Source organism: Streptomyces hundungensis (assembly GCF_003627815.1).
In the GTDB taxonomy this organism is placed as follows: Bacteria; Actinomycetota; Actinomycetes; order Streptomycetales; family Streptomycetaceae; genus Streptomyces; species Streptomyces hundungensis_A.
Genome location: NZ_CP032698.1, coordinates 7,590,206 through 7,705,548, shown reverse-complemented (window position 1 = coordinate 7,705,548; position 115,343 = coordinate 7,590,206). Strand labels below are relative to the sequence as shown.

The following is a 115,343-nucleotide window of genomic DNA, read 5'->3' as shown; positions in this document are numbered from 1 at the left end:
CGCGGCGGGAGTGAGCCCGATGACGGTTTCGCGAGCGGTGTCGGGCGAACCCGGCGTCTCGCCGGACACCGCCGCCCGAGTCGAGCAGGCCATACGGCAGTTGGGCTACCAGCGCAACGACAACGCCCGCAGTCTGCGGCAGAAGGACCTGCGCACGTCCACCATCGGGCTCGTCGTCGACGATCTGGCCAACCCGTTCTACGCCCTGATGGCCCGCTCCGTGGAGGACGAGGCCCATCGGCGCGGCTATCTGGTCCTGGTCGGCAGCACCAACGACGAGCCCCGCCGCGAACGGGAGGTCATAGCCGCGTTCACCGCCCGGCAGGTGGACGGTCTCATCCTCGTCCCGACCAACGGAGGCCACGGCTTCCTCAAGCAGCCGATGGAGGGCGGCACCTGTGTCGTCTGCGTCGACCGGCCCGCCAAGGGGCTGGCCGTCGACACCGTCACCGTCGACAACCGGGCGGGCGCCGAGCGGGCCGTCGGCCATCTGCTCGGCCACGGGCACACACGGATCGCCTACCTCGGCGACCGGTTCGACATCTGGACCCAGCGCGAGCGCCACGCGGGCTATCTCGACGCCCTCGCCGCCCACGGCATACCCGAGGATCCGGCCCTCGTACGCCATGAACTGCGCTCCCAGTCCGACGCGGCGGCCGCCCTCGCCGAGCTGCGGGCGCTTCCCGATCCCCCCACCGCCCTGTTCACCACCAATGACCTCATCACCATCGGCGTGATGGACGGACTCGGGCACCCCGATCCGGTCGCCCTCGTCGGCTTCGACGACTTCCCGCTGGCCGACCGGCTCAGCCCGCCGCTCAGCGTCGTCAGCCAGGACCCGGTCGCACTCGGCGCCACGGCCGCCAACCTCCTGTTCTCCCGGATCGACGGCGACACGTCACCACCCCGCTCGGTCGTCCTCCTGACCCGGCTCGTCGTGCGCGGCTCGGGGGCCGGTGGCGGCTTTCGCGGTTGACCCCCGGCCACGGAGCTCGTCGACGGTGGTGCGCCGTCGAGCACGCAGGCGATGTTCAGGGAGCTCAGCCCTGCGACCGGGAGGCTCGTCGGCGCTAGGGGAGCAGACCTTCCGGCAGGTAGGGCGATCTGACGGCGACGGGCCAACCCAGTCGGCGGGCATGGCACACAAGCCCCAGCACATCCAGGTTGAGCGCCGCCTCCATGTCCTTGCCGCGAGCGCCCACGGTGTAGTGCTCGCGGTGTTCTTCGAGGGCATCGGCGAGCGCGAGGACGAAGCCCTGCCGGTCGCCCTGGACGAGCTGGGACAGCAGGACCACGGGCGGAGCGAGGAAACCGCCGGTGTCCGCCCGGCCCCCGATCAGGAGCGCGTGGTCCATCGCCGGCTCGGGGTCGACGCCGCGCAGATAGTCGTGGAGGGCCGCGCAGTAGGCGCCGCCGGGCGAGGGGTGATCGCCCTCGGCGAAGAACCCGGGCTCGATGAGTACGCAGTCGGCGAGCACCTCCCGCTCACCGAGCACCAGGGCCAGCGCCACGGCCTGCTGCCACTGGTGCGGGTTGGGACGGAACGTGCCGCGCCATGCCGGCAGCCGTCTGGTCGTACCGCCGACGGTGACGTCCACCTCCGTGCCCGGCTCCGCCCGCGCCAGCCTCAGGGCGCCCGCTCCCGCCTCGGCACCCAGCACCAGGGCCTCGTCCCGGCACGGATCCGCCCCCTGGGGGTCCAGCGCGGCCCGTACCAGGAAGCGCTGCCGCTGGTCCGACATGAGCGACATCAACTCCCTCGCGAGCGCCTTCGGGTCCTCGCGAGGATCGTGGAAGCGCGTCATCTCCTGGGCGGCGCAGTCGTCGTACGGCGACGGGTCCAGGCACTGGACGGCGAACGGATGCGTCGGCCGTTCGACCACCAGCGGATCCTCGGTTAGCGCGGCCACCGCATCGGCACGCTTGTCGCCTCCATAGGCCCGCACCCGGGGCGCGTCCGGCTCGAACCCGGTCACCAGAGCACGCGGCAGATATCCGGACTCGACTTTCGTGTCCCACCCTCGCCATCGATGGGCCATCGCCATGAGTGCCAGCGCGTCGAGCGGCAACAGGCTGCGCGGTGCGGCGTGGCCCGCCTCTGCACGACTTCGGTACTGCTTCAACTGCCTTGCCAGCCGCCGGTGGAAGCCGTCTTCGTCCCCTGCGGCCAGGGCGCGCAAGGTGCTGAGGGCGGCACGGTGGCCGGGCCAGTCGTCGCCCTCGCCGAGCGTCGCGACGACCATGTCGATCAGCGCGCACTTCTCGACGTCCTGCACCGGGCCGGCCCCGAAGATGTCGTCGGGCCTCCCCACGAGGAGGTTGTCCGGCCGCACGAGGCCGTAGTCGTCCGGCCTCCCCGGCAAGAAACCGTCCGGCCCCTCCTCATGGCCGAAGACATACGCCATCAGGGCGTGGACGAGCGCCACGTCGGCTCGCCCCTCGTTTCCGCGCCAGGGCGGGGCGGCCTCGATGAAGACCTCGGTCGCCCGGTCCGCGACGCTAGCGAGGAAGGCCAGATGGAGCGCGTCCAGCCAGCCGGAGGTGTCGTCGTTCCGCCGCCTGTGCTGCCCCACGGGCTGCCCGCCGCACCGCCCCTCGAACCGGCCATGGTTTCGCCCTTCGGACCAGCCATCGTTTTGCCCTACGGGCCGACCGCTGTTCTGACGGCCGCCGCCTGCCTCACCGTCCTGCGCCTCGGGCTCCTCCTCGCGATCGAACTCGCCGCCGTACGACACCCCGGCCCCGACGTAGTCGATGAACACGCCGAACTGCCGTCGGGGAACCAGGGTCAGTTCGAGGGCGCCCACCGCTGCGGCCGCCGCCGAGCCGAGCGCTGCTTCGGCATCCTTTCCATGGAGCTCGGGCAGGCGCACGGACCGCGCCCCCAGATAGTCCAGAAAGCTGTCGGCCACCGCCCGCCAGCCTTCGGCCGGGCGGGGGTCCTCCTGCATCCGGTGCACGTCCCCGGTGATCCGCTCCGCGAAGTCGGCCTCGGCCGCGACCAACGCCGCCTCATCGATTCGATGGCGCTCGATCCGCACGTCTGCCTCCCGACGAGTCCCCGTTCGATCTTGCCCTGCCAGGATAGGAAGGGGGTCTGACAATGGCCCTGAGTCGACGGGCAGCCCGGCTCATGACAGTTCTCAGAGCGTCTTTGTCATCATTTGGTCACATGGGCATGCGATCGTGGTGCTGTTTGCTCGGCTCGCCGACGCCACGAATCCGGACCCGCCTCGGAAAAGAGCATGTCCGACTGGAACGCCCCCGGGTGTTCCTGGCATCTAGGCGGCCGACAGCGCAGAGCACAGGGCGAGATCAGCAAGGCGGGCTGCACCACGTATGAACGAGAAGAACAGCACGAAGGCGGCGGACGTCTCAGGCGCGTCGGCCACACCGGGCGAGGACGACGACGCGGTGAGCCGGGCGGAGGTGACGGAGCCGACGCGGGGCGAGGCGAGCCCCGCACCCCGAACGGACCCCCGAGCGAAGGACGCCGCCCTCCAGGAGGCCCAGGAGGTCGCCAACTCCGGCCTGGGCGAGACGACTTCGAGCGAAGGGACGGACGCCTCGACGCGAACGGGGAAGGTTCCCAACTCCGACCCCGCCGAGCCGTCACAGGACGAGGGAACCGAGGCCGCGACCCGACCGGCCTCACCGTCGGATGACCCCGACTCTCCCAACTCCGGCCGCCCCGCGCCGACTTCGGGCCGCACCGATGCAGTCGGCGACGCCGCCCGTACGGAGCGTACGGACCGGGCCGACCGGGCCGACAAGACGTTGGTCGGCGCGTCCGCCACGCCCCCGAAGGACTCCGCGCACCCGGGCGAGGACACGGATGCCCCACACGACGACGTCCGCGAGGGCGACGCAGTCGACACCGACACCGACACCGACCCGGACATCGGTGCCGACGCCAGCACCGGCACCGGCACCAAAACGGGTGCCAAGACGGACGCCAAAACGGATGCCGTCAAGGCAGAGGCCCCCGAGGCATCGGCAAAGTCCGAAGACCCGGCCCCGCGCGCATCCAAGCCGGCTTCTCCACCCGTGCCCCCGACCGCCCCCGCGTCCCCCGACGCGCCGGTCCGCGACTCGGCGGCGGAGTCCCCCAGCCGACCCACCACCCCTTCATGGGCCGCCCGTTCCGCCCGTACGGAGTCGGACTCCGAGCAGACCAGCGAGTTCGTCGCGCTCAAGCCTGACCTGCCGCACCCCACGCCGCCCCGCCGCTCCGTACCGGCCCCTCCGCTGCCGTCGTCCGCCCAGCCCTCCGGCCGGAGCCTCGGGGAGCCGGAAACCACCCGGGAGTTGGCCGCACCTCCGGCCGACGACCGCACCATGGCGCTGACCCGGCCCGCCGGTCCCGCGGCCGCGGGGGCCGACCGGGCGCCCGAGACCGCGTCCGGCACCGGAGACGCGGGCGGGCCGCCGCCCCCGCTCGATCTGCTCGCGCAGCTGACGAACACCCCGCCGAAGCCCGAGACGGTGGCCCGTACCGTCGGACGCAGGATCAAGATCTGGGGCACCCTCGTCGCGCTGCTCGTCGTCGCCCTGGTGGCGGTCCAGGCGCTGCGACCGCTCCCCGCCCCGCAGCTGGTGCTCACCGCGAAGGCGAGTCACACGGCCGCGGGCGGAGCCCCCTCGCTGCCGTGGCCGAGCGAGGGTCAGGCCGTGGTGGACATCGACGGCCTCGGTCGGATGGGCTCGTACGGGGAGATGCGTCCGCTGCCGATCGGCAGCGTGGCCAAGGTGATGACCGCCTACCTCATCCTGCGCAACCACCCGCTCAAGGCCGGCGAGAAGGGGCCCATGATCCCGGTCGACCAGAAGGCACAGGACGACTACACCAACGGCGTCAAGGAGAAGGAGTCGGTCGTCGAGGTGAAGGCCGGACAGCAGCTCTCCGAACTGGAGGCCCTTCAGGCCGTCATGCTTCCCTCGGCGAACAACGTGGCCCGCCTGCTGGCCCGTTGGGACGCGTCGACGGAAGCGGCGTTCATCCAGAAGATGAACGACACCGCCAAGCAGTTCGGCATGGCCAACACGACGTACACGGACGCGAGCGGACTCGTGGACTCCACGGTCAGCACCGCCGAGGACCAGGTGAAGCTGGCCAAGCGCGCCATGGCCGACCCGGTCTTCCGGGGGATCGCCAAGCTGCCGGCCTACGCGTCGACGACGACGTCCGGCGGCGGCACGGTCGAAACGTCCAGGACGCAGCGCAACTTCAACAAGCTCGTGCCGCTGTACGGCGTCGTGGGCATCAAGACGGGTTCCACGACGAAGGCGGGCGGCAATCTGCTCTTCGCGGCCGAGAAGACCGTCGGCGGCAGCAAGCAGCTGATCGTGGGCGCGGTGTTCGGGCAGCACCGGCCGAACATCATCGAGACGGCGACCGTGGCCAGCAAGAACCTGATTCTCGCGGCGGGCGGGGCGCTCCGGAGCGAGATGGTGGTGAAGAAGGGTGAGGTGGTCGGTCGGGTCGAGGACGGCCTCGGCGGTACGGTCCCGGTCGTGGCGACCAAGGATCTGAGCGTGCCCGTGTGGACCGGCGCGTCGGTGGGGCTCAGCCTGACGGACGGCGGCAAGAAGCTGCCGCACACGGCCAAGGCGGGCACGGAGGTCGGCACGCTGACCGTCGGCGGGGGCATCGGCGAGGTGAAGGTTCCGGTCGCGCTCAAGGACGATCTCGCCGAACCGTCGTTCGCTTCGAAGCTCACCCGGCTCGGCTGAACCCGAAGGCGTCGGAGCCGAGCCGAAGCCGGGGGGCCGCCGCGTCGGGTGACGTCGCTGCGCGGCTCCTCGGCTCGCGGCCCAATTGTCAGTGGTGCGCGGCACGATGGTGGGCAGAGGGAACGGCACGCGCCGAGTTCCTCTGCTCGGCGATGGATCGGCTCGACACGTCCGACAAGGAGTCCGCGATGACCTCCAGGTTCAGGTTCGGGGCACGAACGGCGGGTGGCGCAGGGCCCGTGGGCGGCGGCGCGCGGTTCGGGACGCTGCCGCTCGCCGCGGGCCTGCTCACCGCGACGGTCGCGCTGTACATGGCGCTCGTCGCCTTCGGCAACATCACCGACTTCGACACCAACCGGCAGTTCGTCCGGCACGTCCTGGCCATGGACACCACGTTCAAGGACCCCGATCTCATGTGGCGGGCCATCACCTCGGGCCCGCTTCAGGACATCGCGTACGTCTTGATCATCATCTGGGAGACCCTGGCGGCCCTGGTGCTCGTCGTGGCGGCCGTCGCCTGGCTGCGCGGGCTTCGGGGCGGCTCCGGGCTCGGCAGGGCCCGGCGGCTGAGCACGGTCGGGCTGCTCATGGTGCTGTTGCTGTTCGGCGCCGGGTTCATAGCGGTCGGCGGCGAATGGTTCGCGATGTGGCAGTCCAAGTCGTGGAACGGCCTCGACGCGGCAGCACGCAATTTCATGCTGGCGGGCATCGTCCTGGTCGTGGTCCATCTGCCCGGCACGGGGTCGACGCAGCAGGAATAGGCGGGCCCGTCCGCCGGCAGGAGTGGTTCCCGGCCAAGTCCTATGTGGCGCGATCCCGGGTCGGCCTGGCGGGTCGGTCGTATGCGGCTGGAAAAGAAAGGGAGTCGGTCGATTCCTCGTCCGGGGTGGTCACCGAACCCGACAGACAAGGTGCATAATGCATGTGTAGCCCTTCGCGCGTCCCCCGTCGCGAAGGGCTACACCTGCTTGGTCGTGGCCGTGCACCCTGAACACGTAGAGCGCGCAGGGCACAGCGGCCACTCGAGCAAGGAACTCCCCTCGTGGCTCCTTGTTCGTGTTTTTTCGAGTTAACAGTGACGTAGAGTGTTTCCGCAAGTCCGGTTCCGATCACGGATCAAGTTGCTCCGGTTTTGTCACCGTCGATCGTGGCCGACGGGCCCCCCGTCCACCGGGCCCCTGTATCAAGGTCGGTTAAAGTACAAATCCGTTGACCGAATCGAACATCGCGCATCGACGGACAGCGCACGAGCGGCGGACGTGGACGTGGGGACCCTGATGGACAACGGCGAAGAGCGCACTCCCGAGCTGACCACGCTGCGGCAGAAGGTCGAGTACATGGTCGAGAAGACCTTCCCGGGAGAGAAGATCTCCGGCCGGGTCTTCGCGGATCTCGTCAAGGAGCGGGGCGGCTCGCTCTCGCACAGCTATTTCTCCAACATCCTCGCCGGCAAGGTCACCAACCCGTCCGAGGAGATCCTCAAGGCGCTCGGTCTCGGCTTCGGCGTGGACTGGCGCTTCTTCAAGGACGAGTCCGAAGTCGTCGACGACGTCGTCGCGGGGCTCCAGTTCCTCGCGAAGCGGCGTACCGGAGAGATCAGTGGTCTGGCAGGCCGGGGCATCGACGAGGACGGCCTCGACCCGGAACTGCTCCAGTTCGTGCTCTCCCTGCTGGAGGACGGCAAGGACGGGCGGGACCACGGACACGAAGCCACCCCCGGCGGCCAGCCCCGGTAGTGGGGGCCGCGTGTTCATGACCATTGGTTAGGATCGCAGGGCGCTTGTCACACACGCGTGACTACGATCAAGAGGTCTCAATGTCCATGCGCGAGCTGCGGAAAGAGTGCGAAGCCGGACTGGCGGATCTGCCCATCCCGGCCCCGTTCAGCATTCCGGGTCTCGTGGCGAACATGGAAGAGGCCCGCGGCCGCACCATCGTGCTGCACGAACTGCCCGACCGCCTGGCCCGCGTGAACGCCGCGTGCGGACTCCGCCTCAAGTCGGGCGGCACCAGCTTCGTGCTCTACCGGCGGCGCCCCACCGCATACCAGACCCAGCACGTCATCCTGCACGAGCTGTGCCACGAGTGGTTCGACCACGGCACGACCTTGAACGCCGACCAGCTGCGTCAGCTGCTTCCGGTCTTCAACGCCTCGCTGATCAAACGCGTCCTCGCCTCGGAGGAACCGGCCGGGCGCGCCGAGCCGGCTCCGGCGCCCGGGCCCGGGCCCGCCGAGGACGATCCGGACGGCCTGCCGCCCGCCGTCACCGAGGCGTTCCGCTCCGGCGGCCCCATCCAGGCGCGGGCCCAGTACGACACCCACGACGAGCGGATCGCCGAGTTCGGTGCCTCGCTCATTCCCCGCATGGCCCGCGATGTGACGAGCGACGACATGGTCGGACGGCTCGCCAACTCCCTCTCGCGGCCCGTCGCCCACCGGCGGCGCGGGTTCTTCCGTCGCTCGTGACCCCGCACGGCCCGCCGCCCCCGCTTCTTCGCACCCCCCTCCCGTTCCCCGCCCGTGACCCCGAGGAATACCCGTGACCGCGCTTGACCTTGCCGGCTACCTCATAGCCGTCCTGATGACTGCCGTCGCGCTGTGGCGCATGCCCGCGGCGCTCTGGGGCGACGAGGAGGACAAACGCAGGCGCGCCCTGTGGGGCTGCTACGCGGGCTTCGCCCTCGCGCTGTGGACCAAGACGAAGGTCGTACGCATCGGGCTGAACAACAGCCCCGTCGTCGACCTGGCCGTACTGATCAAGCACTACACGGCGACGATCGCGATCCTGGCGATCCTCAGCTACATCGTGGCCATCTACGGGCACTTCCCGGAGGACGGGGTCATCCCGCGGCACGTCCGGTTCGCGCGGCTGATCCAGCAGGTCGCGGCCAAGGCGTCCGTCGCCACCCTGATCCTGCTGACCGTGCTGTTCTTCACCGTGGTCGACCGTTCGTACGTCTCGGACCGCTTCGTCTCCGACCATGCCGGTCAGTGGGGCGCCACGCTCTACATGAGCGTGTTCTACCTGTACTTGGGGGCCGCGTCCGCCGTCTGCGCCTACCAGTGGGCGCTCGCCACGGCCGGGGCCGGGGCCCGGCATCTGCGCATCGGGCTCGGCATGATGACCTTCGCGATGTTCATCGGCGTCGGCTACACCGTGAGCCGCACGCTGTTCCTGTGGATCAGCGTCGCCGACCAGCCGAGCCCGGACTTCGCCCTGAAGTTCGACAAGGCCACCGAGGCCGCGCAGATCGTCCTGTTCGCGTTCTTCGCCCTCGGCGCCTCCATCCCCGCGTTCAGCAAGGGCTGGCGCAGGGTGCGACTGTGGCGGGCACAGGCCCGACTGCACCCGTTGTGGCGGGAGTTGATGGCGGCCTTCCCCGACCAGCCGTTCGAGCCCCCGGCCTCGCTCACCCGCGAACTGACGCGCTTCGGAACCCCGGCGGACCTCAGGATCGACCGGTGGGCCGCCGACATCGCGGACGCCGTCGAGAAACTGCGCCACTACGTGCCGGACGGTCTGCTGCCCGCCGCCAAGCGGGCCGCCTCGGACGACCACCCCCGGCCCGAGAGCGCCGGGCCGCTGGCCGAGGCGTACTGGATCAAAGCGGCCCTCGCCGCCAAGGCCGACGGCGCCGCCGCGGGTGATGCCGCGGCCGTCGAGACCAAGCACGCCACCGACCAGGACGGCGAAGTCGCCTGGCTGGTACGGGTGGCCGACGCCTATCGGACCGTCAGCGGCGAACGGGCCCGCGGCGTCCTGAATTCCCTGGAGACGAGCGCGTGAGCAACACCCTGACCGCGACCGAAAGCCGCAGGACGGCCACGGCCCGCACCATCACCGATGTCCTTCAGCCCCGCAACGTCCTGCTCGCGGGAATGCTCGGGATCGGCCTCGCGGCGGCCGGCGAGTGGACCGGGCTGCTGTGGGGGCTGCTGGGCGCGCTCTGCGCGGGGCTCGTCCCGGCCGGCTACATCGAGTGGGAGCGCAAGCGCGGCACCTGGGGCGACCGGCACGTCGTCGACCGCACCAAACGGGCGCCGATCTTCTTCGTCATCCTCGGCTCCATCGGGGCCGGCTCGCTCGTCATGGTCCTGGGCCACGCCCCGGTCGGCATCCTGACCGCGATGCTCGCGCTGTGGGTGATGACGATCTTCCTGCTCGTCGTGAACACGGTCTGGAAGATCTCGGTGGACTCCGCCGTCGCCTCGGCGGTCGTGGCCCTGCTGGCAGTCGTGCACTCCCCCTGGTGGCTCCTCGCCTACGCGGTCACCGTCGCGGTGTGCTGGTCGCGGGTCGCGTTGACCTACCACACGGTCATGCAGACCGTCGCGGGGGCAGCGCTGGGCGCGGCCACGGCAGCGGCGTTCCTGTTCGTCTGAGGGCGCTACCGGACGCCCGGACGCCGGCAGGACGCGGCGGCGCGCGGGCGCCCCTGACGGCCATGTCGACGAACCCCGCATACGCCCCGGGCCCGGCACCGCCGGCCCGGGCCGTGTGCGGGCCCCGGCGCGACGTGAGGCATCCCTCTCCCGACACGCCGGTACGCACGGAATGCCCGCGCCACCGGCACGGTTGCCCCCGCGTACGGCCGGGACGGTATCGACCCGGGGGACGCACACGGAGAACGGAACACACAGCCATGGGTGAGTTGATCCTCGTACGTCACGGGGAGACCGAATGGTCGCTGTCGGGACAGCACACGAGCTACACCGACCTCCCGCTCACGGCGCACGGCGAGGACCAGGCCCGCGCGGTCGCGCCCCTGCTGGCCGACCGGTCCGTAGGGCTCGTCCTGGTCAGTCCGCTCCAACGCGCGACGCGCACCGCGGAGTTGGCCGGCCTCAAGAACGCCCGTATCGTCCCGGACCTTCACGAGTGGGATTACGGGGGTTACGAGGGCGTCACCACTCTCGAGATCCATCGCGACCGGCCCGACTGGAACCTGTGGACCGATGGGGTCGCGCCGGGGCCCGCGGAGCACCCCGGCGAGACCCCGGCCGAGGTCGGCGCCCGGGCCGACCGGGTCCTGGCCGAGGCCGGGGCCGCGCTGAGCGCGGGCGACGAGGACGTCGTCCTCATCGCCCACTCCCATTTCCTGCGCGTCCTGACGGCCCGCTACCTGGGGCTGCCCGCTTCGGGCGGCGCCCTGTTCGTCCTCGACACCGGCGCCCTCTCCCGCCTGGGCCGCGAGCACGACCGCCCGGTGATCACCGCGTGGAACACCGTGGCCCAGCCCATCGGTCACTGAGCGCCCGACCCCGTGGCCCAGCCCAACGGTCACTGAGCGCCCGGCCCCGTGGGACCGTCCCCGGTCGGCCGACGGATCCAGGCGTCGCGAAGGCGGTGTCGGACGTCGCGAAGGCGGCGTCAGGCATCCGCCGTAGGTCGTGTCAGGCGTCCCGAAGGCGATGTCGGGCGTTCATCGAGCGGTCTCAGGCGCCCAGGAGGCCGTGTCAGGGATTCGCCAAGCGGTGGGGACGGGGCCGATCGCGACGGATCGCCCGCTATCGGCCCGGCCCTCAGGCCGCCGCGACCGCCTCGCGGGCCCTGCGCAGCGCCAGGGCGGCGAGGGCCTCCGGGGCGCCCTCTTGACCCCGGATTCCGGGGAAGGCATTGATGTCCACGATCAGCGGGCCGCCCCGCGCCGTCTCCAGGACATCGACCCCGTAGACGTCGAGGTGGAAGACCTCGCCCACCTCGACCGCCAACTCGGCCCAGCCGGGCGGCAGTTGACCGAGCCGAAGAGAGCGGGTGGGACCGCGGCCGGCCGGGGAGAGCTCGGAGCGGCGCAGCGCCGCGAAGACCGTGCCGGCGATCACCCAGAGTTTGTGGTCGACCCCGTTGTTCTCGGCGAACTCCTGCGTCACGACGGGCTCGTCCGCCCACTCTTCGGCCAGCTCGGCCAATTGCCGCCGGCTGTCGACACGGGCCACGAGGTCATGGCGTCTGCTGTGGCGGCTCTTCACCACCAGCGGCCCCACCGGTCCCGGCTCGGCCGCGAGCTCGGCAAGCGAGGCATGGGTGCGGGTCACCGAGAACGGCAGGCCCGCCGCCAGCGCCCGCTCCGCCATCGCCGTGCGGTCCTGGCAGAGGGCGGTCGCCTCCGCCGAGTTGACCACCGGCGCCCCACGGGACTCCAGCTCCCGAGCCAGCGCGAGGGCTGCGGGCGTGCGCGACTTCAGCAGGTACACATCCGCCGGCGCTCCCAGGATGTCCAGTCGGGCCGTCTCCGGGTGGATCGTCTCCACCCGGTGTTCCCGCCGGAGCAGTTCCGCGGTGGCGGCGAGCAGCGGATGGTCCGGCTCCGGAGTGATCAGGCCTATCGTCGTCGGGTCCCCGCTCACCGGCCGTCGCCCGCCGCCGCCGAGGTCCGCACCGGCTGGGCGTCGACGGTCGGCGCGCCGCCGCCGAAGGCCTGCTGCGGGATCCGCCCCGCACCGGAGACGAAGGCCGCCGCGGCCACCGCACTGCCCGTGCGGGCCAGTTCGAGCACCGCGCGGGCCACCTTCGCCGCGGCGTCGGGGACCTGGCGGAAGCTCGGGAAGTCGTTCACATCGACGACCACCGGACCGTCCGGGCCGAGCAGCACGTCCACGCCGTACAGGTCGAGTCCGTAGACGGCGCCGACCTGGTCGACGATGGCGGCCACTTCGGCGGGCAGCGGAACATGCCGTTCCCGGACGCCCCGGTCGGGATGCAGGGGTGAGCGGCGCTCGGTGGCGTACAGCTCGCCTCCGACGCAGTACACCTTGAGGTCGATCCCCGAGTTCGGCACGTAGGGCTGGGCGATGAGCATCCCCTCTCCCGCCAGAACGGGCAGCATCGCGGCCAGCCGGTCCGGCGACGGCACCAGGTGCACAGCTCGCCCCGAGCTTCCGTCGGCGGGCTTCACCACCAGCGGGAACTCCGACTCGGGTATCTCCACGAGCAGTTCGGGCCGGGCCGCCGCATACGTCACCGGCACCGGAAGGCCCCGGCTGCGCCCGATGGCCGCGGCGAGCGCCTTGTCCCGCACCCCGCGGATGGACCGGACGTCGTTGACCGTGGTCAGCCCGACGGCGGCGGCGGCCTCCAGGAGCGGAAGCCCCGGGCCGCCGGAGACCGTCTTGAGCACCCACGCGTCGTGACTGCCCGCGCGGACCGCGTCGGAAATCCGCAGCAAGGAGCCGCCGGGGCGCACCACGTCGACCTGGTGTCCCCAGGCATCGAGTTGGCGGATCACCTCGACGGGCATGCCGTCATGGCGGTAGTGCTCTTCCACCAGGAAGCAGAGCCTCATCGACCTTCCCCGTAATGCCCGGACGTCCGCCGATCCCGTCCGGCGAGCTGTGACGTCACAGGATGTCATGAACCACGCCAAGGTAGCCCCCCACCCCGGTGCACCTACTTCCCCCGTCGTAGCCGCCTCAGCAGACCCGGCCGCGCCGACGCCGCTCCCCGCCTCGCGGACGCCCCTTGTTCGGCGTGCTGCTGGGGGGCCGGCGCGCAGGGGGCCGCCCGTTCCAGGACCCCTGCGGAGGACCGGGACCTGCCGAGGGGCCTCGGCCCGGAGGATGCCAGGCGCCCGGCGGTCGCGCGCTCGCCGGCCGGGTCCGCGATCGGGCGCGGGGCCGGACACTGGTCCCGTGCGTCCGCGAGGGCCTCGACGAGCCGTAGCCGATACCAGTCGATCTCGTCCGGTTCGTCCGCCAGGACCAGCCGGTCGACCACGCCCTGCGCGATCGCGGAGTCCGGGTGGACCCGGAACGTCTCCGGCCGCAACCGCCGGAAGCAGGCCCGCTCGTAGGGATCGGGGACCAACTCGGCGATGAGCCCGCCGTCGAGCGCGGAGGCCACCGCGGCGGCCTGCTCCCACTGGTCGTCGGTCTGGCGGGCCAGTATGGCGATCCTGCGGGCGCGCCAGTTGCGCGCCCGCCAGTCCTGACCCCTGTCGGGGTCCGGGTGGCGACCGCTGAGCAACTCGGGCTCGCGGAGAGCGAGTTCGACCAGTTCGTCGGCCAGGTAGAGCCAGACGACAGCCCGGTAGCGGTTGAGGTAGCAGCGCACCGGTGTGACCCGGCCCGTGCGGGCGAGCTTGGTGAAGCGGCCCGGTGCGATGCCGAGCAGTTCCGCGCCTTCCGCGGTGCCGACGGTCCGCACCCGCTCGCGCAGGCCTTCGGGAAAGTCCTCGGCGGCCCGCAACCGGGCCACCTCGCGCGCGGTGACCCGACGGTGTCCGCCGCCGGGGTCCGGCACGGTGCGGATGTGGCCGAGCTGAACGGCGAGGTCGAACTCGCCGCGCCTGAGCTCCAGTTCGCGGGCGGCGACACCGGGCGCGAGCCGTGGGCCGGCCGGCGCCGCCACGCTCGCGGCGTCGGCGGGCACAACGGCGCCCTGGGTGGTGACGGTGGTGACGACGGTCATCGGATCCTCCCCCGTGAGGAACGAGTACGCGAGAGACGAATACTCTCGGTGACGACCGTAACCCCCAGTGCCGGCATCGCGCGCGGCCTGTGGATAACCCACCCTGTGGACAACTCGGATCGTGGACGTCGAGGACGCCGACGCCAGGCCGGAAGGCGGCCACTGGCCCGGAACGCCGACGCCGGGTCAGGACGTCGAGGCCGGGCCAGAACCCCACCGCCGGACCAAAACGCGGCCGCCGGCCGCCGGGTCAGTACCGCTCAGAGGCCTGCCGCGCCGAAGTGTCCCGGCTGGCGCGCCGCGACCGAAAGGTGCTCGCCCACCCGGTTGACCAACAGGGTCATCTCATAGGCGATCTGGCCGATGTCGGCCTCCGCGGAGCTGAGCACGCACAGACAGCTTCCCTCGCCGGCGGCGGTGACGAACAGGACGCCCTCGTCGAATTCGACCATGGTCTGGCGGACCTTACCGGCCCGGAAGTGCAGACCCGAGCCCTTGGCGAGACTGTGCAGCCCAGAAGAGACCGCCGCCAGGTGCTCCGCGTCCTCGCGTGCCAGATCGGCGCTGGCCGCGGTGACCAGACCGTCGTTGGACAGCACGATCGCGTGCCGTACGTGCTCGACCCGACGGGTCAGGTCGTCGAGCAGCCAGTCGAGTTCCTTCTTCAGTGCCATATCAGGCCTCCCCGTTCACGCAGTTCCCCGTTTCCCCGTTCTTCTGCCACCCTTCACCACCGGCGCGTCACGGGCAAGCGGTGCCGGACACCGGGGAGTCGCGCGGCGGGGCGGCCCGGGGCATCGGGCCGCCAGGACGAGAAGCCGTGCGGTGGGCGCGCGCCCCGCGTGCTCGACGCGTGCTCGACGAACCGCCGCCGTGCCCCTCCCCGCGGGCGCCGTCACCGATGTCGTGCGACGAGCACACCCGGGCCCCCGGGTGAGGGATCATGGCGTCATGGCCGCAGACCACACACACGTTCAGGAATTCTTCGGGGCGCGCGCCGCCGACTGGGACCGCAAGTTCCCCGACGACGGCCCGGCGTATGCCGCGGCCGTCGCGGAGCTCGGCCTTGCGGCGGGCGACGCCGTCCTCGACGCGGGATGCGGAACCGGCCGCGCCCTGGCGCCGCTGCGTGACGCCGTCGGCGCGCGAGGCGTGGTCATCGGTGTGGACGTCACCTCGGAGATGCTCGCCGAGGCCGTCCGGGCCGGACGTGACCGGCATGCCGTACTACTGCGCGCGGACGTGGCCCGACTGCCATTGCGTCCCGGCTCCCTCGACGTGGTGTTCGGCGCCGGACTGATCTCGCATCTGCCCGAACCGGCCGCTAACCTGCGGGAGTTGGCGCGCGTCACGCGTCTCGGTGGCCGTCTCGCCCTGTTCCACCCCATCGGCCGCGCCGCGCTCGCCGCCCGCCAGGGCCGCACGATCACCGACGACGACCTGCGTGCGGAGCCCCGGTTGCGGCCCCTGCTCGCCTCGGCGGGCTGGCGACTGCTGTCGTACGCCGACGAGGACGCGCGCTATCTCGCGGTGGCCGTCCGCGAGGGCTGAGCGGCGGAACCCGAGCCCGGCCCGGCCACTTCTCGTACGAAAGCGGCCGGATTGTCGAACATGACGTTGTGCCCGGCGTCCGGAATCGTCACGACGCGGACGCCGGAGTCGATGAGGGCGGCGCGCCCCGGCAGGTCGTCGTCCAGGCCGCCCACCAGGTAGGTCCGGTCAACCCCCTGGGCTGTCATGAACAGTTCGCGCATCGTCGGACGCGTACCGCGCACGAGGGCGACGGCCGTGCGGTGCAGGCCGAGCGGGTCGGCGAGGCGCATGGTCGCCGCCCACAGGGGACCCACGCGCGCGAGCACCTCGACAAAGCCACCTCCACGCACGAACTCCGCCTCCGTGTACGTGGCGATCCCACTGCTGCCCGCCGTCGGCACCGGCTGTGGGTCGAGGTTGGCCTCGGTCAGCAGAAGCCGGGCGACCAGGTCGGGGCGGCGGTCGGCGAGCACGATGGCGACGGCGCCGCCCATGCTGTGCGCCACCAGTTCCGCACCCGCGACGCCGGCCGTGTCCAGAGCGACCGCGAGGGCGTCCGCGTGGTCCTCCAGGGTGTAGCCGAAGTCGGCGGGCCGGTCGCTGATGCCATGGCCGGGCAGATCGACGAAGAGCTGTCGCCGGCCCGCGAGGGCGGGATGTCCCGCGATGTGCGCGTGATAGACGGCCGACATGGACCCCAGGCCGTGCACATACACGAGCGCGGGCCCCTCCCCCTCGCTCTGCGTCCACCGGATCCGGCTGCCGCGCGTATCGAACTCCGCCTGCCGCATGGAGACTCCCCCTTCACTGATCGCCGGCGTTCGTCGCCACTGCCGTCGCAGATCACCGGCACCGCCGCTCGGTTGCTGCGTTCCGCGCGTCGCCGCACCATACATCGCTGACGTAGTACTACGCCATCGATGTACCTCGTAGGCAACCGTGGATGCGGCAGAATGTGGGCATGCTCGAACTCGCCATCCTGGGATTCCTCTACGAAGCGCCACTGCACGGCTATGAGCTGCGCAAGCGGATCACCGCGCTCACCGGTCACGTCCGTCCGGTCGGCGAGAGCACGCTCTATCCGGCGATCAAGCGACTGGAAAAGGCGGGGTTGCTGGCGCGCGAGACCCAGCCGGGTACGGCGGCCGCTCCCCGGCACATGCTGACGCTCACCCCGGCGGGCCGACGGGACCTCCTGCGGCGGCTCGCCGAACCGGACCGTCTGGACGTCACCGACGAGAACCGCTGGTTCACCCTGCTCGCGTTTCTGCGCCATCTGCCGGGCCGGGACGAGCAGGCCGCCGTCCTGCGGCGCAGGCTGACCTTCCTCGAAGAACCCGCGAGCTTCTTCTACGAAGGTGAACGTCCCGTCAGCGCCGAGGAGTTGGACGATCCGTTCCGTCGCGGCATCCTCACGATCGCCCGTGCCACCAGCGCGGCGGAACTCAAGTGGCTCCGTGCGATGCTGCGTTCACTGGAGTGAGCCGGGGGCTAATCGGGCGCGTTCCGCGCGGGGCGCGGGCCACCCGGGGAGGGTTACCCGGGGGCGGCTTCCTCGTAGGGGACGAAGCGAGTCGTCGCCGCCCCCTATCTGCGTAAGGAGCTCCAACTCTACGGTGTTCAAGACCGTTTGAAGGTGTGTCACCGGTTCACCACGGCCGGGGCGTGACGGAAGGGTGGTCCTGATGTTCGGGAGATTCCACAAGCCGGCCAGGCCGCGCCCGGCCGAGGAGCGCCAGCACAACATCTTCGAGGCGGCGGCCGCGTATGTGGCGGCGTGCGCGGAGGACGACCAGGACGCACTCGACGAGGCGGCGGGGTGGGTGTCTCCGGAGGCCCTGTCGTTCGGGGTCCGCGAACTCGCCTGCCGGGCCGTCATCGCACTGGCCCGCGACCGCGACGAGTCACCGACGACGGTCGTCCAGGAGCTTATGGGCCTGCCGACGGCCTGACGGACGCGTCACCGGCCGGTTCTCCCGGGACCCTCGACGTCCGCGTTACCGAGTAGTTAAGGTGCGCCGACGAGCGAACCGAAGGGGAGGGTTCCGTGACCGGGACGGACGAGGTCGAAGCGGCCGCAACCGCCGCAGACGAGGCGCTCTATGTGCTCACGGCGGCGCTGCTGACGCCCGCGCAGTTCCCGAGCGTGCTCGGCGACGACTACCCCGAGGCATGCGCGGCGCTCGGCCTCGGGCCGTACGCGCAGGGCTACGGTCTCGTCCTCGGACAGGACGGCGCGGGCGCCCGCTGGACCGTGGTCATCGACGACGTGTCGCTGGTGGCGGTCGCGATCGCGTCCTGGGACTGCGGGATGGAGTACGACCTGTCGCCGGACGATCGTACGGTGGTGGCGGCGCTGCCCGGGTGGCCGCTGGAACTGGTTGTCGCGGCCCCGAACCTCCCGGCCCCGCACGATCCCGAGCCGCACCCCGAGGGTCCGCCCACGCTCACGCCCCCCGACACCAGCGAGTGGGGGGCGGCCCAGCGTCGGCTCGGCGCGGACGCGGTGGCGTTGCAGTGGTCGATGTGGCGCGAGCAGTTGGACCCCGACACCTTCGGGCCGCCCCCGCCGCCGTCCGCGGGCGGTTCGGTGCGGGACGAGGACGGTGGGGCCGTCGCGGGCGCCGCGCACGATGAACCGCATGACGTCAGCGCGGCCCCGCCGAGCTCCTCCGGCCCGGGCTCGCACGGGACCACCGCCGACACCGAGGAACGCGGCGAGGAACGTGGTCAGGAGCGCGGCGAGCCCGACGGTGAGAAGCCGGGCGTCCAGCGGGTGCTCGCCGAGTTGCGTGGCTATCTCGACTCCGCTCCCCCGCTCGGCCGCGTACGCTCCGCCTTCGCGCCCGGCGGGGCCCGCACCCTGCGGGCCGACGGTCCCGGCTGGTCCGTGACGGCCAGGACCGATGACGTGGCCTTCGTCCTCCTCGACGAGTGCCCGGGCGACGTCCACCCCGTGGCGCGTGACCAGGAACTGCTCGCGCTGCTTCGCGCCCTTGACGCGATGGCGGTGCGGCCGTCGTAAGGCTTTCGGGCTCCGTCGCGCCTGGCATTGGCTGTACGTCCGCCCCCGGCACCGCCCTTCGGGAACGCCTCTCTACGATCGTGTCCCGGCGCTTCGATCGAGCGTCCTATGAGGCCGGACGGGGAGGCAACTGACATGTCGGACAGCGGTGTTGGTGTAGGGACGGGTGACGGTGACGGCATCGCGGCCGTGCGGGAGTCGGACGTGGTGTGTCGGCCCGTGGGGCGGGTGATCGGCGGGCGGGCCGAGGTCGTCGACGACCACTGGGACCGCGAGACGGCGGTGATCCGGCTGGACGCGGAACAGTTCGGTCCGGAGGCCCTGTTCGGGCTCGCGGACTTCTCCCACCTCGAAGTGGTCTTCCACTTCGACCGGGTTGCCCCCGAGAAGATCGAGTCCGGGGCTCGGCGCCCGCGCGGCAACCCGGATTGGCCCCTGGTGGGGATCTTCGCCCAGCGCGGCAAGAACCGCCCCAACCGGCTGGGCGTCTCGCGCTGTCGGATCCTCTCGGTCGAAGGGCTCGACGTGCGGGTGGCGGGTCTCGACGCGGTGGACGGGACGCCGGTGCTGGACATCAAGCCGTATTTGGCGGAGTTCGGCCCGCGTGGCGAGACGGTCCAGCCGGGGTGGTCGGTTGAGCTGATGCGGGCGTATTACGAGTGAGGCGGGCGGAGGCGTGAGGCGGGGCGCGCGTCTCGTTTAGCCCCGCGGCGGCGCGGCTGAGCCGCCCCACACCGCCCGGCCGGGCCGGCGCGCCCAGCCACGCCCCCTCTTCTCGCCGCAGAGGCCGCCCTCAACCGCGGGCCGTGCGTGCCTGGTCGCGCAGTTCCCCGCGCCCCTCAAACCCCCTGTCACCTGCGGACCGTGCTCGCTTCTCGCGCAGTTCCCCGCGCCCCTTAAACCGTCGCCACCCTGCGGACCGTGCTCGCTTCTCGCGCAGTTCCTCGCGCCCCCAAAAGCCGCCCCCGACCGCGGGCCGTGCGCGCCTGGTCGCGCAGTTCCTCGCGCCCCCAAACCCCCTGCCACCTGCGGACCGTGCTCGCTTCTCGCGCAGTTCCTCGCGCCCCCAAGAGCCGCCCCCGGGGCCGCAGGCCATGCGTGGCTGGTCGTACAGTTCCCCCGCGCAGCCGCGCCGGACGGACCGCGGCCTCAACTTCGCTGCTGCATACGGCAGTTGAGCTCGCTCATACCCGGTCCAGCGGTCGGTGGGGGCCCTCGGGGAGTTCCGCGGTGATCGTGTCGCCGGGGCGGATCACTCCGCCCGTGCGGACCACGCTCATGATCCCGGCCTTGCGCACGATCGTGCCGTCGGCGGCGCGGCCGACGACCTGCTTCAGGAGGCCGCCCTGGAAGCCGTCGATCTGGAGGCACGGGTTGCGCAGACCGGTGACCTCGACGACCGCCTCCGCACCGATGCGCAGCAGCGTCCCGGTGGGCAGGCCGAGGAGGTCGATGCCTTGCGTCGTCACGTTCTCGCCGAGCTGGCCGGCGGCGACCTCGAAGCCCTGCTCGGCGACCTCGTCGAACAGCTCCTGGTGGATCAGATGGACCTGGCGCAGGTTCGGCTGCGTCGGGTCCTGCGCGACGCGGGAGCGGTGCTTGACCGTCACGCCCGCGTGGACGTCGCCCGCCACGCCCAGCCCGGGCAGCAGCGTGATGCTGTCCCGATTGGGCTTGGTGAACGAGTACTCCCCGTTGCTGCTGACCGCCCTGACGGTCCCCTCGATGCCACTCGTCACGGAACTCAACCCCCTTGTTCGAACCAATGATCGGGTCCGAGCCTATCGCGGGAGGTCAGGACGCCCGGGGGGCCTTCTAGCGGCCGAGCTCCTTGCGGGACACGTGCCGCAGCCTGCGTCGCTGGCTGGGGTCGAGCGCCAGATAGGCCACCAGGGGGACGCCTATCAGGACGAGCAGGGCGAGCCAGAACCCGATCAGGGGGATGAGAACGAGCCCCGCCACGACTCCTCCGGCGGCGATCATCGCGCGCTTCGACATGTCGGTCGCCTTCCTCTGCGCGGCCCGTGGCCGCTCTTCCTGTCCAGTGAACGCACGGCGCCGCCCACTGGTTCCAGCTGCTACCACTATGCGTCACTTCCGCAGCGGTGCGCCGACCTCGTGCATGTGCTCCAGCGCCTGGCGATAGGAGTCGCTCAGCGAGGTTTCCGCGTACGGGATGCCGAGCGAGGCGCAGTGGGCGCGGACCGCCGACTGGGCGAGCTTGAGGTGCGGGCGCGGCATGTTCGGGAAGAGGTGGTGCTCTATCTGGTAGTTGAGGCCGCCCAGGAACCAGTCGGTGAGCGGCCCGCCGCGTACGTTGCGCGAGGTCAGGACCTGGCGCCGCAGATGCCCCCACGCCGAGGCCTCCGGGTCGTCCGGGTCGGGCATCTCCATGCCCTTGTGGTTGGGGGCGAAGGTCATGCCGAGGTGCAGGCCGAACAGGGCGTGGTGCACCAGGGCGAAGGTCAGCGCCTTGCCGGGCGACATGACGGTCAGGAGCAGCGTCGCGTACCCGGCGGTGTGGGCGAGCAGGAGCGGCGCCTCCACGGCCCGCTCCCGGCGCGTCTGCCGCTTGAGGTCCTGGAATCCGTACACCTTCAGGGCGATGCCCTCCAAGAGCAGCATGGGGAAGAAGAGCCGGGCCTGGTTGCGGGTGAGCCAGCGGGCGAGGCCCTCACGGTGTTCGGCCTGGCGCTGGGTCCACACGAGGGCGCCGACGCCGACGTCGGGGTCCTTGTCGACGTGGTTGGGGTTGGCGTGGTGGCGGTTGTGCTTGTCGTTCCACCAGGCGTAGCTCATGCCGAGGAGGAGGTCGCTGTGGAGCAGGCCGATGAGGCGGCCCGCGCGCTTGCCCCCGGTGATCTGCCCGTGCCCGGCGTCATGGCCGAGGAACGCGCTGCGGGCCCAGAACACGGAGAGCGGGAGGGCGAGGGCGAGGGTCCACCAGTTGTCGCCGGTGAACACCATCGCGGTGACCGTCGCGGCAAGCGCGAGGAGGTTGATGACGATGCGGGCCGCGTACCAGCCGGTCCGCCGGTCGAGCAGTCCTTGCCCCCTCACCGTTCTGAGCAGCGGCGCGAACTCGCTGCCCGCCCTCGGTTCGGCGGGGACGCCGAGCGCTGGGGCGGGCTGCGGCATGGTCGCCTGTGGCATGAACGTCTCCGGTGGTGGTCGTCCCCCGCAGTTCCCTGCGCTGACCTCACCGAACGTACGGATCGGCGCCCTTGACGACCATGGAGTCACCCCCCTTCCACGAGCGGGGGTTGCCCCGCGGCCGAAGGTGGTGCTGGCAACACCCTCACCGCGACGTGTGACGCGGGTCACCACGGCGAGCCTCCGCGCGGCCGTCGCGTGCTGTACCCTCGGCCGCTCCGGACCGCGTAGTCAAACTTGAGGAATACGTTCTCGCTGTGCAGAGGCCTCCTGCTCCCACGCCGCCCCAGCTCGCCGAACTCGCCCACTGTCTCGTCACCTTCCTGCCCGCCGACCCCTCCCGCACGGGCCGGATCGCCTTCTGGCACCCCGAGGGCGAAGACCTGCCCGCCGCGCTCGGCGCCGTCGAGGAGCTGACCGTCGTCGACGCGGACACCACACCCCACGCCGTACGCGCCCTGTGCCTGCCGGTACGGGACGCCCTGCCCGTGCTCACCCGTGCCCGCGCCCTCACCGGGGCCTCGCGCCCGGCCGCGTTCTGGGGGGCGGCCGCACTGCTCGCCCTCCAACTCGCGGCGCGGGGGCTCCTGTTGCCCGGTCTCACCGCGAGCGACCACGACGCGTGGCGGGTCGGGCCGCTCGGCGCCGACGAGCTCGACAGGGTGCGCGAGCTGGCCGCCGCGATGCCGCCCGAGGCACACTGCGTCCCGCTGGAATCCGGGGCGGAGCCCGTGCTGCTCGCCGAACCGGAACAGCTTCTGCGGGCCTTCCTCGACGCGGTCGCCGACGGCCTCCCGCGCACCCCGGCCGCCGCGCGCGCCACCGGCTCCCCCGCCTTCGCCGCCGAAGCGCCCCAACGGTTGCCCGAGCAGCGCACCTGGGCCGCCGAGGTGGCCGCCGGGCATGACGCGGGCGTACGCATCTCATTGCGGGTCGAGCTGCCGGGGCTCGCCTCGGCCGACCCGGAGAGCGCCGGGCCGGTGTTCCGGGCCGTGCTCCAGCTGCACAGCGTCAGCGATCCCACCCGGGTCGCGGACGCGGCCGAGGTGTGGGCCGGGTCCGCGTCGGCGGACGTGTTCGGGCCGCGGGCCCGCATGGACGCGCTGCTCGCCCTGCGCCGGGCGGCCCGCGCCTGGGCGCCGCTGGCCCCGCTGTTGTCGGCCGCCGTGCCGGACGCGGTCGAGCTCGCCGACGAGGAGGCCGCCGAACTGCTCGGTTCCGCCTCGCGCACGCTGGCCGCGATCGGCGTCCAGGTGCACTGGCCCAAGGAGCTCACCGGCAAGCTGACGGCGCGTGCCGTGATCGGCCCGCAGGAGCGGGGGGCCCAGCGGATCGAGTCCGATGCGCCTTCGACGTTCTCCGCCGACGCGCTGCTCTCCTTCGACTGGCGGTTCGCGCTGGGCGACGCCGAACTGAGCCGGCGCGAACTCGACGCGCTGGCCCAGGCGAGCCGTCCCGTGGTGCGGCTGCGCGACCAGTGGGTGCTGGTGGACCCGGAGGAGGCGCGCCGGGCCCGCGCCGCACAGGACCGCAAGGTGACGCCGGTCGACGCGCTGGCCGCCGTCCTCACCGGCTCGACCGAGATCGACGGCCGACGGGTGGAGGTGGAGGCGACCGGTTGGCTGGCCCGGCTGCGCGACCGACTCGCCGACCCCGAAGGTGATCGTGAGCAGCCCATCGCCCAACCAGCGGCGCTGGCAGCGCAGTTGAGGGACTATCAGTTGCGTGGCCTCAACTGGCTCGCGGACATGACCTCACTGGGTCTGGGCGGTTGTCTCGCCGACGACATGGGCCTCGGCAAGACGATCACGCTGATCGCGCTGCATCTGCACCGCCAGAGCGACCGGGCGACCGCCGGCCCCACCCTCGTCGTCTGCCCGACCTCCCTGATGGGCAACTGGCAGCGCGAGATCGAGAAGTTCGCGCCGGGCACTCCCGTGCGCCGTTTCCACGCCGCCTCCCGCTCGCTCGACTCCCTGGTCGACGGCGAGGTCGTCCTCACCACGTACGGCACGATGCGCCTGGACGCCGCCAAGCTGGCGACCGTCCCGTGGGGCATGGTGGTCACCGACGAGGCCCAGCACGTCAAGAACCCCTACTCGGCGACGGCCAAGCAGTTGCGCACCATCGGGGCCCGGGCCCGGGTCGCGCTCAGCGGCACGCCCGTGGAGAACAACCTCTCCGAGCTGTGGGCGATCCTCGACTGGACCACGCCCGGGCTGCTCGGCCGGCTCGGCACGTTCCGTACCCGGTACGCGTCCGCCGCCGAGAGCGGCCAGGACCCGGCGGCCGCCGAGCGGCTCTCCCGGCTGGTGCGGCCGTTCCTGCTGCGCCGCCGCAAGTCCGACCCGGGCATCGCCCCCGAGCTGCCACCGAAGACCGAGACGGACCGGGCGGTCTCCCTCACCAAGGAGCAAACCGGTCTGTACGAGGCGGTCGTGCGCGAGACACTCGCCGAGATCTCGGGCGCGGACGGGTTCGAGCGGCGCGGCCTGGTGGTGAAGCTGCTGACCTCGCTCAAGCAGATCTGCAACCATCCCGCGCAGTACCTCAAGGAGGACAGTCCGACGATCGCCGGCCGCTCGGGCAAGCTGGAACTGCTCGACGAGCTCCTGGACACCATCCTGGCCGAGGACGGTTCGGTGCTCGTCTTCACGCAGTACGTGCGGATGGCGCGGCTCATCGAACAACACCTGGCGGCGCGTGGCGTGGTGACGCGGTTCTTGCACGGCGGGACGCCGGTGGAGCGCCGCGAGGAGATGGTGCGGCACTTCCAGGACGGTCATGTCCCGGTCTTCCTGCTGTCGTTGAAGGCGGCTGGCACGGGCCTGAACCTCACCCGGGCCGGCCATGTCATCCACTACGACCGCTGGTGGAACCCGGCCGTCGAGGCGCAGGCCACCGACCGCGCCTACCGCATCGGCCAGACCCAGCCGGTCCAGGTCCACCGGCTGATCGCGGAGGGCACCATCGAGGACCGGATCGCCGACATGCTGGTGCGCAAAAAGGAGTTGGCCGACTCGATCCTCGGCTCGGGCGAGTCCGCGCTGACCGAACTGTCGGATGCCGAGCTGACCGATCTGGTGGCGCTGCGAGGGAGCGGACGATGAGCGACACCTATGACGACGAGCGCACCTTCGAGGCCCTGCCACCCGCGCAGGGCCGGGGTTTCGCGACCAGCTGGTGGGGCCTGGCGTGGCTGAAGGCGCTGGAGGACACCGCCCTGGACGGGCAGCAGCTCAAGCAGGGGCGCCGCCTGGCCCGCCAGGGCGCGGTCGGCGCGGTGACGGTGCGGCCGGGACGGATCACCGCGGTGGTACGGGACCGGGACGGATCGCAGTACCGCGGCGATGTGCTGCTCCAAGAGCTGGACGCCGACGACTGGGACCGCTTCCTCACGATGGCGGCCGAGCGCGCCGGGCACATCGCGGCGCTGCTCGACCGCGAGATGCCACCGCACCTGGTGGAGGAAGCGGCCGACCACGGGATCGAACTCCTGCCCGCCATCGGCGACTTGGAGCCCAAGTGCACCTGCGAGGCGTGGGATCACTGTCCGCACACCGCGGCGCTCTGCTACCAGGTGGCGCGGCTCCTGGACCAGGATCCGTTCGTGCTGCTCCTGATGCGGGGCCGCGCGGAACAGCCGCTGCTCGACGCCTTGCAGGAGCGCAGCGCCCTGCCCGCCGAGGATGTCGCCGCGACCCAGGGCGTCTTGGCGGCGGAGGCCTTCGCGGCCAGGGACATCGTGCCCCCGCTCCCCGCACCGCCACCCCTGCCGCCGGAGCCCGGCACCCCCGCGCGCCTCGACACCGAGACCGTGCCGGAGCCGGGGATCGACCCGGCGGCACTGGAGTTCCTCGCGGCCGACGCGGCGGCTCGCGCGCATCGCATGCTGGCCGACGCGCTTCAGACCGACCACGAACTTCAGCCTGTCGCACCACAGTTGACGGAAGATCAGGACGCGGTTCGGCTTGCCGAAGCGTGTCGGGACAGCGGGATCACGGCACGTCTCGCCGTCGCCTCGGGGCGCCGTCCCGCCGATCTCGCCGTTGCCGTACGCGCCTGGCGGCTCGGCGGGGTCGCGTCGCTCCGCGTCCTGGAGGAGGAGTGGACGCCGGGGTCGGAGGAGTTGGCTCGAGCGGTCGCGGCGCTCGATCGGGCCTGGGCCGACGGCGACCGCCCGGCGCTCCGCTCCACCGGCCCCAACCGGTGGACGGTGACGGGTCGGGACGCGCAACTGCGGCTCGGCCACGACGGCCGGTGGTGGCCCTACCGCAGGGAGAGCGCCCGTTGGATACCGGCGGGCCCGGCGGACCGGGACCCGGCGGCGGCCCTGGAGACGCTGCTCACGCCGTCCGACGACGGGGCCGGGGCGTGAACCCGGGGCGCTGAGGTCCCGGAGTGCATCGCCGGGGCGGGCTTCGCCGCCGCCCGGGCCGCACAGGTCCGCGGCCGAAGCGGACGCCGTGGCGTCGCCCGGTGTTCACGGTGGGGACGGCGGGCGTTCGCGCCCGCCTCCCACGCTGGGGGCCACGCCCGCCCCGCCCGCTCTGGAGGATTCGTGTCCCCACGCGCCGCCCGACGCACCGCCGTCGCGCTGCCCCTGGCCGTACTGACCGTCGTCGCACTCAGCGGCTCCGCCGTTGGCACGCCGCGGTTCGAACACCGTCACCGTGACGCACGGGTCACCAACACCGCGGTCCTCGGCGACATCCCGCTGGGCGGTTTCAGCAACGGGCTCCTTCCCGGCACCGTCGACGACGACCGCGGCATCCACCTGGGCGGCATCGGCAGCGACCTCTTCCCGGCCGGGCGCCGGGGCGAGTTCTGGACCGTCACGGACCGGGGCCCCAACGGTCAGATCAAGGTCGACAAGACCAAGCGCCGCACCTTCCCGGTCCCCGGCTTCGATCCGGCGATCGTGAAGGTGCGCGTCACCGGCGGCACGCTCACCGTTCTCAAGTCCATTCCGATCACCACCCGTTCGGGCGCGCCCGTCACCGGCCTGCCCAATCTGGCGGGCCACGACGAGGCCCCTTACGCCTTCGACGCGGCGAAGCCCCTCGCGTACAACCCGAACGGTCTGGACACCGAGGGCATCGTGCGGGCGGCCGACGGCACTTTCTGGCTGGCGGACGAGTATGGGCCCTCCCTCGTGCATGTCTCGGCGCGCGGCCGAGTGCTCGCCCGGTATGTGCCCAAGGGGCTGGAGCTCGCCGGCGCCGACTATCCCGTGATCGGGGCGCTCCCGGCGATCCTCGCCCAGCGCAAGATCAACCGCGGTTTCGAAGGGCTCGCTCAACTCCCGGGCGGTGACCTGGTGTTGGCGGTGCAGAGCCCGCTGTCGGTGCCGGACACGGCGGCCGGCGAGGGGTCGCGCAATGTGCGGCTGCTCCGTTTCTCCCCGCGCCGCGGAGCGGTCACCGCCGAGTACGCCTACCGCTTCGACCCGGCGGGTGTCGTCGACCCCGGCGAGGACGACCCCTCCGAACTGAAGATCTCCTCCGTCGTGGCGCTCGGGGACGACCGGCTGCTGGTCGAGGAGCGCACCGACCGGGCCGCCCGGCTCCAGGAAGTGCGGCTGCCCCGTGGCGCCGGGATCCTCGGCGGCCGGTGGGACACTCCGGCCACCAGCCCCTCCTACGAGCAGCTCGCCGATCCCGCCGCGAGCGGGGTGCCGGTGTTGCGCAAGAGGCTCGTCGTGGACCTCGCGAAGGTGCCGGGCGTGCCGGGCAAGATCGAAGGGGTGGCGCTCGCGGGCCCCGGCACCCTCGCGCTGATCAACGACAACGACTTCGGCATGACGGACGGCCCGGGCGCCTTCGACCCCTCGGGCCGGATCGTCGACAGCGGGGTGCGGACGAAGCTCGTCTATCTGCAACTCCCCCGCTGATCAGGGCAGTTGTTCGTGAGCGACGGCCGAGACCAATCCCTCCGGAAGCAGGTCGGTCGGGAAGCCGCTCGACCAGTCGGTGGGAAAGCCACTCGGCAGGTCGGTGGGCAAGCCGCTCGGTAGCACGTCGGTGGGAAGCTCCGTCGGCAGGGAGGGGAGTTCGGACGGCAGGGCGGTGGGCAGCGAGGACGGCAGGCCGCTCGGCAGGCTCAGGGACGGCGTGGGTGAGCGGCCGACGGTGCCGCTCGGCCCCGGAGTGCCCGGTTGCTCGCCGCCGTCTCCCCGGCTGACGGCGAAGGCGATGGCGGCGAGCGCCGCGAAGGCGACCACGATCGCGGCCACGAGCAGGGGGCCTCGGCGCCGTCCCCCGCCGGGCGGCCCCTGCGGCGGGGCCGGCTGCCAGTGAGCGGGCCCGAAGCCGCCTTGCGACGGCGGTCCCGATGCCTGCCCGTTCGGCGGTCCGGGTGGCGTGGGTGGTACCGGGGGCGTGACCATACCCTCCAGAGTCGGCGGAAAGGGGGCGCTCCGCGACCCCTCCGCGGAAGTTCCGTCCCTGCGGACAAGGGCCCCGCCACCCCGCCCGCACCGCCCGTCCCCTTCCACCTCCCACACCCCGGACCGTACGGTAACTACCGTACGACGTGCGCCTGTTGACCGACCGAGGGAGCGCCGGTGCCGGGGGAATCCCGTACGAACACGGACGTCGGGCTGGCGCGCGACGCCATCGGTCTGCGCGAGGTGCTCTTCCAGAGCGTCACGGCGATGGCTCCCGCGGCGGCCGTCGCCGCGTCCATCCCGGCGGGCGCCGCGTTCGCGGGCGGCAGTCTGCCGCTGTCGGTCCTCGTGGCGTTGGTGGCGTGTCTGCTCACCGCGTCCTGTGTGGCGGAGCTCGCGCAGCACCTGCCCGCGGCGGGCTCGGTCGCCACCTACAGCGCGCGGGGCCTGCATCCGGCCGTGGGGTTCCTGGTCGGCTGGGGCTATGTGTTCGTGGAGGCCCTGGTGCCGCCGCTGCTCCTGCTGCAACTGGGCTTCACCACGGCGGGCACCCTGCACCAGCAGTGGTCGGCGTATCCGGCCGACCTGTGGTGGCCCTGGTCGCTGGCCGGGGCCGTGGTCATCGCGTTCGCGGGCTTCTTCGGGGTGCGGGCCTCCGCGCGGTTCGGCACGGTGCTCGGCGTCTTCGAGGTGCTGGTGTTCGTGGCCTTCGCCGTCCTGCTGATCGTGGCGGCCGGCTCCGACAACACCCTGTCGGTGTTCGGCACTTCGCACACCGCGCACGGCTACGGCGGCTTCGGCGGGGTGTTCGCCGGATCCGTCTACACGGTGCTGGCCTTCGCCGGCTTCGAGGCGGCGGCCCCCCTCGCCGAGGAAGCCAAGGACCCCCGGCGCACCATGCGGCGAGCGGTGTTCGGCGCGGCCCTCGCCATCGGGATCGTGTACGTCCTGACCACGTACGCGATGGCGGTCTACTTCGGGCCCGACCGGTTCGCGGGCTTCGGAGCGTCCGGCGACGCCTCCTGGGAGGGCGTCGCGCGGGCCTCGTTCGGTCTCTTCTGGGTGATCCTCTTCCTGGCCGTGGTCAACTCGACGGTGGCGAACGCCAACGCCTGCTCCAACGTGTCGACGCGCACGGCCTTCGCGCTCGGCCGGATCGGCGTCTTCCCGCGCTCCTTCGCCCGCCTCCACCCCCGCCACCGCTCCCCCGTGTCGGGCGTCGCGGCGCAGTTCGTCGTGGCCGTCGCCGCGATGCTGGGCCTGGGCCTGGGCCTGTGGTACGACCCGGTCACGGCGTTCGCCCTGCTCGCCACGGTCATCGTCACCGTGATCATCGGGGTGTACATCGTGGTCGACGTGGCGTGCGCCGGATACTTCCTGCGTCGGCGCCGCGATCTGTTCAGTCCGCTGCGCCACGTCGTGTTCCCCGCGCTCGGCATCGCCGCCTTCGTCCTGGCGCTCCTGACCGCGGCGGGGATCCCGGCGTTCGACTTCGTAGCCGAACTCACGCCTCCGATGTCGTACGCCGGACCCGTCGTGGGGGTGTGGATGGCGGCCGGGGTCGTGGTCCTCGTGGTCCTGGCGCGCCGCCACCCCGAGCGGCTGGCACAGACCGGCCGCGTCCACCTCATCGACCCCGATGAGGACCCACTGGAGACAGGAGCGGTACCCCGATGAGCACCCAACCGCGGATCGTGACCGTGCGGCCCAAGGAGAACGAGTACGCGTGGACGTTCGGGGGCGCGGCTCCTCTGGCGCGGATCACGCCCGGCACCGTCCTCGACCTGTACACCGAGGACTGCTTCGCCGGCCGGGTCCGTTCCGAGCGCGATCTGGTCTCCCGGGTCTGCGAGTTCCCGTTCCTCAACCCGCAGACCGGGCCCTTCCACGTCGAGGGCGCCGAGCCGGGCGACACGCTCGCCGTGCACTTCGTGTCGATCCGCCCGGCGCGGGACTGGGCCGCGTCCACGACCGTGCCCCTGTTCGGGGCGTTGACCTCCACGCACACGACGGCGACGCTCCAGCCGCCGCTGCCCGAGGTGGTGTGGATGTGGGAGCTCGACCGGGCGCGCGGCACCTGTCTGTTCCGGGCCCGGGACAGCGACATCGAGATCGAACTGCCCATGGACCCCATGCACGGCACGGTCGGGGTGGCCCCCGCCAACCTGGAGGTGCGCTCCGCCCTGGTCCCCGACGCGCACGGCGGGAACATGGACACTCCCGAGATGCGGGCCGGCGTCACCTGCTATCTGGGGGTCAATGTGGAGGGCGCCCTGTTCAGCCTCGGCGACGGGCACGCCCGCCAGGGCGAGGGCGAGACGTGCGGGGTCGCCGTCGAGTGCGCCATGAACTCGGTGGTCGTGGTGGAGCTCCTCAAGGGCGTCGACACGCCGTGGCCGCGCATCGAGTCCGACACCCACCTCATGTCCACCGGGTCGGCGCGCCCTCTCGAAGACGCCTTCCGCATCTCGCAGTTGGACCTGGTGCGCTGGCTCGAACGTGACTACGGGCTTTCCGCGCTCGACGCCTACCAACTGGTGAGCCAGGCGGGTGAGGCCCCGCTTGCCAATGTCTGCGACACCAACTACACCTGTGTCGCCAAGATCCGCAAGAAGTGGCTCCCCCGGCAGGGCGAGCCGCACCGCGGTCTGCATCGCCACCTGCGCGAGCAATCCGCTCAATTGGCTTTACCTTCCGCCTAGTTCAGGGGTGCGTCATGAACAGAAGAAGACTTCTCCAGGGCGCGGCCGCCTCGGTGGTCGCCGGCGCGCTGTTCCCCGCGACCGAGGCGGCCGCGGACGGCACCACCGACTACCCGGGCGCCCACTGGATGCCTGCCTCCCCGTCCAACTACACGGCGTCCAGCAGGCCTTCGGCATATCGGATCGACCGGATCGTCATCCATGTCACCCAGGAGACGTGGTCGAACACCATCGGCATCTTCCAGAACCCGGCCAAGCAGGTGTCCGCGCACTATGTGACGCGTTCCGCCGACGGATACATCGCCCAGATGGTCCGCGAGCACGACATCGCCTGGCACGCGGGGAACTGGGACTACAACACCCGCAGCATCGGCATCGAGCACGAGGGCTGGGTGGACCGGCCGGCCTACTTCACCAACGCGCTGTACGAGCGGTCGGCGGCGCTCACCGCGTCCATCTGCGACCGGTACGGCATCCCCAAGGACCGCGAGCACATCCTGGGCCACTACCAGGTCCCCGGAACCGACCACACCGATCCGGGACCCGACTGGGACTGGGTGCGGTACATCCGGCTGGTCAACTTCGCCTGACGAGTGCGGGAGGCCGCGGTGACGGACAGGCGGGACGAGTCCTGGGTGGCGCTGGACGCGGGGGCCGACCCGGTCGAGCGGTACGGTCAACTCCTGCGCGCTCATGAGCAGTTCATGGCGGCGGGCCGGGTGCTGCGTCCTGTGCGCCCGCTGGTGGCCGCGTCCTGGCAGCGTTCGGCGCGGGCCCGGGTCAGCCCGGACGGCGCGGCATGCGTGGAGCTCGACGAGGAGGAGCTCGCCGCCTGCCGCGACGCCCATCCGCTCGCCCGCGTCATGCCGCTGATCCGGGAACTGACCGGGGCGTACGCGGGTGACGGCGAGCACCTGGTGGCGGTCTGCGACGCGCTGGGCCGGCTCCTGTGGGTGGAGGGCGACCGGCGGACCCGGAGCGCGGCCGGACGCATGAACTTCGTCCCCGGCGCCCGCTGGGCCGAGTCGGCAGTCGGCACCAACGCGCCCGGCACGGCCCTGGCCGAGGACCGGCCGGTCCAGGTGTTCACGGCCGAGCACTTCCGGCGCCCGGTGCAGCGGTGGACCTGCGCGGCGGCTCCCGTGCACGACCCGAGGACCGGACGGCTGCTGGGCGCCGTCGACGTGACGGGTGGCGACGGCCTAGCCCATCCGCACAGTCTCGGCTTCGTCCAGGCCGTGGCACGGGCCGCGGAGGCCGAACTCGCCCTTCTCGCCCCGCCACCCGACCCCGAGGGGGCCTTTCTCACCGCCCTCGGCAGCGACGAGGCACTGCTCGTGGCGGACGGCCGCAAGCTGCGCCTGAGCCCGCGCCACAGCGAGATCCTGGTCCTGCTGGCCCACCATCCGCAGGGCCTCGGCGGCGACGAACTCCTGCTGGCCCTGTACGAGGACGAGGACGTGAGCCCCGTGACGCTGCGCGCCGAACTGTCGCGCTTGCGCGCGGTGTTGGGCCCCGCACTGCTCGCGTCGCGCCCCTACCGCCTGACCGCGCGCGTGGACACGGACTTCGACACGGTGGCCAGGCGGCTCGGCTCGGGGGCGGTGGCCGCGGCGATGACGGTCTACGGCGGGCCGCTCCTGCCGGGCTCGCAGGCACCCGCGGTGGCCCGTCTGCGCCGACGCCACGCCGACCAGCTCCGGGCCGCGCTGATCGCGCGCGCCGACCCCGGTCTCCTCGCCGACTGGGCGTACAGCCCCTGGGGCGAGGAGGACCTGCCGGTGTGGCAGGCCTTGGCGGACGCGCTGCCGCCAAGCCAACGGGCACACGTACAAGCCCGGTTGACGGAACTGACGAGGGATCAGGCGCTCGCAACGGGCCTGCAACGCCGCCGTGCCTAATCTGCGCTCCGTACGCCGTCCACGGCCGGACGGCGCGGCAGAGGGAGCCCCGCAGATGACCCGTTACGCAGCGCCCGGCGCCGAGGGCGCGCTCGTCTCGTTCCAGTCCCGCTACGACCACTGGATCGGTGGCGCGTATGTGCCGCCCCGGCGCGGCCAGTACTTCGAGAACCCGAGCCCCGTCAACGGCCGCCCCTTCACCGAGATCGCGCGGGGCACCGCCGAGGACATCGAGCTCGCCCTGGACGCGGCCCATGCGGCGGCGCCCGCCTGGGGACGCACCGCGCCGGAGGCCCGCGCCCACGTCCTGCTCAAGATCGCGGACCGGATGGAGGAGCATCTGGAGGAGCTGGCGATCGCCGAGAGCTGGGAGAACGGCAAGCCCGTCCGCGAGACGCTGGCCGCCGACATCCCGCTCGCCATCGACCACTTCCGCTATTTCGCCGGAGCGCTGCGCGCCCAGGAGGGCACGCTCAGCCAGCTCGACGACGACACCGTCGCGTACCACTTCCACGAGCCGCTGGGCGTGGTCGGCCAGATCATCCCGTGGAACTTCCCCATCCTGATGGCGGTGTGGAAGCTGGCGCCCGCGCTGGCGGCGGGCAACGCGGTGGTCCTCAAACCGGCCGAACAGACCCCCGCCTCCATCCACTTCTGGCTGAGCCTGGTGGCGGACCTCCTCCCGCCGGGTGTCGTGAACATCGTCAACGGCTTCGGCGTGGAGGCGGGCAAGCCCCTGGCGTCGAGCCCGCGCGTCGCGAAGATCGCCTTCACCGGCGAGACCACGACGGGGCGGCTGATCATGCAGTACGCCTCGGAGAACATCAAGCCCGTCACTCTGGAGCTGGGCGGCAAGTCACCGAACCTCTTCTTCGACGACGTATGGGCGCGGGACGACGACTTCCGCGACAAGGCCCTCGAAGGTTTCGCGATGTTCGCCCTCAACCAGGGAGAGGTCTGCACCTGCCCGTCCCGCGCCCTGATCCAGCGCGGCCACTACAGCGAGTTCCTGGAGGCGGCGATCGCCCGTACGGAACAGATCGTGCCGGGCCACCCCCTGGACACCGACACGATGATCGGCGCGCAGGCCTCGAACGACCAGCTCCAGAAGATCCTCTCCTATCTGGACATCGGCCAGCAGGAGGGAGCGAAGATCCTCACGGGTGGTCAACGCGTCCATCACGGCGGGGAGTTGGAGGGCGGCTACTACGTCCAGCCGACCATCTTCGAGGGCGACAACCGCATGCGGATCTTCCAGGAGGAGATCTTCGGCCCGGTGGTGGCCGTGACCTCGTTCACCGACTTCGACGACGCGATCGGCACGGCGAACGACACCCTGTACGGCCTGGGCGCGGGCGTGTGGACCCGCGACATGAACACCGCCTACCGCGCGGGCCGAGCCATCCAGGCCGGCCGCGTCTGGACCAACTGCTACCACGCCTACCCGGCACACGCCGCGTTCGGCGGCTACAAGCAGTCGGGCATCGGGCGGGAGAACCACCGGATGATGCTGGAGCACTATCAGCAGACGAAGAATCTGCTGGTGTCGTACTCACCGAAGAGGCTGGGCTTCTTCTAAGGGCCCAAGAAAAGGCGCCTGACCTGGCCCTTTGCCGGTCAGGCGCCATGGACTGCTCGATCAGGCGATTGGCCTGCTCCCGGACACACCATCCAGGAACTTGGCGTAGAAGCGGAATAGAACCTCGATGCTCTGGCCCGCGCGGCGAGCGCATTCAGCCGGGTCCACACCGGAGTACAGCCAGAACGAGATCCCTGCGCGCCGGAGATCGCAGGGCCGGGTCGCGGTAGCCGCTCGGCGCTTGAGCGAGTGCACCTCGTGCATCGCGCCGTCGTCCGTCCAGTCCTGTCCCGCAGTGACGACGCCACCCGACAGATTGGGCAGTCCCCACTCGGCCTTGGGTAGGTGACACTGGTCGAGCCGGAGGTGGATGACCTCAGCAGTACATGCATCCGAAGAACGCCTCCAGGTGAGGCCCGCGCTGCTGAGCGACCGCCGCGAGCAGCCAGGCGACCTGGGCCGGATTGGGAACCGCAGCCGGGTCCACCGCCTAGCGGAGCCGCTGCATTCCAGCAGCACGCTGACCTCGTCCGTGAAGTATCCGGTGGCGGGGGCGAGGAGGTCCTGGGCGATCTCGTTCAGGTCCTCCGATTCATCTGCCAGCGCTGCATGTGCGTTGCGCCCGCGATCAAGGTGTACACGGAAGAAGGTCATCGAACCCGCTGGACTGTCGCTCAGGGTGTACGCCGGACAGTGGTCCGCTTCGCACGCGCTGGGCGCAATCGGACAACGGCTGTCGTCGTGCGTCCGGCGCCGGTGAAGGACCTCGACGCGCCACTCTTCGAGTGTGTCCGCGTGCGGGGTGTCGCTGAGCATGTCGGCGTAGACGAAACGCAGGTGCAGCTCAGTGGGGTCGCCGGGGAGCGGCGAAGGTTCGATCACCGCCGCAGCCTAATCACCCTGGAGGGCGGAGCGTTCACTGTCCCGTGCCGCCATCGAGGCCCACCCCGGCAACCGCAGAGCTTCTGCGCCAGCGGCGACAGATGCCGCGCGTCCCCGCCAGTTCGGTCACACCCCACCAACAACCATAAGCCACACCGTTTCGGAGCAATACAGGCTCAGGGCCTTCCGCTATGTGCAGTCGTACCAGCCATCCCAGGACTGGCCATTGAATTGGCGGCACCACCAGTGGTTATCGCCACCGTATACATAGGTTGTCGTTGTATTTCGCCACGAGGTCGGGGTAGCCGTCGGCGTTGACGTCGCCGATGGAGAGGACCTGGGCGGGGGCAAGTGAGCCCAATTGTCCGCCGCGCGTTGACATGACATATGGCGACGGCTTGGCCGGTCGCGCGACAGTGCAGCGTCACGCGAAGCAGCGCTCGCGGCCGTGTCGTCCCCTCAGCATCGACGGGCCACACTGCCCATGCGCGCACGGGACCGGTTCGGGCGCATCGGGCCCCGGAACGCGGCCCCGCCCCCCGTGGGATACGTTCGCCACACATCACTGGCGTTCACCACAGAGGCAATCAACACCTATGTCTGCAAAGTTCACTGACATCCCGTTCAACCCAGTGCAAGAGCAGCATGTGGTGTGTGGTGCGATACCCGCCGGCTTCGGCGCCCCGGTCTTCGTTGCGAATCCGGACGCGCAGGCCGCTGACCTCAGGGAGTTGCTTCAGCTCTATCCACTGTTGCCAACGACGCTGAAGTCCGCCCACCAACTCAAGGAACAAGGACTGCGTGCGTCGAGCCTGTTCCGTCCGGACGCCTATGTACTCGGTCCTCCGCAGACGGTGACAGTCCCCAAAATGACGGTGCGTCCCGGGCACACGCTCCATGGGTGGGACGAGGTCGTATTTCCACCGTCGCCTGTCTACCGTGTGAGTGATGCTGTCGCCTTCTCGACGCAGCCTGGTGCAGACGAAGTTCAAGCCGTCCGCCGTGCGGCGATCAAATGGGCACAGGACGTCCGTGATGATCCGGACACGGTCATCTTGGCCGTCAGCACCACAGGATCGCCCACCGCCGCTACGCCTCTTGAACGGACGACGCCCTACGAGATCGCACTCACCTCCGCGAGCGGGCGCAAGAAGTGGCATCAACTCATCAACCCTGAGTGGGACGAGAGGTACCAGCGGCAGATCCAGCGTGCCCATCCCGGGCTCGGGACACTCAAAGACGCCCCCTGCTTCCGCCAAGTGGCCGACGTCCTGCTGCGCAAACTCCGGGGCAAACGCGTCGTCACCTACGGACGAAATGTCCAATACGCCGCCATCTATACCGCGCTGGAATACGCCTGGGCGGGAGACGGCCTCCCAAACGGCACCCTGTGGCCGGACACAGCCGCCACGCTCACGACCTTGAGCCGAAGCCGCTGGGAGTGCGCACGTCTGCGTCAAGGCGAGTTCGGCAATGACTGGGACTCAGCCGAAGGTCACTTCGCCCTGCCGACTGAGGAACCGGCCGCCAGCGCACTCGACCGCTGTCGGATGACCGCCACCTTGCTGCACCGCATGGCAGATCCCGCTCTACGCTATGCCGAATTGAACGCCCGGGCCGAGCGCGCCGTACGGGACGGTAAGAGTCACACCCCCCGCCCTCTGGTTGGGCAGCGTCTGAGCCGCATCGCCGCATCCCGCGACGCGGTACTGGAGCGCAGCCAGGGGAGCTGCGAGAACCCCCGCTGTCCAGACCCCCGCTATACCTCAGCTCGTAGCCGCAACGGGTCCTACCTGCTCGAGGTAGACCACGTAGACGATCACGCCAGAGGCGGCGAGGACCTACCAAGAGCCATGATCGCTTTGTGTCCCAACTGCCACGCCCTCAAGACCCGGGGCACCGTGACCGAAGAATCTCGCGCCCTCCTTCGCACGACAGCCCTCGCACGGCACCACGAACTACTCCCCCACGCACTATGAGTGTGTCCTTGCCACAGGACGGATCCCACGCTGGTCGTGTCCAACACGTTCCTCGTCGACGGCTACAGAGGTGCCGCCTCGGGCAGGACGCGGCTGGTGCTGCGCTCCTCCCACGTCCACACCATGGCCCGGGGCCCCACCACATCGTCACTGCACTAACCGACCCCGTTCGGCCTGCCGATGCACCTGACACGGTTCCGCTGCGACACCAACGAAAGCTACGGGCGCTTCCAGCAGTTCGTCCTGAAGTAGTTGACGGCCTCGATCTTGGGGTCGGGCGCAACTTCTTCGTCGTCAAGCGAACTCATGCTGCCTGAGCGCTGACCCCGGTGTTGACGAGTACGAACCGGCGCAGGACGGCATCCTGTCGGCCGCCTGAGTACCCGTACTCAGGCTCTGGCACAGTCTTCTTGAACTGGTGGCGCTCGCCATCTGCGTGGTCGCGTGGCCGTTCGTCGATCATTTCGAACTCGACCCCCGGGCCCCCTACCGCCCTTACGTCTTCTGGGACTATGCCCCGGCGATCGCCGGGGTCGGTGCCGTCGTGGTCGTCATCGGGGTGGTCGCCGCCAAGGGCCGGGCGACGATCACGGCGCTCTCCCAACTCCTGATGGCCCTGCTGGTCGGCGCGGTTCTCGTCTTCGGCTCCGCGGAACAGCAGCACGACGACGGCAACATGCGGTCGGCTCCCGCGCCGGCCAGCAGACTGCCGGCTGCTTGCGCGTTAGCCACCCGACCCCTCAGCTCGATCAACGCCCGCGGCCCGCGCCGGGGCGGGGGTCGGTCGGCGGAGGTGGCCGGGTGGATGGCGTGCGGGTCGCGTGCGTGGCGCCGCATCGGTGGGTCAGCCGATGCGGCGTCGCTCGTCATCGCCGCACGTGCCGTTCACGCGGCCCCGAACACCACCACCGAGTTGTGGCCGCCGAATCCGAAGTTCTGCTTGATGGCGACATCGATGGTGGCGGGGCGGCCCACGATCGGGGTGTAGTCCAGGTCGCAGCGGGGGTCGGGGTTGTCCAGGTTGGCGGTGGGCGGTACGTATTTCTCCCGGATGGCGCGCAGTACGCCGACGCTCTCCAGGATCCCGCACGCCCCGCACGCGTGGCCGATCACCGATTTGGGGGCCGTGATCGCCACCTGACGGGCGTGAGCGCCGAACGCCCGCTTGATGGCCGCCGTTTCGGCCCGGTCGTTGAGCGGGGTCGATGTGCCGTGCGCGCTCACCAGGTCCACTGCCGTGACGTCGAGCCCGGCGTCGGCACAGGCGAGTTCGATCGTCCTGGCCGCCACCGCTCCGTCCGCCCGCGGCGCCACCGGGTGGTGTGCGTCGCAGGTGGACGCGGCGCCGAGCACTTCGCCGTGCACCGTCGCGCCCCGGCGCAGGGCGGACCGTTCGGATTCGAGCACCAGCACGGCGGCTCCCTCGGCCGGCACCATCCCGTCGCGATCGCGGTCGAACGGCCGGGACGCGACCGCCGCCTCCGCCGCAGGCCGTAGGGAGAGCGCGTCCAGCAGGCGGAAGGATGCCAGCGCCGGAGTGTCCAGCCAGCTCTCCACCCCTCCGACGAGAACCACATCGGCGGTGCCGTCACGCACGGCGCGCAGGCCCGCTCCGATGGCGTCCGTCGACGCCGCACAGGCGGTCGAGAGGGTGAGCACGGGGCCGACGATCGCCATCTCCTGGGCAACGAGCCCGGCCGCCTGGTTGGGCAGCAGGCGGAGCAGCCCGAGCCGGTCCATCCGCGGCCACCCGCTGCGGTTCATGACGGTCACCAGGCGCGCGGTCTCGTCAAGCCCGCCTCCGCCCGTGCCGACGTACAGGGCCTCCGGTGCTGTGCGCAGTCGCGCATCCTCTCGCGCCTTCATCGCCGCGGCGAACAGCAACTGCTGGAAACGCGAGGTACGGCGGGCCTGTTGGGCGGACATGTGCTCGCGGGGATCGAATGCGCCGATGACGCCACCGACCTGGCAGGGCATGGGCTCTTCGAGCTCCAGCGGCGAGATCGCGGAACGCCCCGTGGACAGGGCCTCCCACAACTCATCCGGTGTGGAACCCGCGCACGACTCGACGCCGATGCCGGTCACCAGCACACGTCGGCGTGCCACCTGCGGTGTCACAGCGCTCCCGCCATGGCGTCGGCCACGTCTCCGGCCGTGCGGAGGTCGGTGATCCGGATGCCGGTTTCGGCCAGCTCCACCCCGAATTCCCGCTCCAGGACGGTGATCAGTTCCAGCGCTTCCATGGAGTCGAGACCGAGCACCGGTTGTCCGGTCTCCGTGGCGTAAAAGAGTGCGGCATCACGAGTGATGACTGTCCCGCTCTCGCCAAGGTCCGGCCGTATTCCGGTGATGGCCCGGGTGACGACGTTCCATACCTCGGTCATGACGATTCCTTTCGTCGGGTCAATTAAGCGCGGGTGGCCGAAAAGTAGACGCAGCGTCGTGTGACGGTGAACGGCGACCGCTCGTGCAGTTCTCGCAGCGCCTCGGTGAGGAGTTCCGCGGCGGTGTGGCGGTCGACTCCCGGGAGCGCGGCGCCGGCGAACATCGGAGTGGAGCACAGAGCGGTGAGGAAACGCGGGCCGAGGGTGAATTCCCGCTCGGTCCTGACGGCCTTGAAACCGGCCGCCTCAAGGGCCGCCTCGTAGTCACCGGCGCTTCTGCGGAGCCCGGCAGGCCGTCGCGAGTCCGCGCGCGTCAACGGGAGCCCGCGCCTGCGGGCGGCACTTCGGGCCGTGCCGACCAACTCGGCGTACCGAGGCAGGTCGGCCGCCCTCTCCGCGCCCGAGTAGAACGCCGAGTTGAACACCAGGCGTCCGCCACTGGTGAGGACCTGCCCGATTGCCTCGAGTGCGGTGGCGAGGTCCGGCACGAGGTGGATGCAGTTGGCCAGGACGACGATGTCGAAGACGCCTGGTGGGAACAGCCGGGAGACCGAGGAGGCATCGCCCTCGACGAACCGGGCGCGGCCGCCGAGCCGGGCCCGTGCCGCCTCCAGCAGTGCCGGATCGGGGTCGACACCGACCAAGGTCATGGTGGGGTCGCGCAACAACATCCGCTCGCTCACGGCCCCGTCGCCGCACCCCAGATCCAGGACGGTCGGTGTGGCGCCCGCCGGGACCAGATCCAGCAGCGCGCGGTTCAACTCGGCGTACTCCGGGTCGCGACGCAGCGCGGCGTAATCCGAGGACGTGTGCCTGCCGTTCATGGAACTGCCGCACTCGGTGTCTGCTTGTACATTCATGAATTGTCCTCCGTCGGCCCGGTCAAAGAAACGGCGAGGTGCCAATACGGGCGCAGTGCTGTTCGAACGACGTGGCAGACGCTAGCAGTGCGTCTTGGCGAGGAACAGGGAAATTCTTCCGGAGCCGCCCCCCACTGGCTTGGTGATCAGCGAAAACCCGTTCTTTCATTGTGATTTCATCGCGTTCGGATAACTTCCTGCGGACCGGATGGAGAATCTGCCGAGGGGAGAATCGCGATGGTTTTGAGAGATCGACGTCCCATGGTGCCGGATCGGTAAGACATTGGAATTCACGGAATTGGGCGGTAACCCGGTGCCCGCCGGTCGACTGGTGTTCTGGACTCCGACCGCCGCGGTCACGGCCTGGGCGGACGACGCCCGGCCGCCCGCGCTCAACCACGAGCACCACGTGCGTGCGGCGGCCGGCCGGGGGCCGGGGCACGTTGCTCCCGGCTGGATCGGTGTGTCGTTCGCAGTGGGCCGGGCAGGCCGACAGCGGATCGGTGTCGCGCTCTCGGCCTGGCTGCGCGGCTGCGAGCATCTGCGCAGCAGGCTGATACCGGCCCCCGGGCGCTGTGTGCGCCGGACGCTTCCCGCGAGCGCCGTCAGCCTCCGGCAGGAGGAAGTGGGCACCTTCGCCGACGGCGCCTCGGTTCGCCGGCAGATCGAGGCCTTCTTCGACCGGAACACCCAGCCCTTGGGCTGGCCGCAGATGGTCTTCGCGACCGTCGAGGGCACCGACGGGACGACCGTCTTCATCGGCGCGGACCACGGCGTCGTGGACGGCTACACGCTGGCCATGATCCCGGGGCAGATCCGGGACGCCCTCGACGGCCGCGCGCAGGACCCGTTCGGTCAGCAGTCCCTGGAGTGTGCGGCCGAGGAACGGAAGCTGGGGGGCGTTCCATCGGCCGAGCCCGAACTCGCGGCCCCCTGGCGGTCGCTGCTCGATGGCGCGCGGGGCAGGACACCGGCCTTCCCCCTGCCACTCGGAGCATCCGAGTCACCGAACGCCCAGCGCAGCGCCTACCGTTGGCTGCTCGACGGGTCGGCAACCACGAGGTTCGCCACGGCGTCACGCGCGGCCGGGGGCACAACCGCGGCCGGGCTGCTCGCCTGCCTCGCGCTTGCCACGGCGAGGGTCTCGGGCGAACGATGCCTGTCCTTGATCAGCCTCGCCAACACCCGGCCCCGCAAGTGGCGGTCGGCGCCGGGCTGGTTCGTCGGCCTGCACCCGGTGCGGATCCCGGCGGTTCCCGGGGCCGACTTCGCCGGCACCGTCGTACTCGCCGCCGCGGAACTGCGTCGCCGGGGGCCGGGGCCGGAGAGTTCGCTCCCCCACATCAGCCGGATGCTGCGTACGGAGATCCATCCCCGTTTCGTCGTGTCCTATCTCGATGTCCGCCGCGTGGCGGGCAGGCCGCCCCACCCGCAGGACGCCATGCTGCGCAGCCGGATACACAGCCCCGCCGAAGTGTATGTGTGGCTGACCAGGAGCGACCGCGGAGTGCACTTGTCGGCGCGCTTCCCCGACACGCCCCTGGCCCGAACCGGCATCGGGCGCTTCGTCCAAGCCGTCGCGCACACCGCCACCCGCGTGGCCGAGAACCACCAGGCGTCCCCAACCGTGCCTTCGCCCGCCGGCCGGCCCGTCCCTCAAGGAGAAGGAGACTCCCTGTGCGCATGACCCAGATCCTCGACTGGCGGCCCGAGCCGGGTGCGGTGTTCGAGTTCCGGCCGACCAGCGACCGGGCCGCAATGGAGCACGATGTGCCGCCGTCCCACTTCCAACGGGCGCACCTCCGCCTGGCGGCCGCCCAGCGGGCCGCCGAAAAGCGTCAATCGCCGTGGGTGGCCACGACGTTCGACCTGGAGGGCCCGGCCGATCTCGACGCGCTCACCGCTGCGTGGCAGGGACTCGTACGCCGACACGAGGCGTTCCACACCTGGTACGAGTTGACGACCGAGGACCTGGTCGGCTTCCGCATACCGCCCGAGTCCCTGCGGATGCACCCAGTACACATGGGCGACTTCAGCGACACGGACGACCTGCGCGCTCATGTGCACCGGCGAATCGACGAGCAGACCGCCGTGAGCCGGCTGGGAACGCTGGCGGGAGTGATCCGACGGGACACGGTGTCCACGGTGTACTTCGCGATCGACCACGCCTATTCCGACGGCCACTCACTGACGCTGCTCTTCCATGAACTCCGCGTCCGCTACGAGGCGGCCCGCGCCGGTGCCCCGGTGGATCTGCCGCCGGTACCCGGCTACCTGGACCACAATCGCCGTGAATGGCAACGTTCCACGTCGCTGACGGAAGCCGCGCCGGAGCTCGCCGCGTGGTCGGACTTCCTGGCCGTGGAGGACGGCGATCTCCCCGCCTTCCCCGTCGAGCTGGGCAATGGCAAGGGTGAACTGCTGCCCGCGACGCGGCTGGAGTATCCGGTGTTCACCGGCGCCGAGGCCCGCGCGTTCCGCGCACATTGCGCCCGGCACGGCGGCGGGTTCGCAGCGGGGTTCTTCGCCGCCCTGGCGCTCGTACAGCGTGAGTTCAACGGGCACGAGGACTACCGGGCACTGACAGCCGTGTCGACCAGGGCCTACCCACGGTTGCTCCAGGTGCACGGCTGGCTCGTGAATCTTGTGCCGCTGTCCTTCCGGCTGCCCGGCTCATCCCGCCTCACCGACGCGATCCCGGTCGCACAACAAGCCTTCCAGCGGGCTCGCGAGGCGTATGACGTGCCGTTGCACCGGGCTCTGGAACTTCTTCGCGACGAAGCTGAGGGAGGCTTCCCGAGCATCCCGCCCATGGCGTCCTACGCGGATGCCCGGTCCGTTCCGGGCGCCGACGACCACCTCGGCGCGGACGCGAGGGTCCTGACGGGACCGGACAGCGCGGCCGGTGTGTCGCTGTGGTTGAACTGGTTCCCCGACCGTGCCGACCTGGTGATCAGCATGCCGGACACCGCGGAGGCGGTGGCAGGCGTGCCGAAATACCTCGACCGCGTCAGGGAACTCATGCTGGCAGCGACGGGGGTCTCCTGCTGACCTGGGATGCCGGGTGGGTGACGCTGAGCCCTGTCGGTGCTGTCAGGGGTGGGGCGTGAGGTCGATGACCACCGTGCCCTGGACATGTCGGGCCGCCTGGAGTTGGACGGCTGCGCGGATGTCCTGGACGGGGTAGGTCGCCGCGATGGGGACGTGCGGACGGCCTGCCGCGACCTGGCGCGCGATGTTTTCGGCGGCGTCTTGTGCGGTGTTGGCGCCGGTGACGGCAGGGACGCCGACGACCTGGCCGGCGACGGTGCGGATACGGTCGTCGGGGACGTGCAGCTGTCGCCCTCGCCCGTTTCTGATCAGCGTGGCGACGCGGCCCGCGTGCGATCAGCGCCGATGGTCACCCCGGGGTGACCAACTCGGGGCGTAGGGAGGCAACTGTCGTAACTCCGCTCGCAGGGAAGGGACTTGGCCTGTCTCCGTGGCCGGCGCGGTCGGCCGGCGCGGGCGGGACGCCGTAGCATCGAGTGGAGCGGCGCTGACCGGCTCTACGGTCCGACGGCGGCCGCCCTCGCCGGGCCCCTGGGGGTGCAACCACCGGCTACAGCAAGGCGCCGCACCCGGCGGGCCGTTGATGTTTGGGGGTCGTCTCGTGAATCATCGCGTCGGACGCGGCAGCACGACAGGCCAGGGCGTCCGCGGCCCGGAGGCCGATGGGTTGCGGCAGGTGACCCGCCCGCTGCACCCCGGGTTACGGCCGTACATGCGCGGCCGCATCGGTTACTCGCACCTGGCCCCGCCGTACCAGGTGCGGATGGTCCCCACCGGGCACGTCGTCCTGACGGTGGATCTGGCGGAACCGTTCAGCCAGGTCCGCCGCCTTGGGACGCCCGGACCGGGAACCGGGCGGATCAACTCGCTGGTGGTGGGGATGGAGGACCGGCCCGCACTGTGCGAACACCCCGGGGGCCGGCAAGAGGTGATCCGTCTCGAGTTCACGCCGCTCGGTGCCTACCGGCTGTTCGCCCTGCCCATGCGGGAGTTGACCAACCAGGTGGTACGGCTGGACAGCGTCCTGGGCCCGGGGACCGACGCCCTGGTGGAGCGGATGGCGGCCACCCCCGACTGGGACGCCCGGTTCGACCTGCTCGACGCGGTCCTGCTCGGCCGGCTCGACCGGGGGCCCGCGCCCGCGCCCGAGGTCGACCACGTATGGCGCCGGCTGGCCGCCTCGGCCGGCTCGATCCCCGTCGGCGGCCTCGCCGAGGAGGTGGGCTGGAGCCGCAGCTACCTGGTCCGCCGGTTCACCCAGCAGGTCGGACTGACGCCGAAGACCGCGGCCCGGGTGCTGCGGTTCCGTCGCGCGACGGAGCTGCTCGCCGGCGGAACCGTCAGCCTCGCCGGGCTCTCGGCCGCCTGCGGCTATTACGACCAGGGGCACCTCAGCCGCGAGTTCCAGGCCCTGGCCGGGATCACCCCCGGGCGGATGACCACGGCCACCCGGCCGGTCGAGGACGCCCTCGCCCTCTGACCTGAGGTCACATTCGTCCAAGCCAGGTCCCTCCGTACCCGCTTACCCTCCCGTGTGCGGTGCCGTTCGTCACCACGTCGCTCGTGTCCGCAGGCGCGACGAAGCGGGACGAGGGCGGCCGACGTGACGGCACCGCGGGGGTGTGGTGTCCGGAAGACCCGGGCGCCACGGGACGACCGGGGAGGGGAGTGCGATGACGGCGCCTTTGCGCGCGGGTGACCCACGCGAGGTGGGCGGCCACCGGCTGCTGGGGAGGCTGGGGGGCGGTGGGCTGGGGACGGTGTTCCTCGGGCGCTCGCGCAGTGGACGGCTGCTCGCGGTCCGGGTGGTCGCGCCGGAGCTGGCCGCCGACGGCGAGTTCCGGCGCCGGTTCGAGGAACTGGTGGCCTCCGCGCGCGCCGTGAGCAGCTTCCACACCGCGCAGGTGGTGGACGGTGCCGCGGACGGTGCCGTGCCCTGGCTGGCCAGCGAGTACATCGCGGGCCCGTCGTTGCGGGAGGCGGTGACGGTGCACGGGCCCCTGCCGGTGGAGGCGGTCCGGGCCCTGGGGTCGGGTCTGGCGGAGGCGCTGGCGGGGGTGCACGCGGCCGGTCTGCTCCACGGCGGCCTCACCCCGGGCGACGTGATCCTCGCCGATGACGGTCCACGCCTGACCGACTTCGCCCTCGCCCGCCTGTGGGACGCGGCGCACCCCTCCCGTACGGTCGCCGCCGCCCCGGGTGGCATCTTCCTGGCGCCGGAGCAGGTGCGGACCGGTACGACGCTTCCGGCCTCGGACGTGTTCGCACTCGGCGGGGTGCTGGTCTTCGCCGCGACGGGGCGGAACGCGTTCGGCTCCGCGTCCGGTTCGGACGCGCTGATCCGGGTGGTCTACGGGGAGCCGGACCTCGACGGGGTGCCCGCCGAGGTGCGCGACCTGATCCGATCCTGTCTGGCCAAGGACCCGGCCCAGCGGCCGCCGGTGGGTGAGGTCCTGCGGAGCCTGGCCGGGAACCCGCCGGACGCATGGCTGCCGTCGGCTGTCGCGGGGATGGTCGGGGAGCGCAAGGAACAGGCCGGGGTGCACGGCGCGGCACGGGGGCCGGGCCGGCGCGCGCTCCTGCTGGCCGCGGGGGCCGGGGTCATCGGCCTGGTGGGCGTACCGGTCGGGATCCGGCTCGGCGCGGGCGACGCCCCCGGGACACCGAGGCCGACGGGCACACCACCGGCCGTGGACGGAGCCTCCGCGCCCGAGGCCGTGCGGCTCGGCCCGGCCACCACGATCGAGCTGGGCCGCAACGACACCAACTCCCGGAGTCTCGCCTACAGCCCGGACGGCAAGCTCCTGGCAGTCGGTGCGCTGAACAAGGTGGTCCTGATCGACCCGGTCGCGCGGACCAAGACCGGGGAGATCGCGTTCGACCGCGCCTTGGGCTACGTGTCCGCCCTGGCGTTCAGCCCTGCCGACGGCATGCTGGCCGCCGTCTACCCCCTGCCGCCCGACCCGGGCAGCGGGGAACCACAGGCCCGTGAGCACGGGAGGGTGGCCGTCACGCTCTGGAACGTCGCCTCCCGCCGTGAGGTGCTGACGCTGTCCTGCCCTTCCGAGGGGAATCTGATGGCGCAGGCTCACACCGTGGCGTTCAGCCCGGACGGACGGCGGGTGGCGCTGGGCCGGGACGGGCGCGACAGCATCGGCAAGGCCGTGGTGTGGGAGGTGAGTTCGGGTAAGCAGCTCGCCTTCCTGCCGGTCGGTCCGGGTTCGAACGGAACCTTCGGCCGGGCGGGCAGCGTCGTGTTCAGTCCGGACGGCAAGGTGCTGGCCGTCGGGTACGGGAGCGAGCTGAAGGGGGCGGTCGACCTCTTCGACACCGCCTCCTTCGCCCCGATCGCCACACTCGCCCTCGAGAAGACGGACCTCTTCGGTGTCACCGCCCTCGCCTACGCCCCGGACGGCCGGACGCTGTACGGGGCGTACGGGGGCATCGCCGCCTGGGACACGGCCTCCAGAAGGCTGACCACCACCCTCGCCGAGCTCAAGTCGCGCTACCAGTCGCTGTCCCTCAGCCCCGACGGGAAAATGCTGGCCGGGGCCGGCTCCGTGGGCGGTGGGCTGGCGATCTGGGCCCTGCCTTCCGGCCGGCAGACGCCGGTGACGACGGGGCGCACCGGCACCGACCTCGTGGCGTTCGGCCCCGACGGCAAAACGATCGCCACGTGCACCGACACCGCCGAACTGCTGGCCGCGGTCCAGATCCGGCCGGTCGCGTGACCGAGCCGCTGGACGGGGCGGATCCCCGTCACGTCGGACCGTACGAGCTGGTGCGGCGGCTCGGCCGGGGTGGAATGGGCGAGGTCTTCCTCGGGCGCTCGCCGGGCGGGCGGCTGGTAGCGGTCAAGGTCGTGGCTGCCGAGCTCGCGCACGACGCTGAATTCCGCCGCCGGTTCGCCCTGGAGGTCAGTGCGGCGCGGAAGGTGGGCGGCTTCTACACGGCGCAGGTGGTGGACGCGGACACCGACGCCGTACGGCCCTGGCTGGTCACCGCCTACATCCCCGGACCCTCGCTGCACCAGGTGATCCGGGACACCGGACGGCTGCCCGAACGGGCACTCCGGGTGCTTGGCTCCGGCCTGGCCGAAGGACTGGCCGCGATCCACGCCGCCGACCTGGTCCACCGCGACCTGAAGCCCGGCAACGTCATCGTCGCCGACGACGGCCCCCGCGTCATCGACTTCGGCATCGCCCGTGCCCTCGACGGCGGCCAGCACACCGGGGCGGTGATCGGCACACCCGGCTACATGTCGCCGGAGCAGGCTCGGGGCGAGCCGACCGGGCCGGCCTCCGACGTCTTCTCGCTCGGCTGCGTCCTCGCCTTCGCTGCCACCGGGCACAACCCCTACGGGCAGGGCCGCCCGGACGTCATCCTCTACCGGACGGTCCACGAGGCCCCCGACCTCGACGGGGTACCCGAGGAGCTGGCAGATCTCGTCCGGATCTGCCTGGCCGCGGAGCCCGGGAGGCGTCCGCTGGTCTCGGAGGTGCTGCGCCACCTGGCGACCTCGGCCGAGGACACCCAGTGGCTGCCCGCCGGGGTGGCCGCGATGGTCAGCGAACGGCGCAGCGAAACGCTCGTGCTGCGGGAGCACACGACCGCCGGGGTGCGCACCGCGCCCCGGCCTGTGCGCCGTCGGGCACTCGTGGCCGCGGCCACGTCGCTGGCTGTCGGCGCCGCCGCCTGGGCCACGCTGTCGTTCCAACACCCGTCCGGCCAGGGCGGAGCGGGAGCGGCGGGATCGGCACCGACGAGCACGGCGGCGGCCTGGAGCGGCGACCCGTGCGATCTGAGCACGTACGACTTCCTCCAGCGCAACCAGCTCACCAGCGTGGGGCAGCACGACGACTTCACCGACGGCTCCGCAGCGGTGCAGACCTGCACCTGGAGGCTGGGTCCGGCGACGACGAACAACAAGAGCTCGATGACGCTCGCCTACTCCAAGTCCCCGTTCCAGATGATCTCCGACCGCAAGGCGCCGCAGGACTTGAGCAAGCTCGACCTGACCGCCCTGGACTCCGGCTCGGCCTACGCGGACCACTACGACCGGCAGTGCGAGGTCAGCTGGCACACCCCCGGCGGCTACGCCGCGGTCGTCGAAGACGAGCCGGACCACACCACCGACTGTTCCGGCGCCGCCGCCCTCGCCAAGGACCTCTCGCCGAGGCTGGCCGGTAAGACGAAGCAGACCTAGTACTCCAGCAGCTCTCCGCCTTGGGTGACACCGTCCCTGAGCCAATCAGAGCCCCTCGAACGGGCCGGCCAGCTCAGCAATCTCTCCCCCGGCTTCCGGACCCGCGACGTCCTGGCCACACGTCGTCGTACCCGCTCGGCCTGCGCCACTGCGCGCTTGGGTCCTACACATCGGCGGGGACAGCGCTTTCTTGCGGTTCCACCGCCACCACGAGAACGCCATCGTCCCCTCGGGGAGTTGAAGCCCGGCGGATCTGCGCTTCCCACAGCGCGGGCCAGAACGTCGTAGCGTCCCACAGGACACCCTTCAACGAAACGCCTTCGAGATCAGTGTCGCGCAGGTCGGCTCCGGTGAAGTCACTGCGCGCCGCCTCTACTTCGGCCCGAGTACGGGCCAGCTTCCGTGCCGTACGGCGGGCATATTCCAAGTCGTCCACGAGGTCTTGGGCCACCATGCTCAACCCGCCGTCCCCCCAGGAGATATCGGCGCGCAACAAGGGAACCAGTTCCTCGTCGAACATCTGCCGGGCCCGGTAGACAAGAAGGAACAACTCGTCCGCCGGCGTCGACAAGCGCCGCTCCAACGACCCCAGGTAGCCCTGCGGCACCTCCTGCGCATCGGCGGTCCAGGGATTGGGGAGCAACAGCACTTCCCCGAGGCGCGCACCCACCTCGTCGACCACATCGTGGACGGCGAAGGAGATGTCCTGCTCCCAAGTCGTCAGCCGCTCCAGCAGCTCCACCGCCAGCCCCAGAGCCACATCCAGATCGCTGGGCCAGTAGCGGGCCAGGATGCGCCGCGCCGCGTCGCGATACTTGAGCCGCAGGGCAGCAGGACGGCTCTTGAGACCGCGAGCGGCACGGGCGCGCATACGCGCGAAGCCCTGATTGTCCACGCTGAACCTGTGTTCCAGTTCGCAGCGGATCGCGATGGCCGTGCCCGTCTCCCGGTGCGCGGACACCAACAGCCGATCCAACGCCAGGTCAGGGTCACGCAGATCAGGCACGCCGCCTTGCGCGGCCAACCGGTCCCTCACCGCGGTGTCCAGCACATCCTTGGCCACGGCCAGCAGCTCGTCGAGTACCAGATCGTCGGCGGGCTGGTCCAGCGGGATCCTCATCGCTTGCCTCCTCGATCATCGTCGGGCTCCTGCTTGCTCAGCCCCAGCGATGCCTTGAGCGCAGCGCGGGCACGGCTGAGGTTTTGACGGACGGCGTCTTGCGTCGTGCCCATGGCACGGGCGCTCTCCTCCGTGGTGAAACCGTCGAGGTACCAGGCCATGGCGGCTCGCTGCTTCGCGGGGAGCGCCAGCAGCATGGCGATGACGCTCCGTTGCTCGTCGCCGATCTCGGCGGCCTGCACCGGCGTGTGCCACTGGTGATTCACAGGCGGTTCGGGCAGATCGGCGCAGCTGTCCTCAGGCCGCACCTGCTGACGGACCCAGCACCGCCATGCCACCGTGCGCAACCATGCCTTGGGGTGGACAACCGAGAGGCCGGGGGCGCACATCTGCGTGAAGGCATCCTGCGCGGCGTCCTGCGCCTCGCTCCACGATGCGCCGTTGAACAGCAGAAAGCGCACCAGGGCCGGGTATTGGTCACCGTGCAGTTCCTCGGCCAGCTCCCGGCCCGGCGTGGGAACCGTGGCCGCTTCCACCCTTACGGCCACGCCGACCTCACTGCTCATGGCTTCCTCCATCACCGCCACCCCCTGCCATGACCGCATCCGCAGGTCGGCCGGGCCCCTGGGGCACCGGCCGGTTGAAGCCCTCAGCGCAGACAGCCCGCAGGCGCCGCGTCTGCCCGTCGTCAGCGATGCGGGCCAGCTCAACCCGCGCGACGACGCGGCTGTGGACGATCTTGACCACGCCGCTCACCACACTGGCGCACACAGTCACCACCGCCCCGGCCACCACTGGATCCACTGTGCTCTCTCCCTGCTCGGTCCGTACCGCACGTCAGGCCGGCAACCACTCACACCAATAACTGTGCGCAGCCATACGGGAGTTGTGACATCTCGCAGGTGAGAGCCCCCGGCTCGGTGGACTTCGCCGGCGAAGATGATGGTCTCGGCGCCATCCTCGACACGCACAAGGCCGCCGCGGTACGGGACAGCCTGCTCCTCGGACACTGGCCTCAACGAACCAGCAGCCGACAGTTGGCACTCCTCCCAGCCCCGAGAAGTACCGTGCAGGCGTCGCGAGGCGATTGGTTCGGTCGCGCACTCGAATCAGCCGCGGGTGCGGCGTCGGTAGTAGTGGACGGTGACCACGCCCAGCAGCGGGCCCCACGCCACCAGCGGCACGTAGCAGATGTTCATCAGCCAATTGCCCCACCGCGTGATCTCCATTTCGCCGTGGAGCGTCGTCCAGACGAACAGCACGCCGTAGACCGTGCAGGCGACCGCGCCCAGCGCCGCGGGCACCACCGCTGCGGCCACGGGGATGCGGCGGCCTCCCAGGCGCGGTATCCACCGCGGCCACACCTCGCCCCAGGGCCTCACCAGTCCCAACGTCAGCCAGGCAAGACCCTCCTGGGCAGCGCACAGCAGCGGCAGCACGAGGTAGCCCCATCCGGGGATGAGCATCGCGTCGTACTCCGAGTCGCCGATCCCCAGCGGGAGACCCAGCACCACGGCGAACCGCCAGAGCGCGGAGGGCAGGGACACCCACACGGCCGCCGATGCCAGGCGCCGGGCCCTCGGAGAGACGGCGGGCGTGATCACGCGGGGCGAGAGGGAGGGGGCCGGCGGTGTCGGCGCGATGGTGGTCATGGGGGTCAACTCCTTGTGCGGGGGCTTGCCTTGACACCTCAGAGGCTGTCAGGCCACCCCATCCGTACACATCCCTCGCCGGATCGGGCTCGCCTCCCCCATGAGGCGCAGACGTGCCGAGCGCAGTCACACCTCAGGCTCACACTTCGGCCCGAGGTGAGGGTGACAGCCTGTCTCTGCCTTACGCGGCGAGATCGCATCGCCCACCGTCCAGGGCCGTGATGCCTGACGCCCTCCGGAGCAGGCCGGGGCGGGGCCGCGCATGTGTCGCGCATGTGCCGCGTATGGACCGCCCCCCGTCGTACCGTGGAGGGGGAAGGCCGTCTTCATGGTCGGCCTGCGGAGCGTTCCAGGCGGTGTCGTGCCCGGGGCGTCCTCGCCGGCTGTGCCCTCGCTCACACAACCGGAGGGCACTCTTCGGGGGCCCAACTCATGGGTAACGTAACGGTGTTGTGGTCCACAACTTCTACTCACGGAGGACATCGTGTCCGGTTCCGTCATCCTGGCTGGGGCCCGTACCCCCACCGGCCGCCTGCTCGGGGCGCTGAAGGACTTCTCCGGTGCCCAGCTCGGGGCCATCGCGATCAGGGCGGCCCTGGAGAAGGCGGGGGTGGCGCCCGAGCAGGTGGAGTACACGATCATGGGGCAGGTGCTCACCGCGGGCGCCGGCCAGATCCCGGCGCGCCAGGCCGCGGTCGCCGCCGGCATCCCGATGAGCGTCCCGGCACTGACCGTCAACAAGGTGTGTCTCTCCGGGCTCGACTCGATCGCGCTGGCCGACCAGCTGATCCGGGCCGGTGAGTTCGACCTCGTCGTGGCGGGCGGGCAGGAGTCCATGTCGCAGGCTCCGCATGTGCTTCCCAAGTCGCGCGCGGGCTTCAAGGCCGGCGATGTGTCGCTGATCGACCACATGATCCACGACGGGCTGTTCTGCGCCTTCGACCAGGTGGGCATGGGTGTCTCCACCGAGAACTACAACAGTCGGTACGCCGGGGTGACCCGCGAGAAGCAGGACGCCTTCGCGGCGGCCTCGCACCAGCGGGCCGCCGCCGCGGCCGCCGCCGGCCGGTTCGCCGAGGAGATCGCCCCGGTGTCGGTCCCGCAGCGCAAGGGCGACCCGGTGGTGTGCGACACCGACGAGGGCGTACGTCCCGACACCACCGTCGAGGTCCTGTCGAAGCTGCGTCCCGTTTACAGCGCCGACGGCACCATCACGGCGGGCACGGCGTCCCAGATCTCCGACGGCGCCGCGGCCGTGGTGGTGGCGAGCAAAGCCAAGGCCGAGGAGCTGGGCCTGCCCTGGATCGCCGAGATCGGCGCCCACGGCGTGGTGGCCGGGCCGGACGCGAGCCTGCACGAGCAGCCGTCGAACGCGATCCTGGCCGCGCTGGCCAAGGCCAAACTGGAGGCGTCCGACCTGGACCTGGTGGAGATCAACGAGGCGTTCTCCGCCGTCGGCATCGTCTCCACCGAGCAGTTGGGCGTCAATCCGAAGATCGTGAACGTGGACGGCGGGGCCATCGCTCTCGGCCACCCCATCGGCGCGTCCGGCGCACGGCTCATCGTCCACCTCGCTTACGAGCTGCGTCGGCGCGGCGGCGGTCTCGGCGCGGCGGCGCTGTGTGGCGGCGGCGGCCAGGGCGACGCCCTGCTGCTCCGCGTCCCGTCCGCCTGACCCGGGCCGTTCGGCTCCCGGTCGCACCCGTGCGGGCCCGGGAGCCGGAGGAACGACAACGACACGGCCCCGTGGGGCGCGGCAGCTGATGCCGCGCCCCACGGGGCCGCTCGCGTGCCCCCACCTGCCGCCCTGGCAAGCCGCGTTGGGAGTCGAGGGGCGCGCGTCACTGGGCGGGGGTGACCCGGTCCTGCGGACCCTGCGGAGCGGCCGCCGGCTCGGGTTTCGGGCGCAGCATGAGGAGCATCGCGCCCACCACGACCGCGCACAGGACGTTCACGGCCATCGCGGCGTCATAGACGTGGTGGAAGGACCGGATGCCGCCCGGGGTGGCGCCCGACGCCATGATCGAGGCGAAGCCGGCGACGCCCACCGCCCCACCGACCTGACGTACCGTCAGCGTCATGCCGAGGCCGCCGGCGAACTTCAGCGGGGGCACGGTCCCGGCCGCCAGCGACGACAGACAGGTGATGGCGAGCCCCAGACCACCGCCGCCGAGGATCGCGGCGGGCAGCCAGGCGCCCAGGAAGTTGGGCGTGGGGCCGAAGAGGTCCGAGGCCCAGATGGCGTTGCTCCCGGTGAAGGACAGCGCGCCCAGGACCGCCACCTTCACCTGGGTCGCCGGCCGGGAGAGGCGCCCGGCGGCCAGTGAGCCGGCCATCGAGGAGACGGCTCCGACACACAGGGCCCCGGCCGTCCGCAGGACCGTCCAGTGCCAGATCTCGGCGGCGAACAGCGGGGCGGCCAGCATCCAGGCGAACATCGTCATGTTGAGCAGGCCGAGGCCGAGGTTGGCGGTGGAAAAGACGGGGCTGCGCCACACCGTCATCTCCAGAGCGGGCGCCGCGTGGGTGCGCGAGCGCAGCACGGTCAGGGCGACCAGTGCCAGCCCGGCCAGGCCCAGACCGATGGTGCGGACGTCCCCCCAGCCCCAGGTGTCGCCCTCGGTGAGCGCGCTCACCACCCCGCCGATGCCCAGGGCGAGCGCGATGCTGCCCACCGCGTCCGGCAGGCGCTCCCCGGTGCCGCGCAGCCGCTGCTGCCTCGGCAGCACCACCACGGCGGCGATCAGCATCGCGCCGCACAGCGGGAGGTTGATGTAGAACACCGAGCGCCAGCCGAAGGCGCGCAGCAGCAGCCCGCCCGCGGCCGGTCCGATGACGGCGGAGAAGCCCGCCACCGCGGACCAGGTGCCGACCGCTCTGGCGATGCGCTCCCGGGGTGTCGTGGCGAGGATCAGTCCGAGGGCGGCGGGGATCATGCCGCCGGCCGCGGCGCCCTGCACGACGCGCGCCGCGATCAGCCACCAGATGGACGGGGCCACGGCGCAGACGAGCGAGGCGATCGTGAAGGCGGCGAGGGACCAGACGAAGACGGTACGCCGACCGAGGCTGTCGGCCATCCTTCCGGCGGGCGTGAGCACGGCCGCGAGCAGGATCGTGTAGCCGCTGAGGACCCATGTCACGGTGTTGAGCGAGGCGCCGGGGAAGTCGGCCAGGATGTCCGGGAAGGCGATGCTGATGATCGAGAGGTCGAGGAAGGCCATGAAGCTCGCGCCGCTGCACAGCGCCAGCACGCGGGCCGGGTTGACCTGCGTCGTGTGTGTGCGCTCAGCCGACTCGTCGGGCATGCGGTCCCCTCGGTTCGTGTGCGTCGTCGAACTCGCCCGCGACCCAACTCCACGCGGAGGCAGGCTGGTTGAGGCGGGGCGGCAAGGTCAGTGTGCCTTCCGCCCGAAGACGGCGGGGCGCGTTATGTGTGAGCACTACATGTGAGGACCGTCACTCGGGTGCCACTCGAAGATCTTCCCCGTCACGCCTTGCAATGGCTCTCACGACCGGCCAATGATGGGTTCGGGTCGTCCGGTCCACAACTGGTGCTACGGCGGCAGCCGTTGCCGCCCCGTCATTGCCAACTCACCTGTTCCGCTGGGCCGTTCACAGCGTCCCAGTGTCCGCACGTCTGCTCGACACCGTTTCAGCACGGCCGCACGACAGCGTTCCCGAACCACAGTGATCTCGCACAACGCGCTTGCACACCAAGGCAGTTCAGCACGTGGCGTACTGGCAATCCTGACAGCGCGACCGACTCACGCCCGTACCACGGCGCGTGAGGCGGGCGCCGTTCGATCTCGGGGGAATCGGCACGGGCGGGCGGGGTTTCGACCCCGTGCGTCCGCTCTCATCCGGCACCTGCGGGGCCCTACCGGGCCACCCGGCTGCCGTTGGCCCCTGCCCCGGGACGGGCGGCGCTCATGGACGCGCCGAAGGTCATCACGGGGGAGACATCGCTTTGACTTCTTTGAGTTCCGTCCTGATCGGGAGCGGGAGCGTCCTCGCTCGCTGTGGCGAGGTACTCGTGGCGAAGGGGCACCGGATCGCCGCCGTGGTGACCGACGACGCCACCGCCCGGTCCTGGGCGATCAAGGCGGGCATCGCCCACCACGAGCTGGCCGAAGCCGTCGCGCTCGCGCCCGGACTCTCCTGCGACCTGCTGCTGAGCGTCGGCAACTACGCGGTGGTGCCCGAGACGCTCCTTGCCCGCGCGACGCGCGGCGCCGTCAACTACCACTACGGCCCGCTCCCCGAGTACTCCGGTCTGCACACCCCGTCCTGGGCCATCGCGGACGGTGCGCGCGAGTACGCCATCACCTGGCACCGCATGGGCGCGGTCGTCGACGGCGGAGAGGTGCTGGGGCGGATACAGGTCGCGATCGAGCCCGACGACACCGCGCTGTCGCTGGGGCTGCGCTGTGACGAGGCGGCCGTCGCCAGCCTGGCCGGACTCGTCGACGAGATCGCGGAAGGCCGCGAGACGGGGGTCCCCCAGGACGCCGCGGCGCGCCGCTACTTCTCACGGCACACCCAGTTCGCCGCCGAGGGGCTGATCGGCTGGAGCCTTCCGGCCGAGCGCGTCGCCGCCCTGGTCCGGGCGACCGACTACGGGCCGTTCGCGAGCCCGTTGGTGTGGCCCAAGATCAGCGTCGACGGGCACTTCTACGCGGTACGGGAAGCCCGGGCCCGCGCTGCCTCGGACGACACCCCCGCCACGCCCGGCACCGTCCTCGCGTACGACGCCTCGGGGCTGCGGGTGGCGGCGGCCGCCGGCAGCGTCACGCTGACCCGGCTGTGCACCCTGGAGGGCGAGCACCGGTCCCCCGGCGCCGTCGCCACGGCCCACGGGATCCGTATCGGCACGATCCTTGACGTCCCCGGCGCGGACGCGAGGACGCGTCTCACCGAGGCGGGCGTCCGCGCCTCCAAGGCCGCGGGCCGGTGGCGCGAGCGCCTGATCGCATGCGGCGACGACCCCTACCGCCTGCCCTACCCTCAGCCTCGTACGGACATCGGCGCGAAGGACACCCGAACTCAGACCGAGCCCGTCGTCGTGCGATGTCAGGTCCCGCTCGCGGACGACGACGCCGGCGACACGGCGACCGCCGCCCAACTGGCGGGCGCACTGGGCATCTTCCTGGGCCGCGCGAGCGGGCGAGGAGAGGTGTGTCTCGCGGTGGTGGCCCCTCGTGAGGACGTCGACACCGCACACCGGGACCTCTTCGCCGCCTGGTTGCCCCTGCCGTGCCGGGTCGACGCCGACGCGACGATCGAGGAGAACCTGCGGGCGGTGGAGCGGGAGTTCACCATCGGCCGGCAGCGAGGCTGGATCCGCCGCGACGCGATCGGCCGGGACGACGCACTCAGGGAAGGCTGGAGCAGCGGCACGCTGACACCGGACGTGCTGATCTCCTGGGGCAGCCGCGACGCCGCGGACCACGGCTTCGGTGGCCGGCGCCCGAAACTGGAACTCCACATCCGCCGGGACCGCGCCGAGAGCGGCGCGCTTGTCTCCTTCCACTACGACGCCACGCGCCTGTCGGCCCGGGACGTCGAGCGCCTGGCCGGTCAGTTCAGTGCGTGGTGCGGGCGTCTGACCGCCGCCCCCCAGGGGCTCGTGGCCGACGTCGATCTGCTCACCGCGGACGAACGCGCCCTGCTCATCGAGGAGTTCAACGACACGGCCCGTGGTGCAGCGCTCCCCGAGCAGAGCCTGCACCGGCTCTTCGAGAGGGCCGCGCGCGACCACGCCGAGGACACCGCCCTGATCTGCGCGGACACCACCCTGACCTACGCCGGGCTCGACGCCCGCGCCGATCGGCTCGCCCAGGCGCTCGCCGACCGGGGCGTGGGCCGTGGCGATCTGGTCGGCGTGGCCCTGGACCGCTCGATCGACCTCGTGGTGGCCCTGCTCGCGGTCCTGAAGACGGGCGCCGCCTATGTGCCGCTCGACCCCAGGTTCCCGGCGGAACGCATCCGCCAGATGATCGAGGACGCCGACCCCAAGCTCATCGTCACCCCCGCGTCCCCACCGTCCGGCCTCGCCGCCTGGGACACCCGCTGTGTCAGCGTCCAGCTGGGTGCCGAGCAGAGCGCCGACGGGGAGCTCGCGGTCGAGGTGGGCGCCGACGACCTGGCGTACGTCATCTACACCTCGGGCTCGACCGGCCGCCCCAAGGGCGTGGAGATCACCCATGGGGCGCTGACCAACTTCCTGGGCGCCATGCGCGAACGCCCGGGGTGCGCGGCCGGTGACCGGCTGCTCGCGGTGACCACGGTGTCCTTCGACATCTCCGTCCTTGAGCTGTTCCTGCCGCTGCTCAGCGGCGCGACCACGGTCATCGCGCAGGCCCAGGAGACCCTGGACACCAAGGCTCTGAGCGGCCTGATGGAGCGTCATGCGATCACCATGATGCAGGGCACCCCCGCCACCTGGCAGTTGCTGCTCGACGGAGGCTGGCAGGGCACGCCCGCGCTGCGGAAGATCCTCTGCGGCGGTGAGGCGCTCTCCCGCGACCTCGCGGACCGGCTGCTCGCCGCCGGAGCCCCGGGCTCGGTGTGGAACATGTACGGGCCCACCGAGACCACCGTGTGGTCCACCGTCTGGGAGGTGGCGGCCCGGGCCGAGCAGGACGGCGTCGTCATCGGCACTCCGATCGACCACACCCAGGTCTACGTCCTCGACGAGAACCTCTCGCCGGTGCCGCCCGGCTTCCCCGGGGAGCTGTGCATCGGCGGCGCCGGGGTCGCCCGCGGCTACCGCAACGACCCCGGCCAGACGCGGCTGCGCTTCGCGGACAACCCCTTCCACCCCGGCACCCTCTACCGCACCGGCGACCTGGCCCGCTTCGTGGAGCCCGGCGCCCTCGCCCTGCTGGGACGCAACGACCGGCAGGTCAAACTGCGCGGCCACCGGATCGAGCTGGCCGATGTCGAGGCGGCCGTCGGCCGTCACGAGTCGGTCCGCCGCGCGGTGGTCGTCGGCCGGGACGAGCAGCTGGTCGCGTACTGCGTCCGCGAGACGACTCCGGCCGGTTCGCCGACCGACGCTCCGGCCGATCACAGCACCACCCTGGCCGAGTGGGCCGCCGCCTGGGACCGCGCCTACGAGGCCGACACCCCCTCCGACACGGGCTCCGGCACAGCGGACGCCACGTTCAACCTGGCGGGCTGGCGCAACAGTTACGACAACCTCCCCTTCTCCAACGGGGAGATGCGCGACTGGCAGCAGGCATCGCTGCGACGCATCCTGTCCCATGCGCCGGAGAGCGTCTTCGAGATCGGCTCGGGCAGCGGCCTGATGCTGTTCGGCCTGGCACCGCACTGCCGCACCTACCACGCCGTGGACGCCTCCGCCGCGGCCGTCGAGCTGACCCGGCGCCATCTCTCCTCCCTGCCGCACGTGACCTGCGAGCAGCGCGCCGCCCACGCGCTGCCGGAGGTCGCCGAGGGCGCCTTCGACACCGTGATCATCAACTCGGTGGCGCAGTACTTCCCCGACGTCGACTATCTGACCTCGGTGCTGGAGTGGGCGACCGGGGCGATCACCCGGGGGCGGGTCTTCGTCGGTGACGTACGCGACCTGGCGACGCTGGACGTCTTCCACGCCGACGTGGCGCAGTTCCGCGCCGACGCAGAGCCCGGCACGATCTCCGCCGAGGAACTGGCCCGCCGCACCGAACGCGGGATGCGCGCCGAGCGTGAACTGGCGCTCAGCCGCGCCTACTTCGCGAACCTGCCGCGCCTGCTACCCCGGATCAGCCGCGTCGAGATCACCCTGCGCGAAGGACGCCATGTCAACGAGATGACGCGCTACCGCTACGACGTCACGCTGCACATCGGCGAGGAGACCCGGCCCGTCACCGCGGCGTCGGAGAAGGAGTGGGAGGCCGACGGCTTCGACCTGGCGGCGCTCCGCGCCGAGCTGGGCTCGCTCACCGACCGTCCGCTGCGTCTGAACAGCATCCCCAACGGCCGCCTCGGCGAGGTGTACGCGCGGGTCGCCCCGGCCCTGGCGATCAGGGGCGCCCACACCTCGCCGGCGCCCCGCTCGTGGATCGACCCCGCCGACCTCGCCGCACTCGCCCACGAGGCGGGCCTGGAGCTGGCCCTGCTGCCCGGCCGGGCCGGCGACACCTGGCGCTGCGACGCCCTGTTCTGGCGGCCCGGCCAGACCCCGGACCTCAACCCCCGGCCCACCGAGGCGCGCGAGCGCGACGCCCTCGACGCGTACGCCAACACGCCGGCGGCCGGCGAACAGCCCAGGACTCCGCTCCATCGGGTGCTGCGCCCCTGGCTGGCCGAGCGACTGCCGGAGTACATGGTCCCGGCGTTCTTCGTGGAGCTGGACGAGCTTCCGCTGACCCCGAACGGCAAGATCGACGAGAACGCGCTGCCGAACCCGGTGGTGGAGGTCGACGCCACCGCCAAGCCCGCCACCGAACTGGAGCGGGACATCATCGCCATCTGGGCGGAGGTGCTCGGCCACGACCGGATCGGCGTCAACGAGAACTTCTTCGAGATCGGCGGCAACTCGCTGCGGGTCGTCCGGGTCCAGACGCGCCTGGAGCAACTCCTGGGGCGGCCCGTCTTCGGGGCCAAGCTCTTCGAGCACTTCACCGTGAAGTCCCTCGCCGCCTATCTGGCCGGCGGCCCGAGGCCCGTTCGGGAGGTCGTGCCCGACCGCCGGCGCGCCGACCGGGACGAGCCCATCGCCGTCATCGGCATGGCGTGCCGCCTGCCCGGAGGCGCCAACACCCCCGAGGAATACTGGGAGTTGCTGGAGCGGGGCGGCGACGGCATCGTCGAGGTGCCGAAGTCCCGCTGGGACGCGGAGGCCCTGTACAACCCCGACCCGGAGGTGCCCGGCACCTCCTATTGCAGCCGGGGCGGCTTCGTCACCCCCATCGACCTCTTCGACGCCCCGTTCTTCGGCATATCGCCGCGCGAGGCCCGCTCCCTCGAACCCATGCAGCGCATGGTCCTGGAGACCACCTGGGAGGCGTTCGAGCGCGCCGGACACACCCTGGAGCAGTTGCGCGGCAGTCGGACCGGCGCGTTCATCGGGGTGGGAAAGAGCTCGGCGTACCACGAGTACGGCCTCACCATGGCCGGTGGGCTCACCGACCTCGACGGCTATGTGGGGCCGGGCTCCGCGGGCGGCACCATGTCCGGCCGTGTGTCGTACGTGTTCGGCCTTGAGGGACCGACCCTCACCCTGGACACGGCGTGCTCCTCGTCCCTGGTGACCACCCATCTGGCCTGCAACGCGCTGCGCGACGGCGAGTGCGATCTCGCGGTGTCGGCGGGCGTGAGTCTGATGCTCACCCCCGAACTGCACGTCGAGTTCAGCCGGTTGCGCGGCATGTCGGCGGACGGCCGCTGCCGGTCGTTCTCCTCCGACACCGACGGCACCGGCTGGAGCGAGGGCTCCGCCGCCGTCGTCCTCAAGCGGCTGTCCGACGCCCAGCGCGACGGCGACCCCATCCTGGCCGTGCTGCGCGGCACCGCCGTCAACCACGACGGCCACGCCGCGAGCCTGACCACCCCGAGCGGGCCCGCCCAACAGCGGGTCATCCGCGCGGCGTTGGCCTCATCCGGGCTCCAGCCGGACGACATCGACTACGTGGAGGCGCACGGCACCGGCACCAAGCTGGGCGACCCCATCGAGGGCACCGCGCTCGCGGAGGTCTTCGCCGGCAGCCACCGGGACGAGGAGCCCCTGTGGGTCGGTTCGGCCAAGTCCAACCTCGGTCATACCCAGGCGGCGGCCGGTCTGGCCGGTGTGATGAAGGTGATTCTGGCCATGCGCCACAACGCCCTTCCCCGGACCCTGCACGTCGCCGAGCCGACCCCCGCCGTCGACTGGAAGGGCGCCGCCATGGCGCTCGTCCAGGAGCAGCGCCCGTGGCCGGCCAAGGACGTGCCGCGCCGTGCGGGCGTCAGCTCGTTCGGCATCGGGGGCACCAACGCCCATGTGATCGTGGAGGAGCCGCCGCGGCCCGCCGCGAAGCCGGTCGAGGAGGGCGCGCCCGCGCCGCTGCCGGCCACGCTGCCGTTCGTGGTGTCCGGCCACAGCGACACGGCCCTGCGCCAGCAGGTGGAGAACCTGCATCTGCACCTGGGCATGAACATCCAGGACCGGCTCGGTGATGTGGCCCGGTCCCTCGCGACCACCCGCACCCACTTCCGTCGTCGTCTGGTGGTGCCGGCCAAGGACAAGGCCCAACTCCTGGACAGGCTCGCCTCGTTCGCCCGTACCGGGGAACTGCCCGCGGACTCGGTGCGCACCGGCGACCACGCGGAGGAGCCGCGCACTGCGCTGCTGTTCACCGGGCAGGGCAGCCAGGTTCCCGGCATGGGCAGGGACCTCTACGACGTCCACCCCGTCTTCCGGTCCGCCCTCGACGAGGTCGCCGGGCGCTTCACCACGCTGGAGCGGCCGCTCCTGGAGGTGATGTGGTCCGCTCCGGGCAGCGAGGAGGCGGCGCTCCTCAACCGCACCGACTTCACCCAGCCCGCCCTGTTCGCCCTCGAAGTGGCGCTGTGGCGGCTGTGGGAGAGCTGGGGCGTGCGGCCGGAGCTGCTGCTCGGCCACAGCATCGGCGAGCTCGCCGCCGCCCATGTCTCCGGGGTCTTCGACCTGGACGACGCCTGCCGACTGGTCGCCGCACGCGGCCGCCTGATGCAGGCCCTGCCCGCCCGCGGCGCCATGGTCTCCCTGGAGGCCGACGGCAAGGAGGCGGAAGCGGTCATCGACGCCCTCGGGCTGCACGGCGCACTGGATGTCGCCGGACTCAACACCCCGACGCAGACCGTGCTGTCCGGCGACACCGACGCCGTCGAGGCGATCGAGGCCCACTTCACCGAACAGGGCCGCCGCGCCAAGCGGTTGACGGTCTCCCACGCCTTCCACTCGCACCACATGGACGCCATGCTGGCCGAGTTCCGGGCCGTGGCGGACTCCGTACGCTTCCGTCCCGCGGCGATCCCCCTCGTCAGCAGCCTCACCGGCGGACTCGCCGCCCCGGGCGAGCTGGAGCGGCCCGAGTACTGGGTGCGCCAGGTGCGCCACGCGGTCCGCTTCAGCGACGGCATGCGCAGCCTGCGCCGCGCGGGCGTGAACACCTTCCTGGAGCTCGGGCCGCAGCCCGTGCTGTCCGGCCTGGGCGCGTCCTGCCTCGCCGACGAAGGGCCGGTGTCCTGGGTGGCGTCCTGCGTCCCGGGCAAGGACGGGGTCTCGGTGGTGCAGCGGAGCCTGGCCGAGCTGCACGTGCGGGGCGTGCCGGTCGACTGGAGCGGCTTCTTCGCGCCGTTCGGCGGCGAGCGGGTGGCGCTGCCGACGTACGCCTTCCAGCGCGAGCGGTTCTGGTTCGAGCCGCCGCTCACCCGCGAGGTCGGCGCCGGTCTCGACCCGACCGGCCACGCGCTCCTCGGGGGCGGGGTGGAGATCGCCGGCACCGAGCTCTCGCTGTTCACCACCGTGGTGGCGGCCGACCAGCCGGTGTGGGTGCAGGAACACCGGGTGATGGACGCCGTCCTGATGCCGGGCACGGCGTTCTTCGAGGCCATGCGGGCGGCAGGGGACGCGGCCGACGAGGGCGAGTGGGACCTGTCGGACGTGGTCATCGCCTCGCCGCTGGTCCTCACCCCGGGGGTGCCGGCGCGGCTCCAGGTCACCGTGGGACCGGGCGTCGGCGAGAGCCGTTCGGTGCGGGTCCACAGCGCGTCGGAGGGCGAGGACGGCGCCTGGCAGCTGCACGCCGAAGGCCGGATCACGCCCGCGGAGGGAGCCGGCGGCGCCGCGGTGACAGTACCGCCGCGGGGCGCCGAGCCCCTGGACGCGTCCGCCCTCTACAGCGACCTGGACGCCCTGGGCTACGGCTACGGGCCGACCTTCCAGGGCATCAAGGAGGCGTGGCACGTCGGCGGGGAGGTGTGGGCCAGGGCCACGCTGCCGGAGAGCGCGGAGCAGAGCGCCGCCGGCTACGTCCTGCACCCGGCCCTGCTGGACTCAGCTATGCACTCGCTGCTGCTGACCCAGCGGCTCCAGAACCGCACCGGCGACGACCTCTTCGTTCCGTTCGAGGCCGAGCGCCTGTCGCTGCGGGTGAAGGGCCTGGCCGAGATCTGGGTGCGGGTCGCCGAATTCGAGCTGGGGGACGGCGAGTTCTGGGCCTCCCTCGACCTCCATGACGCGGACGGCGCCCATGTCGGCCGGCTGCACCGGCTGCACGCGCGGCGGGTGGACCGGGCGGTGCTGCGCCGGTTGGCCGCGGCCGGGGTGGACCGCTTCCAGTTCGACGTCGACTGGCGTCCCGTGGACACCGCCAATGTCGAACTGGGCGGCTCCTGGGGCCTGATGGCCCCGGCCGGGGACGTGCCGTGGGCTCGCGAGGCCAAGACCCTCCTGTCACGCGCCGGCATCCAGGTGATCAACGTACGGGACCTGGAGGACGCCGAGGACCTGGACGGCCTGCTCTGTCTGTGGGACTCCGACGCACACGTACCCGCCCAGGCCCATGCGTTCGCCGCGAAGGCGCTGGAGCAGCTCCAGGAAGCGGTGGGCAAGGAGTTCCGCGCCCCGCTGGTCTGGGTCACCCGGCACGCGGTGGGCACCGGCGCCGACGACATGGTCTCGGGGCTCGGCGCCGGACCGCTGTGGGGTCTGATGCGGACCGCCCGCAACGAGCACCCCGAACTGGGGCTGCGCATGATCGACCTCGGTGACGAGGAGGCGGACCGCAAGGCCCTGCCCGCCGCGTTGATGCTGGAGGCCGAGCCGGAGTGCGCCCTGCGCCACGGCGAGGTGCTGGTGCCGCATCTGGCGCGGGCGGGCTCCGCCCAGGACCTCCAGCTCCCGGCCGAGGGCCGCTGGCAGTTGGAGATCGCCGCCAAGGGGCGTCTGGACGAGCCGCTGACCATCACGTCCCTGCCCGAACGGCCGCTCGCGCCGGGCGAGATCCGTGCCGAGGTCAGGGCGGCGGGGGTGAACTTCCTCGATGTGCTCAACGCCCTCGGCATGGTGGAGATCCCGGCGTTCGGGTTGGAGTTCGCCGGTGTGGTCACCGAGGTCGGCTCCAGCGTCGACCAGGTGAAGGTGGGCGACGCCGTCCTCGGTCTGGCCCGCGGCTCCTTCGCCTCCGAGGTCGTCACGGACGTGCGCCAGGTGGTGCGCATGCCGGAGCACCTCACCTTCGAGGAGGCCGCCACCATCCCGATGACCTTCCTCACCGCCTGGTACGGGCTGCACGAACTCGGCGCCCTGCGACCGGGCGAGAAGGTGCTGATCCATGCCGCGGCCGGCGGTGTCGGCATGGCCGCGGTGCAACTGGCACGGCTGCGCGGCGCCGAGGTCTACGGCACCGCGAGCGAGTCCAAGTGGCCGGCGCTGCGCGAACTCGGCCTGGACGAGGCCCATGTGGCGTCCTCGCGCGATCTCGGGTTCGTCGAGCACTTCGGCGGGGACGGCGCCCGTTTCGACGTGGTGCTGAACTCCCTGGCCACCGAGTTCATCGACGCGAGCCTCGACATGCTGGGCATCGGCGGGCGGTTCCTGGAGATGGGCAAGATCGATGTGCGCGAGCAGTCCGCCATCGACCGGAGCCATCCGGGAGTGAGCTACACCGTCTACAACCTGCCGGAGGCGGGCCCCGACCTCATCCAGCGGATGCTGGCCTCCATCGCCGAGCTGTTCACGCAGGGCACGTTGGCGCCGCTGCCGCTGCGGGCCTTCCCCATGACCCATACCTCCGACGCCCTGCGCTTCATGGCGCAGGCGCGCCACGTGGGCAAGGTGGTCCTGGTCCCGGCCGAGCGGCGGGAGTTCGTGCGGGCGGACGGCGCGGTGCTGGTGACGGGCGGTGTCGGCGATCTGGGCCGGCGCGTCGCCCGGTGGCTGGTCGACACACACGGCGTACGCGACCTGGTGCTGACCTCCCGCCGCGGCATGGAGACGCCGGGCGCGCGGTCCTTGGTGGAGGAGCTGTCCGCGCTGGGCGCCACGGCCGAGGTGGTGGCGTGCGACGCGGCCGATCGTGACGGCGTCGCCGCGGTGATGGCCCTGTTCGACGACGGGCGTCCGCTGCGCGGCGTGGTCCACGCGGCGGGTGTGCTGGACGACGGCGCGCTGACGGATCTGACGCCGGAGCGGCTCGACGCGGTCTTCCTGCCCAAGGTGGACGGCGCGTGGCATCTCCACGAGCTCACGCAGGACCGGGAGTTGGACCTCTTCATGATGTTCTCCTCCATCGCGAGCGTCATGGGGGCGCCCGGCCAGGGCAACTACGCCGCGGCCAACGCCTTCCTGGACACGCTGGCCCAGCTGCGCCGGGCCAAGGGCCTGCCCGCCACCTCGGTGGCCTTCGGGCCCTGGGAGGGCGAGGGCATGGCGGCCGGGCTCAGTGAGTTCGACCGGGCCCGCTTCGCCCAGCTCGGCCTGGACCGGCTGGCTCCGGACGAGGGCCTGGAACTGTTCGAGCTCGCCGTCCGGAGCGGCCGCGCCCTGATCATGGCGGCGGCCCTGGACCTCAACCGCGTCCAGCACTACTTCGAGAGCCGTGGTGGCGTTCCGCCTCTGCTGCGCACCCTGCTCAGCGCCAACTCCGGCAAGCGTGCGCGGGCCGGCGGCGGAACGGATCTGCGCAAGCTGCTGGCCGAGGCGGCGCCCGAGGAGTACGGGTCCGTGGTGCTGGGCGTGGTCCGCGCCGAGGTGGCCAAGACCTTGGGCTTCGCCTCGCCCGAGGCCGTGGACGTCAGCGTGTCGCTCCAGGACATCGGGATCGACTCGCTGACCGCGGTGCTGATGCGCAACCAGCTCGCGGACCTGACCAGGCTCGCCCTGCCCGCGAAGATCGCCTTCGACCACCCCAACCTCATCTCCCTGGGCGACTTCCTGCTGGAGAAGCTCCTTGAGGCAGGGCTCGACGCGGCGCCCGAACGCACCGCGGGCACGGTGGCCACGGGGACGACCGAGGGGCCTGGCCTCGATCTGTCCGCGGCCCGCAAGGGCTGTCTCCACCCCGATCTGCGGTTCGACAACGCCGCGGCGGCGCCGGTACGTCCGGAGGCGGTCTTCGTCACCGGCGCCACCGGCTTCGTCGGCGCGTATCTGCTGCACGAGCTGCTCGCCTCCGAGGTGGTCGCCTACTGCCTGGTACGGGCGGACGACGCCCGCCAGGCGATGGAGCGCCTGGTCGGGGCGCTCGACGGATACGGGCTGTGGAGGCCGGAGTTCGCTCCGCTGCTCAACCCGGTCGTCGGTGACCTCGCCCAGCCGCTGTTCGGTCTGGCCGAGGACGACTTCGACGACCTGGCCGATCAGGTGGACGCCATCTGTCACTCCGGCGCCCTGGTGGACTGGATGCGACCGCTGGACGACTACATCGGACCCAACGTGGTCGGCACGCACGAGGCGCTGCGGCTGGCCTCGCGCGGCCGCGGCAAGGCCTTCCACTTCGTGTCCACCTTCGCCACGCTGCCCAAGTACCTGGGGTACGAGGTCAGCGAGGACGACCGCGAGTACGGCTACCTCACCTCCAAGTGGCAGGCGGAGCAGATGGTGGCAGCGGCCCGCTGGCGCGGCGCGAAGGCGTCCACGTACCGGCTGCCGTTCGTGGGCGCCTCGACCCGCACCGGCCACTTCCGGCTCGACCGGGGCGACTTCCTGCACAACCTGATCACCGGTGGCCTGGAGATGAGGTGCTTCCCGTCGCTCGCCACCGATCTGACGACGGTGCTTCCGGTGGACTATCTGTGCCGGACGATCGCCGAGGCGATCACCGACGACCTGGGGCGCATCGGCCAGGACTACGACTTCGTCAACTCCGACGCCCCCGGCTTCGACCGGTTCTTCGAGATGGTGGGCGCCGCCGGCGGCGGGGCCGAGGTCGTGCCGTTCGACCAATGGCGCCTGCGGGCGCTGGAGTTCGCAGCCGGCCACCCGACCGGCCCGCTGGCGCGGATCGCCGCGCTTGTGGACGGCCTGACCGCGGGGGGCCTCGCGGACATGTTCGCCGCGCTCCCCGTGGGCGGCGCCGTCTTCGGGGCCGAGGACTATCCCTCGCCGCCCATCGACGAGGACTTCGTCCGCACCTATGTGCAGCGCATCACCACTTCGGACCGAGCGGAGAACACCACGTCATGAGCGACGCGACCCAGGCGCCCGGCGCGACGGTGGACGACGACGCCACCGTCACCGGGACCTACCAGAAGACCGGCACCTTCCTGCACTCCTCCGCGGCGGTGCACGCCGAGCAGCTGTCCCCGGTTCTCGACAAGTACCAAGTAGATCCAGGGGAGTTGGAGCTCCGACTGCCCCCGCACCGGACGCTCAACACGAGCTGCTTCACCCCCGAGTCCCACCCCACCCATGTCGTCCCGATGCGTCTGGACGACGGCCTGGCGGACAACCTGGCGCGCCAACTGCGCTGTCAGGCGGTGATCCAGGAGAGTTTCGCCGCCGCCTCGATCGGCAGCTACTTCCCCGTCTCCACCATGTTCGAGAACTGCGTGCTGTTCGTGCCGTCGGCCAAGCGCTTCTACGACCTGAACCAGGACATCGTCGAGGAGCACTTCCCCGAGGTCGAGACGGCGGTGGTGAACGCCTTCATCGTGCCGGCCGAGAAGCGTCCGTACGGCACCCACGCGGCCAGCTCGATCGCCCTCCAGATCCCGTCCCTGGTGAAGAAGCGGCTCGGTTTCCCCACCGAGTACCGCAGCTTCCACACCGCGCTGACTCCGACGCCGCTCAGCCGGCAGCCCTTCGTGATCTTCGAGGAGGCCGAGCTGGAGGCCCCGAACCTCCCGTACGTCTACGAGAGGATGCTGGAGTGCGGCCTTGAGGGCGAGGAGAAGAAGGCCGTCGACAAGGCCCTGTACCTCTTCCTGGAGGGGAAGCTGTCAGAGCTCGACCTGCCGTCGGTGCGGGACTACCTCATGGCGATGTACTGGGCGACGACGTACGCCGACAAGCCGTCCCCGGGCTACTACTGCGACAGCCGGGTGGGTGACGCCCTGGTCTTCGACAACTACCGGGCCCACGCCGACAGCACCCTGCCCAGGACCACCAAGGACCGCCTCACCATCGACCTGCGCTGCTTCAACAAGGTGCACTACCCCAAGGGCATGACCAGCGGCCTGGACTTCATCGTCGATCCGGCCGAGCGCGCCCACCAGATCAGGCGCAAATGGGCGTCGATCGACTTCCTGCTGGCCACGCTCGGCTACGAGAGCGTGGAGGAGTTCCTGCGCCTGGTGTTCGGCGGGTCCCGGCAGGCGGCGGACATCGACCCGTTCAGCCTGATGACCGACCTTCAGTTCGGCATCTACAACAAGTCCGAGTACCACCTCCTCGACCAGAACCTCGACGCCCACTACGAGCGGGTCGAGGCTCTGTACGACCGGATCGTGAAGGAAGGGGAGTACGTCCTTCCGGAGCGGGCCGCCCGGTGCCTCGCGGCGCTGAGCGAGCAGCCGGGCCGCTGAGGACGCGTCCGTAGCGAACCACCACCGACACCGATTGAGGAAGGCGCCGTGCTCCGAACCGAATCCGTGGACGACCTCGTGGAGCGCTTCTACACGGTCGTGAAGCTGCCGCACGATCCGTTCGCGAAGGCGTTCCTCAATCGGTGCCGCTCACGCACCCTCAAGGTCGACGGCCGCTTCTACAAGTACTTCCAGAGCGGCAGCGGCCCGACCGTACTGCTCGTCCACGGCCTCAACACCAATCTGGGCAGCATGGTGCCCATCGCCGAGGACCTGCTCGCCCACGGCTACCGGGTGGTGCTCTTCGACGTGCCTCCGCACGGGGAGGCGCTCGGCACCACCGGTGATCCCACCGAGATACGTGCCCTGCTGCGCGCCCTGTACGACGGGCTTCCCGACCTGCACGCGGTCGTCTGCCACTCCATGGGCGGTCTGTGGGCGCTGACGGCGTGGCAGGCCGGGCCGGGTCCGCGGGCCGTGGTCTCCCTCTCCTCGCCGGTCACCAAGGCGTTCCTGGTCGAGAGGTTCGCCGAGGTGAACGGCCTCGACGAGGACCGGGTACGGGAGTTGACCGGCGCGATCGAGGGGAGGTTCGGCGAGACGGTGTGGCAGGAGTACTCGGCGCTCCGTGCCGTCCGGGCCATCGACGTGCCGGGGCTTGTCATCCACGGCACGGCCGACGACCATGTGCCGCCGGCCCACGCCGAGCAACTGCACGCGAACTGGCGCCAGTCGACCCTGGAACTCGTCGACGGCGTCGGGCACTTCGACATCGTGGAAGCACCCGGGGTTCGAAAGATCATCTCCGCGTTCCTGCGGAGCCTGTGAGACACAGTAAGGGGCATTGCATTGGACACCGACACCACGGAGAAGCTGCGCCGGCTGGCCTTCACGCCGATGCGGACGCAGCCTCCGAACGCCACCCGGCCGATCCTCGAACAGGCCGCCAAGGAGGTCGAGGTCGTCGACGGCGACAAGGTGGTCCACTATCTCTGGGGCGCGGGCGAGCGGCGGATCCTGCTGGTCCACGGCTGGGCCGGCAACGCCGGGCATCTGGTCGTCCTCGCGGAGGCGCTCGCCCGCGCGGGCTGCGCGGTGGTCGTCGCCGACCTTCCCGGTCACGGCGAGTCGGAGGGGGCCGAGTCCTCCGTCATCCACTTCGCCAAGGCGGTCGAGGCGGCCAACGAGCGGTTCGGCCCCTTCCATGCCGTCGTCGCCCACTCGCTGGGCGCCGCGGCCACGACCTACGCCATGTCACGCGGGGCGACGCCGGAGCGGACCGTGTTCGTGAACCCCATCAGCAGTTACGTCAGCCTCTGGCGCCGCTCCGGTGAGGTGATGCGGGTGTCGCCCGAGGCCATCGCGCTGGTCCGGGCCCGCGCCGAGGACTGGCTCGGCGTCTCCTTCGACGCCATCGAACCGGCGCTCGCGGCAAGGGAGTTCAGCGGCCGGTTGCTGGTGGTCCACGACGAGAACGACCCGGAGTCGCCCATCACCGACAGCGAGGCGCTGGTGGCCGCCTGGGGGCAGGCCGAGCTGATGCGGGTGCGCGACCTCGGCCACACCAAGGTGCTGCGCGACGAGGCCGTGGTGCGCCGCGTCGTCGGCTTCCTGACGGCGGACGGTGCGGGCGCCGACGCCGGGGCGGGTGCGGAGGCCGGGTGACGCTCCCCGTGCCGGTGCACGTGGTCGCCGCGCTGGGGGTCTTCCTGCGCGTCTGATTCCTGGGGCGGTGGCTCGCCCGCCGGCTCGGGCAGCCCGGTGTCGTCGGCGAGATCGCGTTCGGCATGCTGCTGGGACCGGCGGTCCTCGGCCTGGCCTGGCCGAAGGCCCAGTCCGTCCTGCTGCCGACCGACGTGCTGGGGCCGCTGCGCGACCTCGGGCACGCCGGTCTGGTCCTGTTCCTCGTGGGCGTCGCCCATGAGCTGCGGCTGGACGCCTCCCGCCTGCGGGACCGGGCCGTCGCCTGGACGGCGCTCGGCACCTTCGTGCCGTCGCTGCTGGTCGGCGCGGCGCTCGGCGGCTGGCTCGTCTGGCTCGACCGGCCGTCCTTGCGGGGCACCGCGCCGACCGGGGCGTTCGTGCTCCTGGTGGCGCTCGCCCTGGCGGTCTCGGCGGTGCCCGTCCTTGCCAGGGTGCTCGCCGACCGGGGCCTGACCGCCACCCGCGCGGGGCGGCTCTCGCTGACCTCGGCGGCGCTCGTCGACGCCGTCGCCTGGCTGCTCCTCGCCGTGGTGATCGCCATCGCCACCCCCGGGTCGAAAGGCGCCTGGACCGCGGCGACGGTCCTGGCGGTCGGTGCCCTCGCGGCCGCCCTGGGCCGCCGACTGCTGCGTACGCCCCCGGCCGAGCGGCTGTGCGCCCGGTGGCCCTGGCCGGTGGCGGTCGTCCTGGGGCTTTGGGTGCTCCTGGCGGCGGACGCGGCGGAGTCCCTGGGCCTCACCGCGATCTTCGGGGCGTTCGTGGTGGGTCTGATGATCCCGCCCGAATCGCCGCACTGGGACGCACCGGTGCGACGGGTCTCCACGCTCGGCCTGTGGCTGGTGCCGGTCTTCTTCATCGCGACCGGGCTGCGGATCTGGACGGCTTCGGGCGGAATCCCCTGGCTGGTGGCGATCCTGGCGACGGCCCTGGCCGTGCTCGCCAAGGTCGGCGGCGGCTACGCCGTCTCCCGCCTGGGCGGGGAGGGGCACGCCGCGGCGCTGCGCGTCGCCGTCCTGCTCAACACCCGGGGCCTCACCGAGATCGTGCTGCTCCAGGCCGGATACAGCGCGGGAGTCCTCACCTCGGGGCTGTATCTGGCGCTGCTGGTGACGGCGGTGGTCACCACGTCGATGACCGGCCCGCTCCTGTCGTTGATCGACCGCCGGCACGGGACGGAGGCGACCTCGGCGCCCCGGGAGAACGAGCCGATCGCGCTGGGCTGAGCGCTCCTCGCACGAGACGATCCACACCGGTCGGCCGGCGAGCGATGAGTTCGGCGGCCGGGCGCGGTCTCTTCTACGAGTCGACCTACGAGTCGCCCCTCGTGAACCTCCCCAAGGAGTCCGCCCATGACCGCCCAGGCACTACCGCCCGTCGTCGACGCCGAGACCTGGCAGCGCCGGCTGGACGAGCTGCGCGCGCAGGAGAAGGCCGCCACCCGGCAACTCGACGCGATCGCCGCCCAGCGCCGCAGGATGCCGATGGTCGAGCTGCCCGACTACACGCTCGAAGGCGAACAGGGGCCGGTCTCGCTGGCCGACGTCTTCGGCGACAAGACCCAGCTGGTCGTCTACCATCACATGTGGTTCCCCGGAGAGACCTGGCAGTGCCCCGGCTGTACGGGGTTCACGTCGCAGTTCACCCGGCTGGACTTCCTGGACGCCTACGACGCGCGCTTCGTCATCGTCACCCAGGGCCCCATCGACGAGGCCCTCGCCTACAAGCGTCGGGTCGGCAACGAAATGACCTGGTACTCCACCGCGAACAGCCCGTTCGGCGCCGATGTCGGCGCGCCGCCCGGCGGAGGCTTCGGGGTCAATGTGTTCCTGCTTGACGGCGACACCGTCTACCGCACCTGGCACACCAACGGCCGGGGAACGGAGCAGCTCGGTTACACCTTCGCCCTGATCGACCTGCTGCCCTACGGCCGCCAGGAGGAGTGGCAGGACTCCCCCGAGGGCTGGCCGCAGTCCCCCACCTACAGCCGGTGGGCCACTTCCCGGCGCATCGCCGATCTCTACGGCCCGGGCGCCCGCGCCGAAGGGTCTCCCCCGGCGGGTGGGTGAGCGGAGCCTCAGGGCCGGGGGGCGGCCGGCCGGGTGTAGGTGCGGATGCGGTAGCGCAGCCCGGTCGCGGAGGTCGCCCAGCCCCGGTCCTCGGCGGGCTGCCACTGCGGCCCCGGCGTCGGGGCATGGGTGTCGCCGGGCACCGTGGTGTCCACCTCGGTCACCGAGAGCGTCGTCGCGTGCGGCAGGGCGGCACGGTAGATCTCCCCGCCGCCGATCACCCACACCGTCGCGGTGGGCTCCGTCGACCGGGCCGCGATGTCCAGCGCCTCCGTCGACCTGGCCGCGATCTCCAGCGCCTGGCTGACGGAGCCGGCGCGTTCCGCGCCCTCGGCCTCCCACCGCGCATCCCGCGTCACCACGATGTTGCGTCGGCCGGACAGCGGACGGAAGCGCGGGGGCAGCGAGTCCCAGGTCTTGCGCCCCATCACCACCGGGTGGCCCAGGGTGGTCGCCTTGAAGTGCGCCATGTCCTCCGGCAGACGCCATGGGATGGCGTTGCCGGCGCCGATCACACCGTCGGGGGTCTGCGCCCAGATCAGCCCGACGTTCACACCGCCACCGGCGCCTTGATCGCCGGGTGGTGCTGGTAGCCGAGCATGTGCACGTCCTCGTAGTCGTACGTGAAGAGCGAGTCGGCCGGCTTCAGACGCAGTTCGGGGAAGTCGTAGGGGGTGCGGGTGAGCTGCTCGGTGACCTGCTCGACATGGTTGTCGTAGATGTGGCAGTCGCCGCCGGTCCAGATGAAGTCGCCCGGTTCCAGGTTGACTTGCTGGGCCACCATGTGCGTGAGGAGCGCGTAGCTGGCGATATTGAACGGGACGCCGAGGAACAGGTCGGCGCTGCGCTGGTACAGCTGGCAGGAGAGCTTGCCGTCGGCGACGTAGAACTGGAAGAAGGCGTGGCACGGCGCCAGCGCCATCTTGTCCAGCTCCGCGACGTTCCATGCGGAGACGACCATGCGGCGGGAATCGGGGTCGCGGCGCAGACAGTCGAGGACTTCGCTGATCTGGTCGATGTGACCGCCGTCGGGCGTCGGCCAGGACCGCCACTGGACTCCGTAGACCGGCCCGAGCTCGCCGTCCTCGCCGGCCCATTCGTCCCAGATCGTGACGCCGTTCTCCCGCAGCCATCCCACGTTCGAGTCGCCGCGCAGGAACCACAGCAGCTCGTAGACGACGGATTTGAGATGCACTTTCTTGGTGGTGACCAGAGGGAATCCCTGCGAGAGGTCGTATCGGAGTTGGTGCCCGAAGACGCTTCGGGTGCCGGTGCCCGTTCGGTCGGCCTTCGCCGTCCCGGAGGTGAGCACCGACCTCAACAGGTCTTCGTACTGGGAGTCCGCCATAACTCCCGAGTTTACTTGCTGGTCAGCGCGCCATCCGCATCGCCGCTGGGGTACGGGTCGAGCGCCGCCCGCGGACGATGCCCGGGCGGGCGGTTACCGTCGTCGCCATGACCGACGAATCATCACTGCGCTCCGTCACCATCGACCGGGCCGGCCCGGGCCGGTTCACCGCGACCAACGCCCGCGGCGCCACCCTGAGCTTCGGCACCGGCTCGGGCACCGACTTCACACCGGTCGAGCTGCTCCTCGCCGCCATCGGCGGCTGCACTGCGGCCGATGTGGAGGTGGCCACGAGCCGTCACACGGATCCGTCCACGTTTTCCGTCACGGTGACCGGCACCAAGGTCGAGGACGAGGGCGGCCACCGGATGACCGACCTCACCGTCACCTTCTCCGTGGCGTTCCCGGACGGGCCCTCGGGTGATCGCGCCCGGGCGATCCTGCCCCGAGCCGTGAAGACGTCCCACGACCGGCTCTGCACGGTCAGCCGTACGATCGAGGCGGGCACGCCCGTCAGCGCGACCGTGACCGACGCGAACGAATCTCCCGAACCCTCCTGACGCTCCAAGTGGGCGTACGGGAACGGTAGTTGGGGGCTGCCTCGACCGTCGGCCCGCGCACTTTCAGGCGGCCGGTGTCGCGCCGTGGGCCGGGGCCGGGCGGTCCCGGCCGCCGGGGTGGCGGTGACGCCAGAACCAGAACACCGCGCACGACAGCAGGGACCAGCCGGCCAGCACGAGGAACGGGAAGGCGTGCTGGGCGTCGGCGAAGTACACGGCCGTGTGCTGGGCGTTCACCGAAGCGCCGGGCGGCAGCCAGCGCCCGACGTGGCCCAGCACCGACGGCAGCAGCGGCCAGGACACCGCTCCGCCCGACGAGGGGTTGCCCAGCAACACCATGAGCCCCCAGGTCGGCAGCATCGCCCAGCGCCCGATGAGGGTGTTGAACATGGTGAAGACCATCCCCGACGTGAACATCGTGAACGCGAGGATCAGCCAGGACTCGACGAACGGCAGCCGGACCGCCCCGAGCCCCCAGTCGACCACCGCCGCGATGGTGAACCCGCCTAGCAGGGAGTAGGCCACGGTGAAGGCGATGCGTTCCAGCGGGTTGAGGGTGCGGGCGTGCACGCTGAGCTGGATGGAGCCGACGAAACCAAGGACCACGGCGGCGAGCGAGACGTAGAACAGTGCCAGGCCCCGCGGATCGCCCTGTTGCAGCGGCTTCACATCGGTGATCGTCACCGGCACCCCGACCGCCTTGGCCACCTGCGGCGCCGTCTCGGCGAGCACCTGCGCCACGGACGCGCCCGCGGCTCCCGCCACATCCATGTGCACCCCGTCCGGGCGCACATCGAGGATCGCGAAGACGCTCTGCTCCTCCATGGCCTGTCGTGCGGCGCGCTCGGTGGCGTAGGGGCGCACCTCCAGGGAGGTGTTGAGGGCCTTGTCCATCCCGGCCACGAACGCCTTCGCCTCACCGGATCCGGGCGACGCGACCAGTGCGGTGGGGATGTGGTGCGGGGTCGGATTGGCCATGGAGTACGTGTACGAGCCGGCGAACAGGCCGGCCGCCGCGGCCAGGATGAAGACCAGGACGACCGCCGGCAGGAAGGGCGAGTCCTTGAAGTCGGCCCAGGCCCCGCCCAGGCCGCGCTGCCGGGCGTGCGCGCCGTGCGACCCCTGTCCGCCGTGCGTTCCCTGCGCGCCGCGCGGCCCGCGCGCTCCACGCGGCTGGCCCTCGCCCGGCCCACCGTCCTCGCCGCGCGGACCGTCCTCGCCCTGTGGCCCGTGCCCGTCGTGTGCCCCGTGCCCGTCGTCTGCCCCGAGGGACGCATCGCGGGGCGCATCGCGGGGCGCTGTGGGGCGGTAGGTCTCGTCTTCTTCCTTCGACATGTGCGACCACTCCGGGACCGGGGACGTTTTCCGTACCGTCTGCCCCGGCCGGGTGGGCCCGGTCGGGGACCTTCGGTCCTGGCCCCGAGGCCGTAGGTCCCGTGAGTGGGTCCGCGCCGGGGGTATCGGCTCGAAGGCGAACGGGGGGACCGGCTCCCCGCCACCACCCGGCCGGCGGTGCCGCCGGGGCGCGCAACGAAAGGAAGCAGGTTTCCGTTATGGGCATCATCGCCTGGATTGTCATCGGGCTCATCGCAGGAGCCATCGCGAAGGCGCTGACTCCGGGCAAGGACCCCGGTGGATGCCTGATCACCATCGTGATCGGCATCGTGGGCGGCCTGCTCGGCGGCTGGCTCGGCCAGGCCATCTTCGGGGTCGACGCGATGAAGGGGTTCTTCCATCTGTCGACCTGGATCACGGCGGTCGTGGGCTCGGTGATCGTGCTCTTCCTCTACCGCCTGGTCGCGGGGCGCCGCGGCTGACACGGCGTACCTTCCCGGGCCTCCCAGGCGGCGGCCCGGGGAGGCCTGGGGACGATCGGCGGCGCTGGGCCGTCCGAGCGACGCGGCTCCCGATCCGCAGCTCTGGGCCAACAAGGGCCGCCGCCCCCACATAGGCAACGTCTACACATGCGACCGCCACATATGCGACCGCTACACATTCGACCGCCACACATTCGACATCTACGGCAGGATCGAGTCCACATAGCCCCCATCGACCCGCAGGGCCCCACCGGTGGTGGCGGAGGCGAAGGGTGAGCTGAGGTAGACGACCATGTGTGCGATCTCCTCGGGCTCGATGAGCCGCTGGATGAGGGACTGCGGGCGGTGCTCGCGCATGAAGGCGCGCTGGGCCTCGTCCCAGGGCAGCTCGGGGTCGACCAGCGAGTACACGAAGTCCTCGACCCCGCCGGTGTGGGTCGGCCCGGCGATCACGGAGTTCACCGTCACGCCCGTTCCCGCCGCCTCCTTGGCGAAGCCGCGCGCGACCGCGAGCAGCGCGGTCTTCGACATGCCGTACTGGATCATTTCGGCGGGCACCACCACCGCGGAGTCGCTGGCGATGTTCTGCACGCGGCCCCAGGAGCGCTCGATCATGCCGGGCAGGTAGTGGCGGGTCATCCGGACGGCGGTCAACACGTTGACCTCGAAGTACCGCCGCCACTCCGCGTCGTCGATCTCGAGGGCGGGCCGGGCGCCGAAGATGCCGAGGTTGTTCACCAGGATGTCGGCGTGCGGCACCGCGTCGAAGACGGCCGCGGCACCCTCGTCGGTGGCGATGTCGCCGGGGGCGGCCACGAAGTCGCCGCCGTTGTCGCCGAGGCGGTCGAGCGCCTCGGCGACCGACGCGGCACCGCGTCCGTTCACGGCCACCCGCGCCCCGGCCGCCGCCAGGCCGGCCGCGATGGCGGCGCCGATGCCCTGGGTGGAACCGGTCACCAGGGCCGTCCGGCCGGAAAGATCGATGCGCACGCTGACTGCCTTTCGTCGGGCCGCCTGGGGCGGCGCCGCTTGACCGTTACGTCTTGTCCGCTTCCCCCTTCTCCCGCTTTTGCCACCTGCTCCGGTGGCCCGAGCCCCGGGTCGGCTCCCCCCGGCCACTCGACGCTGGGCCGCGCGGGCAACCCCAGCCCCTCCGGCGAACAGGCCCCGGGCCACTCGGCGCTGGACCGCGCGGGCAACCCCAGCCCCTCCGGCGAGCAGGCCCCGGGCCACTCGGCGCTGGACCGCGCGGGCAACCTCAGCCCGTCCGGCGTTTGAGGACGAGCGCCGTTCAGGCGCGATACGGGGTCTGGGGCGGAGCCCCAGGACAACCCGGCTTTCGGCCGCGGACCGCGGTCGCTTCTCGCGCAGTTCCCCGCGCCCCTAACTACTCGGTGCGGGCCAGTGCAGGCCACCTCAGCCCGTCCGGCGATTGAGGACGAGCGCCGTTCAGGCGCGATACGGGGTCTGGGGCAAAGCCCCAGGACAACCCCGCTTTCGACCGCGGACCGTGACCGCTTCTCGCGCAGTTCCCCGCGCCCCTGGCTACTCGGTAGTGGCCCACCCCTTAACCACTCGGCGCTGGGCCGCGCGGACAACCCCAGCCCGTCCGGCGATTGAGGACGAGCGCCGTCCAGGCGCGAAAGGGGGCTGGGGCGGAGTCCCAGGATCGAAGGGTGCTGGTCGGCGGGGTCAGCGGCGGGAGGGGGTGGGTGGCGGGCAGTCGGGGACGGAGGGGCGGTCCTTGGTGCGGATGGCCGGCAACCAGGCCGTGCTCGCCCCCGAGCCACGGGGTATGCGGACGCGGTACCACGCCGCGGAATGCGCATCCGTCTCGTCGATGATCGGCATGCCGTCGGCGAGCCGGCAGTCGACGGCGAGTTCGTCGCCGTGCCACACCCGGGTCTCCACCACGTTGTCGATCGTGTAGGGCCGCATCGGGTCGATGGCCAGACCCAGGCTGCACTCCGGGTCGCGGTCGGTGCGGTCCCGGCAGGTGCGTTCGACGTTGAACACCTTGATCCGGCCCGTGGGTTCGTCCGCCCGGGCGCCGGACGCGGAGCCGGGCGCGAGGTGCGGCCAGATCGTGGCGCCCACCGCGCACGCGGCAAGGGTCATGAACGCGGCACGCCTTCTCCGGAGCGCGACCGGGTTTCGGTCAGCTCCCCGTGACGCGGACCGCCCGGACGGCCCGGACGGCTCGGCGGTGTCCGGCCCGGGCGCCGGGCGCCGGCCGATCCGGGCCAGCAGGCTCTCCGCGGTGTGCGGGGCCCGCGCCGCATGGGTCGGGGCCAGGCAGTCGGTGACCAGCGCACGCCAGAACGGCGCGATCGTGCCGTCCAGACGCAGCGGCGCCCGGCCGTCGGCGTACTCCTGGGTCGCCGCGCCGCGTGCCATGGGAGTGGCGCCGGGGAAGGGGGAGGAGCCGGAGCCGAACAGTTCGTACAGGGTGATGCCGAGCGCCCAGATGTCGGCGCTGGGCCGCACCTCGACGCCGCGCTCGCCGAGCGGCGCCTTCCAGCGCTCGGGCGGCAGATAGTCGAAGGTGCCCATCGGAGGCGCGTAGCCATGGGTGCCGTGGGTGCCGGTCAGCGGGGTGACGAGCCCGAAGTCCGAGAGCTTCACCGAGCCGTCCGCCATGAGCAGGATGTTGTCGGGCTTGAGGTCGCCGTGCACCCACCCGCTGCGGTGCAGATGGGCCAGGCCCTCGCAGATCCCGGTGACGAGTCGGGCGGCCTCGGCCTCCCTCACTCCGGTGCCGAGCAGATCGCGCAGACTGCGCTCGGCCCGCTCCATGACCAGCACGATCGCCCCGTCCAGGAGCGGATCGTCGGGTTCGCCGAGGACGACCGTGTCGAGGAGGCGGATCAGTCGCGGATGGGAGGACCGGCGGCCGAACTCGACCTCGCGGCGGGCGGTTTCGGCGACCTTGCGTGCCTGGTGCGGGGAGAGTCCCGCGGTCGGCAGGACCTTGAGCGCGACGGACTCCTGCCCCGCTCCCTCCCCGGCTTCCTCGACCGGGCGCCCCGCATAGACGGTGGCCCAACCCCCGCTCCCGATCGGCTCGGTGACCACCCAGCGGTCCACGCGGTACCCCGGCGGCAGGAGTTCCGCGCGGTCACTTCCCGAGGTGTCGGCCGGACCACGCACCGTGTCCCCCTCCGGTCCGCCGTCCCTCGCCGTGGGCGCGTCCGCGGCTCATCCCGCCGTCCCCCGTTCCTGTCCGGCCGCCCCCGACCGGGGCGGCAGCAGCGCCAGATGTTCCTCCCGCACCAGGCCGAACCGCAGCACGAGCCCGACGATCGCCTCGCGCTTGCCGTTGCGGCGCGCCTCCCGGCGCGGCCCGGCCTCGGTCGGCGCGCTGATGCGCATCTTCTCGTCGGCCAGGTAGTCGATGTGCGAACTGACCGCCCGCGCCGTGAGGCGCCCGCACGCCGGGTGCGCGCTGAGCCGTTCCACGATCTGGGGTGTGGTCGGCACCGCGACGGGCGACTCGTCCCGCAGCCGTGGTTCGCAGAGCGCGACCAGGATGAGGAAGTACAGGGCCGTCTCGTCCAGGGAGTACGCCGTGACCGTGCGGCTGCCCCACTGGCCGCCGAGGCCGTCCGCGTCCAGATAGACGTGGTCGGGCGCGAACACCTGGAAGGAGACCGAGGTGTTGCGACGGGTGGGCAGCACGACCCGGGAGAACTCGAAGGGGATGGGTGCCCCCGCCCGGCGCGGCGGCACCCGCAGATACTCCCCCGCGCCTTCCGGGTTCTCGACCAGATAGCTCTGGGTCCGGCTGAGATTGCTGAGCTGCCAGTGGTCGTCGGTCACCCGGATCTCCCCGGCGAGCCGGGAGATCGCCTCGTCGTCGAGGCGCAGTTCCACCGGGGCCGCCGCCGAGCCCCGTCCGAAACGTGCCACCTCCCCCGGGCCGAGCCGGAGGGTGACGGCTTCGCCGTCTGCCCCGGCGCCGCCCTCCCCGTGCGGACGATGGATCCGAGGAAGATGGATCACTACCCCGCTCACGGCCCCCTCCTCGCCCCGGTCACCGACGGTCGTGTCGACAGATCGCACGTTACACATCCTGACCTTCGGTCAACTCCTGGGATCTGGCCGATTTCGCGCCCGGCGCGGCGAGGCCCTTCGGTGCCCGGTGTCAGGTGTTCGCGGCCGGTGCCGACGGGGCGAGAACCGCGGCCGCCACGTGGTGACGGAACCAACGATGGCCGGGATCGGCCGAGTTGCGGGGGTGCCAGGCCATGCCGATGTCCACGGGCGCCAGATCGAGGGGAACGGGGAAGGTGCGCAGGCCGAGGGCGGCCGTGGTCTCCGGCAGCCAGTCGGCGAGGGTGAGGGCGACGAGATCGGTGTCCCGGGCCAGGATCATCGCGCTCGTATGGCTGGGGACGACCACCGCGACGCGGCGTCGCAGCCCGCGCTCCGCAAGAGCGACGTCAATGGGTCCTTCGCGCTTGCCGTGCCGGGAGATGCCGATGTGGTCGACGGCGGCGAAGCGCCGGGCGTCCATGCGCCCCTCGAAGAGGGGGTGGCCGCTGCGGGCGACGCCGACCAGCGCCTTGTGGGTGAGGTGCCGGGTGCGGACCTCTGGGTCGAGCCCGCCGAGAACGCCGAGTTCGACGTCCACCGTCCCCTGCCGCAGCGCCGGACCGCCCTCCAGCGACTCGGGCAGGAAGACGACGTCCACCTGGGGCGCCTCGGCCCGGACCCGGTCGGTGAGCGGGCCGGCGAGCCCCGCCAGGAGCAGGTCGGTCGCCTGCACCGTGAAGGTGCGCCGCAGATGTACGGCCTCGAATCCGGCGCCCGGACGTAGGACGTTGTCGCAGCCGCGCAGCAACTCCCGTACCTCCTCGCGGAGTTCGAGGGCTCGGGGGGTCGGGACCATGCGCTGGCCCGCGCGGACGAGCAGCGGGTCGCCCACGGTGCGCCGGAGCCGGGCCAGGCCCCGGCTGACGGCGGCGGGCGAGGTGCCGAGCCGCTCGGCGGCACGCGTGACGCTGTTCTCCCGGAGCAGGGCGTCCAGAACGCGCAACAGGTTGAGATCCATGGGACGAGCGCTCCTGAACGGCGTTGTGCGTTTCCGCGGCGGTGAGGGAGCCGTGATTCTTTCATCGTCGGCCGTTCCGGGAGAGCCCGGCCGTCCCGCCGGAACGGGCGGCCGGGCCGGTCTCAGGAATGGCTGAGCACGTTGATCAGGAGTGGCTGAGCACGTTGATCAGGAGTGGCTGAGCACGTTGATGACGCGGCCGTTCGGGTCGCGGACGAAGAAGCGGCGCACGCCCCACTCCTCGTCCGTCAGCGGGTGGACGATCTCCGCGCCGCGTTCCACCATCGCCCGGTGCACGGCGTCCACGTCCTCGACCTCGATGCTCACGTCCGGCGCCACCGGGGCCGTCTGGTCCTTGGTCATCAGGCTGAGCTGTACGGCGGGGTTGTCCGTGGAGGCCAGCGTCACGATCCAGCCGTGATTCATCACTTCCTCGAACCCGAGCACCCCGTAGAAGTCGGAGCTCTCCGCGAGGGCCTGCCCTTCGGACTGGAAGTTGGGAACGATCCGGCGAACGTACATGAGCCACTCCGTGGATGCGAGAACATGCGGGAACCCCACGCTACCCACACCGGGCCGGTCCGACCGGCCGGGCGGTGCGGACCTTTCCGTACTCTGTCCGGTCCACGGGGCGCCCTGGCGGGCCGGGGTTGGATGGGCGCCACCATTGATGTCCAGCCGTACGGGAGGCGCGATGCGGCTCACCACCAGCTCCGGCGACACTGTTGCGGAGCGACTCGTCGAGGAGTTGCGCGAGCGGTTGCGCGGCCCCCTCATCACCGAGGCGGACCAGGAGTACCCCCGGGCGAAGTCCATCTGGAACGCCTACTTCGAGAAGCGGCCCGGCGCCCTCGCCCGCTGCACGGGGGCGGCGGACGTCGCCACCGCGGTGCGGTTCGCCCGGGAGCACGACATCCTGCTCGCGGTGACGGGCGGCGGGCACTGCTTCGCCGGCACCGGCAGCGTCGAGGGCGGCCTCGTCATCGACACCTCCGCCATGAAGGGCGTACGGGTCGACCCGTACGGACGCACGGCCCTCGCCCAACCCGGCCTGGTACAGGGCGAGTTCGACGCGGAGACGATGCACTACGGCCTCGCGGTCACCGGCTCCCAGGAGTCCTACATCGGGATCGGCGGCATGACGCTGGGCGGCGGACTCGGCTGGCTCGGCCGCTACCGCGGGCTGCTGGTGGACAACCTGATCGCCGCGGACGTGGTGCTCGCCGACGGGACGCTGCGCCGGGCCGGTGCCGAGGACGACGCGGATCTGTTCTGGGCGATCCGGGGCGGCGGGGGCAACTTCGGCGTCGCGACGTCCTTCGAGTACCGGCTGCATCCGCAGGGCGACTGCCTCGCCGGACTACTCGCGTTCCCGGTCGCCGAGACCGGCGAAGTCGCTCGCCGCCTGGGCGAGTTCAACAAGACGGCGCCGGACGCGTTGACCACGTCCTTCGCGTTCCTCACGGTGGACGGCGAACCCGCGGTGGGCCTCGGCTATGTGCACGCCGACCCGGAGTCCGGGGGCGAGGAGGCGGTGGCCCCGCTGAGCGGGCTCGGCCGCAAGCCGCTCCTCAACCATGTGGGGCGGATGCCGTATCTGGCGGTCCAGCGGATGCTCGACGACAACACCGTCGCCGGCCGGCGGCTGTACGCCCGGTCCTTCCACTTCGACGAGCTGCACGCGGAGGCCCTGGACATCCTCGCCGAGGGCTTCACCACCAACCCCTCCGCCCTCTCCCTGGTGGGCGGCGGCCTGATGGGCGGCGTGATGGCCCAACTCCCGGCGGAAGCAACCGCGTTCCCCCACCGCACGGGCTATCTGGTCAGCGTCCTGAGCCAGTGGGAGGACCCGGCCGACGACGCGGTCAACGTGGAGTGGACCCAGCGGGTGTACGAGCGCGTGCTGCCCTACACGACCGGCGCGGTGTACGTGAACCACCTCGGGGACGACGGCCCGGAAAGGGTCGCCGACGCCTACGGGCCCAACTACGCCCGGCTTGCCTCGCTCAAGGCGACGTACGACCCGGGCAACCTCTTCCGGGTCAACCACAACATCCTTCCGGCCGGCTGACCTCAGGGCCCGCCGCACCCAGGCCGAGGGGGCCACCGGAACACCGGTGGCCCCCTTCGTCGTGGGCTCAGTCGGTGCGCGCCACCGGGATGCTGCGGAAGGCGCAGTAGGGGAAGCGGAAGCCCGCCGCGCTCGGCCGCCACTCCGCCTCCCCGGCCGGTTCGAGATGACCGGGCCGGTCGAGGAGCCGGCCGAAGACGGCCGCGCCCTCGACCCGGGCGAGCATCGCGCCCAGGCAGTGGTGCACGCCGCCGCCGAAGCTGAGGTGCGCGTTGGGCCGGCGGGCGAGGTCGAGCCGCTCGGGGTCGGGGAACTGGCGCTCGTCGAAGTTGGCGGACGCCAGGAGCAGCACCACCACCCGGTTCGCCCTGATGGTGCGCCCGCCCACCTCGACCGGTTCGAGGGTGAGCCGGGTGGTGGTGTGGATCGGGGCGTCCCAGCGCAGGAACTCCTCGATCGCGGTGGGCATCAGGGTGCGGTCGGCGCGCAACCGCCTTTGTTCGGCCGGGTGTTGGAGGAGCGCGTGGCATCCGGTCGCGATCAGGTTGGTGGTGGTCTCGAAGCCCGCGTAGTAGAGGAAGAGGGCGTTGTCGACGGCCTCCTCCTCGGTGAGCGGACGGTGTTCGTCGTCCCGGGACAGCGCGATCGCGCTGAGCAGGTCGTCGCCGGGCGCGGCGAGACGGCTGCGCAGCAGGTCCCGCAGATACTCGCGCAGCCACCGCACTCCCTCGTGCGCGGCCGCCCGCTCGGACTCCGGCAGGAACACGGCGAACGCCTTGGCGACGTCCAGTGAGCGGCGCATCACCTCGGCGCGGTCGCCGTGCGGGATGCCGAGAAGAGTGCTCATCACCAGGACCGGCAGCGGCTGGGCGAGGTCGGTCACCGCGTCGAAGGAACCCCGCTCCTCGGCCGCCGTGAGGAGTTCGTCCACGAGGTCGCCGATCGGGCCGTCCAGGGTGCGCACGGTCGTCGGAGGAAGGGCCTTGGTGAGCAGGCGGCGCAGCCTGGTGTGGTCGGGCGGGTCCCGGTCGATGACGATGCGCCGCAGGAAGTCCACGGCGGGTCCGGCCCCCACCGACATCTCCTGGAACTCGACGGGGAAGGCGCGGCCGAGCCTGCGGTCCTTCAGCAGGCGCGCCACCTCGTCGTACCGCGTGACCACCCACTGCGCGGGGCCGCCCCGGCACAGCGGGCCGGCCGCGCGCAGGCCGCGGTAGGCCGGATAGGGGTCACGCAGCAGTGCCGCGTCGTCAAGACTGAACCGCGGCAGTTCCATGTCTCTCACATCGGTCACACCTGGCAGCGTAGAACAGCGAACCGAGCCTTCATGAGCCCTGAAAGGAAAGGGAAAGAACACGGACGAATGGAAGATCTTCTCCTCCGCACGGTGCCGCACGAACGATTCCCGCTGCTAGGATCCGGCCCGAAATCACGCCTTTCGACGGGAGAGCGGCATGGCTTCGACACTTCCTTTACGGTTCAATTCACGCGCCCCCGAAGTGCTGTCCGATCCCTACCCCGTGTATGCGGAACTGCGCGCCTCGGGACCGTTGAGCAGGGGTGGTCCCGGCCAGTGGGTGGTCAGCCGGTATGCCGACGTGGTGCCGCTGCTGCGGGACCGCCGGCTCAGTCATGAATACCCGCCGGAATACCATGAATTCAGTATCGGCGACGGTCCCGCGAACAGCTTCTTCCAGCGCATCATTCTGGATCGCGACGCCCCCGACCACACGCGGCTGAGGCGTCTGATGGCGAAGGCGTTCAGTCCGCGTCTGGTGCAGCGGCTCCACGATTTCATCGAGCGGCAGGTCGAGTTGTTGCTCGCACCCGGCCTTGAGGGCGGACTTTTCGATGCCGTGACCGAACTCGCTTTTCCGCTGCCGGTGATGGTGGTGTGTGAACTGGTGGGAATTCCGCCGGTCGACCGGGATCTGGTGCGGCCGCACGCCATCCAGCTGGCCAAGGCGTTCGCCCTGTATGTGGCCGAGGAGGACCGGGCCTCGGCGCACGCGGCCGTCGCCTGGCTGCGGGAGTACATCGGCGCGCTGCTCGAAGAGCGCCGGCGCGACCTGGGAGAGGACCTGCTGTCCCAGATGCTGACGGCGGAACTCGCCGAGGAGCCCGGGGTGCGGCTGAGCCGCGAGGAGATCGTGGACAACACGATCTTCCTGTTCTTCGCCGGCTTCGAGACCACCACCAACCTCATCGCGACGAGCTGTGCGGCCCTGCTCGGCCACCCGCGCGAGCTGGCCAGGTTGCGGGCCGACCCCGGGCTTATGCCCACCGCCGTCGAGGAGTTCCTGCGGTACGACGCCCCGATCCAGGCGACGGCCCGCATGGCCGTGGACGAGATCCGCGTCGGGGAGCGCACCATTCGGCCCGGTCGTGTGGTGGTGCTGCTGCTGGGATCGGCCAACCATGACGAGGAGCGGTTCGAGGCCCCGGAGCGGCTGGACGTCGGCCGCTCGCCCAACCCGCACGTCAGCTTCGGCGGCGGGGCCCACCACTGCCTCGGCGCGGGGCTCGCCCGGGTCGAGGCACAGGTCGCGCTCGGCCGGTTGCTGAGCGGGGCGCTCCGTTTCGAGCCCGCCGGCGAAGTGGTCCGGATACCCAGCGTGACGTTTCGCTCGTACGCGAGCGTTCCCATCGCTTTACGGTGACGGTGGCCAAAATATGAGTGACAGATTTAGCGACGCGGACCCGCACAAGCCCTTAGATTGAGCCTGTTCGTCCGGCTCATATGAGGAGGCGAGAGGGGCGCGGCGGAGGTTTGCACCCCGCCGAGGAGGAAGTGCCGCGGGGGTGGACAGCCACCGATCTTTATCGGCCACCCCGGCTCAATCGTTACGGCGAAGGACCTCCGCCGGTCGTCAGGCCCCGGCGGACGCCGAAAGGTTTTGCTCCAATGGTCAACAATTTCACGAGCATGCACTCCAGGTGAATGGCTTGCACGGGGCTGTCACATCAGGCCGGCGAGCGTGCTCCATGTGACCGGCGGCGACCGGCTGTTCTCCGGCGTTTCTCCGCCGCGATTTCATCGATGGGTGGCTCCCGCTCCCGGGTTCAGGATGCGGGGATGAGTGAGCGTAGAACTCCATGGGCGTGGAAGGGGCGCGTACTTGTCACGTGAAGAAGTCCGGTTACTGAGATGGCCGGCGCAACAGGAACTGCGGGATCGATACCGCACGATCGGCGTGCCTCGGATACTGGTCGTGGAAGCGAGGGCCGAGGCCCCGGTGTGCGAGGACGTGTGCGAGGACTGGGTCAGGGCTCCGATCGCCGCGCACGACTTACAGGCCCGGGTGAACGCCCTCAGCCGCCGGTACCGAATGAACCGGCTTCCGTGTCTGGACGAGAGCGGGGTGCTGCACTTCTCCTCCCGTTCCGTGACGGTCTCGCCCACCCAGACCGAACTTCTCGAACTGCTCGTACCGAATTTCCGCGAGGTCGTCCCCCGCGAGGCGCTGCGCTACCGGCTCGGCCAGGTCAACGGGTCCAGGACCCGCAACGCCCTGGACCTGCACATGATGCGGACCAGGGAGCGCATCCAACCGCTCGGTCTTTCCATACGCACCGTGTGGGGACGGGGCTATGTACTGGAGTCCCAGGCCGACCTGGTCTGAGGGAGCCCGGGTGTGCCCACGGCGTGTGCGAGGCGCGTCGTGGGTTCACCCGTGTCCGCGCACGATCACGCACGACGTCACGACCAGGCCGTGGGAGTGGTGCCAGCGCCCCTCGAAGACGGGACGGCCCAGGCCGGTGAGGCCGGTGGCTTCCGGCACTCGCGCCGCGAAACGCCCGCCCGCCCCCGGCCCGTGATCCCTCGGCGCCACCTCGATGCGTATGCCGGCCAGGGGTGGCGCACCGGCGTCTTCTCCGAGCGCCGAACACGCTTTGTACACGGCTTCTTTGGCGCTGAACAGCAAGCGCTCTCCAGCGGGTTCCAGCCGTACGCGCACGGCCTCCTCCGCACGGATCAGGCGCGACCTCACCCGCGCCGGGAGCGGGGCGTCGCTCTCCACGTCGATGCCGAGGGCCAGGGCGTCACGGGAGCGGCACACGGCGGCGGCGCGAAATCCCGTGCAGTGGCTGATGCTTCCGAGGATTCCGGGCGGCCACAGCGGCTCGCCGCGCGCGCCCCGCCCCACCTCCACCGGCACCACCCCGAGCCGGGCCAGGGCGCGGTGCGCACACCACCGTCCGGTGGCGAACTCCCCTTCCCTGCGCGGCCCGCAGCCCGCGCACAGGGCGCGCTCCCCCGCGAAGAGCGGCCCGGCGACGTCGTCGGCGCGGGCCGCGCCCGCCGCCCACGGCGGCAGCACGGCCCGCAGCAGCGCGTCAGCCGCTTCCGCGCGCACGCAGCGCGGCCTTGTCCACCTTGCCCACCGGCGTCTTGGGGAAGGAGTCCACCCGCTCGACCTGGTCGGGGGCCTTGTAGGAAGCCAGGCCCCTCTCGCGCAGATACGCCCTGAGCCGGGCCAGGCCCGGCCCGCCCGCGCCGGCCCCCGGGTCCGCGACGACATAGGCGCAGATCCGCTCGCCGAGCATCTCGTCGGCGAGTCCCACGACGGCGACGTCCCGCACCTGCGGATGGGAGAGCAGATGCTCCTCGACCTCCTCGGCGGACACCTTGTCGCCGCCGCGGTGGATGATGTCCTTGGCCCGTCCCATCACCACCAGATTGCCGTCGGGGCGCAGGCGCACCAGGTCGCCGGTGCGGAAGAAGCCGTCCTCGGTGAAGGCCCGCGCGTTGTGCTCGGGCGCCCGGAAGTAGCCGCGGATGGTGTACGGCCCCCGGGTCAGCAACTCGCCCACCTCGCCGTCCGGCACGGGCCGGTCCGCGTCGTCGACGATCCGGATCTCGTCGTCCGCGCAGAGCGGGCGGCCCTCGGTGTGCAGGACGACCTCCTCCGGGTCGTCGAGCCGGGTATGGGTCAAGAGCCCCTCGCCGATGCCGTACCACTGGGTGAGCCGGCAGCCCAGCCCCTCGCGCACCCTGCGGGCCACCTCGGGCTGGAACTTGGAGCTGCCGACCTGGAGCAGCAGTCCCGACAGATCGGCCTTGAGCACCTCCGGGTCCGCCAGCCACATCATCACCAGCGGCGGCACCAGCGTCGTGAGCGTCACCCGCTCCTCGACCACCAGGGGCAGCGCCTCGTCCGGGCTCGGGCTCGCGGCGAGCACCGCCTTGCCGCCGCGGAACAGGGTGCCCAGCACGCCCGGGCAGCCGAGCGCGGCGTTGTGGGCCACGGGGGTGGCGGCCAGATAGGCGCTGTCCCGATCGACCCCCAGCGCCCGCGCGCAGGCCAGCGCGTTGTAGGCGTAGTCGTCGTGGGTGCGGGGGATCAGTTTGGGCAGCCCGGTGGTGCCGCCGGACAGGAGCAGCAGAGCCACCTCCCCGGGATCGACCGGGGCCAGGTCGATCGGCGGGCACGGCACCGAGGCGAGGGCGGTCAACTCCTCGGGCTCCCCCGCCACCAGGATGTGCTTCAACTCCGGTACCTCGACTCGCACTTCGCGGGCCAAGGCCCGGAAGTCGTAGCCCTGGAAGCGGTCCGGTACGACCAGGGCGACGGCCTCCGCGCGTCGGCACAGGTGCACCAGCTCGTTGCGCCGGTGTCCGGGCAGCGCCATCACCGGCACCGCCCCGAGCCGGAACAGGGCGAAGCACAGCACGACGAACTCCGCACGGTTGGGGAGCTGGACCACCACGCGCTCGCCCGGGCGGATGCCGAGCCGGTGCAGGCCGGACGCCAACTCGGCGGCGCGCCGGACGAGTTCGGTGAAGGTCAGCCGGGTCGGCCCGGACACCACGGCCGTCCGCGGGCCGTGCTCGTCGGCCGCCGCGAGCAGCAGATCGTGCAGGGTGCGGCCCTGCCGGTAGCCGCGAAGGCGGTACCGCTCGGTGAACTCGCTCGACCAGGGGACGAATCCGTCCAGCATGGGCCCCTCCTGCCCGTACGCCGCTCAGCGCGTACGCCGTTGGGTGGGCGCGGGGAGGGTGCCCCGCGCGCGGGACATCCAGAGTCCGCCCGCGACCCCGCCCCCTCCGGGCCGGTGAAAGACACTCAACAGCATCCGCCGAGCCACGCCGGGGCTTGCCTAGGCTCCCGCATCGAGGCCCGATGGGAGGTGAACAGGCGGTGAGCGAAGGGCAGTTGCTCGCATGGCTGCGCGCACCCGGAACGGCGCGGGGCATTCACTTCAGTACGCGCGAGGGCGGTTGGCGCCACCACTCCTACGAGGAGCTCGCGGCCGACGCCCGGCGCGCGGCCGGTCGGCTCGTCGAGGCGGGGGTGCGCCGTGACGACGTGGTGGCGCTGGCCCTGGCGTCCGGGCCGGCGTTCGTGGCGGCGTTCTTCGGCGCCCTGCTCACCGGGGCCGTCCCGGCGCCGCTCGCCCCGGAGCCCACCGGCCGGCCGGCCACCACGGGGCACCGGGAACGCATGGCGGCCCTGCTCGACGCCGCACGTCCGCGTCTGGTCGTGGGCGACGCGGTCCCCGGCGGTGCCGGTGTGCGGACGTTGAGCGTCGCCGAACTCCTGGCGCCGGGGCCCGAGGGCCCCGCGCCGGGGGAGATCGCCCCTTCGGCGTGTGCCCTGGTGCAGTTCACCTCCGGTTCGAGCGGTCCCGCGCGGGGCGTGCGGATCGGCTGGGAGGGGCTGAGTGCCAACCTGGCCGCCATCGGTGACTGGCTGGGCGTCAACTCAGCCTCGATCTGGGCGAGTTGGCTGCCGATTCATCACGACATGGGGCTCGTCGGCTGTCTGCTCGGGCCGGTGGTAGCGGGGAACGAGCTGTGGCTGATGCGACCCGAGGACTTCGTACGGCGCCCGCTGGAGCATCTGCGCTGCTTCGGCGAGCGCGGCGCGTCGATCACCGCCACTCCCGCCTTCGGGCTCGACCACGTCGTGCGCCGGGTGCGTCCCGGTCAACTCGACGGCCTGGACCTCTCCGGTGTGAAGGCGATGGTCGTCGGCGCCGAACGCATGGCGCCCGGACTGCTCGACCGCTTCACCGCCCTGCTCGCCCCGCACGGTTTCGACCGCGCTGCGCTGCTGCCCGCCTACGGCCTGGCCGAGGCCACGCTGGCGGTGACCGGGGTGCGGCGCGGCGACGGCTGGCGCCGGCGCGGTCCGGTGGTCGGCTGCGGCACCCCGCTGCCCGGCACCACCGTACGGATCGTGGACGAGCGGGGCCGGCCGCTGCCGGACGGGGCGGTCGGCGAGATCATCGTGCGCGGCCCCTCGCTGGGCCTGGGACACCTCGGCGACGAAGACGCCGGCAGCCGCTTCGTGGACGGTGAACTGCGCACCGGGGACGCCGGTTTCCTCGCGGCGGGCGAGCTGTATGTGCAGGGCCGGCTCGGCGACAGCGTGAAGGTGCGCGGCACCCGGGTGTTCGCCGAGGATCTGGAGCAGTCGCTCCGCGAGGCCGGTGTCCTGCCGCGCGGCGCCGCCGTCGTGCTCGGCGACGACCCGGCGGGCCCGGTGGCCGTGGCCGTGATCGAGGACGACGGCGGACGGCGCGACCCGGCGGCCGACGAACGCGTGACCCACCTCCTGGCCCGCGGCGCGACCGGCGCCCGGACCGTGGTGCGGGTGGTGCCCCGCGGCTCGATCCCCTGGACCTCCAGCGGCAAGCCGCGCCGCCGCGCACTGTGGCACGCGTACGGCGCCGCACCCCCCGACCCGACCCGGACGTAGGAGAGACGGACATGGCCCACACCGAGAGCTCCGTACGCGACAGCATCCTGTCCCTGGTGCGTCAACTCGCCCCCGACGGCGAGGACATGCCCACCGACCGCCCCGCCCATCTCGTCAACGACCTGGGCTACCACTCCTTGGCCCTCCTTGAGCTGGCCTTCGCCATCGAGGACGACTTCGACCTGCCGCCGATCGACGAGGAGACGGGGCGCTCCATCGTCACCTCCGAGGACGTGGTCGCCTATGTCCTGACGCAACTGCGGGAACAGAAGCTCCTGGTGGGCTGAGTGAAAGATCTCTGACAGCAACGGCTCCCGTCACGGCGCGTGTTGCTACCGTCGCGGCGCGGAGCGCACCCAATGGGTCGATTGCGACGTGTTTGCGTCGTTCCGTACGAGCGGGTTCCGCGACCGCGGAACCTCCTGGGTTGAGGAGAGGGGTCCTGCTGTGGCCGAAGCGGCGATCGAGATCGATCGGCTCCGCAAGAGTTTCGGGCCCAAGGCGGCCGTGGACGACGTGTCGTTCTCCGTGGCCGCGGGCACCGTCGTCGGACTCCTCGGGCCCAATGGCGCGGGCAAGACCACCGTCATCAACTGCCTCACCACGCTGCTCACCCCGGACGGCGGCACCGCCCGGCTCGCCGGGCACGACGTCACCACCGACCCCGCGGGCGTGCGTGCCAGCGTCGCCGTCACCGGCCAGTTCGCCGCCGTGGACGAGACACTCACCGGCCGGGAGAACCTGGTGTTCTTCGGCCGCCTCTTACGGCTGACCCGCTCGGGGGCCCACGCCCGCGCCACCGAACTCCTCGACCGCTTCGGCCTGTCCGACTCCGGTGACCGCCCGGTCGGCCACTACTCGGGCGGTATGCGCCGCAGGCTGGACCTCGCCGCCAGCCTGGTCGTACCGCGCCCGATCCTGGTGCTGGACGAGCCGACGACCGGCCTCGACCCGCGCAGCCGCCAAGCCCTGTGGGACGCGGTGCGCGAGCTGGCCCGCGACGGCATGGCGATCCTGCTCACCACCCAGTACCTGGAGGAGGCCGACGCGCTCGCCGAGCGGATCGTCGTCATCGACGAGGGCCGGGTGATCGCGGAGGGCACGCCCAAGGAGCTGAAGAAGGACGTGGGCGGCTCCGTGTGCGAGGTGCAGATCATCGACGCAGGCGACCGGGCCCGCGCGGCCGGCGCGCTCGCGGGCTTCACGGGGGTGCAGGAACGGGACGACGTCCTGGTCGTCCCGATGCGGGGCGCCGACGAACTCTCCAAGATCGTGCGCGCGCTCGACGGCGCGGCCCTGCGGGCCGACGACGTCGCCGTGCACCCGCCCACCCTCAACGACGTCTTCTTCGCGCTGACCAAGGACCATCGAGGCACCGGCGAGCAGGCGTTGGGCGCGGCCGGCGAGGGCCGTTCATGAGCTCGGCCCCGGCGGGTCCCGCCTTCCTCAACGACGTGACGGTGCTCGCGGAGCGCGACTTCAAGCGCTCCTTCAGCAAGGGCGCCCTCTTCGGCACCGTCGTGCAGCCGCTGGTGTTCTTCGGCATCTTCTACGCCACGTTCAGCGGCATGCTCGCCGACAAGGGCATCGACTACGGGCCCTCGGTGACACCCACCCTGGTGGTCCAGGCCCTGATGTTCATCGCGATCGCCTCGGCGATGGCGCTCGCCGCCGACCGGGGCAGCGGTCTGTTCAACCGGCTGCGGACGATGCCCATCAGCAGTGCCGCCCTAGGTGCGGCCCGGCTGCTGACCGTCGCCGCGGAGGCCGTGATCTCCACCGTGGTGATCGCCCTGGTGGCCCATCTCGCCGGATTCCGCTTCCACCAGGGGCCGTTGGCGGCGCTCGGTTTCGTCCTGGTGGCGGTCCTGTTCGCGGCCGCACTCGCCGCCGTCACCGCCACCGTCGGTCTCACCCTGCGCAGCCAGGAGGCGCTGGCCGCCGCCCTGTATCTGCCGTATCTGCCGCTGCTCGTCGTGTCGAGCGGGTTCGTTCCGGCCGAACTGTTCCCCGGCTGGCTCCAACCGGTCGTCGACGTCTCCCCCGTCTCCGCCGTCGTGGACGCCCTGCGCGCCCTGTCGGACGGCGCCACCGGCACCGGCCGGATCTGGCCCGCGCTGGCGTGGTGCGCCGGGCTGATCCTGCTGTGCGGGTGGACCACCGCGCGCGCCTTCCGGAAGGTGACCCAGTGACCGCGACAACCAGCGTGCGCCCCGCCTTCGCCCCGACGGCCGCGGGGCTCTGGGCCGAGAGCCGGATCATCGCGGGCCGGGTCCTGAAGCTGTTCCTGCGCAGCCCGATGATGCTGGTGGCCACCTTCGGCTTCCCGCTGCTCCAACTCTTCATGCTGCTGGCCGCGTTCGACATCCTGGTGCACGACACCCTCGGCCAGAGCTATGTGGTGCGCCTCGCGCCGCTGATCATCCTGATCACGGCGTTCTCCGCGATCGGTTCCAGCTCCATCGCCTTCTGGGTGGACATCCGCAGCGGCGTCTTCAACCGGCTGCGGGCCATGCCGATCAACGCCCTGTCCATGCTGTTCGGGCGGATGCTGGGCGACCTGGTCCGCATCCTGGCCATCGCGGCCCTGGTGGCGGCCATCGCCCAGCTCCCGGGGTTCCGCTTCGAGCAGGGCGTCGCGGCCGCGCTGGGCTTCTTCGTCCTGGTGGCCCTGTTCGGCCTGATGTGCACCTCGCTCGCCGTGGTGGTCGCGCTCCTGGCCCCCTATCCGCCGGTCATCATGGCCTGGGTCCAACTGCCCACCCTGGCACTGACGTTGATGTCGTCCGGCTATATGCCGCTGGACGCCTACCCCGGCGCGATCCGCCCGATCGTGGCGGCACAGCCCGTCTCCACGGCGGTCGAGGCGCTGGTCGGCCTCTCGCACGGCGGGCCGCTGTTGGTCCCGGTGCTCGCCACGGTCGCCTGGACCGTCGGCGTGAGTGTGCTCTGCGCGGTGGTGACGGTCCGCAAGTTCCGTAATTTCGTGGCAGGTTAGCTCCGGTCCCGGCCAGTCCGGTGACCGGGCGGAGGAGGAAGTACGCCCATGCCCCACGCACGCACCTTCGACACCCCCGGCGACCAGCGGGTCCTCATCGTGGGCTGCGGGATCACCGGCCCCGTGCTCGCCCTGTTCCTGCGCGACTGCGGGTTCGAGCCCGTGCTGTACGAGGGCCGCACCGAACCGGACGACGCGGCCGGGTCGTTCCTCAATCTGGGGCCCAACGGGCGCGGCGTCCTGGAGAGCCTCGGCATGGCGGAGGAGGCCCTGGGCGCCGGTGAGCCGACCACCCAGCTGGTCTTCGCCAACCACCGGGGCCGCACCATCGGCAAGAACCCCGAACGGACCACCGTCATCAAGCGAGGCCTGCTCAACAAGGCCCTGCGTGAGGCGGCCGAACGGGCGGGCGTGCCGGTCGAGTTCGGCAAGCGCCTCGTCGGCGTCGACCAGGACGGGCCGCGCCGGGTCACCGCCCGGTTCGCGGACGGCACGACGGCGCGGGGCGCCCTGCTCATCGGCGCCGACGGCATCAACTCCGCGACCCGCGCGGCCGTCTTCCCCGAGGCGCCGGCGCCCAGCTTCACCCAGGGCGTCGGTTCCGGCGGATTCGCCCGCACCAAGGGGGCCGGCGAGGCGGACGGCGTCCTGCGGATGGTGTTCGGGCTGCGCGGGTTCTTCGGCTACCAGGTGCTGCCCGGCGGGGAGGTCTACTGGTTCGAGAACCACACCGAGACGGTGGAGCCCGCCAAGGGGTGGGCCGCCTCGATCACCGACGAGCAGTGGCGGGCCGAGCTGCTGCGCCGGCACGCCGCCGATCACCGGGTGGTCGCCGGGATACTGCGCGCGACCGAGGGGCCCATCGGCCGCTGGCCGCTCTACGACCTGCCGTCGCTGCCCACCTGGCACCGCCAGAACGTGTGCCTGCTCGGCGACGCGGCCCACGCCATATCCCCGCACCTGGGCCAGGGCGCGGCCCTCGGCATGGAGGACACCGTCGTCCTCGCCACGTGCCTGCGCGACGAAGCCGATCCGGCGCGGGCGTTCGCCGCCTTCGAGGGCATCCGGCGCCCCCGGGTGGAGGATCTGGTGCGGCGGGCCCGGCGGACCGGCGGTCACATGACGCCCAACGGGCCGGTGGGGCGGGCCCTGCGCGATCTGATGCTCCCCTTCTTCCTGCGGCTGGGCCTGAAGAGCGCCGACGACATCTACGGCTATCGCGTCCCCTGGGACGCCGCCGCGCCGGACCACGCGGCGGCGAGGTGAGGGCGCGGTGGCCGATGTCCTGGTGATCGGCGCCGGACTCGCCGGGTCGGCCGCGGCGCTCTTCGCCGCCCGCCGCGGCCATCGCGTCACCGTCCTGGAGAGCGGCGAGGAGCCGCCCGACGCGGGCCCCGACGACGACGTCCGGCTGTGGCGGCGCCCTGAAGTCCCGCACGCCCGGCAAGGCCATGCCTTTCTCGCCCTGGCGACGCGGGTGCTGCGCGAGGAGGCCCCCGACGTCCTTGCGGCGCTGGCGGCGCGGGGCGCCGTGCCGGTCCCGCTGACGGCGGGCCTGCCGGACGCGACCGTCCTGTCCCGGCGCCTGGTGTACGAGGCCGTGCTGCGCCGCGCCGCTCGGGCCGAGCCGGGTGTCACGTTCGCGCACGGCACCCGGGTGGCGGGGCTTCGGCTCTCCGGTGACGTCCGGGGCGTACCGCGGGTGGTGGGGGTGCGTACGGCGGGGCGCGAGGAGTTCCGGGGCGATCTCGTGGTCGACGCGAGCGGCCGGCGCTCCCGGATCGCGCGGTGGCTCACCGACGTCGCCCTGCCGCCGCCGAGCGAGACCGCTCAGCCCTGCGGGTTCTTCTACCTCACGCGCCACTACCGGCTGCGTCCCGGCTGTCGCTTCCCCTCCCTGGCGGTGCCGCAGATCGCCGAGTTGGAGTACGCCTCGGCGCTGGTCTTTCCCGGCGACAACGACACCTTCCAGCTTTCGGCGACGGTGGCGGTGTCCGATCCGCTGCGCCACCGGCTGCGCGACCCCGACACCTTCACCCGGTTCCTCGCGGCGGTGCCCCGCACGGCGGTCTGGCTCGACTGCGGGGTGCCGCTCGACGATCCCGCGCCGATGGGCAACATCCAGAACCGGTGGCGGCGCCTGCTGGACGAGCGGGGCAGGCCGGTGGCGGCCGGGCTCGTCCTGCTCGGGGACGCCGCCGTGCAGACCAACCCCACCTTCGGCCGGGGCGTCTCGCTCGCGTTCAGCCACGCCCAGCGGCTGGCCCGGGTCGCGGACGGCGCGGCCGAAGACCCGCTCGCCTCGGTGATCGCGTTCGAGGAGTGGACCGCCGCCCATCCGGGACGCTGGTTCGGGCTCCAACTCGCCACGGACCAGGCCCGGTTCGCCCAGTTGCGGGCCGGCCTCCGAGGGGAGCGAGCGGCGCCGCCCGAGGATCTGCCCAACCGTCTCGTGCGGGCGATGGCGGTGCTGCGGGAGGACGACGAGGCGGTGCGCGAGGCCTCGCTGCGCCTCTTCAACATGCTGATGACCCCTCAGGAGCTGATGGCGGACCGTACCGTCTCCCGCCGCATTCTCGCCTTCCTGCGCGACCACCCGCAGCCCGAGCCGCCCGTGCAGGGCCCCGGGCGGGCCGCGTTCGAGTCGTTGGTGACGGGCGGTTCTGTACGGGACCTGTCAGCGGTACAGCCTCAGCGCGCCCCGCGCCGTTAGCGTCGTCGGACGGGCCGCGCCGGGCGAGCACCGCCCCGCGCGGCCCTCGGCCGGCTCCCGCATCCGGGCCTACTGCCCCTCGATGCGCGGCCCCCGATCCCGGGCCCCGCGGGCCCCCCACCCACCGAACCCCGCCCGGCCACCGGGCGAGTCCGTGAAGGACGGCAGCGTGGAGATCACTCTCAAGACCGGCGTCACCCTGAGCTACGACATCTTCGGGGACCCCGACGGCAGGCCCGTGCTGCTGGTCCCCGGCCAGCACCAGGCGAGCCTGTTCACCCAGATGCAGGTCCCCTATCTGACCAAGCGCGGCCACCGGGTGATCACCTTCGACCACCGGGGCGTACCGCCGTCGCAGGAGACGCCCCCGCCGTACACCATGGAGGGCCTCGCCGAGGACGTGGCCGCGCTCATCGAGCAGCTCGACGTGGGTCCCTGTGCCATCGTCGGCTACTCCCTCGGCGCCACCATCATCCTCGAACTGGCCGTGGAGCGGCCCGAGTTGCTCACCCGGGCCGTGCTGGTCGGGGTGCCCTGGAAGCCGAGCGCGCTGCACCGGGCCATTCGCGAGGACGCCCTCGAACGGCTGCGGGCCGGGGTGGTGATGCCGCCCGTGATGGAGGGCATCTACCGGGCGATGTATCTGTTCGGGCCGCGCGCGCTCAACCGGGACGCCTTCATCGGGCCGTATCTGGAGGGGTTGCGCGGTCTCGCCGAGTCCGGCGGGCACGGCGCGCTCGGCCACGCCGAGGCGTCGGCGTCCTACGACCCGGATCCCGAACGCATCGCGGGCATCACCGTGCCCTGTCTGGTGGTCGGCATGGAGCACGACATCATGTCGCCGTATCCGCTGGCCCGCGAGCTCGCCAAGCTCATCCCGGAGTGCACGTACCGGGAGATCAAGAACAGCGGGCACGCCGCGCTCCTGGAGAAGCCCACCGAGGTCAATATGCTGCTCGACGAGTTCCTGGGCGGCCCGGCGCACTAGAGACCGAGGGGGCTCGCGGCGCCTTGCCGTGGACCCCGCGACGGCGAAGGGCCCGGAGGTCCAGCGGATCCCCGGGCCCTTCGCCGTGCGCTTCAGAGCAGCTGGTAGAGCCGGTGGAAGGTGTGCCGCACGGGCAGCACCCGCACCCGTGCGAAGCCCGCCCGTGACGCGTACGCCCGGACCGTGCCGGGGCGCATCACGGTGCCGGTGGCCGCCGACGGCTGGTCCGCCATGCCGACCGGCAGACAGTGCAGCAGGCTCACCGCGTACTGGAAACGCTCGGTCTCGGACGCGGGCGCGGTGAACCGCTCCCCCACATTGGGTTCCATCAGGAGCACCGATCCGCCCGGCGCCAGCAGGGCCCGGCAGGATCGCAGGACCTCCACCGGCCGCGCCATGTCGTGGAGCGCGTCGAAGACGCACACCAGGTCGTAGCGGCCCGCCAATTCGGGGTCGGCGGCGTCGCGCACCTCGAAGGTCACCCGGTCGGCCACTCCGGCCTCGCGCGCGTTCGCCCGGGCGTCGCACACCGACCGCTCGTCCAGGTCGAGGCCGTGCACCCGGGCCCTCGGGTAGGCCTGGGCGAGCGCGATCGAGGAGTGGCCCGAGCCGCAGGCCACATCCGCGACCACACCGCCCTGCCCGCCGAGCGCGGCGTGCACCGCGGGCAGGGTGGCCGCGATCCAGCCGGCCAGCTGGTGCTGGAAGACCGAGCGGTTCAACCCGGCCTGCCCACCCCGCAGTTCGGGTCCGAACCGCTCGTAGGCGATGCCCTCCCCGGTGCGGAACGCCTCGATGAGCTGGGGCAGGACCGAGGCCATGCCGCCGATGGGCAGCAGCACGAGGGGGGCGATCGAGAAGAGGCTGTCGGGGTCGGTCAGCGCCTCCGCGTGGCCCGGCGGCAGTACGAAGACCCGCCGGTCCGGGTCGATGTCGCCCGGCGCGGTGGTCAGGATGCCGGCCGCGGCCTGCTGTTCCAGCCACTCCCGGGCGTACCGGGGGGCGATGCCCGCGCGCTCGGCCAGTTGCGGGGCGGTCGCCGGGCCGCCTTCGGCGAGCGCGTCGTACAGGCCGAGCCGTAGCCCCAGGTACGCCGTCATCAGCTCGGCCGCGCCGAGGCCCGCCATGAACAGGCGCACCGACAGGGCCTGCGCCGTCGTGGAGGGCGCGGCGGACTCGGTGGCCGAGCGGGCGCCGGGCGGCCTCGGGGCCGCGGCGGCGCGCGGGTTCGGCGGGTGGGGTGCGAAACGGTCGGGCGGGGTCATGGGTGGGTGCCTCCGTCGAGTTCAGCCGGTTCAGCCGGTTCAGCCGCCGCGCGGCCGGCGCACCGGCGAGCCGTCGCCGAGCAGGTCGAGCCGGTCGAGTCCCTGGCGGACCCGGTCGGTCAGCAGGTCGATGTGGTCGAGGGCGCTCACGACCCGGGTGAAGACGGTGCGCCGGTAGGCCACCATGGCCCGGTCGCTCGCCGCGTACCGCACACCCGCCGCGCGGTCGACGTCCAGACGCTCCCACACGTCGCCCAGCAGGAAGCGCCGGCGCATCAGGGCCGCCGCGTCCAGGACGAGGTCCTCGCGTTCGGCCCGCTCGGCGCTGCCGAACTCGCGGTGGACCTCCCGCAGGGCGAGCACCCCGAACGAGACGTGGCGGGCCTCGTCGCGGGCGACCAGGGTGGTGACGCGACGGATGAGCGGGTCGTGGAAGGTGGTGCCCGCGAGCCGGAACGCCGCCATCGCCAGGGCCTCCACGACGATCTGCATGCCGAGGGCGGCGATGTCCCAGCGGGCGTCGGACAGGACGTCCTTCACCAGGGCGTGCAGGGCCTCGTTGACGGCGTACGGCTGAGGGATCTTCTCGCGCAGATAGCGCGAGAACACCTCGACATGGCGGGCCTCGTCGGTGACCTGGCTCGCCGCGCACAGCTTGGACTCGACGTCGGGCAGCTCCTGGACGAGCCGCGCGGCCGCGACCAGAGCGGCCTGTTCGCCGTGGAGGAACTGGCTGACCAGCCAGCTCTGAAGCTCCCAGCGGAAGGTGTCCCACATCGGCCGGCCCCGCACCGCCATCGGCGAGGCCTCGAAGGAGGCGCGCGCGAAGTCGGTCCCGTCCGGCAGGGGCGCGCCGAAGGGCACCGGCAGCGACCAGTCCAGATCCCCGGCGCTCCACTGCTGCTCCTGAGCCCTTTGGTGAAGACGGTGCAGTTGGGGGGTGCGCGGTGTGTAGTCCCAGGACAGCCGGGTGTGGCCCGGGGTCGGTAGGTCGAGGTCCCGCATGCCGGGGACGCTAGCAGCGCGACGCCCCGCACCGGCCGTTTCTTTCAATGCCGCCAAGTATCTTTCAGTACCCGAAGCCGTTTCGGCGGTGGTCGGTAGCTTGAGCGCCGTGGGGAATTCCGAAGAGCGCGAGATGGAACCGTCCGTGGGGCAGCGGCTGTTGTGGTTCCTCGACCGCTATCGCGGTCAGGACGGAGCGCTCAACTGCCCCATGATGTGCCGTATCCGCGGACCGCTGGACCCGTCCGTTCTGGGTGCGGCGCTCGACCGGGTTTACGCGCGTCATGACGCGTTGCGTACGGTATTCAGCGGAGGCGGCAGGAATCTGCGCCAAATCGTGCGCCCGCCACATCCGTTGGAGGTGCGCCAGGTCGATCTGCGGGGCGAGGCGGACGCCGAGTCGGTGGTGCGCTCCCGCATCGCCGAGGAACTCGCCACCCGGATCGACGCCGCTTCGAGCGCGGTGCGGTGCACGCTGTGGCGAGTCGCCGACGACGCACACGTCCTGTGCGTCAACATGCACCACCTGGTCACGGACTCCTGGTCGTGCGGCGTCGTCTTCCAGGACCTGTGCGCCGAACTCGACCGCCTGTCCGGCGGCGTCAGGGAGCCGGTCGAGGTGGGCTGGCAGTTCGGCGAGTTCGCCGACTGGCAGCGCAACGCCCTGGACAACGGTGAGCTTAAAGGCCAACTTGCTTACTGGGAGCGAGAGTTGCGGGATCTTCATCTGCCCGCGCTGCCCTCGCGGGCCGATCCCGGTCCACGCCGGACCGCCCGTGTGCGGGGCGAGCTGTCCGCCGCCACGGTCGCCTCGCTGCGCTCGCTGGCCGTCGGCCGGGGCAGCTCCCTCTTCGCCGCCATGCTGACCCTGTACTACGCCACGCTGCACCGCACGACCGGCCGCAGCGATCTCGCGGTGGCGTCCCTGTACGCCAACCGGCTGCGGCCGCAGACCCGGCGCACGGTCGGTTTCCTGGCCAACATGGTCGTGCTGCGCACCCGCATCACACCGTCCGCGCCGGTCACCGAGGCGCTCAGGGCGACCCATGCGACCGTGGTGGGCGGATTCCTCAACCAGGGAATTCCGTATCAGCTGTTACCGCTTCCCGGGTCCGGAAACGACGGGGCGCGCGCCGACGACATCGTCTTCCAGATGCTCGCCGAACCGGTCTACAGCATCACCGTCGGCGATCTCGACATAGAGGTTCTGGTGCCGGACGGGGTGGGCAGCAGATTCGAACTCGAACTGGTCCTCGTGCCCCACAGCGCGGGCTTTCATGTCCTGCTCTTCTACAACGAGGGACGCTTCACTCCCGCCTTCGCCCAGGAATTCGTCGAACGCTTCGTGGCGGCATCGGAATTGGTCGCCCAGAGAGCGGACCTGCCCGTCAACCGGATCTGTTGACCACCCTCGGGGGCACCCATGGGAATTTCGCTCGATGACATGCGCAGGGCCGTCGCGGACCTGTTGGAGGAGCCCGTCGCGTCCCTGTCGGACGACGACGACCTGGTGGCCCGGGGCCTGGACTCGATGGGTGTCATGCGGCTCGCCGGGCTCTGGCGCAGGGACGGCGTCGCCGTCACGTTCGGCGAACTCATCGAGCGACCCCGGCTGCGCGACTGGTGGGCGCTGGCGAGCGCCCGGGCGGGTGGAGAGGGCGTCCACCAACCCGGGGACGCGGACGGCGGGACGTCGGGCCAGGATCCGGCGGGCCGGGCCTTCGCCACGGACCCGGACGGTCGGGCCCTCGCGACGCACCCGGATGGCGGGGCCTTCCCCACGGACCCGGACGGCGGCACCTTCGCCACAGCCCCGGACGGCGGCGGGGCCTTCCGGACGGGCCAGGACGGCGGGGCGGCGAGGCAGGACGCGTACCGAACGCCGTACGCGGGCACCGACGAGACGGCTCCCTTTCCGCTGGCTCCCATGCAGCACGCGTACTGGATCGGCCGGGCCGAAGGACAGCCACTCGGCTGCGGCAGCCACTTCTACTTCGAGTTCGACGGTCCGCCCCTGGACCCCGGGCGCCTCGACGCGGCGCTGCGCGCCCTCACCGCCCGGCACCCCATGCTCCGGGCCCGCTTCCTCGACGACGCCACCCAGCGCATCGGCGAGGCACCCACCGGACTCGCGGCCGTGCACGATCTGCGCTCCCGGCCCGCCGCCGAGGTGGACGCCGAACTGGCGCGGCTGCGCGAGCGGTTGTCGCACCAGCGGATGGACGCGGCACGCGGCCAGGTGCTCGACGTGCGGCTCACGTTGCTCCCCGGCGGCACGGGGCGGCTCCACGTGGACATCGACATGCTGGTGTGCGACGCGATGAGCTTCCGCATCGTCGTCGCCGATCTGGCGCGCCACTACGACCGCCCGGACCACAGTCCCGAGCCGCCCGCCTACAGCTACCGCCGCTACCTCGCCGAGCGCTCCGCACACCCGGCCGAGGGACGTGAACGGGACCGCGCCTACTGGACGGAGCGCCTCGCCACCCTGCCGTCGGGGCCCCAACTGCCGCTGGCCGCCGCCCCGGAGAGGATCCGCGAGCCGCGCACGACCCGGCGCAGCCACCTGCTCGACGCGGCCGAGCGGGACCGATTCCTGGCCCTCTCGCGCGCCCACGGCGTCAGCGCCTCCATGGCGCTCGCCGCCTGTTACGCCGAGGTGCTGTCCCTGTGGAGCGCCGAGGAGCGCTTCCTGCTCAACCTTCCGCTCTTCGACCGTGCGCCGCTCCACCCCGAAGTGCCCAACCTGGTGGGCGACTTCACGGCTCTGCTGCTCTTGCCCGTAGAGGCCCGGCGGGGGAACTCCTTCGCCGAGCGGGCCCGTCAGGTGCAGGGCGGGTTCCGGGAGGTGGCCGCGCACGGCGACTACCCCGGCACCGAGGTGCTGCGCGACCTGGCCCGCACCCGGCGGGGCGCGACGCTCGCCCCGGTCGTCTTCACCAGCGCGCTCAGCATGGGCGAGCTGTTCGGACCCGACGTCCGGGACGTTCTCGGCGAGCCCGCCTGGATGAGTTCGCAGACCCCGCAGGTGTGGATGGACCTCCAGGTGGTCGAGGAGGCCGACGGGATCCGGCTGAACTGGGAGTCGGTGGACGCCCTGTTCCCCGACGGCGTCGTGGAGGACATGTTCAGGGCCTTTCGGACCCTGGTGTCCGGTCTGACCGCGCCCGGCGCCGATTGGGACGGCCCGCTGCCGGAGCTGCTCCCCGCGCACCGGCGCCGGGTGCGCGAGCGCGTCAACGCGACCACCCGCGCCCTGCCCGACGCCCCGCTGCACAGCGCGTTCTTCGCGACGGCCGCCACCGATCCCGACCGGCCCGCGCTGCTGTGGCGCGGCGGCCGGCTCGGTTACGGCGAGGTGGCCGAGCGGGCCCTGCGCCTTGCCGGACTGCTGCGCGAGCAGGGTCTCGCCCCGGGCGGGACGGTCCTGGTCACCCTGCCCAAGGGGCCCGACCAGATCGTCGCCACCCTCGGGGTGCTCGCGGCGGGCGGCGTGCACGTCCCGGTCGGGGTGGACCAGCCCGCCGAGCGCCGGGCCCGCATCCGGGCCTCCAGCGGCGCCCGCTTCGAGGTCACCGCCGCCACGCTCGCCGCATCCGGCTCGGCGCACCCCCTTGCCGCGCCCGCCGTCCCCGCCACCGACGAGCCCGCCTATCTGATCTACACCTCGGGCTCCACCGGTCTGCCCAAGGGTGTCGTGGTCTCGCACCGGGCGGCCCACAACACCGTCGCCGCGCTCGGCGAGCACTTCGCGGTCGGGCCGCGCGACCGGACGCTGGCCGTCTCCGCGCTCGACTTCGACCTGTCCGTCTACGACATCTTCGGCCCGCTGTCGGCGGGTGGCGCGGTGGTCTGTGTGACCGAAGCCGAGCGGCGCGACGCGCGCGCCTGGCTGGCGCTGGTGCGGGAGCACGAGGTCACCGTCGTCAACTGTGTGCCCACCCTCTTCGCCATGCTCGTGGAGGCCGCCCGGGCCGGGGGTGGCGCGCCCTCGCTGCGCCTGGCGCTGCTGGGCGGCGATCGGGTGCCCTTCGCGCTGGCCGACGCGGCGGCGGACGTCTTCCCCGGATTGCGCTTCGCCGGGCTCGGGGGCACCACGGAGACCGCGATCCACTCCACCGTGTATGAAGTCAACGGGCCGCAGCGGCAAGGGAGTTGTGTGCCCTACGGGGCGCCGCTCGCCAATCAGCGGTGCCGGGTGGTCGACCCCCAGGGCCGGGACCGGCCCGACTGGGTGCCGGGTGAGCTGTGGATCGGCGGGGCGTCGGTGGCCCAGGGATACCGGGGCGACCCGGAGCGCACCGCCGACCGGTTCGTGACGTATCAGGGCACGCGCTGGTACCGCACCGGCGATCTGGCCCGCTACTGGCCCGACGGCACCGTCGAGTTCCTGGGCCGCTCCGACTTCCAGGTGAAGATCCGGGGCCACCGCATCGAACCCGGCGAGATCGAGGCCGCCCTCGTGGCGCACCCCGAGGTGAACGCCGCCGCCGTGGTCCCCGTAGGGGACGAGCCGCGCCGACTCGCCGCCGCGGTGGTGCTCCGCACCGGTGCGGAGGGTCGGGTACCCGGTACGGAGGAGGCCGAGGGAGCGTGGGCCGAGGCCCTGCGCCCCGAACGGGAGGCCGAGAGAGCGCGGGGCCAAGCGCTGCGCCCCGAACGGGAGGCCGAGGGGACCCGGGGCCAAGTTCCGCACCCCGAACGGGAGGCCGAGGGAGCGTGGGGCGACGCTCTGCGTGAGCATCTGGCCGCTCTTCTGCCCTCCCCCATGATCCCCGAGCGGCTGACCGCCGTGGCGGCCCTGCCGCTGAACGCCAACGGCAAGGTCGACCGGGCCGCGCTGGCGGAGCTGTTGTCCGCGGCCCCCCGGGCGGGCGCCGCCGCCACCCCTCCGCAGGGGCCCGTGGAGGCGGCCGTGGCAGCCCTGTGGGAGGAGTTGCTCGGCGCTGAGCGGGTCGGGCGCACCGACGACTTCTTCGCGCTGGGCGGGGACAGCCTGCTCGCCACCCGGCTGCTCAACCGGCTCAGGGCCGAGGGCCTGCACGGGGCCGACCTCGGGCGGCTGTTCACCGCGCCGGTCCTGCGGGACTTCGCCGCCGGCCTCACCCCGGGCCGCCCGACCAGGCTGCCCACGGTGACCGCCGACCCGGAGCGGCGGGGCGAGCCGTTTCCCGCCACCGATGTGCAGCGCGCGTACTGGCTGGGGCGCGGCTCGGACTTCACCCTGGGCGGCGTCGGATCGTACTGGTACTGGGAGTTCGACGGCCAGGACGTGGACCTCGCGCTGCTTGAGGAGGTCTGGAACCGGCTCGTGGAGCGGCACGAGATGATGCGGGCCGTCTTCGACGACGACGGCAACCAGAAGATCCTGCCGCGTGTGCCCCGCTTCCGTTTCACGGTCACCGACGCGGCTCCGGGCCACGAGCGGGAAGCCCTGGCCGAGCAACGCGCCGCCATGGACCACCGCGTCTTCGACGTGGGTCACTGGCCGCTGTTCGACATCGCCGCGACCCGCTACGGCTCCGGCCGTACCCGGATCGCCTTCGGTTTCGACTACATCGTCCTCGACGCCCTGAGCATCATGACCCTGTTCTGGGAGCTGGCCACCCTCTACCGCGCCCCGGACACCCAACTCCCTTCACTGGGCGTCTCGTTCAGGGACTACGTCCTTCAGGCCGCGCCGGCCGAGGACGACCTCGTGGCGGACCGGGCGTACTGGCGGGCCCGGTTGGAGGAGCTGCCGCCCGCGCCCGCGCTGCCGCTCGCCGTCGACCCGGCCGAGGTGTCCGCGCCCCGCTTCGCCCGGCGCGAGTTCCTGCTGGACGCCGCCACCTGGTCGGGGCTGACCGCGCGCGGCCGGGAGGTCGGCCTCACGCCGTCCGCGCTGCTCGCCACGGCGTTCGCCGATGTGCTCGCCGCGTGGAGCGCGCATCCCGGTGTCACCCTGAACCTGACGCTGTTCGACCGGCGCGAGGTGCACCCCGACATCAACGACATCGTCGGCGACTTCACCTCGCTGCTTCTGGTGGGCCACCGGCCGCGCGCGGGCGAGGGCTGGGCGTCGGGCGCCCGGCGTTTCCAGGAGCAGATCTGGGAAGGCCTCCAGCACAGTGCGGTCTCCGCGATCTGGGTGTTGCGTGAACTCGCCCTGCGCGACGGGGTGATGGACTCCCCCATGCCGGTCGTCTTCACCAGCACCCTCGGCGTCTCGGACCGGCTCGCCGACCTCACCATGCCGTTCGGGGAGCAGGTCCACGGCCTCTCCCAGACGCCGCAGGTCTGGCTCGACTGCCAGGTCGTGGAGCGCGGTGGCGGTCTCGCCATCAACTGGGACGTGGTGGAGGAGCTCTTCCCCGACGGTGTCGTGTCCGACATGTTCGCGGCGTACGAAGCTCTGCTACGCACTCTCGGTGAGGCGGACTGGGCCGCCGAGGTCGCCGTGCCACTGCCGGCCGCGCAGCGCGAGGCCCGCGCCGCCGCCAACGCGACCGGGGCTCCCGCTGAGGGCAGGCTCCTGCACACGGCGTTCTTCGAGCGGGCGCGCACCGAGCCGGCACGGCCCGCCCTGCTGTGGGGCGGGGCGGGAAGGATGGACTACGGGTCCCTGGCGGGCCGGGCGCTGGCCGTCGCCGGGGCGCTGCGAGCCACCGGGGTGCGGCCCTCGGACACCGTCGCCGTGGTGGTGCCCAAGGGGCCCGACCAGATCGCCGCGGTGCTCGGCGTGCTGGCCGCCGGGGCCGTCTATGTGCCGGTGGGCGTGGACCAGCCGGCCGCGCGCCGGGCCCGCATCCTGGCCGGGGCCGGGGCGACTGTGGCCCTGACCTCCCGCGCGGTCGGCGACTGGCCGGCCGGCGTCCGACGGGTGGATGTGGCCGACGCGTTCGGTGCCGAGCCGCTGGAGCGGCCCGTCGAGGTGTCCGACGCGGCGCTCGCGTACACCATCTTCACCTCGGGTTCGACGGGCGAGCCGAAGGGCGTCGAGATCGCCCACCGGGCCGCCGTCAACACCGTCGAGGACATCGGCGAGCGGTTCGCGGTGAGGCCCGACGACCGGGTGCTGGCGCTCTCCGCTCTCGACTTCGACCTGTCCGTCTACGACATCTTCGGGCCGCTGTCGGCGGGCGGCGCGCTCGTCCTGGTCGCCGAGGAGGAGCGCCGCGAGCCGCACGCCTGGCTGGGCGCCGTCCGCGCCCACGGGGTGACGCTGTGGAACACGGTGCCCGCGCTGCTCGACATGCTGCTGGTGGCCGGCGCCGATGGGCCCCCGCTCGTTTCGCTGCGCCTGGCGCTGGTCTCCGGTGACTGGGTCGGCCTCGATCTGCCGGGCCGGCTCGCCGAACGGGCGCCGGGCTGTCGGCTGGTCGCCCTGGGCGGCGCCACCGAAGCCGCGATCTGGTCCAACTTCCATGTGGTGGAAGGGATGTTGCCCGGCTGGCCGTCCATCCCGTACGGCACTCCGCTGCGCGGCCAGCGCTACCGCGTGGCCGATGCGCTCGGGCGGGACCGTCCCGACTGGGTGCCCGGGGAGCTGTGGATCGGCGGCGCCGGGGTGGCCGCCGGTTATCGGGGGGACGCGGTGCGTACCGCCGAGCGGTTCGTCACCCACGGCGGGGAGCGCTGGTATCGCACCGGCGACCTCGGCCGCTATCGGCCGGGCGCGGTGCTCGAATTCCTGGGCCGCGAGGACCACCAGGTCAAGGTGGGCGGGCATCGCATCGAGCTGGGTGAGATCGAGGCGGCGCTCGGCTCGCTTCCCGGCGTGGCCCGCGCGGTCGCGCTGACGGTCGGGGCGCGCCCGCGCCACCACCTCGTCGCCTTCGTCGTCTCCGACACTGCCCTCGCCCCCGACACCGCGGCGGTGCGCGATCAGCTCGCCGAGCGGCTGCCCGGCTATATGGTCCCGGACCGCATCGAGGCCGTGGAGCGGTTGCCGCTGACCGCCAACGGCAAGGTGGACCGTGCCGCGCTCGTCGAGCTCGCCACCGGCACGGGCGCCGGGCCGGACCTCGACGAGCCGCCCCGAGACGAAGGGGAGCAGGTGGTGGCCGCTGTCTTCGGCGCGGTCCTGGAGACCGAACGGGTCGGCCGCGGCGAGAGCTTCTTCCTGCTCGGCGGGGACAGCCTCAGCGCCACCCGGGCCACCGAGGAGCTCCATCGCGCCACCGGAATCCGCCTGACGCTGCGTCAGTTCTTCGCCGCTCCCACCGTGAGCGCACTCGCCGCGCTCATCCAGGAGCGACGCGACACGACCGCCCCGACCGCCATGGAAGAGGGAACCCTATGAACATCGCCGGGCTCTTGGCCGAACTGGAGGCCGCCGGGGTCGAGTTGTGGGAGGAGTCGGGCCGGCTGCGCTTCCGTGCCCCGCAGGGCGCGCTGACCGAGGAACGCCGCGAGACGCTGCGCGCCCACAAGGAGCAGGTGCTCGAGCAGCTGCGTGAGGAGCGCACGCGCACCACGGTCGTGCACCACCCCGAGGACCGCCACACCCCGTTCCCGCTCACCGATGTGCAGACGGCCTATCTGCTGGGCCGCAAGGACCTGTTCGCCTACGGCGGCGTCGCCTGCCACGCCTACGGGGAGCTCCGCTTCACCACGCTGGACCCGGCCCGGATGGAGCAGGCCTGGCAGCGCCTGGTCGAGCGGCACGACATGCTGCGGGCCGTCGTCGACGAGGAGGGCTCCCAGCGGGTGCTGGCCGCGGTCGCCCCGTACCGCATCGAGGTGACCGACGTCCGCTCCGCCACCCCGGCGCGGGCCGCCGAGGCGCTGGCCGAGCAGCGGGCCGCCCTGGACCACCAGATCAGGCCGGCGGGAGCGTGGCCGCTCTTCGCCCTGCGAGCCACCCTCTTCGCCGACCACGCCCTGCTGCACGTCTCCCTCGACTTCCTGATCGCCGACTACGTGTCGATCAATCTGCTCCTCGACGAACTGCGCACCCTGTACGCGGATCCGGCCGCCGCCCTGCCCGAGCTGCCGGTCACCTTCCGGGACTATCTGCTGGCCGAGCGCGGACTGCGCGCGAGCAGCCGCTACGAGCGCGACCGCGCCTACTGGCTGGACCGCGTGGAGGACCTGCCGCCCGCGCCGGCGTTCCCGATGCGCGACGGCCCGGCCGCCGAGGGCCCGGCCCGCTTCACGCGCCATCGCATGACGCTGTCCCGGCCCCGCTGGCAGGCGCTGCGCGACACGGCCGCCGCCCGCGGCCTGACGCCCTCGGGCGCGGTGCTCGCCGCGTACGCCGAGGTCATCGGCCGGTGGTCGAACCGGCGGCGCTTCACGCTCGACCTCACCCTCCTCAACCGGCTGCCGCTGCACCCCCAAGTCGGGTCGCTGGTGGGCGACTTCACCTCCGTCGAGCTCCTGGAGGTCGATCGCTCCTCGGGCGCCACCTTCGCCGAGCGGGGCACGCGACTACTGGGTCGGCTCTTCGAGGACCTCGACCACCGGCTGTTCACCGGTGTCGAGGTGATGCGTGAGATCGCCCGCAGGCGCGGGCAGGACGCCGCCCTGATGCCCGTCGTCTTCACCAGTGCGATCGGGCTGGGGGACGCCGCGTCCGCCCCGGCCGACGACAGTGAGGGCCGTCTGGTGCACGGCATCAGCCAGACCCCCCAGGTGTGGATCGACTGCCAGGTGATGGAGGACCGCGACGGGCTCTCGCTCAACTGGGACGTGCGCGAGGGCGTGCTCGCCGACGGCGTGGTGGACGCCATGTTCGCCTCCTTCCGCGCCCTGGTGGAGCGCATGGCGTGCGACTCCGCCGTGTGGGACGAAGCGGCGCCGACCGAGCTGCCCGCCGAGCAGGTGGCGCGGCGCGCCGCGGCCAACGCGACCGAAGCCCCGCTGCCCGAAGCCCTGCTGCACGAGGGCGTCTTCGCGGCCGCCGCCCGGGCGCCCGAGAGCCCCGCCGTGATCTGCGGGGACACCGTGCTCACCCATGGCGAGCTCGCCGCCCGTGCCCACGCCGTGGCCCGCGCCCTCACGGAGACGGGCCACGGCCCCGGCGATCTGGTCGCCGTGGTGATGGACAAGAGCTGGGAGCAGGTGGCGGCCGTCCTCGGCATCCTGCTCGCCGGGGCCGTCTACGTTCCGATCGACACCCATCAGCCCGAGGCGCGCCGCGAGCGGATGCTGCGGGACGCCAAGATCGGCTGCGCCCTGGTGCGTTCGGAGCGCACCGCGCTGCCCGAGGGCGTCACCGCCCTCGATGTGGGGGCACTTGCTGCCGTGCCGACGGCCCCGGTGGTGCGGCTGCGCGACCCGGACGATCTCGCGTACGTCATCTACACCTCGGGGTCGACCGGCAGCCCCAAGGGCGTCATGATCAGCCATCGCGGCGCGGTGAACACGATCGAGGACATCAACCGGCGGTTCTCCGTCGGCTCGGGCGACCGGGTCCTGGCCCTGGCCAACCTCGGGTTCGACCTGTCGGTCTACGACGTGTTCGGGGTCCTGGCCGCGGGCGGCGCTCTCGTCCTGCCCGACCCCGACCGGCGCGCCGACCCCTCGCACTGGGCCGATCTCGCCGCCCGGCACGGGGTCACGCTGTGGAACTCCGTACCGGCGCAGCTGCACATGGTCAACGAGTACCTCACCACCGATCCGATGCCGCTGCCCTCGCTGCGGCTGGCCCTGCTCTCCGGCGACTGGATACCGGTGTCGCTGCCCGACTCCATCCGCGCCAAGGTGCCGGGTCTTGCCGTGGTGTCGCTTGGCGGGGCCACGGAGGCGTCGATCTGGTCGATCCTGCACCCCATCGACGAGGTGACGCCCGGGCTGCCCTCGATCCCGTACGGGCGGCCGCTCACCAACCAGCGCTTCCACGTCCTGGACGAGGAGATGGAGCCCTGCCCGGACCTGGTGGCGGGCGAGCTGTACATCGCGGGGGCCGGGCTCGCGCTCGGCTACCTCGGCGACGAGGACAGGACCGCCGAACGCTTCCTCACCCATCCGCGCACCGGGGAGCGCCTCTACCGCACCGGCGACCTGGGCCGTTATCTGCCCGACGGGGAGATCGAGTTCCTCGGCCGGGACGACCGCCAGGTCAAGATCCGGGGCCATCGCATCGAGACGGCGGAGGTCGAGGCGGCCGTGCGCAGCCACCCGGCCGTCGCCGACTGCGTGGTGCTCGTCGACGGCGAACGGCCGTGGGAGCGGCGCCTGATGGCGTTCGCCGAGACCGCCCGCACCCCGGCCGGCGGCGCCGCACTGGACGGCGCGCTCGTCGAGGCGGTGACCGCCGACGGCGAGGAGGTCAGGGCCGGGGTCGACGCCGAGCAGGTCGTCGGCTTCGCCCGGCGTCTCGACGAGGCGGCGCTGCTCGCGATGATGGACGTGCTCCAGAGCAGCGGCCTGTTCGCCACGGACCGGGAACGGCACGCGCTCGACACGATCCTCGGCTCCGCGGGTGTCGCACCCAAACACCACCGGCTGGTGCGCCGCTGGCTCGCCGCCCTGGAGCGCGAGGGCTATGTGGAGCGCTCGCCCGAGGACGGGCACTACCTCGCGCTGCGCCGGGCCGAGCCCGGCGCGGTCGACGAGGCGTGGCTGCGGGTCGACGAGGCGCTGCCCACCGCCCAGGACGGCTCGGAGCTCCTGAACTACTTCCGTACCGCCACCGCGCATCTGCCACAGCTGCTGCGCGACGAGCAGGATCCGGTCCAACTCCTCTTCCCCGAGGGGAGGTTGGAGATCCAGGAGGCCGCCTACACGGAGGGTTTCCTCAACTCCTACCTCAACCGGGTCGCCACCTCCGTGGTCCAGCGGATCGCCCAGGAGCACGCCCCGCGCGGCACCCTGCGCCTGCTCGAAGTGGGCGCGGGCGTGGGCGGCGTGAGCGTCGAGGCGGTGCCCCGGCTGGCCGGCGGCGACTGCTCGTACCTCTTCACCGATGTGTCGCAGTTCTTCCTGAACAAGGCGGCCGAGCGCTTCGCCGACTTCCCCTGGGTGACCTACCAGCTCTTCGACATGAACGAGGAGTACCGCCCGCAGGGCATCGAGCCGAACTCCCTCGACGTGATCCTGTGCGGCAACGTCATGCACTATTCGCGCGACGCCTCGGTGGTCCTCGACCGGATGCGGGAGATGCTCGCGCCGGGCGGCTGGCTCATCTTCATCGAGACGACCCGCGACAACTACCAGATCCTGACGTCGATGGAGTTCCTCTTCGACGCCACAGCGGGCGACTTCGAGGACGTGCGCAAGGGCGCCGACCAGACCTTCGTCACCCGCGACCAGTGGCTGGAGCTGATCGAGGGCGCGGGCGGCGAGACGGTGGTGTGCCTGCCGGGGACCGACGACCCGCTGTCCACCATCGGGATGCACGTCTTCGCCGTCCGCTTCAAGCGGGACCGGGTCCCGACGAACGCCGCCGACGTCCTCGGCCATGTCGCCGAGCGCCTGCCCGAGGAGATGGTTCCGGCCCACCTCCAGCTCGTGGACGCGCTGCCGCTGACCGACAACGGCAAGACGGACCGGCGCGCCCTCGCGTCCTGGCTGCTGCCCCGGGGCGCCGTCGAACAGCGCGCCGCGGGCGGCGGCCTGGTGCCGATGAGCGACCTGGAGCAGCGCGTCCGGGCCGCCTGGTGCACGGTGCTCGGCACGACCGCGGTGGGCCGCGAGGAGACGTTCTACGAGGCCGGAGGGGACTCGCTGCTCGCCGCCCAGGTCGTCGGGGTGCTGCGCGAGGAGGTGGCGGAGGCCAAACACACCTTCTTCGACGAGTTGCTGCGCGAGGTCCTGGGCGGCGCCTCCGTCGCGCGCCTCGCCGCCCTGCTCTCCACCGGAGGGATCGAGGGCGAGCAGATGGCCGCGCAGGAGAGCGCGACACCCCCGCCGGGCGCCTTCCTCGGCGGCGGGGACGACGCGTGGGTGTGGGCGACCTGCGCCGAGGGCTTCGGCACGGCCGAGCGTTACGCCGCGCTGTGTGCCCCGCTGGAGGATGCGGGCCCGCTGCTCGACCTGTCGGCGAACCACCCGCTCACCGACTACGCGGGCACCGCGCCGGACGTGCTCATCGAGCGCGTCGCCCACGACCGGGCCCGGACCCTGCGGGCCACCGGGCACAGCCGCTTCCGGCTCGTGGGCGCCCATGTGGGCGGGGTGCTCGCGGCCGAGACGGCCCGGCTGCTCGCGGAGGGCGGCGCCGAGGTGGACCTCACGGTGATCAGCAGCTATCCGCTGCCCGCCGTCGTCGAGGACGACGCCTTCGCCGAGTACCTCTTCGCCCTCGGCGCCGGGCTCGATCCGATGGCGCTCGGACTGCCGGACGACGCCCTCGCCGGCCCGGCGCTCGCCCACCTCCTCGCGACCACCCCGGGCCGCGTACCCCAGGGCGCTCCGGCCCAACTGGGCGGCGCGCACCGGGAGTTCACCGACGCCTTCGCCCGCTACGCGGCCCGGCCCGAGCAGGAGCGCACCGAGCTGCTGGCCGCCGCGCTCGCCACCGACCCCGCGACCCTCGGCCCGCGCATCACGGCGGGCCGCGCCCTGGCCGACGCGGCGGCCACCCACCACCCGGAGCCGTACACGGGTGATCTGACGCTGGTCGCGCACACCGAGGAGATCGCCCTCTGGCCGACGCTGCGCGCGGACATGACGGCGTGGTGGAGCGCCGGCTGCCTCGGCGAGGTCCGCCGGCTCGACGCCCCGGGCACCCACTTCAGCTGTCTGGCGCCGGGCCGCGCCGCACGCATCGCGGCCCTGCTCGCCGAAGCCCGTACGGACAAGGAGAACCAGGCGTGAACGCTCCGATCATCGCGGTCCTCGGCGGCTATGGCGCGGTCGGCCGCGTGGTGGCCCGGGAACTGGCCTCGGTCCACCCCTCGGCGGTGCTGCGCATCGGCGGCCGCGACGCCGAGCGCGCCGCGGAGCTGGCGGCAGAGCTCACGGCGACCGGCCGCCCGGGGCCGGTGGAGTCCGCCCGGGCGGACACGGCCGACGCGGCCTCGCTCGACGCGTTCTGCCGGGGCAGCCGGATCGTCGTCAACTGCGCGGGCCCCTCGTACCTCGTCCTGGACACGGTGGCCCGCGTCGCGCTCGCGGCGGGCGCCGACTATGTGGACGCCGGCGGCGACGAACCCGTCCACCGGGCCCTGTCCGAGCGGCACCTCGCCGCCGACGGCCGCACCGCGCTCCTCACGGCGGGCATGATGCCGGGCCTCACCGGACTGCTGCCCCGCTGGCTCGCCACCCAGGAGCTGAGCGAGCCGAGCCGGCTCACCGCGTACGCGGGCACCATGGACCGCCTCACCCCGGCGGGCGCGGCCGACTATCTGCTCAGCCTCGGCGGCGGCTACGGGGAGGCGCAGTCGGCGTGGCGGGACGGGGCGCGGGTGTTGCGCGCGCTCACCCCGCTGGCCGATGCCCGGCTCCCGTTCTTCCCCGGGACCGTCAGCGCCTATCCCTATCTGAGTTACGAGATCGAGCGGCTGGCCCGGGACCTGGGGCTGTCCACGGTGGACTGGTACAACGTGTTCGACGGCGGCTCCCACATGCTCAAGACGCTCAGCAGGCTCCAGGGCGCCATGGCCGGCCAGAGCGATCTGACCCCGGCCGCCCGTGAACTGATCGACGCGGCGGCCCTCGACCTGTTCGGCCGCGCCCCGTACCAGCTGTTCGCGCTGGAGCTGACGGGTCGTCACGAAGGGGTCCCGGCCACCCGCAGCCTGGTCCTGCGGGCGGGCGACACCTATCGGCTCACCGGTCTCGTCGCGGCCCTGGCGGCGAGCGCCCTGCTGGAGGGGGCGGTGGCGCCCGGTGTGCACTACGCGGCCGAGGCGCTCGACCCGTCCCTGGTGGTGGAGCGGGTGGCCAAGCTGGACGAGGTGTCCCTCCTCGCGACCTACCGGGTCCCGCTCGCCGAAGCCGGTGACACCGAGGAGGGCGAGCTGTGACCGGAACCGGGCGGCGGCCCCGGCTGGTGGTGTGCGGGACCAAGTTCGGCCGGATCTATCTGGCGGGCGCCGCCCGCGCCGACTCGCCCTACGAGCCGGCGGG

General features: G+C 71.9%; 85 protein-coding genes (2 of these 85 running past the window's edge). 54 read left to right on the top strand and 31 right to left on the bottom strand.

Translation table 11 applies throughout. From position 1 onward, the window contains the following. Window positions 1–976, top strand: partial view of a LacI family DNA-binding transcriptional regulator gene (locus DWB77_RS34220; RefSeq protein WP_246033730.1) — the 3' portion only. 32 nt of this gene lie to the left of the window's left edge; only the last 976 of its 1,008 coding nucleotides appear in the window; the start codon falls outside the window, past its left edge; its stop codon occupies window positions 974–976. Window positions 977–1,070: 94 nt separating this feature from the next. Here the strand turns inward: DWB77_RS34220 and DWB77_RS34215 are convergent, their stop codons facing one another. Beyond that, window positions 1,071–3,041 carry an immunity 49 family protein gene (locus DWB77_RS34215; protein ID WP_120726238.1) on the bottom strand — a complete coding sequence of 657 codons (1,971 nt, stop codon included), beginning with the start codon at window positions 3,039–3,041 and terminating at the stop codon, window positions 1,071–1,073. A 298-nt stretch (window positions 3,042–3,339) separates the two neighbouring features. Here DWB77_RS34215 and DWB77_RS34210 point away from each other — a divergent pair, with 298 nt between their 5' ends. The 7 genes from DWB77_RS34210 (at window position 3,340) to DWB77_RS34180 (ending at window position 10,986) form a co-directional block, all read left to right on the top strand. After that, a complete protein-coding gene (locus tag DWB77_RS34210) occupies window positions 3,340–5,733 on the top strand; it encodes a D-alanyl-D-alanine carboxypeptidase (RefSeq protein ID WP_120726236.1) in 2,394 nt (797 codons plus the stop codon). 188 nt (window positions 5,734–5,921) lie between these two features. Further along, window positions 5,922–6,494 (top strand): DUF2165 domain-containing protein, encoded by a 573-nt coding sequence (locus DWB77_RS34205; RefSeq protein ID WP_120728567.1) that lies wholly within the window; start codon window positions 5,922–5,924, stop codon window positions 6,492–6,494. Window positions 6,495–7,010: 516 nt separating this feature from the next. Next, on the top strand, window positions 7,011–7,469 hold the full coding sequence (locus DWB77_RS34200; RefSeq protein ID WP_120728565.1) for a hypothetical protein: 459 nt from the start codon (window positions 7,011–7,013) through the stop codon (window positions 7,467–7,469). A gap of 80 nt (window positions 7,470–7,549) precedes the next feature. Beyond that, entirely contained in the window at window positions 7,550–8,200 is a 651-nt protein-coding gene (locus tag DWB77_RS34195; RefSeq protein WP_120726234.1) for a toxin, read from the top strand. Between the two features lie 73 nt (window positions 8,201–8,273). Further along, a complete protein-coding gene (locus DWB77_RS34190; RefSeq protein WP_120726232.1) occupies window positions 8,274–9,521 on the top strand; it encodes an MAB_1171c family putative transporter in 1,248 nt (415 codons plus the stop codon). After that, window positions 9,518–10,117: a hypothetical protein gene (locus DWB77_RS34185; protein ID WP_174248664.1), complete on the top strand. Its 600-nt coding sequence runs from the start codon at window positions 9,518–9,520 to the stop codon at window positions 10,115–10,117. The genes DWB77_RS34190 and DWB77_RS34185 overlap by 4 nt, the downstream gene beginning before the upstream one ends. A gap of 260 nt (window positions 10,118–10,377) precedes the next feature. Continuing rightward, a complete protein-coding gene (locus tag DWB77_RS34180; RefSeq protein ID WP_120726230.1) occupies window positions 10,378–10,986 on the top strand; it encodes a histidine phosphatase family protein in 609 nt (202 codons plus the stop codon). A gap of 271 nt (window positions 10,987–11,257) precedes the next feature. Here the strand turns inward: DWB77_RS34180 and DWB77_RS34175 are convergent, their stop codons facing one another. The 4 genes from DWB77_RS34175 to DWB77_RS34160 all read right to left on the bottom strand — a co-directional run bounded on the left by DWB77_RS34175 (window position 11,258) and on the right by DWB77_RS34160 (window position 14,815). After that, a complete protein-coding gene (locus DWB77_RS34175; protein WP_246033729.1) occupies window positions 11,258–12,082 on the bottom strand; it encodes an ATP-grasp domain-containing protein in 825 nt (274 codons plus the stop codon). Further along, window positions 12,079–13,017, bottom strand: coding sequence for an ATP-grasp domain-containing protein (locus DWB77_RS34170; RefSeq protein WP_120726228.1), 939 nt, complete (start codon window positions 13,015–13,017; stop codon window positions 12,079–12,081). The genes DWB77_RS34175 and DWB77_RS34170 overlap by 4 nt, the downstream gene beginning before the upstream one ends. A 104-nt stretch (window positions 13,018–13,121) precedes the next feature. After that, entirely contained in the window at window positions 13,122–14,141 is a 1,020-nt protein-coding gene (locus tag DWB77_RS34165; protein ID WP_246033728.1) for a DUF6397 family protein, read from the bottom strand. A gap of 260 nt (window positions 14,142–14,401) precedes the next feature. Continuing rightward, window positions 14,402–14,815 (bottom strand): roadblock/LC7 domain-containing protein, encoded by a 414-nt coding sequence (locus DWB77_RS34160; protein WP_120726226.1) that lies wholly within the window; start codon window positions 14,813–14,815, stop codon window positions 14,402–14,404. A gap of 277 nt (window positions 14,816–15,092) precedes the next feature. Between DWB77_RS34160 and DWB77_RS34155 the strand changes: the two genes are divergently transcribed. Then, complete coding sequence (locus DWB77_RS34155; RefSeq protein WP_120726224.1) at window positions 15,093–15,692, top strand: class I SAM-dependent methyltransferase; 600 nt, start codon at window positions 15,093–15,095, stop codon at window positions 15,690–15,692. Here DWB77_RS34155 and DWB77_RS34150 read toward each other — a convergent pair. Further along, window positions 15,662–16,465: an alpha/beta fold hydrolase gene (locus DWB77_RS34150; protein WP_120726222.1), complete on the bottom strand. Its 804-nt coding sequence runs from the start codon at window positions 16,463–16,465 to the stop codon at window positions 15,662–15,664. The genes DWB77_RS34155 and DWB77_RS34150 overlap by 31 nt on opposite strands. A 170-nt stretch (window positions 16,466–16,635) precedes the next feature. Between DWB77_RS34150 and DWB77_RS34145 the strand changes: the two genes are divergently transcribed. The 4 genes from DWB77_RS34145 to DWB77_RS34130 all read left to right on the top strand — a co-directional run bounded on the left by DWB77_RS34145 (window position 16,636) and on the right by DWB77_RS34130 (window position 19,362). Next, window positions 16,636–17,157 (top strand): PadR family transcriptional regulator, encoded by a 522-nt coding sequence (locus DWB77_RS34145; RefSeq protein WP_120728557.1) that lies wholly within the window; start codon window positions 16,636–16,638, stop codon window positions 17,155–17,157. A gap of 202 nt (window positions 17,158–17,359) precedes the next feature. Further along, the gene (locus DWB77_RS34140; protein WP_246033727.1) at window positions 17,360–17,626 is read left to right on the top strand and encodes a hypothetical protein; all 267 of its coding nucleotides are present in this window, start codon (window positions 17,360–17,362) and stop codon (window positions 17,624–17,626) included. A gap of 95 nt (window positions 17,627–17,721) precedes the next feature. After that, window positions 17,722–18,699 (top strand): hypothetical protein, encoded by a 978-nt coding sequence (locus DWB77_RS34135; protein WP_120726220.1) that lies wholly within the window; start codon window positions 17,722–17,724, stop codon window positions 18,697–18,699. Between the two features lie 135 nt (window positions 18,700–18,834). Continuing rightward, entirely contained in the window at window positions 18,835–19,362 is a 528-nt protein-coding gene (locus DWB77_RS34130) for an SAM-dependent methyltransferase (RefSeq protein ID WP_120726218.1), read from the top strand. 521 nt (window positions 19,363–19,883) lie between these two features. On the opposite strand, the gene DWB77_RS34125 is transcribed toward DWB77_RS34130, so the two are convergent. From DWB77_RS34125 to DWB77_RS34115, 3 genes are all read right to left on the bottom strand, one after another. Next, window positions 19,884–20,426 (bottom strand): MOSC domain-containing protein, encoded by a 543-nt coding sequence (locus DWB77_RS34125; RefSeq protein WP_120728556.1) that lies wholly within the window; start codon window positions 20,424–20,426, stop codon window positions 19,884–19,886. Between the two features lie 88 nt (window positions 20,427–20,514). Beyond that, on the bottom strand, window positions 20,515–20,697 hold the full coding sequence (locus DWB77_RS34120; protein WP_120726216.1) for a hypothetical protein: 183 nt from the start codon (window positions 20,695–20,697) through the stop codon (window positions 20,515–20,517). Between the two features lie 93 nt (window positions 20,698–20,790). Further along, window positions 20,791–21,852 (bottom strand): fatty acid desaturase family protein, encoded by a 1,062-nt coding sequence (locus DWB77_RS34115; protein ID WP_120726214.1) that lies wholly within the window; start codon window positions 21,850–21,852, stop codon window positions 20,791–20,793. Window positions 21,853–22,109: 257 nt separating this feature from the next. On the opposite strand from DWB77_RS34115, the gene DWB77_RS34110 reads away from it, so the two are divergent. The 3 genes from DWB77_RS34110 (at window position 22,110) to DWB77_RS34100 (ending at window position 27,745) form a co-directional block, all read left to right on the top strand. Next, window positions 22,110–24,962, top strand: coding sequence for a DEAD/DEAH box helicase (locus tag DWB77_RS34110; protein ID WP_120726212.1), 2,853 nt, complete (start codon window positions 22,110–22,112; stop codon window positions 24,960–24,962). Further along, a complete protein-coding gene (locus tag DWB77_RS34105; protein WP_120726210.1) occupies window positions 24,959–26,230 on the top strand; it encodes an SWF or SNF family helicase in 1,272 nt (423 codons plus the stop codon). The genes DWB77_RS34110 and DWB77_RS34105 overlap by 4 nt, the downstream gene beginning before the upstream one ends. 183 nt (window positions 26,231–26,413) lie before the next feature. Then, complete coding sequence (locus DWB77_RS34100) at window positions 26,414–27,745, top strand: esterase-like activity of phytase family protein (RefSeq protein ID WP_120726209.1); 1,332 nt, start codon at window positions 26,414–26,416, stop codon at window positions 27,743–27,745. Here the strand turns inward: DWB77_RS34100 and DWB77_RS34095 are convergent, their stop codons facing one another. Continuing rightward, window positions 27,746–28,087 (bottom strand): hypothetical protein, encoded by a 342-nt coding sequence (locus tag DWB77_RS34095; RefSeq protein ID WP_246033726.1) that lies wholly within the window; start codon window positions 28,085–28,087, stop codon window positions 27,746–27,748. It abuts the gene before it with no gap. A gap of 330 nt (window positions 28,088–28,417) precedes the next feature. Here DWB77_RS34095 and DWB77_RS34090 point away from each other — a divergent pair, with 330 nt between their 5' ends. From DWB77_RS34090 to exaC, 5 genes are read left to right on the top strand one after another with little or no spacing between them, the layout of a single operon-like run. After that, the gene (locus DWB77_RS34090) at window positions 28,418–29,917 is read left to right on the top strand and encodes an APC family permease (RefSeq protein ID WP_120726208.1); all 1,500 of its coding nucleotides are present in this window, start codon (window positions 28,418–28,420) and stop codon (window positions 29,915–29,917) included. After that, window positions 29,914–30,942 (top strand): acetamidase/formamidase family protein, encoded by a 1,029-nt coding sequence (locus DWB77_RS34085; RefSeq protein ID WP_120726207.1) that lies wholly within the window; start codon window positions 29,914–29,916, stop codon window positions 30,940–30,942. Before DWB77_RS34090 ends, DWB77_RS34085 begins: the two co-directional genes overlap by 4 nt. A gap of 14 nt (window positions 30,943–30,956) precedes the next feature. Further along, window positions 30,957–31,532, top strand: coding sequence for an N-acetylmuramoyl-L-alanine amidase (locus DWB77_RS34080; protein ID WP_120726205.1), 576 nt, complete (start codon window positions 30,957–30,959; stop codon window positions 31,530–31,532). A 45-nt stretch (window positions 31,533–31,577) separates the two neighbouring features. Then, entirely contained in the window at window positions 31,578–32,843 is a 1,266-nt protein-coding gene (locus DWB77_RS34075; protein WP_246033950.1) for a GAF domain-containing protein, read from the top strand. A 55-nt stretch (window positions 32,844–32,898) separates the two neighbouring features. Beyond that, on the top strand, window positions 32,899–34,422 hold the full coding sequence (gene exaC / locus DWB77_RS34070; protein ID WP_120726203.1) for an acetaldehyde dehydrogenase ExaC: 1,524 nt from the start codon (window positions 32,899–32,901) through the stop codon (window positions 34,420–34,422). A 60-nt stretch (window positions 34,423–34,482) separates the two neighbouring features. Here exaC and DWB77_RS39480 read toward each other — a convergent pair whose 3' ends face one another. Next, a complete protein-coding gene (locus tag DWB77_RS39480) occupies window positions 34,483–35,304 on the bottom strand; it encodes a hypothetical protein (RefSeq protein ID WP_342778017.1) in 822 nt (273 codons plus the stop codon). 596 nt (window positions 35,305–35,900) lie between these two features. Between DWB77_RS39480 and DWB77_RS38505 the strand changes: the two genes are divergently transcribed. The 3 genes from DWB77_RS38505 (at window position 35,901) to DWB77_RS38065 (ending at window position 38,271) form a co-directional block, all read left to right on the top strand. Then, complete coding sequence (locus DWB77_RS38505) at window positions 35,901–37,283, top strand: HNH endonuclease (protein WP_216826881.1); 1,383 nt, start codon at window positions 35,901–35,903, stop codon at window positions 37,281–37,283. Between the two features lie 36 nt (window positions 37,284–37,319). After that, complete coding sequence (locus DWB77_RS39350; protein ID WP_281280067.1) at window positions 37,320–37,442, top strand: hypothetical protein; 123 nt, start codon at window positions 37,320–37,322, stop codon at window positions 37,440–37,442. A gap of 259 nt (window positions 37,443–37,701) precedes the next feature. After that, a complete protein-coding gene (locus DWB77_RS38065) occupies window positions 37,702–38,271 on the top strand; it encodes a DUF6234 family protein (RefSeq protein ID WP_162952667.1) in 570 nt (189 codons plus the stop codon). Here the strand turns inward: DWB77_RS38065 and DWB77_RS34045 are convergent. The 3 genes from DWB77_RS34045 to DWB77_RS34035 are packed head-to-tail and all read right to left on the bottom strand — an operon-like array spanning window position 38,169 to window position 40,527. Further along, complete coding sequence (locus DWB77_RS34045; RefSeq protein ID WP_162952666.1) at window positions 38,169–39,389, bottom strand: beta-ketoacyl-[acyl-carrier-protein] synthase family protein; 1,221 nt, start codon at window positions 39,387–39,389, stop codon at window positions 38,169–38,171. The genes DWB77_RS38065 and DWB77_RS34045 overlap by 103 nt on opposite strands. A gap of 8 nt (window positions 39,390–39,397) precedes the next feature. Then, window positions 39,398–39,667, bottom strand: coding sequence for an acyl carrier protein (locus DWB77_RS34040; RefSeq protein ID WP_120726190.1), 270 nt, complete (start codon window positions 39,665–39,667; stop codon window positions 39,398–39,400). A gap of 23 nt (window positions 39,668–39,690) precedes the next feature. Next, window positions 39,691–40,527 (bottom strand): class I SAM-dependent methyltransferase, encoded by an 837-nt coding sequence (locus DWB77_RS34035; RefSeq protein WP_120726188.1) that lies wholly within the window; start codon window positions 40,525–40,527, stop codon window positions 39,691–39,693. Between the two features lie 331 nt (window positions 40,528–40,858). Here DWB77_RS34035 and DWB77_RS38060 point away from each other — a divergent pair, with 331 nt between their 5' ends. The 5 genes from DWB77_RS38060 (at window position 40,859) to DWB77_RS34010 (ending at window position 48,784) form a co-directional block, all read left to right on the top strand. After that, window positions 40,859–42,214, top strand: coding sequence for a hypothetical protein (locus DWB77_RS38060; RefSeq protein ID WP_162952665.1), 1,356 nt, complete (start codon window positions 40,859–40,861; stop codon window positions 42,212–42,214). After that, the gene (locus DWB77_RS34030) at window positions 42,211–43,578 is read left to right on the top strand and encodes a condensation domain-containing protein (RefSeq protein ID WP_162952664.1); all 1,368 of its coding nucleotides are present in this window, start codon (window positions 42,211–42,213) and stop codon (window positions 43,576–43,578) included. Before DWB77_RS38060 ends, DWB77_RS34030 begins: the two co-directional genes overlap by 4 nt. A gap of 601 nt (window positions 43,579–44,179) precedes the next feature. Continuing rightward, a complete protein-coding gene (locus tag DWB77_RS34020) occupies window positions 44,180–45,058 on the top strand; it encodes a helix-turn-helix domain-containing protein (protein WP_246033725.1) in 879 nt (292 codons plus the stop codon). Between the two features lie 193 nt (window positions 45,059–45,251). Then, window positions 45,252–47,309 (top strand): WD40 repeat domain-containing serine/threonine protein kinase, encoded by a 2,058-nt coding sequence (locus tag DWB77_RS34015; protein WP_120726180.1) that lies wholly within the window; start codon window positions 45,252–45,254, stop codon window positions 47,307–47,309. Continuing rightward, window positions 47,306–48,784 carry a serine/threonine-protein kinase gene (locus tag DWB77_RS34010; RefSeq protein ID WP_246033724.1) on the top strand — a complete coding sequence of 493 codons (1,479 nt, stop codon included), beginning with the start codon at window positions 47,306–47,308 and terminating at the stop codon, window positions 48,782–48,784. Before DWB77_RS34015 ends, DWB77_RS34010 begins: the two co-directional genes overlap by 4 nt. A 163-nt stretch (window positions 48,785–48,947) precedes the next feature. On the opposite strand, the gene DWB77_RS34005 is transcribed toward DWB77_RS34010, so the two are convergent. The 3 genes from DWB77_RS34005 to DWB77_RS33990 form a co-directional block, all read right to left on the bottom strand. Then, a complete protein-coding gene (locus DWB77_RS34005; RefSeq protein ID WP_120726178.1) occupies window positions 48,948–49,904 on the bottom strand; it encodes a hypothetical protein in 957 nt (318 codons plus the stop codon). Continuing rightward, window positions 49,901–50,470, bottom strand: a complete 570-nt coding sequence (locus tag DWB77_RS34000; RefSeq protein WP_246033723.1) for an RNA polymerase sigma factor — start codon at window positions 50,468–50,470, stop codon at window positions 49,901–49,903. The genes DWB77_RS34005 and DWB77_RS34000 overlap by 4 nt, the downstream gene beginning before the upstream one ends. A gap of 543 nt (window positions 50,471–51,013) precedes the next feature. Further along, window positions 51,014–51,556 (bottom strand): hypothetical protein, encoded by a 543-nt coding sequence (locus DWB77_RS33990; RefSeq protein WP_120726172.1) that lies wholly within the window; start codon window positions 51,554–51,556, stop codon window positions 51,014–51,016. Between the two features lie 484 nt (window positions 51,557–52,040). Between DWB77_RS33990 and DWB77_RS33985 the strand changes: the two genes are divergently transcribed. Continuing rightward, the gene (locus DWB77_RS33985) at window positions 52,041–53,231 is read left to right on the top strand and encodes an acetyl-CoA C-acyltransferase (protein WP_120726170.1); all 1,191 of its coding nucleotides are present in this window, start codon (window positions 52,041–52,043) and stop codon (window positions 53,229–53,231) included. Between the two features lie 166 nt (window positions 53,232–53,397). Here DWB77_RS33985 and DWB77_RS33980 read toward each other — a convergent pair whose 3' ends face one another. Then, window positions 53,398–54,861 carry an MFS transporter gene (locus DWB77_RS33980; protein WP_120726168.1) on the bottom strand — a complete coding sequence of 488 codons (1,464 nt, stop codon included), beginning with the start codon at window positions 54,859–54,861 and terminating at the stop codon, window positions 53,398–53,400. A 662-nt stretch (window positions 54,862–55,523) separates the two neighbouring features. On the opposite strand from DWB77_RS33980, the gene DWB77_RS33975 reads away from it, so the two are divergent. The 6 genes from DWB77_RS33975 (at window position 55,524) to DWB77_RS33950 (ending at window position 72,819) form a co-directional block, all read left to right on the top strand. After that, window positions 55,524–67,709: a polyketide synthase gene (locus tag DWB77_RS33975; RefSeq protein WP_120726166.1), complete on the top strand. Its 12,186-nt coding sequence runs from the start codon at window positions 55,524–55,526 to the stop codon at window positions 67,707–67,709. Then, window positions 67,706–69,049, top strand: a complete 1,344-nt coding sequence (locus tag DWB77_RS33970) for a hypothetical protein (protein WP_120726164.1) — start codon at window positions 67,706–67,708, stop codon at window positions 69,047–69,049. The genes DWB77_RS33975 and DWB77_RS33970 overlap by 4 nt, the downstream gene beginning before the upstream one ends. Window positions 69,050–69,097: 48 nt before the next feature. Further along, window positions 69,098–69,877: an alpha/beta fold hydrolase gene (locus DWB77_RS33965; protein ID WP_120726162.1), complete on the top strand. Its 780-nt coding sequence runs from the start codon at window positions 69,098–69,100 to the stop codon at window positions 69,875–69,877. A 21-nt stretch (window positions 69,878–69,898) separates the two neighbouring features. Further along, window positions 69,899–70,714: an alpha/beta hydrolase gene (locus tag DWB77_RS33960; protein WP_120726160.1), complete on the top strand. Its 816-nt coding sequence runs from the start codon at window positions 69,899–69,901 to the stop codon at window positions 70,712–70,714. Window positions 70,715–70,773: 59 nt separating this feature from the next. After that, window positions 70,774–71,976, top strand: a complete 1,203-nt coding sequence (locus tag DWB77_RS33955; protein ID WP_120726158.1) for a cation:proton antiporter — start codon at window positions 70,774–70,776, stop codon at window positions 71,974–71,976. Between the two features lie 126 nt (window positions 71,977–72,102). After that, a complete protein-coding gene (locus DWB77_RS33950; protein WP_120726156.1) occupies window positions 72,103–72,819 on the top strand; it encodes a DUF899 domain-containing protein in 717 nt (238 codons plus the stop codon). An 8-nt stretch (window positions 72,820–72,827) separates the two neighbouring features. On the opposite strand, the gene DWB77_RS33945 is transcribed toward DWB77_RS33950, so the two are convergent. Beyond that, window positions 72,828–73,373 (bottom strand): dihydrofolate reductase, encoded by a 546-nt coding sequence (locus DWB77_RS33945; RefSeq protein ID WP_120726154.1) that lies wholly within the window; start codon window positions 73,371–73,373, stop codon window positions 72,828–72,830. Next, window positions 73,370–74,167 (bottom strand): thymidylate synthase, encoded by a 798-nt coding sequence (locus DWB77_RS33940; protein WP_120726152.1) that lies wholly within the window; start codon window positions 74,165–74,167, stop codon window positions 73,370–73,372. Before DWB77_RS33940 ends, DWB77_RS33945 begins: the two co-directional genes overlap by 4 nt. A 107-nt stretch (window positions 74,168–74,274) precedes the next feature. Between DWB77_RS33940 and DWB77_RS33935 the strand changes: the two genes are divergently transcribed. Then, window positions 74,275–74,727, top strand: coding sequence for an OsmC family protein (locus DWB77_RS33935; RefSeq protein ID WP_120726150.1), 453 nt, complete (start codon window positions 74,275–74,277; stop codon window positions 74,725–74,727). Between the two features lie 63 nt (window positions 74,728–74,790). Here DWB77_RS33935 and DWB77_RS33930 read toward each other — a convergent pair whose 3' ends face one another. Beyond that, the gene (locus DWB77_RS33930; RefSeq protein ID WP_246033721.1) at window positions 74,791–76,062 is read right to left on the bottom strand and encodes an ABC transporter permease; all 1,272 of its coding nucleotides are present in this window, start codon (window positions 76,060–76,062) and stop codon (window positions 74,791–74,793) included. A gap of 218 nt (window positions 76,063–76,280) precedes the next feature. Between DWB77_RS33930 and DWB77_RS33925 the strand changes: the two genes are divergently transcribed. Then, window positions 76,281–76,544 (top strand): GlsB/YeaQ/YmgE family stress response membrane protein, encoded by a 264-nt coding sequence (locus DWB77_RS33925; RefSeq protein ID WP_120726148.1) that lies wholly within the window; start codon window positions 76,281–76,283, stop codon window positions 76,542–76,544. A gap of 201 nt (window positions 76,545–76,745) precedes the next feature. Here the strand turns inward: DWB77_RS33925 and DWB77_RS33920 are convergent, their stop codons facing one another. The 5 genes from DWB77_RS33920 to DWB77_RS33900 form a co-directional block, all read right to left on the bottom strand. Next, on the bottom strand, window positions 76,746–77,534 hold the full coding sequence (locus DWB77_RS33920) for an SDR family NAD(P)-dependent oxidoreductase (RefSeq protein WP_120726146.1): 789 nt from the start codon (window positions 77,532–77,534) through the stop codon (window positions 76,746–76,748). 702 nt (window positions 77,535–78,236) lie between these two features. Then, window positions 78,237–79,694, bottom strand: coding sequence for a serine/threonine-protein kinase (locus DWB77_RS33915; RefSeq protein ID WP_246033720.1), 1,458 nt, complete (start codon window positions 79,692–79,694; stop codon window positions 78,237–78,239). 48 nt (window positions 79,695–79,742) lie between these two features. Continuing rightward, window positions 79,743–80,558 carry a serine/threonine protein kinase gene (locus DWB77_RS33910; protein ID WP_120728544.1) on the bottom strand — a complete coding sequence of 272 codons (816 nt, stop codon included), beginning with the start codon at window positions 80,556–80,558 and terminating at the stop codon, window positions 79,743–79,745. Window positions 80,559–80,688: 130 nt separating this feature from the next. Continuing rightward, window positions 80,689–81,597 (bottom strand): LysR family transcriptional regulator, encoded by a 909-nt coding sequence (locus DWB77_RS33905; protein ID WP_120726144.1) that lies wholly within the window; start codon window positions 81,595–81,597, stop codon window positions 80,689–80,691. A gap of 168 nt (window positions 81,598–81,765) precedes the next feature. Further along, window positions 81,766–82,119 carry a VOC family protein gene (locus DWB77_RS33900; RefSeq protein WP_120726142.1) on the bottom strand — a complete coding sequence of 118 codons (354 nt, stop codon included), beginning with the start codon at window positions 82,117–82,119 and terminating at the stop codon, window positions 81,766–81,768. Between the two features lie 148 nt (window positions 82,120–82,267). Between DWB77_RS33900 and DWB77_RS33895 the strand changes: the two genes are divergently transcribed. After that, window positions 82,268–83,668, top strand: coding sequence for an FAD-binding oxidoreductase (locus tag DWB77_RS33895; protein WP_246033719.1), 1,401 nt, complete (start codon window positions 82,268–82,270; stop codon window positions 83,666–83,668). A gap of 67 nt (window positions 83,669–83,735) precedes the next feature. Here DWB77_RS33895 and DWB77_RS33890 read toward each other — a convergent pair whose 3' ends face one another. Then, window positions 83,736–84,962, bottom strand: a complete 1,227-nt coding sequence (locus tag DWB77_RS33890; RefSeq protein WP_246033718.1) for a cytochrome P450 — start codon at window positions 84,960–84,962, stop codon at window positions 83,736–83,738. Window positions 84,963–85,122: 160 nt separating this feature from the next. On the opposite strand from DWB77_RS33890, the gene DWB77_RS33885 reads away from it, so the two are divergent. Together DWB77_RS33885 and DWB77_RS33880 are read left to right on the top strand one after the other, a co-directional pair. Further along, complete coding sequence (locus DWB77_RS33885; RefSeq protein WP_120726137.1) at window positions 85,123–86,328, top strand: cytochrome P450; 1,206 nt, start codon at window positions 85,123–85,125, stop codon at window positions 86,326–86,328. Between the two features lie 534 nt (window positions 86,329–86,862). Next, window positions 86,863–87,291, top strand: coding sequence for a helix-turn-helix domain-containing protein (locus tag DWB77_RS33880; RefSeq protein WP_202518752.1), 429 nt, complete (start codon window positions 86,863–86,865; stop codon window positions 87,289–87,291). 45 nt (window positions 87,292–87,336) lie between these two features. On the opposite strand, the gene DWB77_RS33875 is transcribed toward DWB77_RS33880, so the two are convergent. Beyond that, window positions 87,337–88,026 (bottom strand): 4'-phosphopantetheinyl transferase family protein, encoded by a 690-nt coding sequence (locus DWB77_RS33875; protein WP_120726135.1) that lies wholly within the window; start codon window positions 88,024–88,026, stop codon window positions 87,337–87,339. Beyond that, window positions 88,007–89,611, bottom strand: a complete 1,605-nt coding sequence (locus DWB77_RS33870) for a (2,3-dihydroxybenzoyl)adenylate synthase (RefSeq protein WP_120726133.1) — start codon at window positions 89,609–89,611, stop codon at window positions 88,007–88,009. Before DWB77_RS33870 ends, DWB77_RS33875 begins: the two co-directional genes overlap by 20 nt. Window positions 89,612–89,793: 182 nt before the next feature. On the opposite strand from DWB77_RS33870, the gene DWB77_RS33865 reads away from it, so the two are divergent. From DWB77_RS33865 to DWB77_RS33830, 8 genes are all read left to right on the top strand, one after another. After that, window positions 89,794–91,374, top strand: coding sequence for an AMP-binding protein (locus DWB77_RS33865; protein WP_120726131.1), 1,581 nt, complete (start codon window positions 89,794–89,796; stop codon window positions 91,372–91,374). 11 nt (window positions 91,375–91,385) lie between these two features. Next, window positions 91,386–91,661 (top strand): hypothetical protein, encoded by a 276-nt coding sequence (locus DWB77_RS33860; RefSeq protein ID WP_120726130.1) that lies wholly within the window; start codon window positions 91,386–91,388, stop codon window positions 91,659–91,661. A 160-nt stretch (window positions 91,662–91,821) separates the two neighbouring features. Then, window positions 91,822–92,793, top strand: a complete 972-nt coding sequence (locus DWB77_RS33855; RefSeq protein ID WP_120726128.1) for an ATP-binding cassette domain-containing protein — start codon at window positions 91,822–91,824, stop codon at window positions 92,791–92,793. Continuing rightward, window positions 92,790–93,566: an ABC transporter permease gene (locus tag DWB77_RS33850; protein ID WP_120726127.1), complete on the top strand. Its 777-nt coding sequence runs from the start codon at window positions 92,790–92,792 to the stop codon at window positions 93,564–93,566. The genes DWB77_RS33855 and DWB77_RS33850 overlap by 4 nt, the downstream gene beginning before the upstream one ends. Continuing rightward, the gene (locus DWB77_RS33845; RefSeq protein WP_246033717.1) at window positions 93,563–94,372 is read left to right on the top strand and encodes an ABC transporter permease; all 810 of its coding nucleotides are present in this window, start codon (window positions 93,563–93,565) and stop codon (window positions 94,370–94,372) included. Before DWB77_RS33850 ends, DWB77_RS33845 begins: the two co-directional genes overlap by 4 nt. A 48-nt stretch (window positions 94,373–94,420) precedes the next feature. Beyond that, entirely contained in the window at window positions 94,421–95,638 is a 1,218-nt protein-coding gene (locus tag DWB77_RS33840; RefSeq protein ID WP_120726125.1) for an FAD-dependent oxidoreductase, read from the top strand. A gap of 7 nt (window positions 95,639–95,645) precedes the next feature. Continuing rightward, window positions 95,646–97,085: an NAD(P)/FAD-dependent oxidoreductase gene (locus DWB77_RS38490; RefSeq protein ID WP_120726123.1), complete on the top strand. Its 1,440-nt coding sequence runs from the start codon at window positions 95,646–95,648 to the stop codon at window positions 97,083–97,085. A 169-nt stretch (window positions 97,086–97,254) separates the two neighbouring features. Beyond that, on the top strand, window positions 97,255–98,073 hold the full coding sequence (locus DWB77_RS33830; RefSeq protein ID WP_120726121.1) for an alpha/beta fold hydrolase: 819 nt from the start codon (window positions 97,255–97,257) through the stop codon (window positions 98,071–98,073). 92 nt (window positions 98,074–98,165) lie between these two features. On the opposite strand, the gene DWB77_RS33825 is transcribed toward DWB77_RS33830, so the two are convergent. After that, window positions 98,166–99,338, bottom strand: coding sequence for a class I SAM-dependent methyltransferase (locus DWB77_RS33825; RefSeq protein WP_120726120.1), 1,173 nt, complete (start codon window positions 99,336–99,338; stop codon window positions 98,166–98,168). A 39-nt stretch (window positions 99,339–99,377) separates the two neighbouring features. Continuing rightward, window positions 99,378–100,343 carry a ferritin-like domain-containing protein gene (locus DWB77_RS33820; RefSeq protein WP_120726118.1) on the bottom strand — a complete coding sequence of 322 codons (966 nt, stop codon included), beginning with the start codon at window positions 100,341–100,343 and terminating at the stop codon, window positions 99,378–99,380. Window positions 100,344–100,452: 109 nt separating this feature from the next. Between DWB77_RS33820 and DWB77_RS33815 the strand changes: the two genes are divergently transcribed. The 5 genes in view from DWB77_RS33815 to DWB77_RS33795 are tightly spaced (at most 39 nt apart) and all read left to right on the top strand, a layout consistent with a single transcriptional unit that may run on beyond the window. Further along, window positions 100,453–101,748, top strand: a complete 1,296-nt coding sequence (locus DWB77_RS33815) for a condensation domain-containing protein (protein ID WP_162952663.1) — start codon at window positions 100,453–100,455, stop codon at window positions 101,746–101,748. Window positions 101,749–101,787: 39 nt separating this feature from the next. Next, entirely contained in the window at window positions 101,788–108,627 is a 6,840-nt protein-coding gene (locus DWB77_RS33810) for a non-ribosomal peptide synthetase (protein ID WP_162952662.1), read from the top strand. Next, window positions 108,624–114,089 carry a non-ribosomal peptide synthetase gene (locus tag DWB77_RS33805; RefSeq protein ID WP_120726113.1) on the top strand — a complete coding sequence of 1,822 codons (5,466 nt, stop codon included), beginning with the start codon at window positions 108,624–108,626 and terminating at the stop codon, window positions 114,087–114,089. The genes DWB77_RS33810 and DWB77_RS33805 overlap by 4 nt, the downstream gene beginning before the upstream one ends. Further along, window positions 114,086–115,240, top strand: coding sequence for a saccharopine dehydrogenase NADP-binding domain-containing protein (locus DWB77_RS33800; protein WP_120726111.1), 1,155 nt, complete (start codon window positions 114,086–114,088; stop codon window positions 115,238–115,240). The genes DWB77_RS33805 and DWB77_RS33800 overlap by 4 nt, the downstream gene beginning before the upstream one ends. Beyond that, a protein-coding gene (locus DWB77_RS33795) for a Gfo/Idh/MocA family oxidoreductase (protein ID WP_120726110.1) crosses the window boundary here: on the top strand, window positions 115,237–115,343 show its 5' end (the start). The gene runs 1,024 nt beyond the window's last position; the window shows 107 of its 1,131 coding nt (coding positions 1–107); its start codon is at window positions 115,237–115,239; its stop codon lies beyond the right edge, outside the window. Before DWB77_RS33800 ends, DWB77_RS33795 begins: the two co-directional genes overlap by 4 nt.

Excerpts from the sequence above, each read along its gene's own strand:
- DWB77_RS34210 (WP_120726236.1), top strand. The coding sequence starts at position 3,340 with ATGAACGAGAAGAACAGCACGAAGGCGGCGGACGTCTCAGGCGCGTCG.
- DWB77_RS34205 (WP_120728567.1), top strand. The coding sequence starts at position 5,922 with ATGACCTCCAGGTTCAGGTTCGGGGCACGAACGGCGGGTGGCGCAGGG.
- DWB77_RS34200 (WP_120728565.1), top strand. The coding sequence starts at position 7,011 with ATGGACAACGGCGAAGAGCGCACTCCCGAGCTGACCACGCTGCGGCAG.
- DWB77_RS34195 (WP_120726234.1), top strand. The coding sequence starts at position 7,550 with ATGTCCATGCGCGAGCTGCGGAAAGAGTGCGAAGCCGGACTGGCGGAT.
- DWB77_RS34180 (WP_120726230.1), top strand. The coding sequence starts at position 10,378 with ATGGGTGAGTTGATCCTCGTACGTCACGGGGAGACCGAATGGTCGCTG.
- DWB77_RS34170 (WP_120726228.1), bottom strand. The coding sequence starts at position 13,017 with ATGAGGCTCTGCTTCCTGGTGGAAGAGCACTACCGCCATGACGGCATG.
- DWB77_RS34165 (WP_246033728.1), bottom strand. The coding sequence starts at position 14,141 with ATGACCGTCGTCACCACCGTCACCACCCAGGGCGCCGTTGTGCCCGCC.
- DWB77_RS34160 (WP_120726226.1), bottom strand. The coding sequence starts at position 14,815 with ATGGCACTGAAGAAGGAACTCGACTGGCTGCTCGACGACCTGACCCGT.
- DWB77_RS34155 (WP_120726224.1), top strand. The coding sequence starts at position 15,093 with ATGGCCGCAGACCACACACACGTTCAGGAATTCTTCGGGGCGCGCGCC.
- DWB77_RS34150 (WP_120726222.1), bottom strand. The coding sequence starts at position 16,465 with ATGCGGCAGGCGGAGTTCGATACGCGCGGCAGCCGGATCCGGTGGACG.
- DWB77_RS34145 (WP_120728557.1), top strand. The coding sequence starts at position 16,636 with ATGCTCGAACTCGCCATCCTGGGATTCCTCTACGAAGCGCCACTGCAC.
- DWB77_RS34140 (WP_246033727.1), top strand. The coding sequence starts at position 17,360 with ATGTTCGGGAGATTCCACAAGCCGGCCAGGCCGCGCCCGGCCGAGGAG.
- DWB77_RS34130 (WP_120726218.1), top strand. The coding sequence starts at position 18,835 with ATGTCGGACAGCGGTGTTGGTGTAGGGACGGGTGACGGTGACGGCATC.
- DWB77_RS34120 (WP_120726216.1), bottom strand. The coding sequence starts at position 20,697 with ATGTCGAAGCGCGCGATGATCGCCGCCGGAGGAGTCGTGGCGGGGCTC.
- DWB77_RS34115 (WP_120726214.1), bottom strand. The coding sequence starts at position 21,852 with ATGCCACAGGCGACCATGCCGCAGCCCGCCCCAGCGCTCGGCGTCCCC.
- DWB77_RS34105 (WP_120726210.1), top strand. The coding sequence starts at position 24,959 with ATGAGCGACACCTATGACGACGAGCGCACCTTCGAGGCCCTGCCACCC.
- DWB77_RS34085 (WP_120726207.1), top strand. The coding sequence starts at position 29,914 with ATGAGCACCCAACCGCGGATCGTGACCGTGCGGCCCAAGGAGAACGAG.
- DWB77_RS34080 (WP_120726205.1), top strand. The coding sequence starts at position 30,957 with ATGAACAGAAGAAGACTTCTCCAGGGCGCGGCCGCCTCGGTGGTCGCC.
- exaC (WP_120726203.1), top strand. The coding sequence starts at position 32,899 with ATGACCCGTTACGCAGCGCCCGGCGCCGAGGGCGCGCTCGTCTCGTTC.
- DWB77_RS38505 (WP_216826881.1), top strand. The coding sequence starts at position 35,901 with ATGTCTGCAAAGTTCACTGACATCCCGTTCAACCCAGTGCAAGAGCAG.
- DWB77_RS34040 (WP_120726190.1), bottom strand. The coding sequence starts at position 39,667 with ATGACCGAGGTATGGAACGTCGTCACCCGGGCCATCACCGGAATACGG.
- DWB77_RS34035 (WP_120726188.1), bottom strand. The coding sequence starts at position 40,527 with ATGAATGTACAAGCAGACACCGAGTGCGGCAGTTCCATGAACGGCAGG.
- DWB77_RS34030 (WP_162952664.1), top strand. The coding sequence starts at position 42,211 with ATGACCCAGATCCTCGACTGGCGGCCCGAGCCGGGTGCGGTGTTCGAG.
- DWB77_RS34015 (WP_120726180.1), top strand. The coding sequence starts at position 45,252 with ATGACGGCGCCTTTGCGCGCGGGTGACCCACGCGAGGTGGGCGGCCAC.
- DWB77_RS34005 (WP_120726178.1), bottom strand. The coding sequence starts at position 49,904 with ATGAGGATCCCGCTGGACCAGCCCGCCGACGATCTGGTACTCGACGAG.
- DWB77_RS34000 (WP_246033723.1), bottom strand. The coding sequence starts at position 50,470 with ATGAGCAGTGAGGTCGGCGTGGCCGTAAGGGTGGAAGCGGCCACGGTT.
- DWB77_RS33990 (WP_120726172.1), bottom strand. The coding sequence starts at position 51,556 with ATGACCACCATCGCGCCGACACCGCCGGCCCCCTCCCTCTCGCCCCGC.
- DWB77_RS33980 (WP_120726168.1), bottom strand. The coding sequence starts at position 54,861 with ATGCCCGACGAGTCGGCTGAGCGCACACACACGACGCAGGTCAACCCG.
- DWB77_RS33970 (WP_120726164.1), top strand. The coding sequence starts at position 67,706 with ATGAGCGACGCGACCCAGGCGCCCGGCGCGACGGTGGACGACGACGCC.
- DWB77_RS33950 (WP_120726156.1), top strand. The coding sequence starts at position 72,103 with ATGACCGCCCAGGCACTACCGCCCGTCGTCGACGCCGAGACCTGGCAG.
- DWB77_RS33940 (WP_120726152.1), bottom strand. The coding sequence starts at position 74,167 with ATGGCGGACTCCCAGTACGAAGACCTGTTGAGGTCGGTGCTCACCTCC.
- DWB77_RS33935 (WP_120726150.1), top strand. The coding sequence starts at position 74,275 with ATGACCGACGAATCATCACTGCGCTCCGTCACCATCGACCGGGCCGGC.
- DWB77_RS33930 (WP_246033721.1), bottom strand. The coding sequence starts at position 76,062 with ATGTCGAAGGAAGAAGACGAGACCTACCGCCCCACAGCGCCCCGCGAT.
- DWB77_RS33925 (WP_120726148.1), top strand. The coding sequence starts at position 76,281 with ATGGGCATCATCGCCTGGATTGTCATCGGGCTCATCGCAGGAGCCATC.
- DWB77_RS33905 (WP_120726144.1), bottom strand. The coding sequence starts at position 81,597 with ATGGATCTCAACCTGTTGCGCGTTCTGGACGCCCTGCTCCGGGAGAAC.
- DWB77_RS33900 (WP_120726142.1), bottom strand. The coding sequence starts at position 82,119 with ATGTACGTTCGCCGGATCGTTCCCAACTTCCAGTCCGAAGGGCAGGCC.
- DWB77_RS33895 (WP_246033719.1), top strand. The coding sequence starts at position 82,268 with ATGTCCAGCCGTACGGGAGGCGCGATGCGGCTCACCACCAGCTCCGGC.
- DWB77_RS33885 (WP_120726137.1), top strand. The coding sequence starts at position 85,123 with ATGGCTTCGACACTTCCTTTACGGTTCAATTCACGCGCCCCCGAAGTG.
- DWB77_RS33870 (WP_120726133.1), bottom strand. The coding sequence starts at position 89,611 with ATGCTGGACGGATTCGTCCCCTGGTCGAGCGAGTTCACCGAGCGGTAC.
- DWB77_RS33865 (WP_120726131.1), top strand. The coding sequence starts at position 89,794 with ATGGGAGGTGAACAGGCGGTGAGCGAAGGGCAGTTGCTCGCATGGCTG.
- DWB77_RS33860 (WP_120726130.1), top strand. The coding sequence starts at position 91,386 with ATGGCCCACACCGAGAGCTCCGTACGCGACAGCATCCTGTCCCTGGTG.
- DWB77_RS33850 (WP_120726127.1), top strand. The coding sequence starts at position 92,790 with ATGAGCTCGGCCCCGGCGGGTCCCGCCTTCCTCAACGACGTGACGGTG.
- DWB77_RS33840 (WP_120726125.1), top strand. The coding sequence starts at position 94,421 with ATGCCCCACGCACGCACCTTCGACACCCCCGGCGACCAGCGGGTCCTC.
- DWB77_RS33825 (WP_120726120.1), bottom strand. The coding sequence starts at position 99,338 with ATGACCCCGCCCGACCGTTTCGCACCCCACCCGCCGAACCCGCGCGCC.
- DWB77_RS33820 (WP_120726118.1), bottom strand. The coding sequence starts at position 100,343 with ATGCGGGACCTCGACCTACCGACCCCGGGCCACACCCGGCTGTCCTGG.
- DWB77_RS33810 (WP_162952662.1), top strand. The coding sequence starts at position 101,788 with ATGCGCAGGGCCGTCGCGGACCTGTTGGAGGAGCCCGTCGCGTCCCTG.
- DWB77_RS33805 (WP_120726113.1), top strand. The coding sequence starts at position 108,624 with ATGAACATCGCCGGGCTCTTGGCCGAACTGGAGGCCGCCGGGGTCGAG.